78 protein-coding genes and 1 pseudogene (1 of these 79 running past the window's edge) are annotated in these 85,496 nt (G+C 40.6%); 8 read left to right on the top strand and 71 right to left on the bottom strand.

The genetic code is table 11. The features are described from left to right. Positions 1 to 57: 57 nt before the first annotated feature. From WKT11_RS03875 to WKT11_RS03845, 7 genes are all read right to left on the bottom strand, one after another. The gene (locus WKT11_RS03875; protein ID WP_117674489.1) at positions 58 to 282 is read right to left on the bottom strand and encodes a hypothetical protein; all 225 of its coding nucleotides are present in this window, start codon (positions 280 to 282) and stop codon (positions 58 to 60) included. 49 nt (positions 283 to 331) lie between these two features. Next, positions 332 to 2,371 (bottom strand): alkyl/aryl-sulfatase, encoded by a 2,040-nt coding sequence (locus WKT11_RS03870; RefSeq protein ID WP_117674490.1) that lies wholly within the window; start codon positions 2,369 to 2,371, stop codon positions 332 to 334. 269 nt (positions 2,372 to 2,640) lie between these two features. Next, positions 2,641 to 3,438 (bottom strand): hypothetical protein, encoded by a 798-nt coding sequence (locus tag WKT11_RS03865; RefSeq protein WP_340282653.1) that lies wholly within the window; start codon positions 3,436 to 3,438, stop codon positions 2,641 to 2,643. 139 nt (positions 3,439 to 3,577) lie between these two features. Continuing rightward, positions 3,578 to 3,952 carry a RidA family protein gene (locus tag WKT11_RS03860; RefSeq protein ID WP_117674492.1) on the bottom strand — a complete coding sequence of 125 codons (375 nt, stop codon included), beginning with the start codon at positions 3,950 to 3,952 and terminating at the stop codon, positions 3,578 to 3,580. A 325-nt stretch (positions 3,953 to 4,277) separates the two neighbouring features. Beyond that, positions 4,278 to 4,646 carry a YmaF family protein gene (locus WKT11_RS03855; protein ID WP_117674493.1) on the bottom strand — a complete coding sequence of 123 codons (369 nt, stop codon included), beginning with the start codon at positions 4,644 to 4,646 and terminating at the stop codon, positions 4,278 to 4,280. Between the two features lie 123 nt (positions 4,647 to 4,769). After that, positions 4,770 to 5,699, bottom strand: a complete 930-nt coding sequence (locus WKT11_RS03850) for an AEC family transporter (protein ID WP_117674494.1) — start codon at positions 5,697 to 5,699, stop codon at positions 4,770 to 4,772. Positions 5,700 to 6,061: 362 nt separating this feature from the next. Then, positions 6,062 to 7,819 carry an alpha-amylase family glycosyl hydrolase gene (locus WKT11_RS03845; RefSeq protein WP_117674495.1) on the bottom strand — a complete coding sequence of 586 codons (1,758 nt, stop codon included), beginning with the start codon at positions 7,817 to 7,819 and terminating at the stop codon, positions 6,062 to 6,064. Between the two features lie 382 nt (positions 7,820 to 8,201). Between WKT11_RS03845 and WKT11_RS03840 the strand changes: the two genes are divergently transcribed. Beyond that, entirely contained in the window at positions 8,202 to 8,702 is a 501-nt protein-coding gene (locus WKT11_RS03840) for a hypothetical protein (protein WP_117674496.1), read from the top strand. A gap of 94 nt (positions 8,703 to 8,796) precedes the next feature. Here the strand turns inward: WKT11_RS03840 and WKT11_RS03835 are convergent, their stop codons facing one another. From WKT11_RS03835 to WKT11_RS03815, 5 genes are all read right to left on the bottom strand, one after another. Beyond that, positions 8,797 to 10,020, bottom strand: a complete 1,224-nt coding sequence (locus WKT11_RS03835) for an EAL domain-containing protein (protein ID WP_340282646.1) — start codon at positions 10,018 to 10,020, stop codon at positions 8,797 to 8,799. A 102-nt stretch (positions 10,021 to 10,122) separates the two neighbouring features. After that, positions 10,123 to 10,749 carry a GGDEF domain-containing protein gene (locus WKT11_RS03830; protein ID WP_340282645.1) on the bottom strand — a complete coding sequence of 209 codons (627 nt, stop codon included), beginning with the start codon at positions 10,747 to 10,749 and terminating at the stop codon, positions 10,123 to 10,125. Between the two features lie 84 nt (positions 10,750 to 10,833). Continuing rightward, on the bottom strand, positions 10,834 to 11,052 hold the full coding sequence (locus tag WKT11_RS03825) for a FeoA family protein (protein WP_019161405.1): 219 nt from the start codon (positions 11,050 to 11,052) through the stop codon (positions 10,834 to 10,836). A 273-nt stretch (positions 11,053 to 11,325) separates the two neighbouring features. Beyond that, on the bottom strand, positions 11,326 to 11,883 hold the full coding sequence (locus WKT11_RS03820; RefSeq protein WP_117674499.1) for a Uma2 family endonuclease: 558 nt from the start codon (positions 11,881 to 11,883) through the stop codon (positions 11,326 to 11,328). A gap of 31 nt (positions 11,884 to 11,914) precedes the next feature. Then, on the bottom strand, positions 11,915 to 12,430 hold the full coding sequence (locus WKT11_RS03815) for a Uma2 family endonuclease (protein WP_117674500.1): 516 nt from the start codon (positions 12,428 to 12,430) through the stop codon (positions 11,915 to 11,917). A gap of 428 nt (positions 12,431 to 12,858) precedes the next feature. On the opposite strand from WKT11_RS03815, the gene WKT11_RS03810 reads away from it, so the two are divergent. Further along, a complete protein-coding gene (locus tag WKT11_RS03810) occupies positions 12,859 to 14,355 on the top strand; it encodes a helix-turn-helix domain-containing protein (RefSeq protein WP_117674501.1) in 1,497 nt (498 codons plus the stop codon). Between the two features lie 464 nt (positions 14,356 to 14,819). Then, positions 14,820 to 15,947, top strand: a complete 1,128-nt coding sequence (locus WKT11_RS03805; protein ID WP_340282644.1) for a ComEC/Rec2 family competence protein — start codon at positions 14,820 to 14,822, stop codon at positions 15,945 to 15,947. A gap of 362 nt (positions 15,948 to 16,309) precedes the next feature. On the opposite strand, the gene WKT11_RS03800 is transcribed toward WKT11_RS03805, so the two are convergent. Then, on the bottom strand, positions 16,310 to 16,789 hold the full coding sequence (locus tag WKT11_RS03800; RefSeq protein ID WP_117674504.1) for an acyl-CoA thioesterase: 480 nt from the start codon (positions 16,787 to 16,789) through the stop codon (positions 16,310 to 16,312). A 500-nt stretch (positions 16,790 to 17,289) separates the two neighbouring features. On the opposite strand from WKT11_RS03800, the gene WKT11_RS03795 reads away from it, so the two are divergent. Then, positions 17,290 to 18,669: a citrate/2-methylcitrate synthase gene (locus tag WKT11_RS03795; RefSeq protein WP_117843755.1), complete on the top strand. Its 1,380-nt coding sequence runs from the start codon at positions 17,290 to 17,292 to the stop codon at positions 18,667 to 18,669. A gap of 180 nt (positions 18,670 to 18,849) precedes the next feature. Here the strand turns inward: WKT11_RS03795 and eno are convergent, their stop codons facing one another. The 10 genes from eno to WKT11_RS03745 form a co-directional block, all read right to left on the bottom strand. Next, complete coding sequence (gene eno, locus WKT11_RS03790; protein ID WP_117674665.1) at positions 18,850 to 20,154, bottom strand: phosphopyruvate hydratase; 1,305 nt, start codon at positions 20,152 to 20,154, stop codon at positions 18,850 to 18,852. A gap of 559 nt (positions 20,155 to 20,713) precedes the next feature. Further along, positions 20,714 to 21,952 carry a M56 family metallopeptidase gene (locus WKT11_RS03785; protein ID WP_445291925.1) on the bottom strand — a complete coding sequence of 413 codons (1,239 nt, stop codon included), beginning with the start codon at positions 21,950 to 21,952 and terminating at the stop codon, positions 20,714 to 20,716. A 71-nt stretch (positions 21,953 to 22,023) separates the two neighbouring features. Further along, positions 22,024 to 22,413 carry a hypothetical protein gene (locus WKT11_RS03780; RefSeq protein ID WP_119244008.1) on the bottom strand — a complete coding sequence of 130 codons (390 nt, stop codon included), beginning with the start codon at positions 22,411 to 22,413 and terminating at the stop codon, positions 22,024 to 22,026. A gap of 243 nt (positions 22,414 to 22,656) precedes the next feature. After that, positions 22,657 to 22,917, bottom strand: a complete 261-nt coding sequence (locus WKT11_RS03775; protein ID WP_117674508.1) for a heavy-metal-associated domain-containing protein — start codon at positions 22,915 to 22,917, stop codon at positions 22,657 to 22,659. 84 nt (positions 22,918 to 23,001) lie between these two features. Then, positions 23,002 to 24,504: an FMN-binding protein gene (locus WKT11_RS03770; protein WP_118609414.1), complete on the bottom strand. Its 1,503-nt coding sequence runs from the start codon at positions 24,502 to 24,504 to the stop codon at positions 23,002 to 23,004. 279 nt (positions 24,505 to 24,783) lie between these two features. Then, on the bottom strand, positions 24,784 to 26,673 hold the full coding sequence (locus WKT11_RS03765; RefSeq protein ID WP_117674510.1) for a penicillin-binding Tp47 domain C-containing protein: 1,890 nt from the start codon (positions 26,671 to 26,673) through the stop codon (positions 24,784 to 24,786). 125 nt (positions 26,674 to 26,798) lie between these two features. After that, positions 26,799 to 27,833: an FAD:protein FMN transferase gene (locus WKT11_RS03760; protein WP_340282635.1), complete on the bottom strand. Its 1,035-nt coding sequence runs from the start codon at positions 27,831 to 27,833 to the stop codon at positions 26,799 to 26,801. 130 nt (positions 27,834 to 27,963) lie between these two features. Next, positions 27,964 to 28,740, bottom strand: a complete 777-nt coding sequence (locus tag WKT11_RS03755) for a 4Fe-4S binding protein (RefSeq protein WP_118629140.1) — start codon at positions 28,738 to 28,740, stop codon at positions 27,964 to 27,966. After that, positions 28,737 to 29,333, bottom strand: a complete 597-nt coding sequence (locus WKT11_RS03750; protein ID WP_117674512.1) for an FMN-binding protein — start codon at positions 29,331 to 29,333, stop codon at positions 28,737 to 28,739. The genes WKT11_RS03755 and WKT11_RS03750 overlap by 4 nt, the downstream gene beginning before the upstream one ends. Before the next feature lie 213 nt (positions 29,334 to 29,546). Next, a complete protein-coding gene (locus tag WKT11_RS03745) occupies positions 29,547 to 31,523 on the bottom strand; it encodes an Ig-like domain-containing protein (RefSeq protein WP_117674513.1) in 1,977 nt (658 codons plus the stop codon). A gap of 386 nt (positions 31,524 to 31,909) precedes the next feature. On the opposite strand from WKT11_RS03745, the gene WKT11_RS03740 reads away from it, so the two are divergent. Continuing rightward, a complete protein-coding gene (locus tag WKT11_RS03740; protein ID WP_117674514.1) occupies positions 31,910 to 32,392 on the top strand; it encodes a Gx transporter family protein in 483 nt (160 codons plus the stop codon). Between the two features lie 41 nt (positions 32,393 to 32,433). Here WKT11_RS03740 and WKT11_RS03735 read toward each other — a convergent pair whose 3' ends face one another. The 5 genes from WKT11_RS03735 to WKT11_RS03715 all read right to left on the bottom strand — a co-directional run bounded on the left by WKT11_RS03735 (position 32,434) and on the right by WKT11_RS03715 (position 37,359). Next, complete coding sequence (locus WKT11_RS03735) at positions 32,434 to 32,766, bottom strand: hypothetical protein (RefSeq protein WP_117674515.1); 333 nt, start codon at positions 32,764 to 32,766, stop codon at positions 32,434 to 32,436. Next, a complete protein-coding gene (locus tag WKT11_RS03730) occupies positions 32,763 to 34,286 on the bottom strand; it encodes a Y-family DNA polymerase (RefSeq protein ID WP_118135939.1) in 1,524 nt (507 codons plus the stop codon). Before WKT11_RS03730 ends, WKT11_RS03735 begins: the two co-directional genes overlap by 4 nt. 266 nt (positions 34,287 to 34,552) lie before the next feature. Further along, entirely contained in the window at positions 34,553 to 34,915 is a 363-nt protein-coding gene (locus tag WKT11_RS03725) for an ArsR/SmtB family transcription factor (RefSeq protein WP_117674517.1), read from the bottom strand. A gap of 126 nt (positions 34,916 to 35,041) precedes the next feature. Beyond that, positions 35,042 to 36,925: a heavy metal translocating P-type ATPase gene (locus WKT11_RS03720; RefSeq protein ID WP_340282623.1), complete on the bottom strand. Its 1,884-nt coding sequence runs from the start codon at positions 36,923 to 36,925 to the stop codon at positions 35,042 to 35,044. 215 nt (positions 36,926 to 37,140) lie between these two features. Further along, a complete protein-coding gene (locus WKT11_RS03715; protein ID WP_019161536.1) occupies positions 37,141 to 37,359 on the bottom strand; it encodes a cation transporter in 219 nt (72 codons plus the stop codon). A 176-nt stretch (positions 37,360 to 37,535) separates the two neighbouring features. On the opposite strand from WKT11_RS03715, the gene WKT11_RS03710 reads away from it, so the two are divergent. Next, entirely contained in the window at positions 37,536 to 37,904 is a 369-nt protein-coding gene (locus tag WKT11_RS03710; RefSeq protein WP_117674519.1) for a metal-dependent transcriptional regulator, read from the top strand. A gap of 215 nt (positions 37,905 to 38,119) precedes the next feature. On the opposite strand, the gene WKT11_RS03705 is transcribed toward WKT11_RS03710, so the two are convergent. From WKT11_RS03705 to glpK, 15 genes are all read right to left on the bottom strand, one after another. Further along, positions 38,120 to 40,216 (bottom strand): heavy metal translocating P-type ATPase, encoded by a 2,097-nt coding sequence (locus WKT11_RS03705; RefSeq protein ID WP_117674520.1) that lies wholly within the window; start codon positions 40,214 to 40,216, stop codon positions 38,120 to 38,122. Continuing rightward, positions 40,216 to 40,545 (bottom strand): DUF6110 family protein, encoded by a 330-nt coding sequence (locus tag WKT11_RS03700; RefSeq protein ID WP_340282617.1) that lies wholly within the window; start codon positions 40,543 to 40,545, stop codon positions 40,216 to 40,218. Before WKT11_RS03700 ends, WKT11_RS03705 begins: the two co-directional genes overlap by 1 nt. 285 nt (positions 40,546 to 40,830) lie before the next feature. After that, the gene (locus tag WKT11_RS03695) at positions 40,831 to 41,241 is read right to left on the bottom strand and encodes a transcriptional repressor (RefSeq protein WP_242986704.1); all 411 of its coding nucleotides are present in this window, start codon (positions 41,239 to 41,241) and stop codon (positions 40,831 to 40,833) included. A 170-nt stretch (positions 41,242 to 41,411) separates the two neighbouring features. After that, positions 41,412 to 41,543, bottom strand: a complete 132-nt coding sequence (locus tag WKT11_RS03690; protein WP_340282615.1) for a FeoB-associated Cys-rich membrane protein — start codon at positions 41,541 to 41,543, stop codon at positions 41,412 to 41,414. Positions 41,544 to 41,709: 166 nt separating this feature from the next. After that, positions 41,710 to 43,869, bottom strand: coding sequence for a ferrous iron transport protein B (feoB, locus tag WKT11_RS03685; RefSeq protein WP_117843768.1), 2,160 nt, complete (start codon positions 43,867 to 43,869; stop codon positions 41,710 to 41,712). A 167-nt stretch (positions 43,870 to 44,036) separates the two neighbouring features. Beyond that, positions 44,037 to 44,258: a FeoA family protein gene (locus WKT11_RS03680; protein WP_117674525.1), complete on the bottom strand. Its 222-nt coding sequence runs from the start codon at positions 44,256 to 44,258 to the stop codon at positions 44,037 to 44,039. Positions 44,259 to 44,315: 57 nt separating this feature from the next. After that, complete coding sequence (locus tag WKT11_RS03675; protein WP_008703058.1) at positions 44,316 to 44,525, bottom strand: FeoA family protein; 210 nt, start codon at positions 44,523 to 44,525, stop codon at positions 44,316 to 44,318. 276 nt (positions 44,526 to 44,801) lie between these two features. Continuing rightward, positions 44,802 to 45,080 (bottom strand): DUF2325 domain-containing protein, encoded by a 279-nt coding sequence (locus WKT11_RS03670; protein ID WP_117674526.1) that lies wholly within the window; start codon positions 45,078 to 45,080, stop codon positions 44,802 to 44,804. A gap of 598 nt (positions 45,081 to 45,678) precedes the next feature. Continuing rightward, a complete protein-coding gene (hydF, locus tag WKT11_RS03665; protein WP_117843769.1) occupies positions 45,679 to 46,884 on the bottom strand; it encodes a [FeFe] hydrogenase H-cluster maturation GTPase HydF in 1,206 nt (401 codons plus the stop codon). Between the two features lie 97 nt (positions 46,885 to 46,981). Beyond that, positions 46,982 to 48,403: a [FeFe] hydrogenase H-cluster radical SAM maturase HydG gene (hydG, locus tag WKT11_RS03660; protein ID WP_117843770.1), complete on the bottom strand. Its 1,422-nt coding sequence runs from the start codon at positions 48,401 to 48,403 to the stop codon at positions 46,982 to 46,984. Between the two features lie 170 nt (positions 48,404 to 48,573). Then, the gene (gene hydE, locus WKT11_RS03655) at positions 48,574 to 49,602 is read right to left on the bottom strand and encodes a [FeFe] hydrogenase H-cluster radical SAM maturase HydE (protein ID WP_340282668.1); all 1,029 of its coding nucleotides are present in this window, start codon (positions 49,600 to 49,602) and stop codon (positions 48,574 to 48,576) included. A gap of 36 nt (positions 49,603 to 49,638) precedes the next feature. Continuing rightward, a complete protein-coding gene (locus WKT11_RS03650; RefSeq protein ID WP_055058864.1) occupies positions 49,639 to 49,896 on the bottom strand; it encodes a TM1266 family iron-only hydrogenase system putative regulator in 258 nt (85 codons plus the stop codon). 43 nt (positions 49,897 to 49,939) lie between these two features. After that, positions 49,940 to 50,914 (bottom strand): transglutaminase domain-containing protein, encoded by a 975-nt coding sequence (locus WKT11_RS03645; protein ID WP_340282601.1) that lies wholly within the window; start codon positions 50,912 to 50,914, stop codon positions 49,940 to 49,942. A gap of 215 nt (positions 50,915 to 51,129) precedes the next feature. Next, the gene (locus tag WKT11_RS03640; RefSeq protein ID WP_117674531.1) at positions 51,130 to 52,002 is read right to left on the bottom strand and encodes a phosphoribosylaminoimidazolesuccinocarboxamide synthase; all 873 of its coding nucleotides are present in this window, start codon (positions 52,000 to 52,002) and stop codon (positions 51,130 to 51,132) included. Positions 52,003 to 52,193: 191 nt separating this feature from the next. Beyond that, positions 52,194 to 53,690 (bottom strand): glycerol kinase GlpK, encoded by a 1,497-nt coding sequence (glpK, locus tag WKT11_RS03635; RefSeq protein WP_117843771.1) that lies wholly within the window; start codon positions 53,688 to 53,690, stop codon positions 52,194 to 52,196. A 124-nt stretch (positions 53,691 to 53,814) separates the two neighbouring features. On the opposite strand from glpK, the gene WKT11_RS03630 reads away from it, so the two are divergent. After that, positions 53,815 to 54,186 carry a NusG domain II-containing protein gene (locus WKT11_RS03630; protein ID WP_242986685.1) on the top strand — a complete coding sequence of 124 codons (372 nt, stop codon included), beginning with the start codon at positions 53,815 to 53,817 and terminating at the stop codon, positions 54,184 to 54,186. A gap of 88 nt (positions 54,187 to 54,274) precedes the next feature. Here the strand turns inward: WKT11_RS03630 and spoIVA are convergent, their stop codons facing one another. From spoIVA to WKT11_RS03610, 4 genes are all read right to left on the bottom strand, one after another. Next, positions 54,275 to 55,744, bottom strand: coding sequence for a stage IV sporulation protein A (gene spoIVA, locus WKT11_RS03625; protein WP_118410475.1), 1,470 nt, complete (start codon positions 55,742 to 55,744; stop codon positions 54,275 to 54,277). 248 nt (positions 55,745 to 55,992) lie between these two features. After that, on the bottom strand, positions 55,993 to 57,681 hold the full coding sequence (locus WKT11_RS03620; protein WP_117674535.1) for a [FeFe] hydrogenase, group A: 1,689 nt from the start codon (positions 57,679 to 57,681) through the stop codon (positions 55,993 to 55,995). Between the two features lie 15 nt (positions 57,682 to 57,696). Continuing rightward, positions 57,697 to 59,568: an NADH-quinone oxidoreductase subunit NuoF gene (locus WKT11_RS03615; RefSeq protein ID WP_118609422.1), complete on the bottom strand. Its 1,872-nt coding sequence runs from the start codon at positions 59,566 to 59,568 to the stop codon at positions 57,697 to 57,699. Continuing rightward, positions 59,565 to 60,044: a complex I 24 kDa subunit family protein gene (locus WKT11_RS03610; protein ID WP_117843774.1), complete on the bottom strand. Its 480-nt coding sequence runs from the start codon at positions 60,042 to 60,044 to the stop codon at positions 59,565 to 59,567. Before WKT11_RS03610 ends, WKT11_RS03615 begins: the two co-directional genes overlap by 4 nt. Positions 60,045 to 60,342: 298 nt before the next feature. On the opposite strand from WKT11_RS03610, the gene WKT11_RS03605 reads away from it, so the two are divergent. Then, the gene (locus tag WKT11_RS03605; protein WP_340282594.1) at positions 60,343 to 61,848 is read left to right on the top strand and encodes a 4Fe-4S dicluster domain-containing protein; all 1,506 of its coding nucleotides are present in this window, start codon (positions 60,343 to 60,345) and stop codon (positions 61,846 to 61,848) included. A gap of 187 nt (positions 61,849 to 62,035) precedes the next feature. Here WKT11_RS03605 and WKT11_RS03600 read toward each other — a convergent pair whose 3' ends face one another. From WKT11_RS03600 to acsD, 24 genes and pseudogenes are all read right to left on the bottom strand, one after another. Then, positions 62,036 to 62,743: a YoaK family protein gene (locus tag WKT11_RS03600; RefSeq protein ID WP_243098412.1), complete on the bottom strand. Its 708-nt coding sequence runs from the start codon at positions 62,741 to 62,743 to the stop codon at positions 62,036 to 62,038. 439 nt (positions 62,744 to 63,182) lie between these two features. After that, positions 63,183 to 63,749 carry a Fe-S-containing hydro-lyase gene (locus WKT11_RS03595; RefSeq protein ID WP_117674539.1) on the bottom strand — a complete coding sequence of 189 codons (567 nt, stop codon included), beginning with the start codon at positions 63,747 to 63,749 and terminating at the stop codon, positions 63,183 to 63,185. Between the two features lies 1 nt (position 63,750). Beyond that, the gene (locus WKT11_RS03590; protein ID WP_340282591.1) at positions 63,751 to 64,593 is read right to left on the bottom strand and encodes a fumarate hydratase; all 843 of its coding nucleotides are present in this window, start codon (positions 64,591 to 64,593) and stop codon (positions 63,751 to 63,753) included. Positions 64,594 to 64,782: 189 nt separating this feature from the next. Further along, positions 64,783 to 66,393 (bottom strand): FAD-dependent oxidoreductase, encoded by a 1,611-nt coding sequence (locus WKT11_RS03585; protein ID WP_340282589.1) that lies wholly within the window; start codon positions 66,391 to 66,393, stop codon positions 64,783 to 64,785. Positions 66,394 to 66,408: 15 nt separating this feature from the next. Next, positions 66,409 to 67,086, bottom strand: coding sequence for a 2Fe-2S iron-sulfur cluster-binding protein (locus WKT11_RS03580; protein WP_117674542.1), 678 nt, complete (start codon positions 67,084 to 67,086; stop codon positions 66,409 to 66,411). A gap of 100 nt (positions 67,087 to 67,186) precedes the next feature. Beyond that, entirely contained in the window at positions 67,187 to 68,041 is an 855-nt protein-coding gene (locus tag WKT11_RS03575) for an FAD/NAD(P)-binding protein (protein ID WP_340282587.1), read from the bottom strand. After that, positions 68,041 to 69,072, bottom strand: a complete 1,032-nt coding sequence (locus tag WKT11_RS03570) for a 4Fe-4S dicluster domain-containing protein (protein WP_118246898.1) — start codon at positions 69,070 to 69,072, stop codon at positions 68,041 to 68,043. The genes WKT11_RS03575 and WKT11_RS03570 overlap by 1 nt, the downstream gene beginning before the upstream one ends. Before the next feature lie 3 nt (positions 69,073 to 69,075). After that, entirely contained in the window at positions 69,076 to 70,050 is a 975-nt protein-coding gene (locus WKT11_RS03565) for a 4Fe-4S dicluster domain-containing protein (protein WP_118246899.1), read from the bottom strand. Beyond that, positions 70,038 to 70,481: a hydrogenase iron-sulfur subunit gene (locus tag WKT11_RS03560; RefSeq protein ID WP_008703025.1), complete on the bottom strand. Its 444-nt coding sequence runs from the start codon at positions 70,479 to 70,481 to the stop codon at positions 70,038 to 70,040. Before WKT11_RS03560 ends, WKT11_RS03565 begins: the two co-directional genes overlap by 13 nt. Next, positions 70,472 to 72,460, bottom strand: coding sequence for a CoB--CoM heterodisulfide reductase iron-sulfur subunit A family protein (locus tag WKT11_RS03555; protein WP_117674546.1), 1,989 nt, complete (start codon positions 72,458 to 72,460; stop codon positions 70,472 to 70,474). The genes WKT11_RS03560 and WKT11_RS03555 overlap by 10 nt, the downstream gene beginning before the upstream one ends. A gap of 6 nt (positions 72,461 to 72,466) precedes the next feature. Continuing rightward, positions 72,467 to 72,856, bottom strand: a complete 390-nt coding sequence (locus tag WKT11_RS03550; protein ID WP_117674547.1) for a 4Fe-4S dicluster domain-containing protein — start codon at positions 72,854 to 72,856, stop codon at positions 72,467 to 72,469. Continuing rightward, complete coding sequence (locus WKT11_RS03545; protein ID WP_117674548.1) at positions 72,853 to 73,647, bottom strand: CoB--CoM heterodisulfide reductase iron-sulfur subunit B family protein; 795 nt, start codon at positions 73,645 to 73,647, stop codon at positions 72,853 to 72,855. Before WKT11_RS03545 ends, WKT11_RS03550 begins: the two co-directional genes overlap by 4 nt. Before the next feature lie 390 nt (positions 73,648 to 74,037). Continuing rightward, the gene (locus WKT11_RS03540) at positions 74,038 to 74,988 is read right to left on the bottom strand and encodes an L-lactate dehydrogenase (RefSeq protein WP_117674549.1); all 951 of its coding nucleotides are present in this window, start codon (positions 74,986 to 74,988) and stop codon (positions 74,038 to 74,040) included. A gap of 283 nt (positions 74,989 to 75,271) precedes the next feature. After that, the gene (locus tag WKT11_RS03535) at positions 75,272 to 76,027 is read right to left on the bottom strand and encodes a glucosaminidase domain-containing protein (RefSeq protein WP_118246900.1); all 756 of its coding nucleotides are present in this window, start codon (positions 76,025 to 76,027) and stop codon (positions 75,272 to 75,274) included. 104 nt (positions 76,028 to 76,131) lie between these two features. Continuing rightward, on the bottom strand, positions 76,132 to 76,254 hold the full coding sequence (locus WKT11_RS03530; protein ID WP_118246901.1) for a hypothetical protein: 123 nt from the start codon (positions 76,252 to 76,254) through the stop codon (positions 76,132 to 76,134). Between the two features lies 1 nt (position 76,255). Further along, positions 76,256 to 76,417 (bottom strand): annotated as a pseudogene (locus tag WKT11_RS03525) (AAA family ATPase); the annotation flags it as partial. Positions 76,418 to 76,608: 191 nt separating this feature from the next. Then, complete coding sequence (locus WKT11_RS03520) at positions 76,609 to 77,463, bottom strand: bifunctional 5,10-methylenetetrahydrofolate dehydrogenase/5,10-methenyltetrahydrofolate cyclohydrolase (RefSeq protein WP_117674552.1); 855 nt, start codon at positions 77,461 to 77,463, stop codon at positions 76,609 to 76,611. Between the two features lie 83 nt (positions 77,464 to 77,546). Beyond that, positions 77,547 to 78,176, bottom strand: coding sequence for a cyclodeaminase/cyclohydrolase family protein (locus tag WKT11_RS03515; protein WP_117674553.1), 630 nt, complete (start codon positions 78,174 to 78,176; stop codon positions 77,547 to 77,549). Positions 78,177 to 78,303: 127 nt separating this feature from the next. Beyond that, positions 78,304 to 79,989 carry a formate--tetrahydrofolate ligase gene (locus tag WKT11_RS03510; RefSeq protein ID WP_117674554.1) on the bottom strand — a complete coding sequence of 562 codons (1,686 nt, stop codon included), beginning with the start codon at positions 79,987 to 79,989 and terminating at the stop codon, positions 78,304 to 78,306. Between the two features lie 130 nt (positions 79,990 to 80,119). Further along, positions 80,120 to 80,788, bottom strand: coding sequence for a DUF3786 domain-containing protein (locus tag WKT11_RS03505; protein WP_118246902.1), 669 nt, complete (start codon positions 80,786 to 80,788; stop codon positions 80,120 to 80,122). A gap of 120 nt (positions 80,789 to 80,908) precedes the next feature. Continuing rightward, positions 80,909 to 82,849 carry a corrinoid activation/regeneration protein AcsV gene (acsV, locus tag WKT11_RS03500; RefSeq protein ID WP_118246903.1) on the bottom strand — a complete coding sequence of 647 codons (1,941 nt, stop codon included), beginning with the start codon at positions 82,847 to 82,849 and terminating at the stop codon, positions 80,909 to 80,911. Positions 82,850 to 82,972: 123 nt separating this feature from the next. Further along, entirely contained in the window at positions 82,973 to 83,758 is a 786-nt protein-coding gene (gene acsE / locus WKT11_RS03495; RefSeq protein WP_008703879.1) for a carbon monoxide dehydrogenase/acetyl-CoA synthase methytransferase subunit, read from the bottom strand. A gap of 100 nt (positions 83,759 to 83,858) precedes the next feature. Beyond that, the gene (acsC, locus tag WKT11_RS03490) at positions 83,859 to 85,217 is read right to left on the bottom strand and encodes an acetyl-CoA decarbonylase/synthase complex subunit gamma (RefSeq protein WP_340282567.1); all 1,359 of its coding nucleotides are present in this window, start codon (positions 85,215 to 85,217) and stop codon (positions 83,859 to 83,861) included. 22 nt (positions 85,218 to 85,239) lie between these two features. After that, on the bottom strand, positions 85,240 to 85,496 hold the 3' end of the coding sequence (acsD, locus tag WKT11_RS03485) for an acetyl-CoA decarbonylase/synthase complex subunit delta (protein ID WP_117674558.1). Its footprint extends 688 nt past the window's final position; only the last 257 of its 945 coding nucleotides appear in the window; the start codon falls outside the window, past its right edge; it ends in the stop codon at positions 85,240 to 85,242.

Below are 85,496 nucleotides of genomic sequence, written 5' to 3'. Positions count from 1 at the left end.
CAGTCTGACGCCTAAAGCGTCTGGAAGCACGTGACTTCAGTCATGTGAGGATATAATTCACAACCATATGACCGGAAGATCAGGATATATCCTTCTCACCGCAATCACACCTTCCATACCAGCTGCCTTCTCCATTATCACCCATACTGCAGCCGGACGTGTTTCCATCAGTGCCGGTACCAGTTCTTCCTGCTCTGAAAAACACTGTATTTTATATTCTTTCAGATATTGTTCAGAGACTTCACATTCTCCGGGATATCCATATAACATGATTGTTTTCATCCATCATTCTCCCACATATTCACAAAAAGAGGCATTAAATTGACTTTATTTATGGTTCAATGATGTTGAAATACAAGCTCAGAGGTGTCATACTTTCACAGAATGCCTTGTAAAGTTCCTGATCTCCTTCTACAGATTCAATCAGTTTGCTGATTCCATCTTCATTGCAGGCTGCGATTGCAAGAATACCGGCTTTCTTTGTAGTAATTGTAATGTCTGCGTTTTCATCCTGTTCATCCGGGTAATACAGGAGTACACCATGATGTACTTTCAGGAGATAATTCTGATCATTGGTAACCTGAAGATTTATAGTAAAGGATTTATCCGCAAGTTTTGTACTGTCAAGCATGATTCCCATATAATCAAGAGTTGTCTGCATATCCATCTGCTGAGCGGTACTTCCTGATCCTGTTACAGCACTTGGCGGATACATATCTGTACCGTTTCTAAGTTCAGATGCTGCTACCAGATATGCATTTCTCCATGCACCGGATTCTGCCTGATAGCCAAGCTGTTCTAGTGCATCTGCACAGAGATATTTTGCCTGCTCATTTTCCGGATCTGCATACACAAGAGTATTTGTGATCTGTGCGACCCATTGATACTCACCTTTTTCGTAATCTGATTTTGCCATTTCCAGAACTTTGTCGGCATCACCAAGATATTCTACAAGTTTCTTCGCATATTCGGTTGGCTCAAGTTCGTCTAAGTGTACCGGATTCGCATCATACCAGCCCATATATTTCTGATAGATAGCTTTTACATTATGTTTCAGAGTACCATAGTACTGACGGGTATACCATACTTTATTTAATGCTTCCGGAAGTTCGATCATGTTTGCGATTTCTGTTGAAGTATATCCCTGATTGATATAAAGTAAGGTCTGATCATGCATGAATTTATATACAGCAGCTGTATTTGTCATATATTCCTGAATTACATTGTTGCCCCAGTGTGGCCAGTTATGAGACTGAAAAACAACTTCTGCATCTTTTCCGAACAGACTCTGTGCTTCTGTAATATAACGTGCCCAGCTATTGGCGTCACGTACCTCTGCACCACGTAATGTATAGATATTATGCATACTTGCGGTACAGTTTTCTGCCAGCCAGAGAGCTTTTTTATCAGGAAAATAGGTGTTCATTTCTGCCGGTGACTCAGTGTCAGGGGTAAGCTGGAAGATAACTTTTACACCATCAATCGTAGTCTCAAAGACTTCTTCTGTGACATTGAATGTCGGAGAAAGATATCCCACCTCGCCCTGTGAGACGGCAAGGCCGATGCCTACAGAAAGGCGTCCCTGCTCACCTGGCTGAATTACAGAACCGTATTGATATAAAGAGCGGCGCTTCATTGCTGTTCCTACAAATACATTTTCTGACATAACTGCATTTTCGAATCCGTCAGGAACGATGATTGCTGTTTTTCCAGATGCAATCTGCTCATCCAGAGAAAGAGAAGGATCTGCCAGTTCGTCCTGTGTGAGGACTCCCTGAATACCGCCATAATGATCAATATGCGCATGACTGATGATCACTGCTACGATATGGATGTCTCCCATTTCAGACTTAAATAATTCTAATGCAGCTTTTGCTGTATCAGATGACGCAAGACAGTCCATGATGATCCAGCCATTATCTGTACGGACAAATGTCATGTTGGAAAGATCATATCCACGCACCTGATAAATATCATCAGATACCTGAAAAAGTCCATAGTTGGCATTTGACTTAGTGTTTCTCCAGAGACTTGGATTTGCGGAGTCTGGTGAATCAGCATCTCTTACAAAATCATAATTGTCCATGTTCCAGACAACATTTCCATCATCATCTGTAATCTGCAGAGAATCCGGCGCGGTTATAAAACCTTTTTTTGCAAATTCCTCTTCCTGTGTATCATCAAAATCCAGAACCTGATAGACATCTTCGTTTATCTGTTTTGTAATGGTTGTGGCAGGCTTTTTGTCTGGTGTTAAAGTATCAGTATTTTCTGTACTTTCAGTACTTTCTTCCTGGGCATATGCAACTGTCGGGACAGATGCCATTACCAGTAATGCACCCAATAGTGCAAGCGCAATTCTCTTCTTCATATTGGACCTCCTTAGTATTATCTTTTGATTTGATATTACTGTTAATTATGCGTTCTATAATAATTTAACTGTTTTCAGCCTATCATAAGAATGCCCAATATTATAATGCAGGGAATGAATTGCAAGTATCTGGAATGAAATGTATTAACTGATAATTCGTAACTATTCAGCAATCTGCTATCTCACAAGGTGTTTTGACATGAATATGCTAAAATCCTTAAGAATACAAAGTGAAATGGATACCAGGATTTGTAGTGGATTTCTGTTTGTTATTTCTGGACTTCACTTTCCGGGTTCCAGGAATTCTCATCCAGTTTTTTAATCATTTCTTCAAGATCAACGGTATATGCCACTGTTACATCACTATCTTTTTTGATGATAAATTCAGATAAACCATATTCTTGTCCATTATCAGCCCAGTCATATGTATATCCCAGTCGTGTCCATGGATATTTGCCATCAAAATAGCTGGAAATAATGTTTGCGTCAAACCATGCCTTATATTCTTCATTGACATCATCGGAAAATGAATCTGTCATTTCTACCGTTCCGATTTCTGATACATATGCCGGCCGTAATACATCTTCCGGTTTTACCCACATAGCAGTAAAGTGATCTGATTCATTATCAGGGCGCAGACCGATAAGCTCTTTTATTCTTGTCTGCCAGTCAGTGACACCATCTTTATTTTTCTGATACCAGTCTTCAAGTTCTCCACCTGTAAATGTCCATACATTTCCCCATTCCAGTTTTACATCAGCGCCATCCGGGTAGCTATCCGGATATTTGTGAAAAGTATAGAGAAGTATCCTGCCATTTTCATCATAAACGGCATAAGGTTCTCCTTTATCCAGGCTTACCACAGGGAGAATTTCATCCTTATCGATGATCATGGCATCTTCTACTGATTCATCAAAAAGTGTCTGTAGTTCTTCTTTATTTTCGGAAGAATCTGTGCTTTCTGCGGCACATACGTTCTCTGTAATTCCATTTGCCGGAAATGATACCGCCATTGCAGAAACTAATAATCCGGTTACTATCAGTTGTTTTTGAAGTTTGTTTTTCATACAATATAAACCTCCTTTTTATGGCAATTCATAGGCACATTATGTGGAGTAATCTCCTATGATGCTAAAACAAATACAGGGAGAATCATACGAAACGATTCTCCTTGTATTTGATAAAAACATTATTTATTTGTTCAGATTATTCAACAACTGCAATAGCTTCTACTTCGCACAGAACATTCTTTGGAAGCTGTTTAACAGCAACGCAGGAACGCGCTGGTTTGCTTGTGAAGTATTTCTCATAGACTGCGTTAAATGCAGCAAAATCTGCCATTTCAGCAAGGAAGCAGGTTGTTTTAACGACATTGTCAAAGCCAAGTCCGGCTGCTTCAAGAATTGCACCTACATTTTTGCAGGACTGCTCTGCCTGAGTTTCAATTGTATCTCCTGCAACTTCACCTGTTGTTGGGTCTACCGGAATCTGACCGGAAGCAAATACAAAGTTTCCTGTCATTTTTGCCTGAGAATATGGTCCGATTGCTGCTGGTGCATTTTTAGTTTCAAGTGTTTTCATGAATGATTCCTCCCGTACGATTTTGTGTTATTGATTTATCAATAATTATAGTCCTATATTAGCATCAAAAAAATATTTAGTCAATGGCAAAAAAATTAATTTCACTGCATTTCCCAGAAGATTAATCAGGATTTTTTTGATATGAAGCTTATCCCGGTAAACGTACGTATTCTGAACCTGCCAGATATCAATGGCAATAAAAGCAGCGTGTTACTGAATCAGGCAGTAACACGCTTAACAGCTGTACTCTTAGTCAAGCTGCAGAACAGCTATCTGGTGCAACATTGCGAGGTAAAGCGAATGATTTTATCCATATCTCACTGGCTTAATCGTGGCAGTTACATTCGAAATCAGTCGGACTGTCAATCAAAGATGCCACCTGAAACTGATGTCGGTGTCCGTCAAGCATATCAGTAAATGTTTTTGCAAAATGAACATGCTTTCCATTGCCGACATCAATCGCAGGGGATGATGTTCCGCAAAATTCATGGAAGTGTCCATCAGAAAAATCAGTACGGAATTTTACTTCATGTACATGAGAGTTTCCCATTCGAATAGCTTCGCCGGAAACTGTACAAAAACGGTGGTTGTGGCATTCACGGCATCCGTTTACGGTAGCTGTGCTTCCCGTAATTTCGTGAACATGCTGCTGCGGATTATGATAATTAGGATTACTATTTGCTGAATTACACATAAGAACCTCTTAGATGCTTGTTCACTTTATAGAATATGAGAAAAGTAAAATCATGTGCATAATAAGAAAATTTCCGAACAATATAATATGCCCCTGCCAGATATCGACAAGGGCGCATTACATTTAAGAAACTGTAAATGCCAGAACCATATAAACCAGAATGGATACAACGCAATACATGGAGTTGGTTGTAGAAACGTAAGCACTGCTCTCCTCTTTATTGAGGAAAGTCTGCATACTGAATGTAGCAGGTGCAGACATATAACTGATGACTGCAAGATCCAGCAGCTTATTGTTTTCGACAAAACTATGTACGGTGAAAAGAACACCTGCGATCATTACTGCCTGTAAGGCTGTACGTAATAAAATTGTTCTGATACACGGACTTAATAATTCAGGAGTCAGTTCAAAGCTGTATCCTACCACAATCAGGATGATGGCAGTAACGGAAGTCGTCAGGATATTCTCCACACTCAGATATACATTTCCCCAGGAACTCTCCAGCAGACACCGGATAATACCGGTAAGTCCGGCAATGATTCCCAGCACACTTGCAATAAATGCAGGAGTTTTAACGGCACTCAACGCAAGGCTCTTTGCATTTATTTTCTCACCATTTTCTGTCTGTCCCAACATTCCCATGTAGATGCTGAATCCAAACAAAAGTCCTGCGATATCCAGTACTGCGATCTGAGAAAGATTCTCCTGTCCGCATAAGCTTGTATATAAAGGATATGCCATCAGTCCGCCTTCATATACGCTGACCATAAATGGCAGATATTTCTGATAAACACCTGTCATTAACGGTTTCAGGAGAAATCCGATGCCAAAAGAAATCAGGAGCATCAGAAACATGATCAGAACCAGCTTCCCTGTTTCAAGATTATAATCAGCAGTTGCCAGTGCATGAAAAATCGCAACCGGAAGCATGATATTTGTTACCAGAAACTTCATGTCATTAATTCCTGTTTTGGAGAGGAATTTCCATTTTCTACATGAGATGCCAAGCCCGATCATCACCAGTACTGGTAAAATAATTTTAAGAACGTTCATTTTCGTTTATCCTTTCAGGTAGATTTTATACGCTCTTTATTGTAGCACTTGCAAAATTTAAAGTCCACAAATCCTTAAATAAAAATATCGGACAGATAAGAGTGTAATAAAGAACTTATCCTGCCCGATATTTTTATAATTTCTGGTTAGTTATTATCTGATTTTATATTATTTAACTTTAACGCTCTTTACTTTAGAATAACTGTTGTATACTCTCTTACCATTTTCAGTACGATATGCCCGCACTTTGTAATAGTATGTTTTATTAGAAGTAAGCTTTTTATTTACATAGGAAAACTCTGTATCTTTACTTTTCTTTTCATTGCGTAGTTCCTTTGTTTAGTAAGTTGACTGGTTAAATCTTAACGAAAACTCTTAAACCAGTTTACCAGAGAGTCATGCCAGATATTATCATATACGGTTTTCTTCATCTGGTCGGTAACAGGACCGTTCGTTGCCATTTTAGCAAGGATGCAAAGCTGCAGTTCCGCTACTGTCATATCTTCCGGTGCTTTGCTCAAATCGGCTACTGTTTTGGCTGCTGTATCCGAAGTTTCATCTGTTTTGTCAGCATCTTTTGCACATGTTTCATTTGCGCAGGCAGATTCCTCTTTCGCTGCGGCAGTTTCCTGTGCTGCAAGATCCTGTGCTGTTTCTTTAGTTACTGCTTCTTTAATTTCAGCTTTTTTAGTTTCGGATGTCTCAGCGGAAGCAGATGTCTCAGTATCGGATGTTGCCTGAACCTCTGCTGCATTTTCAACTTTTATCTGTGTATCTTCTGTCATTGTATCTGCCGGTACCCAGATTTCACCGCTGTTTGCGGCTACCGTCACATTGATGCGTCCACCCTCAACAGATACTTTCTGTCCGGTAAGAGTTCCGACATATTCTGCACAATTTCCAGCCGGAAGGCTCATTCCTGCTGCATTGTCATCATTGTTTACAGTAACGATCACTCGGACTCCGTCAAGATCACGGGCAAATGCAAACTGGCGGTTTGTCAGATGGAGTTCTGTATAGCTTCCATAACTTAATGCAGGTGTATGCTGTCTCACCTTTCCAAGTGCCGCGATCAGAGCTGTGTTTGGATTTGTTGTTATGGCATCTGCATAGTCCTTCAGATTCAGTGCAGGTCTGAGGCTGTCATCGGAGAATTTCTCTTTCTTTCCCTCGATGCCAAATTCAGATCCATAATAAATACTTGGAACTCCAGGAAGTGTATAAAGTAATACATGAACCGGGGCAAAATGGGCTTTATTTGACAGTTTGGTATAGATACGTTCTACATCATGGTTGTCCACAAAGTTGTAGAGATCCAGATTTCCCATGTTCTGAAGATATTTCACTGTATGAGCAATTTCAAAATAGTTATGGTCATTGTGACCACTATAGAGTGCCTTGTGAAGTGCATAGTTGGTTACGCTATGAAGGGTTTCTCCGTTTACCCAGCGGCTGTAATCACCATGGATAACCTCACCCATAAGCCAGAAGTCTTCTTTTACTTCTGCTGCTGTACGGCGAAGGGCACGCATGAAATCAAAATCAAGGACATCTGCTGCATCCAGACGGATTCCGTCTACATCAAATTCGGATACCCAGAAACGAATTACGTCACAGATATAATTCTGGACTTCCGGATTTCTCTGGTTTAATTTTACCAGGAGGTTGTATCCGCCCCAGTTTTCATATGAAAATCCGTCATTATATTCATTATTTCCACCGAAGTTTATATTGCAGTACCAGTTAAGGTATCTGGAATGTTCACGATTCTGCTGAATGTCTTTGAATGCAAAGAAGTCACGACCTGTATGATTAAATACACCGTCAAAGATAACCTTAATTCCTTTTTCGTGACAGACTGCTACGAAATTTTTGAGATCTTCGTTAGTACCCAGACGGGAATCAAGCTTCTTATAATCAGTGGTTTCATATCCATGACCGACGCTCTCAAATAAAGGTCCGATGTATAATGCAGTACATCCGATTTCTTTGATATGATCGATCCATGGGAGTAATGTGTTCAGACGGGAGACTGGCGCACTGTAATTATTAGTTTTTGGTGCTCCGGTTAAGCCCAGTGGATAAATGTGATAGAATATTGCCTCGTTATACCAGCTCATAAATGCCACCTCTGTTTTGTTTATAGTTTGAAAATATATATATCTTTTATATAATAGCAGATTTCGAGGATAGAATCCAGCTTTTTTCAATATTCAGTTTTTTTCAATATGATTGTATGTTACTGTTCACACACCACTATCCCGCGAGGTGTTTTGGCATAAATATGCCAAAATCCCGAGACATACAAGCCAAAATTCCATTGCCGCAGGCAATCTGGAATGAATTTTGGCTACGTTACTGAGAACGGAGTGAACAGTAACGTTTATTTTTGTAATTATTCGATTGGTTAAAATTTACTCTACAAAAAAATATATTTAAGGTATATAATCAGATTAGAAATCATGTTATGTTATTAAGTTTTTTACAAGGAGATATATTTTTATGAGACATATAGATGAAATTCAGATTGCCGGAACTGCCGTTCTGCTTTGTGGTGCGATGTTTGCAATTTCTGCTGTCGCTCCTACCGGAAATACCGTATCAAAAGCGGTTACAAACTTTATAGAAGCACCGGAAACAGCAGCAGAGGCTCAGGCGCAGGCAGAAGAACAGGCTGAGGAGAATGGATTTCCCATTTATACGCAGGAAAGCAATTATGATGATAATTCAGATGATGGCAGCAGCTATGATGATTCTTCCTATAATGATAATACTTATGATGATCAACAGGATAATTCTGATCAGGAATATGATAATACTGATAATGAGGACGGATCTTCTGATACTGGGAATGATGATCAGACATCTGGTGATGACTCAGGAGATGACTCTTCAGACCAGATTGATTATCCGGTTGACGATACAACGGCTGATAATACTGACGGTAGTCTGGATGGTACAGAGGAAGATAATTATGACAATGCTGAGCAGATAACTTACTGATCTGATATAAATAAAGGCTCCGGTTACTGATGTTTTATGAACTGATTAGTAACCGGAGCCTTATTTATATATCAGTAAATTACAGAGATTAATTTTAGAATGTTTTTTGCAACAATTGTTCAAATGATTCCTGATTCATAGGCTTATAGTAGTAATACCCCTGAAGCTCATCACATCCCTCTTCTACAAGGAAATCTACCATTTCTTTTGTTTCCACACCTTCACAAACAATAAATTTCTTGGTCCGTTTTAACAGATGAAAAATTTCCTGAAGGACGATCTTTCCATTTTCGGACAGATCATCTGAAAGAAAACGCTTGTCTATTTTAACTTCGTCAAACAGGATATCTTTTAAAGTATTCAGTGAGGAATAGCCTGAACCGAAATCATCCATGGATATCCGTATATTTTTGTCGTGAAAGAAACGGATCATGGCATTTACGGCTTCAATGTTATGAATAAAAGTAGTTTCTGTGATCTCGAATATCAGATTATGAGGTTCTATCTCATACTTCTCTATCAGATTCATTACTTTTTTAGTGAAACTTTGGATATCCCGGAAATGAACCGGTGATACATTTAAAGAGACAGGAACGATTCTCTTTCCCTCTTTCTGGCGTTGGTTCATCCAGATAAAAGTTTCTTCGTACACATAGTAATCCAACGCCTGGATTTCTCCTGTTTCCTCCAGAATTGGAAGAAACACATCCGGATACCAGATCGTCCTGGCATCCCGCTGCCATCTTACCAGGGCTTCTGCACCTGCAAGTGTCTGATCTTTACCATGTATTTTAGGCTGAAAATAAACTTTAAATTCTTTCTGGCTTAATGCGCGTTTGAACGAGTGAATCGTATCTGCTTTATGCTGTTCTCTCATGGCAATATCCTGAGTATATTCACATACACCTGATAATTTTGTCTTTGCGATACAGCGCACGATGTTTGCATGGGAAATGATTTCTTCTGCCGGAATATTGATATCTTTCAGATAGTAAATGCCAGTATTCAGATGGAAATAATTGATTGGATACGACTGCAAAATTTCCTTTGTAATCTGAGTATTATGTCGTTCAATGCGTTCTTTTATCTCACTTGTGTCATATCCGGTTGTATCGATCACTGCTACAAAAATATCGGAGTGATATCTGTTTACAAATAAGGATTCCTGAAAAAGTTCCATTCTTTTGAGCACAAAATTCAGGATTTTGGTTCCTGTTTCATATCCCCAGTAGTCATTGATCAGATGGAAGTTGCTGATATCTGTCATGAGAAAGGCATATTGTTTTGTACCATTAGCGTTTGTGAGAATCGTAAACATTTTCTCTTTCAGAGAATCAGATGAAATGCTTTGTGCAAGCCCATTTTGGATAATATATTGTTGTTTACTTGCCAGCTGTTGTTTTTTATATTTTTTATCCTGCTACATTTTCTGATCAGCAGTTTTAAGCAGATCCATAATCAGATAATAGTGATTTTTGCAGCTGAGATCATATCCTACTGCATAGCTTAATGGGTGGTCTGCTGTCTGATTGTATTCATCAATCATTGTCTGGAGACGGATATTCATCTGCTCAAGCTGTGACCAGGTTGTGTTTTTCTGGATAATCATAAATTCATCTCCGCCGAATCTGGCGAGATAGCTGTCTTTTGTAAGAATTCTGGTGAGAAAAGACGCGAATGTCTGGATAAACACATCTCCTTCTTCATGCCCGTATGTATCATTAATCATTTTTAAATTATTCAGGTCAAACATCATAATGCCTGTGTTTAAGGTATCATCTGCTTCCTGAAGCTGCTGCAGCCTTTTTTCCAGAGCTTTTTTATTATGTACTCCGGCAACATCAAAACCGGAGCTTTGAATTATGCTTTTCAGATAGTCTTTCAGCGCAAGGGAGACTCCGCATCCAGCTAGCATCGCTATGATCATAAGCGTAAAAAAAGACTTTCCAAATCCTTTTCTGAAATGGAAAATCATAGTTGCAAGAACACCTGCAAATATTATAAATTCTGTATAACAAAGACGTAATATAATCTTGTTCTTTTCCATATTGTAGTTAAAAACCTGCCTTTATCCTTCTTTTAATATTTTTGTAAATTGCTGATACCAGCATTTTTTTTAGCTTCTTTTGGTTTAAGCGGCGTGCAGGATGATTCGCTTTGCCATACTCTTTTCAATCCCGATTTTGCTTCCCTTAACCATGACAATGTAATAGCCATGAATTTCAGACAGAAGCTCGACTTCACTTCCACATATAAATCCCAGGGATTCCAGATAATGGCGCTGCTTTTCCTGCCCGCAGACTTTGCTTATCCGGTATTTCTTATTAAAATCTGCTAAGTTTAATGGCATAATTATTCCTTCCATTTCTTATCTATATGTTAGTTGATTCTAACACGATATAGAGTATACCATATTTTTATTGTATTTAAAGGATTTTTTGGCTTTTGAGAAATTTTATCTCAAAGTATATGGCAGGTTAAATAAGCAAATATATATTAGCAAGCCAATCCATTTCTGTACAATTCCATTGGAGACATTAAGCCATTACTATAGCATCCACATTACCAAAGCCTCCCAGATTAACTCCAGGAGGCTTTCATACTGTCTCATATTAAGTTGTGATTATTCTACATTCTCAAACATCTCTGCTAATGTCATAGAGATTTTCGGAAAATCTTTCAGTATTACCACTGTATCTGCATTATAATGTTCTTCTTCTGGATCATCCTGCAAGATATAGCTATACTTCAAATCATATTTACCATCCTCAAGATAATAAATCTGTACTGCTCTTTCTTTCGATGAGATGATCCAATACTCTTCTACCCCTGCTGCCTGGTAAATTTCTTTCTTCACAGTCATATCTCTCAATGCTGTTGCAGGACTAAGAGTTTCCACAATAAATCTTGGTGTACCAGTATAAGAACCACCTTTCAAATGTTTACGGTCACATATAATCATCACATCTGGTATCACATAATCATTACTTTCCTGTGCATGATATTTATAATCCAGATTCTCCATAAATGCCAAACACAGTGTTCCCTGTAAACCAGTTGATATGATTCGATAAATATTACCATCTACAATCCCATGCTGATAGTTTGGTGATGGTGACATATCATAGATTACACCATTAATCTTCTCTTCTTTTCTATATTCCTCTTTCAGCAATGGCATGTTATCACCTCCTACAATTCCATACTATATCTTAATAGTCAATCTCATCAAACAGATCTTCAAAGGTTATCTTAATATTGGGAAAATGAACCAATCTTAATTCATCCTTGTTTTCTTCGCTAATAGTTTTCCAGAGATAATATTGGGGAATATCATTCTCATCATAGTCCAGTTCATAAATCTCTATTGTTTTTGTACGCCAATCAACAATCCAATACTCCTCTATCTCCTGTTGAGCATATAATTCCATCTTTTCTGTACGATCATATTTTTCAGTTGACGGAGATAACACTTCCATAACAAAGCGTGGGTCATCTGTAAATGTATTCCCTCTCCTGGATTTAGTGCGACAGTTTATAGAAGCATCAGGAATGACAATCTTATTATTTCCGTCAGCATCTTTAAAACGGTACTGTACATTATCGGAATAAACATAACAAGTGCTGTTTTTTAACTGGTATCTGACCGCAGCCACAAAATTGACAATAACTGATGAATGTTCTGGTGTAGCACCTGCCATATCTGTAATCTTTAAATTCCAATCCATTCTATATGCTCCCTTCGTATGAAATAAAATCATCCTGATGGATAGTACACCAGACCAATATAAGTATAAGCTGTTCATTTTTGTAAATTTCAGTTTCTTATGCTTGTATTATAATATAGATTATGTCTATTCAGCAACCTGTTTTTTGATTCTGACAAAACGAACATAGATATCAGTATCAGCAGACTTTGAATCTACCTCTATATTGTTTCAGAAAACTTTTTTTTACAAAAATGTAACTCATTTCGTCTTTTACATTTGGTCAAAAAATGGTATAGTTAATACATTGGTGACAGTGACTACTTAACCGAATTAAGTAAGCCTCCTGCTTCAATTGCAAAGAGCAATAAACAGTGGATGGAGATGTGTTTTCACATATAATATTGAGCTGTCACCCGAAATGAAATATATTGAGGTGTGTTTAATTTATGTCTGAATTTTCCGATTTGCTTAGTTCCTATATTGATGAAAAGGAAATCAAAGTTTACTCTCTTCTGGAATATTGTAACATTGACCGTTCTACCATGTATAAGATTATAAATGGAAAACGAAATCCGACTTCCATGGAAGTATTCCAGAAAATTGCAGAATTTCTTCATCTTACTCCCGTAGAATATCGTAAATTTAAGGAGGCTTATCTGATCTCCAAACTGGGAAAAGATCTTTATTATAAGCGAAAATACACAGAAAAATATCTCATGAACTTCCCCAGAAATTTCTCCGGAGAACCGGTTCTGTTTCTGGACGATCTGAAGAAGATGAAGGATGAGAATGATTATAAAACAGATACAGATATCCAGACTCCGGTAAATACGTCTGATTGCACAGTAGTCTCTACTCATCTGGAGTTAAACCATCTGCTGCACTATATGATTTCTTCGGAAACACAGAAGCCTTCCGGCAAAATTGCGCTTTTATTGCAGCCGGATTATGGTTTTCTGTTAAATATGCTTTCCAGTTTGAAACCTGCCGGACATCTGAAAATTGAACATACATTTTGTATGAGTAAAACAAACCAGATGACAGAGAATCATGAGATTTATAATCTGATGTATTTAAATAAAATACTTCCGTTATATTTTTCAAGTATGGACTATCATCCGTATTATTTCTATGAGGATATTTTTGCACATTATTACAGCATGAATGGTCTCTCCTGTATGATTTTGTCATCAGAATATGTAATTACCTGTAATTCTGATTATACAAGAGGGATTTTTTACAGAGATCCTGCGGTGGTTTCCATGCTCTGGAGTCTGTATGATTCTTATCAGGATAAATGCCAGCCGCTATTTCTGGCTACGGAATATCTGTCAATGGATAAAAATGATTTCAACAGTCCTGTGTATACAGAGACACCAAACTACGTATTACAGCCGGAAGCCTGTATGGTTCCATTTATTGACAGACAGCTTCTTAGCCAGGCAATCATACCGGAATTTCCCGACAGGGATAATGCTATTAAAAAGATGACGGCATTACTCCAGGTGAATCAGTCAAAAATGGAAAATGGTCTGGCGAATGTCTATTTTACGAAAAGAGGTCTTGCTGACTTTGCTGAAAAAGGCCGGATAAAAGAAATACCGGATAATTTTTACAGGCCGCTTACTGTATCGGAAAGAATCCGCTTATTATGCCGTATTCTTCCATGCTGCAAAAATGGCAATTACCGTCTGCTTAAGAAGCCGTTAAATCAGCTTTCTGATAATCTGCATTTGTGCGTAAACAGTACCTTTGGATATATGTTATTTAACAATATTCATAACCGGACGACCTGTCTGATCATCAATGAGTCCAGTATTCTGACTACTTTTCTGGATTATCTCTCCAGCCTGGATGACAGTGGGCTCTACAGTGGGGAAGAGACAGCGGAATTTGTACAAACACTGATTGATGAATTGAAGAACCAGAAGAAAGAACGATAGGAACAGAAAAATTTAACCGAATTAAGCAATCTGCTTCCGCTACTTGCTCATAACCGAATAACTGCTTCGCAGTTTATCAGGAGGGGCTTGTACCCCTCCTGATACAAGGATGCTGGTTTCGATGTAATTCAGCAGGAAAATCTATGTATTTTCCTGAGTTTTTCCGTACATTTTTCTGTTAGTCTTTTTGAATGAGTGACTTTATAAATAACTGTTCAGTAAATGTTATCCTGTAAGTAATGTACAGACTGTAATTTCTGTGAGATAAGCTGCTGAACTGTTATACTTCCTGGTATTATTGTAGCGAATAGCATAAATTCTGTGCATCGCGAAGCGTGTTACTGAGAACGCAGTGAACAGTAACATAAAAGAATGTCGTTATAGCCTTTTTTATCTGTGGAATATGATTTGCATAAAATAAGTGGTATAATCATATTGCTATAAATACTTAGGAGGACTTTCTTATGAAGAGAAAAAACAAATTGATATCCTTGTTTTTGTCGCTGTTTCTTTTGCTGTTTACTTTAGCACCTCAGGCAGCGCTGACAGTAACTGCGGAAACAAACGGAGAAATGGCAGTTCATTTTCTGGATGTCGGACAGGGAAATGCTATTCTGGTGCAGTCCGGAGGACAAAACCTGTTATACGACGGTGGTGATCAGAACCACGCAGATGAAGTTGTATCATACTTACAACAGCAAAATGTACAGACGATTGATTATATGATTTCTTCTCATTATGATGAGGATCATCTCGGAGGTCTTATTCCATGTTTAAATACTTTCGAAGTAAGTAACGTCTTAGGATCGGATTACGTACATACTTCTAATTTATTTAACACCTTTATGAATACGGCTACTGCAAATGCGATTATTGTACAGTATCCATCTGTCGGTGATACATTTGATTTTGGTACCGGAAGTTTTACTGTCCTGGCTCCAAGTGGTATCAGCCAGAATAGTAATGATAACTCTCTTGTGATCAAACTGGAAAATGGTTCAAACAGCTTTATTTTTACCGGTGATGCGGAAGAAACTAGTGAGCAGGATATGATCAGTACAGGAATGAACCTTGACTGTGATGTACTCTCTATTGGACATCATGGTTCTGCAAGTTCAACCACATGGGATTTCCTCGAGGCAACCTCTCCGTCTTATGCGGTGATAAGCTGCGGTGTGAATAACCAGTATAATCATCCATCAGCAGAGACAATGGGACGGTTATCGGATATGGAAATTCCTGTATTTCGTACAGATAAACAGGGAACTATTATTGCGGTATCTGACGGAACAACGATCAACTGGTCTCAGAATCCTTGTAATGATTATTCTTCCGGAGATTCATCCGCAAATTCATCTGGTGACTTATCATCCGACGGAATATCATACCATGAAGAAACAACAGTTTCTGAGCAGAATTCTGTGCAGGAAGATTCTTCTGCGGCAACAGGCGCAATGGTATGGATACCTGCAACCGGAGAAAAATATCATAGTATCCCGAATTGTGGAAGAATGAATCCTGATACAGCCAGACAGGTTACTCAGTCAGAGGCAGAAGCCATGGGGTATGGTCCATGTAGCAAATGCTACTAAAAAACTTTAATTTATAAATAAAAGAGAACCTGTCACAATCTTTTGATCGTGTAAGGTTCTCTTTTTTTATTGAATCTTTGATTAATGCCCTTCAACTTCCTTTGCGTCCCGTTCTATATAGGTGATAAAATCTTCTAGGGTTCTGGAAATCCGTTTGTTTTTGGAATAAATAAATCAGGTATTTCTGGTTACAGAAGAACCGCCCCGGGCTACATCTATATATCCTACTACCATACTTGCCGGAAATTCTGTTCCATACCAGTTTTTTTACCAATTTAATAATCCATAATCTGTTTTGGCAACCTGGTTGATCTGGGTCAATCAGATATTCGCAATCCGCTGCCGCTACTTGCTTGATTCGGTTAAAATCCCTCATGTCTGCGGACTTTCCAGAGTTTGGCACGTTTCTGTGCTGCTTCATTCTCAATCTGCTGGGTAACTCCTTCAATGATAAGTCCCGGAACTTCTACCGGATGCTGCTGTTCATCTGTTCCGACCATTGTGAAGTAAGCGCGGTTAATCATGGTTCTTGTTCCGTCAAGAGCTTCACAGTAGGTATCGATACGTACCTCCATAGAAGATCGCCCGACATGAGTAAGCCGTCCAATCAGTACAATGGTATCATTTACTTTTGCTCCGGCTTTGAAATACATATTATCTACTGCTACAGTTACAACGTTCATCTCTGCATGGCGCTTGGCAACAATTCCTGCAGTTTCGTCAATCCATGCAAGCAGCTGACCACCGAATAAATATCCGGCTGCGTTAAGACATTTAGGCATTAATAAGTGAGATTGTTCTGTTAGTGAGTCTTCTACTCGTTTCATTTTTCTTTCTGACATTTCTTATATACTCCTTTTTATATGTATTTCTTTATTTGCTTCTTCATTTACTTCTTGTCTGTAAATCCTGTTAAACTATATCTATATATGTATCTGTTTTCGGACTGGAAATATTATATGTTATGTGCATATAGGGCAAATTTCCTGCTTAACAGAAACATAAATATACAAATACGGGTTATAAACATGGTTATTATAGCACATTTGGCTTATTTATGTTACCATTCTATTTTATTTATGTAATACATATTTCTTTTCTGAAAATACTTGTTGGTTCTGTAGAATTTTAAAGCGTTAGCACTTTAATATGATTGTATATAAAAAAATACAATCTTTAGCTTGCCTTTCCCACTACTTTCCTGTACAATCATTAAATAGGTATAAATACAAATGTTCGTCATACTAAAACACTGATCGCAAGGATGCATCCGCTCTTCACTGTATCAGTGTTTTTTAGCAGAAATACCTGCATAATAACTGGGGAAATGAGGAAAGATATTATGGAAAAACATGAAATGATGAGTCTGGAAGACTCCAAACAGCTTCGTGAAAGAATGAGATTCTTTGAACAGGAACTGCTCAAGAATCATCATATTGATCCCAATCTGTATGTAGAATATGATGTAAAAAGAGGTCTGCGTGACTCCGCAGGTAAGGGTGTCCTTACAGGTCTTACAGAAATTTCTGATGTCAACGGCTACAATCTGATCAACGGAAGACAGATCCCGGCTGATGGTCGTTTATACTATCAGGGAATTAACGTACAGGATATCATCAGCGGCCTGAAGGGCAGACGTTTTGGCTTTGAAGAAACTATCTATCTTTTGATTTTTGGGAAGCTTCCGGATAAGGATGAACTTTCCAGATTTCTGGATGTAATGTTTGATATGGAAGATCTGGGTGGTCGTTTTGTCCGTGACGTAGTTATGAAAGGAACGAATGCCAATATCATGAATGCTATGCAGCGTTGTGTCCTTGCACTTTATACATATGATGATAATCCGGAAGATATTTCTCCTGAGAATGTACTTCGCCAGTCACTGGAACTGATCGCGAAACTTCCTGAGATTGCAGTATATTCTTATCATGCATATCGCCATTTCCGTAAGGATGATACTTTATTTATCCGTAATCCACAGAGAGGACTTTCCCTTGCAGAGAATATCCTTCTTATGCTTCGTCCGGATGGAAAATATACAGAACTGGAGGCAAAAGTTCTGGATATTGCGCTGATTCTTCATGCTGAGCATGGCGGTGGTAATAACTCTACTTTTACAACTCATGTAGTAACTTCTTCAGGTACAGATACTTACTCTTCCACTGCTGCATCAATCGGATCGCTGAAAGGTCCTCGTCACGGTGGTGCAAACCTGAAAGTTCAGAATATGTTCTCAGATCTGAAGGCACATGTAGAGCACTGGGATAATGAAGATGAGATTGTTGATTATCTTCAGAAAGTTCTGAATAAAGAGGCATTTGACCATGCAGGACTGATCTATGGTATGGGACATGCGGTCTATACGCTTTCTGATCCTCGTGAAGTGATTCTGAAACGTTTTGCTCAGGCACTGGCTGAGGAGAAAGGAATGACGGAGGAATTTGATCTCTACGACAAAGTTGAAGGAATTGCCGGAAAACTGATTATGGAGCATAGAAAACTGTTCAAAAATGTCTGCGCTAACGTAGACTTCTACAGTGGATTTGTATATAGCATGCTTGGCATTCCGGAAGAGTTGTTTACTCCGATTTTCGCCATCGCACGTATGCCTGGCTGGAGTGCTCACCGTCTGGAAGAGCTGATTAATGCGAATAAGATCATTCGTCCGGCTTATAAGTATGTGGGACATCATACAGATTTTGTTGCTTTTGATGAAAGGTAATTTTATATAAGAAATATTACAGGCTGCGGTTGAATCTGCAGCCTGTTTTTTATCGCTTGCGGGATTTTGTTAAAGAATAAGTATTCTTAGAGAAAAATGAACAAAATGCATTTCCGGGGAAGTGATTCTCTCAGAAATGCATTTTGTTTATTTTGACTTATTATTATGGAAGTAAATTATTTAGTCCTGCTTTACATTAAATGCTTTCATTCCAGGATATACTGCGCTTGCGCCGAGTTCTTCTTCGATACGGAGAAGCTGATTGTATTTTGCAACACGCTCAGATCTGCTTGGCGCGCCGGTCTTGATCTGGCAGGTATTCAGTGCTACTGCGAGGTCTGCAATTGTTGTGTCTGCTGTCTCACCGGAACGATGAGAGGAAATTGCAGTGTAGCCAGCCTTATGAGCCATTTTAATTGCTTCTAATGTTTCTGATACAGAACCAATCTGATTTAATTTAATCAGAATCGCATTGCCTGCACCGAGGCTGATACCTTTTGCAAGTCTCTCTGTATTTGTAACAAACAGGTCATCACCGACAAGCTGTACTTTATCGCCAAGTCTTGCGGTAAGTTTCTGCCATCCTTCCCAGTCTTCCTCATCCAGTCCGTCTTCGATGGAAATGATCGGATATTTCTCGCATAATTTAGCCCAGTGCTCGATAAGTTCTTCTGCTGTGTATTCTGTTCCGGCTTTCGGAAGTTTGTAGTAGCCTTTGCCTTTCTCACTCTTCCATTCGGAGGAAGCTGCATCCATCGCAATCTTGAAATCTTTGCCTGGCTCATAACCTGCTTTCTTAACTGCTTCAAGGATTGTCTCGATTGCTTCTTCATCAGATTTCAGCGCAGGGGCGAAACCACCTTCATCACCTACAGAAGTAGCAAGTCCGCGTTCTTTCAGAATAGAAGCAAGTGCGTGGAATACTTCTGCACACCATCTTAAGCATTCTTTGAAGGATGGTGCACCGACTGGCATGATCATGAATTCCTGTACATCCAGCCCAGAGGATAATGCATGGCATCCACCGTTTACAATGTTCATCATCGGAACCGGGAGACGGTTTCCGGATACACCGCCAAGGAAACGATACAGCGGAATTTCAAGGGACGCTGCGGCTGCTCTGCAGCATGCAATAGATACTGCAAGAATTGCATTTGCTCCCAGTTTGGATTTATCCTTTGTTCCGTCTGCTGCAATCATGGCTGCGTCTACAGCGTAGATATCGCTGGCATCGAGGCCTTCGATTGCTTCATTGATCGTTGTGTTGATGTTTTCTACTGCTTTCTGTACACCTTTTCCAAGGTAGCGAGCTTTATCTCCATCTCTTAATTCCAGAGCTTCAAATTCACCTGTGGAAGCACCGCTTGGAGCTGTTCCTCTTGCAACAGTGCCGTCCATCAGATATACTTCTGCCTCGACTGTCGGATTTCCTCTGGAATCCAGAATTTCTCTTCCTACTACTTTCTCAATTTCTAAGTACATGATAAATCCCCTTTCTGATATTACATTCAATCGGATATTCGCAATCCGCTTCCGCTACTTGCTCATAACCGAATCAAGCAAGTCCCCATCCATTGCTATTCAAAATTGAAGCAAGGGACTTGCTTGATTCGGTTAAACTCCTGGTACATCATTTCTAAAAAGCCGTATCCATGCAATGCGCGAGATACAAGAATATAGCTATTTGGAAAAAGATGTACCAAAGTGCAACAGGCCATTGGCTATATGGGCTGTATGCAGATGAATCATATCTGGTAAACGGCTTCAGCATGACCGCGGTATTAATGAAAATGCAGATGTGATTCAAGATTCCGAAGATTTCAGCAAGACTTCGGATGGAGTTTAAATGATTGATTCACGCGAGAGTTTATTTTATCTAACTCTAATAGTTAGTATATACTAACTATTTATAAAATGCAAGTATTATATTTAGAGTATATTGAGAAAATATTTCAGAAAAATCAAAAAGTCAAGTACTATTTAATATAAAATAATACTTGACCTTTGGCTATTTTTAGATGTTATATAATATTGGAGAGATATATTAATGAGGGCATTTTGCATAAGTTGTCGTTGCATGATATTTGGCATTTGCTAAATATCCACACTTTTCGCATCTTTGACATGTATAAGTTGTTACAGTACATCCACCGGAACTATTTTTACTATGTTTGGATAAGTATCCATTAACCATACTGTGTGTACAAAGCGCATATGGAGAAAATGTATTATTTTCAGAAATTTGAGTCCCATCTTCGTAAAAAAATACAGTGTCATTTTCTGTAAACTTGAGATTTGAAATTAAAAAAGACATACTAAAATCAAGCATATCAGAATTCTCTTCATTTTCTGCCACAAAATCAATAACTGACTTATCCGACGATGGCATCGGCTCATACGCCAACACCGTTCCAGCTCCAGCAACAATTGTCAGTGCAGACACAGCCACCATAATCCCTCTCTGTAACAATCCTTTTTTCTTTTCCTTCATCATGTAGTTGATCCTCCTTTTTAAGATTTTCATATTCTTTCCGCTTTTCTTTTTATTGCTGAAAAGATTATTTTTCCACATAACCGGATTTTTGTCCGGAGTTGAGGCTTCGTTTACCAGCAGTGTGGCATAGTCTTTGCGGCGTTCCTTTAAGCAGCCCTCTACGGCGGCGCTGTCACTGACTATTTCTGCTGTATCTATGTAAAGGAAAAGTAAAAGGTATGCCACCGGATTCATCCAGTGCAGGCACAAAACCAGAAGGCATAATACTTTTACCAGATTGTCGTGATTTTTCAGATGAGAATGTTCATGCTTATATACCATGTCATATTCTGAATGTAACATAGGGAAACTCTCTGGAAATACAATTTTCTGACGGAAAAATCCGATTGTACATGGTCCGCAGATTCCATCAGGAATCAGATAATATACTTGGTTATTGTCTGATTCTTCTACTTTATCAAATATATAATTCTGAATAGAATGAGCTCCTCTCCAGAAGCTGATGATTTGATAAATGGCGAAAATAATGATTGCTACCAGCCATATTTTAGATATGATATCAAACCATTGCGGCATCCATATATATTCACCCTGTCTTTCTGGAGTGAAGGACAAAGAACCTGATAAATATAGCTGAGATTCATCTGTGATCAGCATAGATGTTGGAAATACATCTTTTGGAATCAGATATTTTATCAATTGCACAGGCATCAGATAAAAGAGGATACCCGTTATCAGTAATCTTCTGCCTAAAGTGTAATTGTAATCAGCGCGTTGAATCAGGTACATAAGTAAACAGATCACAACGGGGATTGATCCTGAGATGGACATACAGGTCAGTAGTTTCATTAGATATCACGTCATTTCTTCTTAATGTATTCAAGCAAGTAATTTTTCTCTTCTTCTGTAAGTTCCTGCTCAGAAGTGAGAGCGCTGACGAGGATATTTATGTCAGGTACCGGGTATCCGGATACAGGTGTGGAAACAGATGATCTGGATGTCCTTGCCTTTAAGGTTTCCTCTTTTTCTTCAGCGATTTCATTTAATTTATCATATAAATATCGATTTCTTAGTCCAAGGATGAACATGGACACCGGATACAGTAAAGATACTACTGTGGCACCAATCATATATAAAGTAAAAGTATGGGTATCGTCTACAGGAGGTTTGCTCATGAAGTTGACAAAAAAGCAAACACCAGAACATATGGTAAATAAAATCCAGCAGACAATTTCTATTTTTCTTTTCATTATTTCGTCTCCAGATTGTAATCTTCTATCAATTTCTTAACTGCATTTAGTGTATCATAACTGCACAAAAGTCACAACCGATTTTTATGAAATTATCAGACTTTTTGACGCCATTATTCGAGATTTATCGACAAAAAGCTATAAAAAAGTTACAAAAAACCGGACAAAGAATCTTGATACTATCAAAATTCATGTCCGGTTTTGTATAGGAGTTACTGCCTGATGAACCTGGCAATTACCGATTTATTTATGAAGGAATGAAAACAGTCCTTTTTTCTTTTCGTAAGGCTCTGAGGTAATTCCCTTTACTTCATATCCTGTGGCATTAATCGTCGCTTTTAATCTGGCTTCATCTACAGGTGCATCGGTGATAAGAGTGGTTTCGCCTTTGCTGTGGGAAGATGAAACTTTATCTACCTGGAAAGCTTTTCTTACTGCGTCATTGACATGAGATTCGCACATTCCGCACATCATTCCGTCTACTTTTACAGTTGTTTTAATCATAATAGAATCCTCCATTTTAATGATTCAGAAAAGTTGGTATTCACTAACAGTGATTATATCACATAAATTCCATTTTTACAATCTCTATGCAAGAGCCTGCGCAAGAGCTTTTTGAACAGCTCCAAGGATTCCTTCAGATGAGAATGTTGCACCACTTGCCGTATCAATTCCATCAGCGGACTGATTTCCCATGATCTGAGGATAAAGTGTTCCCCATGCATAGTCGAAATATTCCGGAGAATCACTGTTGCTCTGTTCAATAGAGGAAATCTGGCCGTTCTGGATAGTTACCGTTACTTCTACTCTTCCACTATAGCCATAACTTGAAGCGGAGTATGTTCCGTCTTTATACGGTCCTTGCGGTTCAGGTGTCGGCTCCGGTGTTTCGTCTGGGGTTGGTGTCGGTTCAGGCGTTTCTGTCGGAGCGGGTGTGTTTTCAGGAGTTGGTGTTACCTCTGGCGTCGGTGTTGCTTCCGGTGTCGGAGTAACGTTCGGAGTTTCTGTTGGAACTGGTGTCGGAGTTACTTTTGCGTTCGTTTTGGCAGCCTGTTTCTGGATATCTTTCATCGCATTTAAGATTCCTTTGGATGAATAGGTCGCACCACTGACAGTGTCGATTCCATCAGCGGACTGATTCTGAATGATTGAATTTTCAAGAACCTCCCATGCCTTCTGGAAAAACTGTGGTGTATCGGTATGCTTTACATCGAGAGATTTGATAATTCCTTTTTTTATCTTAGCAGTCAGGGTTACCGTTCCGCTGTAACCCTGTGCAGTTCCCGTATAAGTACCATCTTTGTATGGAGATTCTTTATCCGGATTTGGTGTTGGAACTGGTTTCTTTGTAGGTTTTGGTGACGGCGTTGGTGTTGGTGTGGCTGTTGTCTGGTTTCCTGATGGAATCGCCTGAGACAATGCGTTCTGGACTGCTGTGATAATTCCATTTGAGGAATAGGTAGCTCCACTCACCGCATCTACGTTTGGTGACTGGCTGGAAATAATTCTGCTGACTACACCCTGTGCATTGGCAAAATAGGAAGCTGTTTCGCTGGAGGCATCCAAAATATTGATTGATGCAATTTTATGATTACTGACAGTTACCTGCACAGTGATCGTTCCACCGAATCCGGTTCCGGAGCCTGTATAAGTTCCATCCACATATCCGTCAGCCGGAACTTGTGTAGTTGGTGTGACAGTACTTCCTGCACCACCTCCGCCGGCAGCGCTGCCATTTGCAGCGGCTCCGGTAGAAGCATTTTTCTTTGTGCCGGTTTTTATCTTACTGGCTTTTTTGGCTTTCTTTGATGTTTTTGCTGATGCTTTGCTGCTTTTTGCAGAAGATTCCTGTAAAACTTCGTCGTGGGTATTTCCTGTTGCAATCAGTTCTTTGATATCATCAGTAGACATAATACTATTATTAGAAACTACAGCGGTTTCTACGGGGCTTTTTTCAGTCTGATAACAGGTCACACAGACTGCTGCAAAAACTGCAGCCGCCGGAAGAAGCTTTAACCAGGGCTTTAAATTATCCTGTTTCTGATTTGTTTCAGGATTCGTATTTTTTTTCTGCTCATTATTCTTGTCCATAAATCCTCTCCTCTTCTTTTATAACATTTCTGGAAAATATAGATAGCAAATTTCCTACTAACAGCATTATGTTAAATTTCAAGACTTATCCCCTCTGTATTTTCCAGAAACGTTATATAATTAAACAGACAAAACTATCCACTTTCACTACGCGACTTCACACTGAATATCTGTCATTTTATGTTTTACAAGGAAAAGAAACCCTGTCCTTTTGACCGGAATACAGGATTTCTTTTCTATGTCTGTGAATCAGTTAATTCTCACACTGAATTAATCCGATTATTTTACAGTTACTTTAAATGTCTTGGATACACCATTGCATGTTACTGTAATCTTAGCAGTACCTTTCTTGATACCTTTTACTGTACCATTGGAAGATACGGTAGCAATTTTCTTATTGCTGGATTTGTATGTGATCTTTCCGGATGGAGTTGCTTTTGCTGCAATCTTAGTTGTCTTTCCAACTTTTACAGATGCTGATGTTTTTGTAAGCTTCAGAGTTGGATTCTTAACTGTTACTGTGCAGGTTGCTTTTACGTTGCCGCATTTAGCTGTGATCACAGCTTTTCCGGCTGCTTTTGCTGTAACTTTACCGGTTGTTTTGTTTACTGTTGCAACTTTTGGGTTGCTGGAAGTAAATGTAACTTTTGATGCATCTGCTCCTGTTACAGTTGCTTTCAGTGTAGTTGTTTTTCCTTTGTAAACAGTAGCTGTTTTCTTGTTGAGAGTGACTGTTACCTTCGTATCAGCTTTAACAAGAGCCTCTACGGCTGTGTTCAGATGAGTTGTAGCTTCATCAACCTCTGCCTGAGTTGGTTTTTCTTTTGCAAGAAGATCTTTTGCTTCCTGAAGCTCTAACTGCATTGCCTTCCAGGAATCTGCTGTGTAATCTGTCTCTTTTAATGCTTCTGCTTTTTCTACTGCTGCTTTTAATGCTGTTGTATCCGCTTCTCCTGCTTCCGGTTTTACAATGTTTGCATCTGTTGCATTAACTTCAAATACAGTATCTGCATATCCCATTGCATATACAGTAACTTTCCATTTTCCGGTTCCGTCTGTTCCTTTTGGAAGCTGGCAACGGTAGGAATCTGTCAGACCAAGCTGGATTCCCATAGCTTTATGCATCCAGTTATCTGCTGCGAATTTTGTTCCGTAAGATGCCAGAACTTTGTCACCATTTCCGTAGTAATCCCATCTTACAGCATACATTTTAGCTCCAAGAGCTCCATATCCGTCACCGGTAATATCTACTCTTAAGAATTCACCGTAGCTTCCGCTTGCTTCTTTTACTGTCGCGGTAACATTGGATGCTGTCTGGAGTGCCTGATCTTTAAGTCCGGAACCAGTACCATTTGTTCTTGCTTTGAATGTGAATGTTCCATCAGAACCTTTTACAGCTTCTTTTAAGCCGTTTGTTTCAGCGGTAACATCAGCAACTGCACTATAAGACTGCAAATTGTTTTCTCCAAATCCTCCGGCAACTGTACTTCCATCTTCCACAACCTTGAACTGTGATTTGAAAGCTTCATAGTCTTCTGCTTTTACTGCGACAGGCACATATTTCAGACCTACTACGTTGTAATGGTCGAATTCTACAACACTTCCGTCAGCTTTTGTGATCTGCCCTCTCTCCGGCTGGTTCAGCTTTACTGTGGTTCCGTCAGTGAGTACCGCATCGTTTGCTGAGGTCCAGTAGGAAATCTCATAAGAACCGCCGTTTTTGTCATACATGATTGCCTCACACTGGTAGCTTCCTCTGTGCAGGCCATGGTTTACAGTAGCTCTGGTTACTGTATCGAAACCGCCTTTGTCAAGTTCATCATGGCTGTCTTTTGTTGCATTGGAAGCTGTATTTGCAGCATTGTAAACTCCCTCAGACGCCCAGTACTGTGCCCATGTCAGACCTGCATAGACATATTTATAGCCTGTTTCTGCTGTTGCAGCGAATTCATCTTCTGCTGCTGTCTGGTCGTCAACAAAAGGTGTTTCCTCATCGCCTGCAAAAGCATCAGCAGTGTCATCTGCTGCATCAAACTCATTTGCCTGTGCTTCAGTCTCCACAGCAACATCAGATGTAAAATCCGCAGCCATAACCGGTAATCCTGAAACCATCATTGCTGCACTTAAAATTGCAGGAGCTGCCATTTTGATTAAATTTCCCTTGCGCATACCTTTAAATCCTCCTGAATATGATTTGATAAATAGTTACTGTTCACAGTAACGATAAATATATTTCCAAACTGTCCGGAAAACTGAAAGTTTTGACAGTTCAGAGATCTTTATATAAGATAAGCCTATTCACTGATGGAATAAGTATCTTTCAGTAATTGAAATCTTTCTTTCATGCCTTCCGTCATCCAGACATGATCAGAATCATCTACGAACAGTCCGTCTGCATTGTATTTCTTTAAAAGTTCCTCTGCTTTCTCTTTTCCCAGTACAAAGCAGGCAGTGGAAAGTCCGTCCGCATTCAGACCATCATCACACACAACCGTCACAGATGTAAGACCACTTCTTGCAGGATATCCTGTAGCAGGATCCAGTATATGATGATATCGGACACCATCTTCTATAAAATATTTTTCGTAATCTCCGGAAGTAGATAAAAATTCAGTACCATTCAGAGTAACTACTCCAAGGTAATCACCTTCTGTATCCCGCGGATCAGTGACAGCTACCTGCCAGGCTGAGCCGTCGGGTTTGCTTCCATAGCTCATAACACTGCTACCGCCAAGATTCAGAATCATGCCTGATACATTCTTATCTGCATCAAGAATCTTCTTTGCTGCATCGCAGCCGATTCCCTTACCTGCCGCACCCAGATCCAAGGTTACTCCTTCCGGCATGGTAACTTTATTTCCATCCAGAGTCACCTTGTCATATCCTACATTTTCAAGCAGGGAATTTAATTTATCATCCGAAGGAATGTGCGGATCCTCTCCGTCAATATCCCACAGGCGGATCACTCTTCCCATAGTAGGATCCATGGCTCCGTCAGAATCCTTCGACAAATCCAGTACCGGTTTTAAACAGGTGGCAGTTTCATCAGATACCGTTGTTGTATTTCCGGCATTTTGATTGATCTGATATATCTGAGAACTTTCTTTTGTCCAAGAGATCCAGTTCTCTTCCACATCTTTTAATGCAGAGATTACGTCTGCTGTGATATCCTCACCTGTTGTGTAAAGAGTCTCTGATACTACAGTGTCCATAGCAAAGTCTGTTTTGGTGTAAGTGTTTATTTCAGAGTTTCCCCATGCAGTCCGGGATGTGCATAAAAGAGATGCCGTAATGAAAAGTCCCAGCACAAAAGAGCGTCTGTTTGTCATATATTTCTGATTCCTTATCCTCTTATTGTTGTTGTTAACTAACTCTATAGACTATATCATTGTACGGATAGTATGTCTACCAATATAGTTAGTTCTTACTAATCAAATTTTCTCAATAAGTTAGTAATTGCTAATTTTTATCAATAACAGTGCCTGTGTGAATATTTTTTCTTGGGCAGACTGCAGTGCAGGCGTGACAGCAGATGCATTCCCCTGAATGTGCAGTATCGCCGTCAATATCCAGATGTGCCGGACATCTCTTCTTACAGAGAGTGCACTTCTGCGCACAGTTTGGACGATTACGTTTGAAAAGTGCTCCCGGGATGATCGGCATGATTGCAAATACCGCTCCCATGGGACAAAGAAACTGGCAGAAGAAACGCTCCTGTGTACACATTCCGACCATGATCAGGATCAGCAGAACTGTTCCTGCAATATATGTAGATTTTGGCAGTCTGCCTGTTGTAAGCATGGAGAATACATCCCATGGACTCATTCCCTGTAATTTAGAATAGAATCCTGTTATGCAGGAGAGAAGCAGGAATGTAAGAAGCATATATTTTACTTTCTGTAATCTGTGCACCCATTCCTCCGGATATCCATGTTTTTTCTTTTTTCCAAAGCATTTCGCACGAATAAATGCGGTAAGCTCATACAGAGCATCTCCCAGCGAGCCAAACGCACAGGCATAACCGCAAAAATGACGTCCGAACAGAATGGTAATGATCAACAGCAATGCCGTGATATCCAGAAAGGAGTTCCAGGTTACGCTCTGCTGTCCTCCGATTGCAAGAAAGATAGATTTTACTCCTGCAAATGCAGTAGAAAAAAGAGATGGCGCTGCTATAAAAAATATAAGCTGTATGGCGGCACGGATCAGCCGTACCTTTCGTTGTTTCTTTTTCATGCGTTTTCCGCCTTTGATAATGCGTCATTTACTGCTTCTAAGATACCGGTAGAACTGAAAGTTGCTCCGGAAATGGTGTCAACATCTGTGCTCTGCTCGCTGATGATGCTGTTTATGACATTCTCACCCTGTGACAGATAAGCACTGTCTTCACCCGGTGCACTGACTACACTGACTGCTGTAATGGTATCGTCTTCCAGAGTTACCTGAACAGTGATCGTTCCACCGTATCCTGTTCCTGAACCTTCGAAGGTGCCATTCTTATATACATTGTCAGAGTCATCGGCTTCTTCAGAATCTGCCTGGTCTGTATTTTCCTTATTATCTGTAGAATCCTTTTCGGATTTATTATCAGCTTCTGAAGAGGCATCAGAAGAAGTTTTACTTTCTGCTGCTGTTTTCTGTTCTTCATAAGTTTCCTGTAATGCTGTAAGAATCTGGTCCTGCTGATTCTCCAGACTCTCTACTTTTGCAGTCAGGTCTGCAATATCCTGAGTCTGTTCTTTATCCTTTACTGTTCCATTATAGAAAAATACCGCCATGATGATCAGCAAAAGAGCAATCAGACGCAGATAAAAATTTTGATTATTCACGTTGTTTCCTCTCTTTCATTTTATTTTTGCCGGATATGATATTTGTTTTTGAGCGAAGCAAAACTTAATCACAACTAACTTTGGAAGTATATCATTTTCGTATCCAAAAATCTATATATAATGGCTTTTGCTAATGTTGTTTTTTTCTCATTAAGATGACCCCGGAGTAAAATCCGAGGTCATTTATTGTGTGAATCATTGATCTGTTATCATTTATTTTACTTTTACTGTAAATACTTTTTTAACTCCATTGCAGGTTACTGTAATTTTAGCAGTACCCTTTTTCTTTCCTTTTACAACGCCTTTGGAGCTTACTGTTGCAATCTTGGTGTTGCTGGATTTGTAAGTAATCTTTCCGGATGGGGTTGCTTTTGCGGAAATTTTTGTTGTTTTTCCTGCTTTTACAGTCGCTGAAGTTTTTGTAAGTTTCAGTGATGGATTCTTAACTGTTATCTTGCAGGTTACTTTGTATTCTCCGCAGGATGCTGTGATCACTGCTGTTCCTTTTGCTTTAGCAGTTACAACACCGTTGCTGTTTACTGTAGCCACTTTTGTGTTACTAGATTCCCATGTAATTTTATCGGTAAGGTTTGTTGTAACTTTGAGAGTGGTTTTTGTGCTGCCTTTTGTATATAGAGTCTTGGAAGAAGTATTTAATTCAAATGTATTTTCTACTTCTTTGTAAGTAAAAGTAAGATTATTCTTATATCCCACAGCAGTTATTTCAAATACAGTTGTGTCTGTTACCTGAAGATCTGTGAGGTCTAAAGTTCCATCTTCTTTTACAATGATTTTGCTTCCTTTTCCTGTTGCGGCATATTCTGTATCATCAACTTTTACTTTGCTGATGCTCTTAATGTATGCAGAGAATTCTTCTGCAGTAATGCCTTCTGCTGCAACCAGCTTTGTCTCGTTACTGTCATAGGAAGCCGGCATTTTGTCTGTATTTACTGTAAATTCAGTGACAATAGCTGCGTAGTTTCCGCTGGCATCTGCAATTTCAACCTTGTGTGTTCCCAGCGCAAGAGTTCCAACAGCAAGTTTTCCGTCTGTGCAGGAAACCGCAGTTCCGTCTACGGCATACTGTGCCTTGAAATCAGCAGGCAGTGTCTGGTCAAAGGTAACTGCTGCAGATGTGTCTGTATTCATAATATCTGCTACTGTTGCCTTGATTCCTGTAGTTGTCTGTACCTTTACATCCGGAACATCAAAGGTGATCATTCCCTTATCTGTGTAATAAGTAACGCTGTCAATGGTTTTTCCCATGATTGATTTATAATGTGCAGAAGAAACAGGGCATCCGTGAACTTCTGTTGTATATCCGGTTCCCCAGGCAAGCTTGCTTCCGTGCCAGATATTCTCCAGATGACGCAGGCCATAGTTAGTTCCGTCTGTAGTATTTACAGTTACGCCATAAATCTTATCTGTGGTTGTATCGAACAGTGATGAAAAAGTTTCCTTGTCCAGATCCAGTTCATAATCACCGTATTTTGTTTCTGTTTTTAATGTAGCATCAATTGCAACTGTCTTTGTCTGAGCGCCTTTCATTGCTGAGAATGAATAGCTGCCATCTGCATTTACAGTAAGTTCTTTGTAATAAGACGGTGTTTCGCTTAAAATGTAATAAGAATAAGAGGCATTTTCAATCAGGGAATCTTTTCCTGTATAGGTATTGCTGCTTGTCTGTCCTCTGTTTGTCACAGTAATTGTAACAGAGTCAGAATCTGTTACCTGTTTCTGGTCTTTCAGGAGGGAAAGATCACTGACTTTTACAGGGAATGTAACACCTGTTACATCGGTTCCGTTGGGGTCTACATGATAAGCGGAATTTCCGTTCATCATTCCGGAAGTTCTTGATTTATTAAGGGTTGCAGATGTAAAGGCATCCACTTTTACATCATTGTTTTTCAGTTCTGCCTTATAGAAATCATCATATGGGATGTTCATAAGAACATAGGCTTCGCCCTGCTGTGCTTCTGCAGCAAAAGCATCCTGGACATCTTCGGTGGTAAATTCTTCCTGCGCATCCTCGGCGGCAAACTCTTCGGAAACAGAGAAATCTGTGCTGTCTGCAAGTACCTCACTGTCTGTAAAATCAGATGCCAGAACTGCATATGGCATGCTGGTCATTGCCACTGCTGCACTCATTACAACAGGTGCTATCTTTTTCATAAGATTTTTGTTTGTCATGGTTTTCTCCTCTTCTAAAATTTTTCTTTTTGCGGAATCACTCTTACCAGAGGGTTAATCAACTTATTAACCAAAGGGATTTTACTTTTACCAAAAGGGAGTGACTTCTGCCAAAGATATTCATATAGAATTGCTATAGGTATGCTGTCAGCAGTAATTATGTAAATTAGCTACCACTAACTTATAAAATAGTAACATGTCTGTCTGAAAAAATCCACACTTTTTCACCGGGGATATTCGTCATTTTTTCTCAATAAATGCTTTCAGTAAAAATCAGTATTAGTTATATCTAACTTTTGGTTGCGGGAATATTTTTTCTGTGTTAAAATGTCTGAAGAATTCTGAGAATTCCATTTTGGATTTTTTTGAGAGGAGAAAATAGATTTATGAAGCAAAAAACAGCCTGCCTTGGGCTTTTTTCAGCTGTGGCGATCATTCTGGGATATGTGGAATCACTGATTCCGGTTTTTGCGGGGATTCCGGGGATTAAACTTGGGCTTGCCAATCTGGGAGTACTTTTTATTTTGAAGAAATATTCATTTAGGGAGGCTGCTCTGGTTTCTGTTGTCCGCATTCTGGTGATCGGATTTATGTTCGGAAATCTGTTCAGTATCCTGTACAGTCTGGCAGGCGCTGCGCTTAGTATGACAGTTATGACACTTATGCTGAAAAACACCTCCTTCAGCCTGATCGGAGTCAGCGTTGCAGGAGGTGTTTCTCATAATATCGGTCAGCTGATCATTGCCATGCTGATCGTAAATAATGCAAGTGTATTCGTATATACACCGGCACTGTTAGTGGCAGGTGTGGCTGCCGGTGTAGTGATTGGTGGACTTACAAATGAAATTGTAAAAAGAGTTCATATATAGTTGTATATTTTAACCAAATCAAACAAGTTTCTCCTGATTTGTTATCTGCCAGTCTTAGGTTTTGAACAGGCCCATAAAGCAGGATCAGCGGGGTCTTCGAGAAGAGTTACATCCTTGCCAAGCTTCATCTCATCTTCCATTGCTTCTGCCGTATTCTGAATCGCTTTGCCATGCCCGGTGAGTGCTGCAAAGGGTGCAAACTGGGCTGCCCGGTCATGCAGGGGCATTCTCACATGAGAGGATGATTCAGGATGAGGAAGATTGATAATGTCATCATATTTACGAGAGGAATGATTTGTCATATGGCTGTCAGGGACATATTTATTTTTAAAATCATGGTATTGCTTCTGGGAATCATTTATTGGTTTACTCAAGCTTTGTGACCTCCGATCCTTTGATTTCTGTCGACAGATGTTGCACCCTCTTCAAAATTTGTACCCTTTAATATGGCATTTTTTCCATACTTTTTCTTAATTTCCAGCATTGCATGCTGAAGTTTCTTTTCTTTCTGAAGCTTTGCTTCTTTTTCCTGCTTTTCTTTTTCAATAGCCGCATAATCAGTAAACAAATTTAGCTGCTCGTATGTTTCTTTAGGAACAACATCCTGCTCTTTTTTTACATGATTGGCAGTCAGTGTGATACGGCGGATTAACAACTCCGGATTCATAATGCAGTCATAAAGATTCAATGTACTGTCAATGATTTCGTAAGTTGAGGCGGTAAAACCAGATAGATTCTGAGTTCCGTGAGCATGTTTTGGAATACTTCTTCCGTAGCGGTCAATCGTAATCTCACCTTTGTAGTTCCTGCTGATTGCCGGGTTGGAAAGATTTTCTATATCATATCCTACGGTCAGAACTAACTGATCTGTCACCAGTCCTTTATCTACCAGATCAAGTGCCATCATCTCAGCCATTTCCCGGATGACAATTCTTGCTTTCTCGAATTTATAAGGACATTGAAGTACCTGCCCGGAACAGATACTGTTGTTTTCCGGCTTATAGGATTTGATTTCTGCAATAGTGCAGGGTTCCCAGCCCCAGGCATGGTCAATTAATAATTCTGCATTAATGCCAAAAAGCTTATAGAGTAATTCTTCATTATGATAATCATTTGGCTGCCCAATGGAACATCTGGCCACATCACCCATTGTCTTCATTCCGTTTTCTGCGAGTTTTCTGGCGTATCCACGTCCAACTCTCCAGAAATCAGTAATAGGCTCGTGATCCCATAATAATTGGCGATACTCCATTTCATCCAGCTGTGCAATACGGACTCCGTTCTCATCGGGTTCTACGTGTTTTGCCACAATATCCATGGCTATTTTACAGAGATATAAATTCGTACCGATTCCCGCGGCAGCAGTAAGTCCATGAGTATTCTGGATATCCTGAATGATCTTCTGGGTAAGCTTGCGTGCAGACATCTGATATATTTTCATATAATGTGTGATGTCTATAAAAATCTCATCAATAGAATATACGTGCATATCTTCCGGTGCAAAATATTTCAGATATGTCTGATATATTTTTGTACTGATTTCGATATATCTGGCCATTCTTGGCGGCGCTATATGATATGCTGCTTTCAGAGATGGATTACTTTTTAACTCAGTATCGTCGCATGATTCACCTGTAAATCTGTGCCCGGGTGCTGATCTCAGACGTTCCTGATTTACTTTTCGGACTTTCTGTATAACTTCAAAAAGCCTTGCTCTTCCCGGAATCCCATAAGCTTTCAGGGACGGGGAAACTGCAAGGCATATTGTTTTTTCTGTACGGCTGGCATCTGCAACGACCAGATTCGTGATCATAGGATCCAGCCCCATATCTTTGCATTCTACTGACGCATAAAAGGATTTCAGATCTATCGCGACATAAATATGAGATTCCATTTATTTATCCTCATTATAGATTAAAACATATTCTGAAAATATCTGCTTATTCTTTAACAACTATATTATCACAAGTATAAAAATATTTATATATCTAAAAATATCCAATATCTGTTTTAATCTTCGTTACTGTTCACTCCGTGCCCAGTAACACGCTTCGCGATGCACAGAATTTATGCTATTCGCATAAATTCGCGCGGTATGTCTCGGGATTTTGGCATTCTCATGCCAAAACACCTCGCGGGATAGTGGCGTGTGAACAGTAACTAATCTTCTTCTATATGATCGCGTCCCTGATTAATAATTGTTCGTACATGGTCATCTGCCAGGGAATAAAAAATAGATTTGCCTTCTCTGCGGTTTTTTACCAGTTTGTTCTGCTTCAGAATACGAAGCTGATGAGAAATTGCGGACTGAGTCATATTCAGTACTTTAGCAAGATCGCATACACATACTTCAGCTTCAAATAATACAAACAGAATACGGATTCTGGTGGAATCTCCAAAAACTTTGAATAATTCAGCCAGATCGTAAAGTTCGGTTTCTTCCGGTAATGTTTCGTTTACAATTTTTAACAGGTCTTCATGAACCTCACATCCTTCGCAAATTTCATCTTTACGTTCTTCCATTCTTTCACCTGTTCCTTCCTTTATATTATTACAAATGGTTACCGCCCACATTTCAGACAGTAACCATATAGTTGCTTATAAATTTTTGTAACTGTTCAGTATTTTTATGGTTAGCCAGCTGAATAGTTATAATTTTTTCACAAACAATGATCGGATTGCATTTAATACAGCAATGATCATAACACCTACATCTGCAAAGATCGCCATCCACATATTTGCGATACCTAATGCGCCAAGAATCAGGCAGAGAACCTTGATTCCGATGGCAAAATAGATATTCTCGTATACGATACGGATACATTTTCTTGCAATTTTGATAGCCTTTGAAATCTTAAGCGGATCGTCATCCATCAGAACGATGTCGGCAGCTTCAATTGCTGCATCAGATCCAAGCGCCCCCATGGCAATACCGATATCCGCTCTGGATAATACAGGAGCATCATTGATACCGTCACCTACAAATGCGAGTTTCTCTTTCTCTGTTTTCTTTGAGAGAAGTTCTTCTACTTTAGATACCTTGTCCGCCGGGAGAAGTTCGCTGTATACTTCCTGTATTCCAAGATCAGCGGCAACCTGATCTGCAACACGTTTGGAGTCACCTGTAAGCATAACTGTTTTTGTAATACCGGCTTTCTTAAGTTCTGCGATAGCTTCTTTTGCATGAGGTTTTACGATATCGGAAATCAGGATATGTCCTGCATATTTTCCATCAACAGCCATGTGTACAACCGTTCCCACATGGTGGCATTCCTGATAGGAAATACCAAGTCTCTTCATTAATTTTGCATTTCCGGCAGCAATGGAAACACCGTCAACCTTTGCAATCACACCGTTACCACTGATTTCTTCAATATCTGTAACACGATTTCTATCAATTGGTTTTCCATAAGCTTTCTGAAGACTCTTACTGATCGGATGGGAAGAAGAGCATTCTGCAAGTGCTGCATATTCTATCAGTTTTTCATCTGCCATCTCATTATGATGGATGCCGCTTACTTCAAACACACCCTGTGTCATGGTTCCTGTTTTATCAAATACAACATATTTTGTCTGAGCCAGTGTCTCTAAATAATTGGAACCTTTAACCAGAACACCCTGATTGCTGGCACCACCGATTCCTGCGAAGAAGCTTAACGGGATACTGATAACAAGTGCACATGGACAGCTGATTACAAGGAAAGTAAGTGCTCTGTAGATCCAGTCCCCCCACATTGCAGGTTTTCCCATAATCAGCAATACAATTGGAGGAATAATCGCAAGTGCAAGTGCTCCGTAACATACAGCCGGTGTATAGTACTTGGCAAATTTAGAAATAAAATTCTCGGATTTTGATTTTCTGGAGCTTGAATTCTCTACGAGTTCCAGGATCTTGGATACAGTAGATTCATCAAATTCCTTTGTTGTGCGGATTTTTAAAAGACCAGTCATATTGATACATCCACTGATTACTTCATCTCCCACTTTTGCGTTGCGCGGGAGGCTCTCGCCTGTCAGTGCGCTGGTATTTAATGTAGAAGTGCCTTCTGTGATCACACCATCAATCGGTACTTTCTCACCTGGCTGTACAACGATGATCGTTCCAATCTCAACTTCATCCGGATCAACCTGTTCTAACTTACCATCCTGTTCTACGTTCGCATAATCAGGGCGGATATCCATCAGCTCACTGATATTTCTGCGGCTCTTTCCTACCGCATAGCCCTGGAAAAGCTCTCCAATCTGATAGAAAAGCATAACCGCGGTACCCTCTGTATAGTCACCCAGAAGAATAGCGCCTATGGTAGCTACAGCCATCAGAAAGTTCTCATCAAATACCTGTTTATTTCTGATACCTTTTAATGCTTTCTTCAGAATATCATGACCAATGATCAGATATGGAATCATGAAAAGCCCAAATCTCAGGTAAGTTCCAAATTTCTGATGTTCATCTATCGGAAGTCCTGAAAAAACGACCACTAGAATCAGTGATATGATGATTCTGACAAGCATTTTCTTTTGCTTCTTGTTCATATTCTATGTCCTCCCCGTTTTTATGTTGTATCCATTATTTGTATCTATAGCAGTTCTGTAAAAGTTACGGTATTAATCCCGCGAAGCCGTCTTAAAAATTATGGTATAAATTCCTGGATATATGATAAAAGCGGGACTGTTGCATTAAACATTTCCGGCAAGCCATATGCCGTAAAAGTGATTCTTTATGCAACAGTCCCTGGAATCATTTGAAATTAAAGGAAAATCTCGCAGTCGTCTTCTACTTTCTTACAGTTCTTTAATACGTCCTTCATAACTGCTTTCGGATCCTGTCCGTCTTCGAATTCAACGATCATCTTCAGCATCATGAAGTTAACAGTTGCATCCTTAACACCTGCTGTATTCTTAGCAGCTTCCTCCATTTTGTTTGCGCAGTTTGCACAGTCTACATCAATCTTATAAGTCTTTTTCATAGTATACTTTCCTTTCTGGCTCATATTTTTTATATTAACATATGAGCACTTGTTCATTTGTTTGATTTTATTATAGCATGCTTTCCTGTTCTGTCAATAGTTTTCCACAGATTTCTTTACGGAAATACAAATTTATGTTATAATTCATCACAATAAAGCAAAAGGAGGATCCTGGTATGGCGATACATGAATCTGGAGAAGACTATCTTGAAGCGATCCTTATGATAAAGGAGAGAAACGGAAACGTCCGTTCTATTGATGTGGCACATGAACTTTCTTTTTCCAAACCAAGTGTCAGTGTTGCAATGAAGAATTTAAAAGCAAATAATTATATCACGGTTGATGAGAATGGATATATCAATCTCACTGAAACCGGACAGGAAATTGCAGACAAGATTTATGAAAGACACACATTTCTGACTAACTGGCTCACTTCAATCGGAGTTGATCCGGAAGTTGCTGCTGAGGACGCATGTAAGATGGAACATGCAATCAGCTCAGAGAGTTTTACAGCTATTAAGAAATTTATTGCAGACGTACAGTAATCAATGAATTTATATGAGTAACTGCTCCGTAGTTTATCAGGACTTGCTTGTACCCCTCCTGATACAAGCAAGTCCTACTTACTGCTTATTGCTCTTCGCAACTTCCGCAGGGGACTTACTTGATTCGGTTAAAATGAAAAAGAACCATATTCCCGGTCTATCGTATAGATAGTTTCAATCTCACGATGATGCCGGTTAAATATGGTTCTTTTTATTTAAATTTCCTCTTCTTTCGGAAGAAGATTTCTCATACTTCTTAAACTGATTGTCAGTGTTGAAAGGTTATGAAGCAGTGCTGAGGTAGTCGGCATGATTACACCGGTCACTCCAAGTGCAATCAGACCACCATTGACACCAATGATCGTTCTGTAATTATTATGGATACGTTTCATCAAAGCGGTGCTCAATCTCTTTAATGTAACAATCTCATGAAGGTTATCCGCTGAAATTGTTACATCAGCAATCTCACGCGCGATAGCTGCACCATCACTGATAGCAATGCCTACGCTTGCAGAAGATAATGCCAGGGAATCATTAATTCCATCACCGATCATAATAACTTTATGGCCAAGTTTCTTCTCCTTTTCTACGAAGGAAGCCTTGTCTTCAGGGAGAACTTCAGAATAATATTCGTCTACTCCGACACGTTTTGCAATAGCTGCCGCTGTACGTTCACTGTCACCGGTCATCATAACAACTTTTGTGATTCCGGCTTCCTTTAACTCACGTACTGCATCTGCTGCCTCCTCACGAAGAGGATCTTCCACACAGATAACTGCCGCAAGCCTGCCTTCGATTGCAAGGTATAAATGAGAACATTCTAACGGAAGACGTTCAAATCTATCCTTCATTCCTTCCGGAATCACACACTTCTCATCTTCCATTACAAAATGCCAGCTTCCGATTACGGCTTTCTTGCCTTCAATAGTAGTAGAAATACCATGAGCTACAATATATTCTACTTTGGAGTGCATTTCCTCATGGACAAGATTTCTTTCTTTTGCGGCATTTACTACGGCCCTTGCCATAGAGTGAGGGAAATGTTCTTCCATACATGCTGCAATACGCAGAAGTTCATCTGCACTCAGTTCATCATTGAAAGATACAACATCAGAAACTATCGGTTTTGCCTTGGTAAGCGTACCTGTCTTGTCAAATACGATTGTTGTGGCATCTGCCATTGCTTCCATGTATTTTCCACCTTTTACAGTGATACTGTGAGTACTTGCTTCTCTGATTGCTGACAATACTGAAATAGGCATGGCAAGTTTCAGTGCACAGGAAAAATCTACCATGAGCACTGCCAGAGTTTTGGTCATATTTCTGGTAATCAGATAAGTTGCAGCTGTGCCTGCGAGAGTGTATGGAACAAGTCTGTCTGCCAGATGTTCGGCATTACTCTCTACAGAAGATTTCAGTTTCTCAGAATCCTCGATCATACCGACGATTTTTTCATAACGGCTGGATCCTGCGGCTTCTTTTACCTGGACAGTAATCTCACCCTCTTCGAGAACAGTTCCGGCATAAGCAAAGCTTCCCTCTGCTTTACGGACTGGCTGTGATTCACCGGTAAGAGAAGTCTGGTTGACCATTGCCTCTCCGGCAACAACATTTCCGTCAAATGGAATCACATTTCCCATATGTACACGAACATGATCCCCCGCTTTAATGCTGGAAACAGGTACAAGAACTTCCTGACCTTCCGGATTTACAAGCCATACCTTTTCTGCATGAATAGACATACTTCTCGCAAGATCGTTTACAGATTTCTTATGTGTCCACTCTTCGAGAATCTCACCAATTCCAAGCAGGAACATCGTAGAACTTGCGGTATTGATATCACCACGAAGCATAGACACACCGATTGCAGTCGCATCCAGAACAGGAACTTCCAGTTTGCCTTTCATCAGAGTGCGTACTCCATGATAAATATATTTACAGGATTTAGCTGTAGTGATCACCATACGTACCGGGTATGGCAGAAACATTTTGTTTAATGCACGTAATACTACAGAATTAATCAGTTTTTCTTTGTATGTCTCATTTAATTCACGTCCGGAATTCTCCAGAACAGAATCTGACACCTGGGCTGTCTCATAAGAAAATCTGCTCAACAGATGGATCAGCTCTTCTCTGCTTCCGGAGTAATAAACAGTCACATCCTGTGTTCTTACATAAACGGAAGCTTTGCTGATATTTTTCTGTTCCTCCAGATAGTACTGCAGGATATCTGCCTGTCTGTAAGTCATGTGCTTCTGAGCAAGATGAATACGGATTCTCCCTTTGATTTCATGCTTAATAGCAAATTTCATTATTCTTCGCTGCCTTCTTCTTTTGTTTCTTCTGTCTCTTCTTTAAAATCTGTTGTATCTTCTATTGTTTCTTCAGCTGCATCTGCCACTACTTCCTCAGCTGCTTCTCTTTCTTCGTTGATCTGCTGTGCTTCAGCGTAAATGTCTTCAGCATTTTCCTGAATTGTGGAAGCTGTTTTCATAATGCAGGATTTTGCACGTAAAACGGCTGCTGTGCAGTTTGTATATAATTTCTTGGCATCTTTACTTGTAAGAACTTTAATACCTGCTGTTCCAAAAGCTACTCCTGCTGCGAAGATTCCTGTTTTTTTTGCGTCAAATTTAATCATTATTTTGTCCTCCTTTTCGACATCAGGTTATTTTATTTTATGTATTATACAACCAATGTTTTCATATTTCTACTATTTTTTTCTTGTTGAGAAACATTTTCATCTTATCACATAAAAAGGCAAAATTGATATAACAGACGTTTTATATAAATTGTACCTATACCAAAATGTTTTCGGAATTTCTATGCTCACACTACAAAATATAGTGTAATAAGAAAAAAGCCGAAAACTTCCTGTTCAGTAGTTTCCGGCGGATATTTTTATCTATCTTAATATTACTTGTTTTCAATGTTTAAAGTCACAGGAATTTACAAACATTCTTTCAATTTCCTGATTATCAATGTATCCGCAGGCTTTGAGCCCTGCCAGAACTACATTATTAAAATTGTCTCTTGATAATTTCTGGACGGTATTATCATCCAATTCGATCGTGCAGACACTCTCGTCTTTACAATCCGGATTTCTTACGATCTTATACATATTTCTTCTGCTGATCGCACCGATTTCTTCTAAAAGATTTACCATGCGGTACACCGTAGCTGATCCAATGCCCGGATCCAGGCGGGATGCATTGTAATAAATTTCTTTACAGCAGGAACACTCATTCTCAAGAATGACTTCCAACAACATTCTTCTTTGTTTGGTAATCCTGCATCCTCGCTTTTTTAACTCCTGGATTACAACATCTTTCTGCATCTGGGTTCTCTGGTAATTGGGTTCTTCACAATTTCTTTGTCTTTGTAATGCTGCTGCTCCCAAAATTACATCATCCTTCCGCTTAATTTATTCCTGTTAATCGTCTGTTTGTAACTGTTTAGTATCCTTGTGAGATAGTAGACTTCTAAATAATTACGGCTGCTCTTTGATCAATGGCATCCCCTGCAATGACTGCAATCACCACCACATGATGATTTACCGCTTTTTTTATCCTTTACGATTCCTCTTACCATGAGTCCGACGATCAAAACTAAAATTGCTCCTACAACAAAAGTTCCCATAACCGACACCTCCTGCCGACTTTTTGTGTTACTCCATATAGTATAATCTATTCTACTCAGTACAATATCTACTTCACATGATACATAGATAGGTATACTATTGCAACTGATTATTTTATCAGAGCCCACATCACTGAAGGACGCAGGCTCTGGTTTGCTTACTATTTTATCTGGCCTTTGCCATACCTTTTACATTTACATTAAGGCTGCTGCTTTCCTTATAAGGTCTGAACAGAAGATATAAAAATCCGATGATAATTGCGAATGCAACCACTGTCCAGATACCGAAACCACCGCCTGTGACCAGTGTACCGATCTGGTAGATACACAGGGACACAAGATATGCAAGTCCACACTGATATCCGATTGCGAAGAAAAACCATTTTGTATTGTTCATTTCTCTCTTGATCGCACCCATAGCTGCGAAGCAAGGAGCACAAAGAAGGTTGAATACCAGGAAGCCGTAAGCTGCGATCGGTGTCATGGCTGTTGCCAGGTTACCCCAGATCTCAGCACCGTCTTCTGCAACTTCTGCGAATCCATAAAGCATACCGAATGTAGCTACTACGTTCTCTTTTGCGATCAGACCTGTAACTGCTGCAACTGCCATCTTCCATCCTTCGCCGGCTTTTGTCCAGCCAAGAGGTGCAAAGATCCATGCGATTGCTGTACCGATCTTAGAAAGGATACTCTCGTTAAGTTCTTCAACCATACCGAAGCTTCCGCCTTCCCATCCGAAGCTCATTAAGAACCACAGAATGATTGTTGAAAGAAGGATGATTGTTCCGGCTTTCTTAATGAAGGACCAGCCTCTTTCCCACATACTTCTTAAGATGTTGCTGACTGTTGGCCAGTGGTATGCAGGAAGCTCCATAACGAACGGAGCCGGATCACCGGCAAACATTTTTGTTTTCTTTAAGATGATACCGGAGCAGATAATTGCTACGATACCAACAAAGTAAGAACTTGTTGCAACCCATCCGCTGTTTCCGAAGAACGCACCTGCGATCATGGCAATGATCGGAAGTTTAGCTCCGCAAGGAACGAATGTGGTTGTCATAATTGTCATTTTTCTGTCACGGTCATTCTCGATTGTACGGGAAGCCATAACACCAGGAACACCGCATCCGCTGCCGATAAGCATTGGAATGAAGGATTTACCTGAAAGGCCGAATTTACGGAAAATTCTGTCCATGATAAATGCTACACGAGCCATGTAACCACAGGACTCAAGGAATGCAAGGAATGCAAACAGTACAAGCATCTGAGGTACGAAACCGAGAACTGCTCCGACACCGGCTACGATACCGTCAAGGATCAGTCCCTGTAACCATGCTGCACAGCCAATCGCATTCAGTCCGGATTCAATTGCCGGAGGAATGATCTCGCCAAACAGAACATCGTTTGTCCAGTCAGTTACGAAAGTACCAACTGTAGTTACAGATACATAATACACAATAAACATTACAACTGCAAAGATCGGCAGTGCCAGCCATCTGTTGGTAACGATACGGTCAATCTTATCAGATGTGGAAAGCTTATCTTTTCTTGCCTTAGTCACACACTGACCAATGATAGAAGAAATATAAACATATCTCTCATTTGTGATAATACTTTCTGTATCGTCGTCAAACTCATTTTCCATTTCTTTGATCTCGGCAGATACATTTACGGATGTATTCATCTGCTCAATGATCTTGTCATCTCTCTCGAGAAGCTTGATTGCGAAGAATCTCTTCTGTTCTTCCGGTACTACACCGGTCAGTTTATTCTCAACTGCTCCGATAATCTCTTCTGCTTTATCGCAGAATTCATGGACAGGTGTTACTTTCTTATGGCTCTGGGCAATGGAAACTGCCTTGTTTGCGGCTTCTGTGATCCCTGTTCCCTTCAGAGCGGAAATAGTAACAACTTCACAGCCAAGTTTCTTTTTCAGCTTATCAATATGTATTGTATCACCGTTTTTCTCAACGATATCCATCATGTTGACTGCCATGATGACCGGAATCCCAAGTTCCAGAATCTGTGTTGTAAGATACAGGTTACGCTCAATATTGGTACCATCAACGATATTGATGATCGCATCCGGTTTTTCCTGAAGAATGTAATTTCTTGCAACTACTTCTTCAAGTGTATATGGTGATAAAGAATAAATACCAGGTAAGTCAGTGAGGACAACATCTTTGTGTCCCTTCAGTTTACCTTCTTTTTTCTCGACAGTTACACCTGGCCAGTTACCTACAAACTGATTTGAGCCGGTCAGTGCATTGAATAATGTCGTTTTACCGCAGTTCGGATTACCTGCGAGTGCAATTTTTACTGACATAATCTCTCTCCTCTGATTTCTTGATCTCTATTATTTTGACCGCTTTATCCAATCTTTCTACTGTTGATATCACTCTCAACAATTATTAGTCATCGCTAATACTTAGCTTTTGTTAACTATTAGATTACACTAATTGTTAGAAAGACCTAACATAATGCCAAAAAAAATTATTCCACGACAATCATTTCGGCATCTGCTTTACGTAAGGATAATTCATATCCTCTTACAGTTACTTCTACAGGATCTCCCAGAGGTGCAACCTTTCTTACATAAATTTCCACGCCTTTAGTGATTCCCATATCCATGATTCTTCTCTTGACCGGACCTTCGCCGGTAAGTTTCTGAACCCGGACGGTCTCTCCAACACGTACTTCCTTTAATGTCTTCAAGCTTATTTCCCTTCTTTCCCTAGAATTTTAATGCTTTTTCACAGGAAGAATTATGGATCAGACCATAATCTTGCTTGCCATATCTTTTCCAATGGCAACCCTGGATTCTTTAACATTGACGATCAGGCTTCCGTTAATCTCAGAAACAACTGTGACAACTCCTCCTACTACAAATCCGAGCTCTTCAAGATGTCTCTTAACTTCTTCTTTGCCACCGATCCTTTTGATTGTAAAAGGTTCACCGGCATTTACCATTGATAACGGCATTTCTTCATCCCTTCCTTTGCATTTAATAAATGATAAACATTTTCTTTACCATGTGGTTAGTGTATTCTAATTTTGGTTAGATGTCAATAACTTTGTTGATATTTTTATTGAAAAAGTTTTTCATCTGTAAACATTAATAAATTTTTTCATTTATTCGTTGTTATATTACTGCAATCTGCATAATAATTAAACTTCATTCATGCATTCGATATGTAGTATTGATATCGCAAAGTAGTCAATGTTTCAGGTTTATTAATTAATTTTACAATTCGTCGCTTAGCAGCAACGTGTTTCAAGAATACCATTCAGTGCATTTCCGCTGCTGGTATGGCAACGAACGATATCTGTAGAAGAACCAACTTCATCCAGAGCACACTTTACCATTTTATGAGATACAGTATTTGTAAAAAGTACGAGCAGATCCGGACATCCTATTTTTTTACTGAGGTCTGCCTCCATCTGTGTGAATACTTTGCATTTGCATTTATAAGATTTACATATTTTCTTATACTGTGCCACCATACGGTCATGTCCACCTACGATTACGATACTCATATATTGTCCTCCTGATTTTAGTATATTTTATGAGTGCTATATTATAGTTATGCTTTCTTATAGTGTTAGTAGTTATTTATCTCTAACTATAAGTTAGTATAAACTAACATGACGTTTTTGTCAATACATTGCAATAAAATATATGTATTTAAAATAAAGTATATTGAAATACTATGAAATATGCAGTTAAGAAGATAAAACCATCCGTTTTGCTATATGTTTCTACAACAAATAACTAATTTATTGCTCTTGGTAATTGAAGCAAGGGACTTACCTGGCTTCTAGTCAATCGGATATTCGCAATCCGCTTTCGCTACTTGCTCATAACCAAATAACTGCTTCGCAGTTTATCAGAAGGGGCTTGTACCCCTTCTGATACAAGCAAGTCCCCACCCACTGCTTATTGCTCTTCGCAATTGAAACAGGGGACTTACTTGATTTGGTTAAATTAATTATTCGTGTTTATCTGATCGATAAAATAAACAAAAAGACCACCATACTTCCTTGTATAATGGTCTCTTCAGCAATTACAAATTATATTTTAGGTGCTCATCTTAGAGCGTGTTTGAAAAAGGCTTTCTGCAAAATATTCTGCAAATTATGGAAGTGCAACGTGCTCTAAAATTCCTGTAAGATGAGCAATCGTTATTCCATAATTCGTCATTGGGACATATTGATTTCTGGCTTTATCAATACGGTACATTACATATTTGCGATTAAACATACAGGCACCGCATTGGATGATCAGATCATATTTAGTAAGGTCATCAGGAAAATCTGTTCCGCTTACCAGACTTACATCCAGTTTCTCTCCAAAACGTTTTTTGAGCATTCGCGGAATCTTCACTCTTCCGATATCTTCCTTCAGAGGTGCATGGGTACAGCATTCTGCAATGAGAACATGTGAATTTTCATTAAGAGTATCAATTGCCTTTGCGCCTTCTATATAATATGGTAAATCTCCCTTGTATGCTGCAAAAAGAACTGAAAAAGAAGTCAGCATACTCTCCTTTGGTTTATTTTCATATACATAGGAAAATACCTGCGAGTCTGTAATGATTAATTTCGGAGGTACTGCGAGATTTTCCAAGGCTGACAGATACTGATCTGTTGTCACACTCATTACCAGACATTTTTTGTCCAATAGTTCTCTTAAAGTTTGCACCTGTGGTAATATCAGTCTCCCCTTTGGTGCCTGAATGTCCTGTGGCATCACAAGCAGAACCAGGTCACCGGTATCAACCAGATCACCGGTAATCATCCTGTTTCCATATCCTTCCGGAATACTTCGGGCAAGCAGTTCCTTCAAATTACGGATTCCCTCTCCTGTTTTAGCACTGATCAGACAGACTTCTTCCTTTGTGTTCCTTTGAATCAGGTGAGCAAGTTTTTCTTTTTCTTCCTGCGTGTACAGATCTGTTTTATTGAGAACGGGAACCACAGGCGTATTTTTCTCTTTAAAGTAACGATACCATTTTAATTCCTGCGACATTTCTTCTTCACAGAAGAGAATAATTGCCAGGTCCGTCTTCTGCGCTGCAAGTTCTGTTTTTTCGATACGTAAAGCTCCAAGCTCACCTTTATCATCAAATCCCGCCGTGTCGATCAGGACGCAGGGACCGAGAGGGTAAATTTCCATAGCCTTGTATACAGGATCCGTAGTAGTTCCCGCAACATCTGCTACAATAGATACTTTCTGTCCGGAAAACGCATTGATAAATGAAGATTTTCCGCTGTTCGTTTTTCCAAAGATTCCAATATGCAGACGATTTGCAGAAGGTGTTTCATTTAATGTAACAGCCATATTTTTTCCTTTCACAATATAATAAGTCAAACGAATAAAATCATTCGCGTTTGCGACGTGGCTCTACACTGGATAACTGTTTCGCAGCTGATTTCTGTCAGAATCTGAAATCACGCTGCCCATTTACGATATCTGCCAGATGTTCTTCTGTAAGCCTCTTTACTTTTTCACTTGGAATATTTTCGAGTTCCTTCTGAATCAGTTCCAGACCGACTTTCTTAGTTTCAGGACTTGCATAATCCTGTAAATATTCCATTAAAGTCATCAAGGCATTTGGATGACAGCAGTTTGAAATCTGTTTACTTTTGCACAATGACATAAAACGGTCACCGGTTCTTCCGGCTCTGTAACAGGCAGTACAAAAGCTTGGGATGTCTCCCATATTCATCAGCCAGTTTACGATCTCATCAAGCGTGCGCTGATCGCTGACATCAAACTGAGCAGATGTAATCTCATCTTCCGTTTCAGGCTTATCATATCCACCGACACTGGTTCTTGAAGCTCCACTAATCTGAGAAACACCCAAAGGAAGAACTTTCTCACGAACAGCCTGACTCTCTCTTGTTGAAATAATCATACCTGTATATGGAACAGAGATTCGGATCAGTGCACAGATTTTTGCAAAAATCTCGTCGCTGATACTGTTGTCAAATGCAGACGGATCAATGTCATCCGCATGTTTGATACGTGGCACACTAATCGTATGCGGTCCTACACCATGAACTGCTTCCAGATGTTCCGCATGCATCAGAAGTCCTGCAAATTCATATCTGTAAAGTTCCAGTCCGAACAATACACCTAAACCGACATCATCAATGCCACCTTCCATCGCGCGGTCCATTGCCTCTGTGTGATATGCATAGTTATGTTTTGGCCCTGTTGGATGAAGTTTTTCATAGCTTTCTTTATGATATGTTTCCTGGAAAAGAATGTAAGTACCGATTCCGGCTTCTTTTAATTTACGGTAATTTTCTACTGTTGTAGCCGCGATATTTACATTTACACGACGGATCGCACCATTTTTATGTTTGATACTATAGATCGTTTTGATACATTCCAGAATATATTCAATCGGGTTATTGAGCGGATCTTCACCCGCTTCAATAGCGAGTCGCTTATGTCCCATATCCTGCAATGCGGTAACTTCTTTTACAATTTCTTCCTGTGTTAATTTCTTACGGGCAATATGCTGGTTTTTCTTATGATACGGGCAGTATACACAGCCATTTACACAATAGTTAGACAGATACAGAGGCGCAAACAAAACAATTCTGTTTCCGTAGAATTCTTTCTTGATTTCCGCTGCCAGATCATACATCTCCTGAATTTTCTCAGGAATTGGACAGGCAAGAAGAACAGACGCTTCTCTGTGCGTAAGACCTTTACATTCTTTTGCTTTCGCAAGAATCTGATCGATCAGTTCCACATTCTCCTTGTTTGCGTCAGCGTAGGCAAGGGTTTCCCGGATTTCCTCGTCGGAAATGAATTCTTCTGCTTTTAATGATTTTGGATTATACATAGGCTTTTTTCCTTTCTTTTCGGTCAGGAGCTTTCTTATCAACTGCTTTCCGATTAGTTTTTATTTTTCTATATTCAGTTTTATATTCCGCATACTGCGGATGCTTAAGTTATTCAGAAGTGACTCTTTTTGTAAAGCATTCTGGAACTTCAGAAAAATCAGCTTTACATTCAGACCTTATAATCGCCTCTGTCCGTCACTACTTCATAACCAATGCTCTTCATTCTTGCTGCCATACAGGCCTTACATTCTGCTGCTTCGTCACCGGTGCAGATTTTGTTATCATAAAGTTTGTATTTATCTCTGACATTAACCGGAGAAAGGTTAGGCATTACGACGTTTCCACCAGCCAGAATTCCCTTCTCTCTTCCTTTAGGATCAATTGTTCCAAGTGCAGTTGTCGCTGGCAGAAGAACATGTGGATGAATCAGTCTGATGATTGATAATAATCTCAATGTCAGATCCAGTGTCCCTGCAGGCTGATCTGCAAACGGAGTATCCTTATGAGGAATAAAAGGTCCGATGCCAACCATTTCAGGTTTCAATTCTTTAATAAACAGAAGATCCTGATAAAGGGTGTCTACCGTTTGTCCCGGTGATCCTACCATAAATCCGCAACCGGTCTGATAGCCGATTTTTTTCAGAACTTTCAGGCAGTTTTTTCTGTTGTTTAAAGACATCTGTTGTGGATGGAGTTTTCTGTAATGTTCTTCATCTGCAGTTTCGTGTCTTAACAGATATCTGTCAGCTCCGGCATTAAAATATGCCTGATAACTTTCTTCACTCTTCTCACCAATGGATAAGGTTACTGCACAGTCCGGATATTTTGATTTAATTTCCTGAACGATCTGGCAGATTTTCACATCTGTATAATAAGGATCCTCTCCTCCCTGTAATACAAATGTACGAAATCCCAGGTTCCATCCGGTTTTACAACAGGATAGAATCTGTTCTGTTGTAAGGCGATATCTGTCGGCCTTTGTATTGCCGTTGCGGATTCCACAGTAATAGCAGTTATTTTTACAATAATTAGTAAATTCAATCAGACCGCGGATATATATTTTATTTCCATAGATCTGTATCGCTGTCTGCTGTGCCTTTTTATGAAGTTCCTGTATCAGAAAGGAATCTTGTGTCTGTAAAATCGAGCCTAATTCTTCCCTTGAAATACTTTGCGTATTTTGGATACTCTCTAACATTTTTAAATCTGCTAACACTATGTAATCCCCCTCTTGTTATATGTTTTCTGCCTTTTTTGAGCAAACTGTTTTTGCAGAAATCCCTGCAAGCCGCCCGATTTTTCCTGTCATTGCATTAATCATATCCTGGGGGGCATCCATCGCCACGCTGATAATATTAACACCACGCTGTCTGTATGGGATTCCCATTCTTCCTATGATATATTCACCATATTCGTGAAGAATCTGATTCAGCTCTTTCACAGAATCAGGCTCTTCAACTATAATTCCAATCACCGCAATTCTGCTCGCCATAGAAACACCTCATTTCAGAAATTTTCTCAGATAATTTTCAAAATTAATATGTACAGAAATTTACAACTCTCTGAATCTGATGACTGATCGGATAATAGTCGTATCCATAAACTCCAGTCATCCATCCTGCATACTGAGCCTCCGGATCATAGTAAAGGCCATTTATTTCTACCCAGCAATGGCGTGTAAACCCATCTGCCGCTCCATCTCTGCTTCCGGGTACTCTGCCGCAAACCATATATGGAGTATATCCTACCTCACGTGCGAGGGCTGCAAAAATACAGGAAAATCCATAACAATTGCCATAACCTGTACTAAACATTCGCAGTGCTTCACTACGTGCCCATCCACTCTGGTAAAGATTAGGATCCGGGCCACCATAATAAAAGCCGCCATAAACAACGTATTTCCAACATGCATAAAGTTTCTGACTCTGGCTCATACTTGAGTTTGTAATTGATGCAACTATTTTCATGACACGCATTTTTAATAGCGCATTATAGTCTTTTCTTGCAGCACCGGAACTGGTGAAATAAAGTTGACCGTTTTGTCTGGATTTGTTTTGATACAATCTTCCTTTAGGGTCTGCATAATATAAATTGTTTTTATATATGAAGTATCCAATTGTGGCGCGGCCATGTTTTGTACTTATATGGTAACGATTAGATCCGGATTTTACGATTCTGTTTTCTTTCTTTTCAAATAAGCGTCCTTTTTCATCAAAAACATAGACTACATTATTGATTCGCTGACCACCACGAACGGCATTCCCATTGGCTCCGAAATAATATTTGTAACCATTATATCGTTTCCATGTGTTTTTTACCATTTTTCCCTTATAGTAGTAATATATTTTATTACCTTTTGTAACCAGTTCTCTTATTGGAACAGCTGATGGTGTTGGCGAAGGCTGCTCGGTAACCGGAACATCATTTTCTGTAGCCTGTACCTGAAATACAGGCACAGTTAAAATGCCCATCATTAATAAAACAAAAAAGATTTTTTTCAGTGTCTTCATAAACTTTCTCTCCCTCATCTATAAGTTTGTAAGATAATCAGCAAAATGTGCTTCTTTTTACTGCTTATACATGAATTGTATCAAAAATGTCAATTGATTTCTATATTTTTATTGATTTTTTACAAAAAAATACTGCTATCCGAAGTTATTACATTCAGATAACAGTATTTACAAAATCATATATTTGTTTCCCGCCAGAATATACGGATAAATAATCAGGCTAATTTCTTACCAGTAAGCATTTCGTAACTCTGAAGATATTTTTCAATCGTCTTATCTACGATATCCTGTGGAAGAGTCCAGTTATTGTCCGGATTTGCTTTCAGCCAGTCACGGGCAAACTGTTTGTCAAAGGACGGCTGTCCATGTCCTGGTTCATAGCCTTCTGCCGGCCAGAAACGAGAGCTGTCAGGTGTAAGCATCTCATCACCGATTACCATATTTCCCTCTTCATCCAGTCCAAACTCAAATTTGGTATCTGCGATGATGATTCCTTTACTTAATGCATATTCCGCACATTTCTTGTAAAGTGCAATGGTATTATCACGAAGTTTTGCAGCTAATTCTTCTCCTCTTCCCGGGAAATATTTCTCAAGGTGAGCAATACTCTGCTCATAGGAAATATTTTCATCATGATCACCAATCTCTGCCTTTGTAGACGGAGTATAGATAGGCTCAGGAAGTTTGTCTGATTCTTTCAGGCCTTCCGGTAACTCAATACCACAGACTTTACCGGTTTTCTTGTAGCTTTCCCAGCCGCTTCCGGTAATGTAACCACGTACGATACATTCGATTGGCAGCATCTCAAGCTTACGGCACATCATACTATTTCCATCAAATTTCTCCTGCTGGAAGAATTCAGGCATATCTTTTACATCTACAGAAATCATATGGTTCGGCAGAATATCTTCTGTCATATCAAACCAGAATTTGGACATCTGAGTCAGTACAGTTCCTTTCTTTGTTACCTGGTTATTCAGGATAACATCAAAGCAGCTGATGCGGTCTGTTGCAACCATGATCAGGCTGTCACCGTTGTCATAAATCTCACGTACTTTACCTTCTTTGATTGGTTTCATTTCCTGCATTTTTTCGCACCTCAATATTCTTATGTACTTTTGTTCGGTTCGCACCGGAATTACTGTATTACCGTACCACCATCTCTGTAAGGTTGTCAATACGCTGAATTTTATTTAGGTACACTGATAAAATGTTGGGACTTGATTTAACCAAATCAAGTAAGTCCCCTGCTTCAATTGCGAATATCCGATTGACTTAATTATTCATCACGAGCCCATCCATAAGAATATTTTACCGCCTTATTCCATCCTTTTATCTTCTGCTGTCTGGTTTCATCTGTGATAGATGGATAAAATTTCTGATCAATGGACCAGTTTTTACGCACTTCTTCCTTACTGCTCCAATAACCTACTGCCAGTCCGGCCAGATAAGCTGCCCCCATTGCAGTTGTTTCCACACAGCATGGGCGGTTGACTGGTGCATTGATAATATCGGCCTGTGTCTGCATCAGGAAATTGTTGGCACTGGCTCCGCCATCTACTTTCAAAGAAGCCAGATTGATACCTGAATCTGCTTTCATGGCATTTAATACATCATTTACCTGGTAGGCAATAGATTCCAGAGTTGCACGAATGATGTGATATTTATTTACACCGCGGGTAATTCCTACGATAGTTCCCCTTGCATACTGATCCCAGTGAGGTGCTCCCAGTCCGGTAAATGCCGGTACTACATAACAGCCATGCGTATCTGATACTTTATTTGCCATATATTCTGAATCTTCGGAAGAATCGATTACTTTTAATTCGTCACGCAACCATTGAATTGCAGCACCTGCAACAAAAATAGAACCTTCCAGGGCATAAGTGACTTTTCCATTCAGTCCCCAGGCAATTGTAGTTACAAGGCCATTTTCTGAAAATACTGGTTTGTCTCCTGTATTCATCAAAAGAAAACAACCGGTGCCATAAGTATTTTTTGCTTCACCCGCGCTAAAGCATGTCTGTCCAAATAAAGCTGCCTGCTGGTCACCTGCTGCCCCGGCAATCGGAATTGCCCCTCCAAAAACTGACGGATCTGATTTTCCATAAATACAGCTGGACGGCATTGGTTTCGGAAGCATTGATTTAGGAATACCAAGTTCATCAAGGATCTCCTGATCCCATTGCAAAGTATTAATGTTAAACAGCATCGTTCTTGAGGCATTGGAATAATCGGTAACATGTACTTTTCCCTTTGTCAGTTTCCAGATCAGCCAGGTTTCTACTGTGCCGAATAAAAGCTCTCCCTTCTCTGCCTTCTCCCTGGCTCCATCCACATGGTCAAGAATCCATTTTATTTTGGTTGCTGAAAAATAAGCATCTATTACCAGCCCGGTTTTTTTACGGAATTTCTCAGTTAATCCTTTAGCTTTCAGTGAGTCACAGTATTCTGACGTTCTGCGGCACTGCCATACAATAGCATGATAGACAGGTACTCCGGTATTCTTATCCCATACGATTGCCGTCTCACGTTGATTAGTAATTCCGATGGCTGCAATCTGTGAGGCATCTGCTCCGATCTTAGTCATTGCCTCTACAGCAACACCAAGCATACTGGCCCATATTTCGTCTGCGTCATGTTCTACCCAGCCTGGTTTTGGAAAATACTGTGTGAATTCTCTCTGGGCTACACTGCAGCGTTCTCCTTTTTCATTGAATAAAATGCAGCGGTTACTGGTTGTTCCGGCATCCAGCGCCATAATATATTTTCCCATAAAACCCTCTCCTTTTTTTCTTATCAGTCTATAAATAACCATACCACAAACAGAAGTCAGTTGCTATTATTTTTTGTTCATGTTATGATGCAGTCATAAAAAATTGAGAAAGATGGTAAAAATCTTGAAGAAAAAAGAAATCATTTTTATAAGTGCTATTCTTATTCTGGCACTTGCGTTGTGGGGTGGTATGTCTTTTGTAAATAAAGGCAGGCATGGATCTATTAAAATCACAGTAGATGGGCAGGAATACGGTACTTATTCTTTGTCAAAAGATCAGATTATTAAAATCAATGATACTAACGTATGCGAAATTAAAGATGGAAAGGCATACATGCTCTCGGCTGACTGTCCGGATCATTTATGTATGAAGCAGAAATCAATCGACGAAAAAGGAGGCACTATCGTATGCCTCCCTAATAAGGTTGTTATTGAAGGTAATAAAAGCTCGGATTCAGGAGATACGAATCAACTATCTATTGATGCAGTAACCTAATCTGCTTTTTCTTCAAGTTGTCATAATTCATATCTTCTGACAAGTTATAGGTCTGTTGCTTTTATATAAGTTTTTTAATATGCTATATTTATATAATAATACAAACAAGTCCGCCCTTACTGTCATTGACAATTTTCTGCATGGTATCCTGAAGTTTTACCTGGCTTTCCTCACTGATGGCTGTTATTTTGCTTCGGATACCATCCTGCACCAGCTGTTCAATGGATTTACCGAAAATATTTGTTTCCCAGATACTCTCTCCTCGCTGGCTTCCCTCATCAATATATTTTATCAGATCTTTTGCCTGCTGCTCTGTTCCTACGATCGGAGCAATTTCTGTTTCTATGTTTGCCCTGATCATATGAATGGACGGGCTCTTGGATTTTATTTTCACTCCATATTTATTTCCCTGTCTGATCACTTCCGGCTGCGCGATTTCAATTTCATCCAGATTTGGAACAACTACTCCGTACCCGGTTCCCCGTACGGATTCCAGTGCTGCCTGTACTTTCACATACTCTTCTTTCATATGTACCAGTTCCCGCATAGTATGGATTAATTCATACTCGCTTTCCATTTTAATTCCACTCATCTGACTGAGCATCTGGTAATAATATTCATCCTTGATTCGTATTCTGACTTTTACTGTTCCATCAGATAATCCCACATCTTCCAGAAGTGAATCCTGCACATATGGTCCTGATAATTGTATAAATTCCTTTGTGATATCACGAATATGCTGCATTTGCTTCATTTTCTCCCTGATCTGGGTAAGAAGCTGTTGTTTTAACTCGTGATCCATCGGGAGCATTTCTACCCATCGCGGGATGAAAAACTGAATCTGGCTAACTGGAAATTCATATAAAACTTTTTCCAAAATACGGGTGATATCCTCTTTTCTTAACTGATCGCAGTTTACTGTTAAAGCAGTGACCTGATGTTTTTGCTGAATTTCTTCTGCTGTCTTTAAAGCCTCATCTTTATACGGCATCTGCGAATTGACCAGGACAATAAATGGTTTCTGCTGTTTTTTTAGTTCTTGTATCGTCTTCTCTTCTGCTTCCACAAAATTTTCTCTTGGCAGTTCACCGAAACTTCCATCGGACGTAATTACGATTCCTATCGTGGAATGTTCTTCAATTACTTTCTGAGTTCCGATACGGGCCGCTTCCCGAAATGGAATTGCCTGTTCAAACCAGGGAGTTTTTACCATTCGCTCTTTGCCCTCTTCAGTATGTCCGGAGGCGTCTTTTACCAGAAATCCCACGCTGTCGATCAGGCGTATCTTTACTTTCTGGTCTTCTCCAAGAGTGATGGGAATTGCTTCTTTGGGAATAAATTTTGTTTCTACGGTAGTAATGATCTTTCCTGATCCGCTCAATGGAAGCTGATCCCTGATTTCTGCCTGACGACTCTCTGACATCTGCGGTAATGCCACGACTTCCATAAATCTGCGTATAAAAGTAGATTTTCCTGTACGGACAGGTCCTACGACCCCTATGTATATATCGCCCCCGGTGCGGGCCTGAATATCACGGTACACCTGAAAATTTTCCATAAAAATAGCCCCCTTGCATATTTACACATAACGTTCATGTATTGCTATAAAATATGCAGAAGGACTTCCTGTTATTCCTATAAAAACAGGCCTTGCATTGCCTGCAAAACAATGCAGGACCTGCTCTCTTAAATTGTTACTGATCATTCTGTGCCCGGTAACCTTAAATTTTAGTATATTCAAACATACAGCCTGCTATACTAGCATAATACACTATGGCATCAGATATTAAGTCAAAATTTTTTCTATCAATAAGAATCATTGTGCAGCAGATGATGTTCTTTACCTTTAAGCAATCCGTTGTAGAGTTCGAGAACTAACGGATTCTCATCGGATTTCTTGATAATAGTAGTATTATCTGCATTATACAGCCCCTTAGCTCTTAAGAACTTCGTTCTGTCACCGGCTCTTGTCGGCTGTCCGCCACCCATGATACATCCACGACGACATGCCATAACTTCGATCAGATGATATTCTTTCTCTCCATTCTTAACCTGATCCATAACTTTTCTTGCATTTGCAAGTCCGCTGGCAACGCAGATATTGAGGTTCATACCCTCATATGGAACTGTAAATTCCTTGATGCCATCATCTCCACGAACGCCACATTCTGCGATTTCATGCATGGATTCTTTGCTGTGATCTGGTGTGAGTCGACGAAGTACTGCCTCTGTAACACCACCGGTAACGCCAAAGATAACACCACCGCCGGATCCGAATCCGAATGGCATATCACATGCTTCCGGATCGAGAGCTGCAAAATCAATACCGAAGTTATCGATCATACGGAGTAATTCTGTAGTTGTGATAACAATATCTGTATCCTGTTCGCCATCTGTAAAGCTGTTCGGACGGATTGCCTCTGCTTTCTTTGCTGTACATGGCATAATAGAAATCATAACAGTCTTCTTGCCTGCTGCATGTTCCGGTTCACGGAAATATTCTTTGATAACTGCTGAAAGCATTCCCTGTGGGGAACGGCATGTAGAAAGATTTGGAATGTAATCTTTGTACTGGTCTGTAATAAATTTTACCCATGCAGGACAGCAGGATGTAAGAAGAGGAAGTTTCTCGCCTTTCTTAATCCGGTCGAGGAATTCGGCACTTTCTTCCATGATAGTAAGGTCAGCACTGAAAGAAGTATCATAAACTTCATCAAATCCCATTCTGTGAAGCGCATTAACAATCTTACCCATTACACTCTTACCTTTGGTAAGTCCATAGTGGTCGCCTACCGCTACACGTACCGCCGGAGCAACCTGTGCAACTACACGGATATTTGGATCAGCAAGTGCCTCCCAGGCCTCATCCATATGCGTTTTAATGGAAATTGCACCAGTCGGGCAGAATACACGACACTGTCCACAGTTTACGCACTCTGTTTCTGCAATTTTCTTATTAAATGCAGGCATTACCATAGCTTCTGTTCCACGGAATGCGAAACCTAAAGCACCGATTCCCTGAAGCTCCTCGCAGGCACGCACACAGTCACCACAGAGAATACATTTGTTCGGATCACGTACCAGAGACGGAGAACTTGTATCCAGTTCATGATGTTCTCTGGTATTCTCAAAACGAATATTCTGTACACCCAGACGATGTGCCAGTTCCTGTAAAATACATTCACCGCTCTTAACACAGGTTGTACAGTCGCGGCAGTGGGCTGCCAGAAGCAGTTCAACAATCAGTTTTCTGTATTTTTTGATACGTCCGGAATTCGTATAGATTACCATTCCGTCTCGTGGTTCTTCTGAACAGGATGCAAAAGTTTTGCCTCTGTCGTCTTCTACTGTACATAAACGGCAGGCACCGAAAGTTGATACCTCTGAGTGGTAGCACAGTGTCGGAATATTGATTCCTGCCTTGCGGATGACAGACAGGACATTTTTTTCATCGGTAAATTCTACCTTTCTACCGTCAATTATCATATGGCCCATAGTGTATCCTCCCTTCTATGCTTCCACGTATACAGCATCAAAGTTACAGTTATCTTTACATGCACCGCACTTGATACAGATATCGTTATTAATGTGATGTGGATGTTTGATCTTACCTGAAATAGCTCCCGCCGGGCAGTTCTTCGCGCATTTACCACAGCCGATACAGAATTCAGGATTAATGTGGAACTGACGAAGTGCTGTACATACTTTTGCACGGCATTTCTTATCAAGGATATGTTCCTCATATTCATCACGGAAACGTTTGAGAGTACTGATAACAGGAAGAGGCGCACTCTTGCCAAGGCCACACAGAGCCATATTCTGAACCATATTTGCAAGTTCTTCCAGTTCATCCAGATCAGACATCTCGCCTTTACCGGCAACAATTCTCTCAAGGATCTCAAGCATACGCTTGGTGCCTTCACGACATGGAACACATTTACCGCAGCTCTCACGCTGAGTAAAGTTCATAAAGAATCTGGCAACCTCTACCATACAGGTATTCTCGTCCATAACTACCAGACCACCGGAGCCCATGATTGCATCTAATTTCTTTACAGAATCAAAATCAAGAGGTGCATCCAGCTGATCAAGGATCAGGCACCCGCCGGACGGACCACCGATCTGAACACCCTTAAATGCCGCACCACTCTTTAAGCCGCCGCCGATATCATAGATAATATGGCGAAGCGTAGTTCCCATTGGAACTTCGATCAGGCCTGTATTCTCGATAGAACCAGTCAGTGAGAATGTCTTGGTTCCCGGGCTTCCTTCTGTACCGATCGTACGGAACCAGTCGGCTCCCTCAAGAATGATCTTTGGTACATTAGCATAAGTTTCTACGTTATTAAGAACAGTAGGCTTGCCCCATAAACCTTTCTCTACTGTACGAGGTGGTTTTACACGTGGCATGCCTCTGTTTCCTTCGATGGATGCAGTAAGGGCAGATCCTTCACCACATACGAAAGCTCCGGCACCTCTGTTGATATGTAAATGGAAATTTACACCGGAATCTAAAATGTTATCACCTAACAGACCATATTTTTCGGCCTGTTCAATTGCCATTCTCAGTCTCTTTACAGAAAGCGGATATTCCGCACGAACATAAATATATCCATTCTCTGCGCCTACTGCATAAGCTGCAATCGTCATACCTTCAATCATCTTATATGGATCGCCTTCCATTACGGAACCATCCATAAATGCACCAGGGTCACCTTCATCACCATTACATACTACATAACGGGTCTTTTCTGCCTGACGGGCAACCTGGGACCATTTCTTACCAGCCGGGAACCCGGCACCACCACGGCCACGAAGACCTGATCTGGTAACTTCATCAATAACTTCCTGAGGAGACATGCTTCCTATTACTTTTGCAAGTGCCTGATAGCCACCGACAGCAATATATTCCTCGATAGATTCTGCATCGATCTTACCGCAATTCTCAAGAACGATACGGGTCTGCTGATTCAGGAAAGGAATATCATCCGGATGTGGACAGACAGTATCATGATCTCGATAAAACAGTCTCTCTACCGGTTTGCCTTCCAGTACAGTCCTCTCTACGATTTCCTTACAGTCTTCAGGCTGTACATGAACGTACTGATAATCATAAGGTTCAATTCTCATTAAAGGTCCAAGTTCGCATAAGCCCTGGCATCCTGTTTTTATTACGCCTACATGTGGCACATCTTTCTGCATTTCTACAGTAACACCATCAATGTCTTCACAAAGCCTTGCCATTTCGTCATAAATTTTCTGAGCTCCGGATGCGATACATCCTGTACCAGAACAGACAAGAACTCGACAGGTGTAAGATTTGATCTGCTCATTTACCTCTGCCTGTTTATTTAACAGGTCTTCCCTGCTCTTAATACTCATACGCACTCACCTCTCAATTCATTCAAAAGTTCAACAGCTTTCTCAGGAGTCATCTTCGGGTGTACTTCATCATTAACAGTCAGTGTCGGTGCAAGTCCGCAGGCACCAAGACAGGATACAGTTTCTACCGTAAAAAGCATATCGTCTGTTGTATGTTTCTTGTGGCTCAGTCCCAGTTCTTTCATCAGGGCCTCTTTAACAGGCATAGACTTTCTTACGTGACAGGCTGTTCCATCACATACTTTAATGATATATTTTCCTTTCGGCTCAAAGGAAAAATTCTCATAGAATGTAGCGACACTGTAGGCCTTAGCCTCTTTTACTCCGATTTCGGCAGCTACATAAGTCAGCAGTTCTCCCGGCAGGTAACGGTATTCTGCCTGAATATCCTGCATGATCGGAATCAGCGATGCAGCTGTACGTCCGTAGTGCTCGATAATCTCATCCGCTTTTCTGTAATAAGACTGGTCTAACATTCGGTTCCCTCCTTAAAAATATGTTTTTTGATTTCCACGCAGCTTTAGTTATTTTCAACATATGTGCTGTTGATATTATACAATATATGGTTAATTTACACAACATCATTTTTGCAATTTTCTGAAATTTATTTATTATTATCTTCTATAGATTTATATTGTTTGTTAATGTTTGGAATTGAAAAGCAATTTCTTTAACAGGTGTGTTAAATAAAAAACATGACATTTTTACCATTATTTGATATATTTTTAGTGTAGAAAAAGCGCGGAAATAAATATAATAGGAGATTAACAAAATATGAGAACTCTTGACACACCCGTAAAACAGATCCGGCGTAAGATTTTTGCAGAAGTTGCAAAGCTTGGCTTTCAGTCTACAGATGCATCTCTGATCCACGATATTGAGGCAATTCCCTATAATATCGTACAAGAGCGTGCACAGTATCGTGAAAGTATTTACCGTGAACGTGCCGTAGCCAGCGAGCGTGTGCGACTGGCAATGGGACTTTCTTTACGTCCTGAAAACAAAGCTGTTCATCTGACTGCCGGAGTTGAGGCTTCTAACATCGATGAGAAATATTATGAACCGCCGCTTATGCAGGTGATTCCTTCTGCATGCTCAGCCTGTCCTTCTAATATGTACGAAGTCAGCAATATGTGCAGAGGATGTGTTGCTCATCCATGTATGCAGGTCTGTCCTAAGGGTGCGATTTCCATGGTAAATGGTAAGTCACATATCGATCAGTCGAAGTGCATTAAATGCGGAAAATGCAAGTCTGTCTGTCCATATGATGCCATTGCCCATAAAGAACGTCCATGCGAACGCGCCTGTGGTGTAAAAGCTATTGAAAGCGATGAACAGGGACGTGCACAGATTAACCAGAGCAAATGTGTTTCCTGTGGTATGTGTATGGTAAGCTGTCCTTTCGGAGCTATTTCTGATAAATCTCAGATTTTCCAGCTTGCGCATGCGCTTCGTGAGGGAAATGAAATTATTGCTGAAGTTGCACCTGCTTATATCAGTCAGTTTGGTGATGACGTGACACCTGGAAAGTTCCATGCAGCTTTAGCGGCACTTGGTTTTACCGATGTATATGAAGTGGCACTTGGTGCAGATATCGGTGCAATCAGCGAGGCGCATCATTATGCGAATGAAGTGGCTACCGGACATCTTCCATTTTTACTTACTTCCTGCTGTCCTTCCTGGTCTATGCTTGCCAAGAAGCAGTTCCCTGCAATGATCGACAATATTTCCAGAGAGCTGACTCCGATGGTTGCAACTGCAAGAAGTGTCAAAAAAGAGCATCCGAATGCAAAAGTCGTATTCATCGGACCTTGCGCAGCCAAAAAATTGGAAGCAATGCGCACTTCTGTTCGAAGTGATGTTGATTTTGTTATTACGTTTGAAGAATTGTGGGGACTTTTTGATGCAAAAGAAATCAATCCGGCTGAAATAGAGCCATCTGCAAGTCTTCATAATGCTACTGCAGCCGGACGTGGATACGCAGTTGCCGGAGGTGTTGCCGGTGCAATCGAAGCATGTCTCAAGGAATACTATCCGGATGTACCGGTTCATATTGAACATGCAGAGAGTCTTGCAGAATGTAAAAAGATGTTGACACTCGCAAAGGTTGGCAAGTTAAATGGATGTATGATCGAAGGCATGGCCTGTCCGGGAGGATGCATGGGTGGTGCCGGAACAAATGCACCGTTTACAAAAGCTTCCAAAGCATTAAAGAGCTATCTTGCTTCTTCCACCGAGAAACTTCCTGCAAAGGAACTGGAAGACCTTGAATTGAACTAAATTTCTCAATCTTATTTTGTTATTTAAACTGCATCAATAACTACTTCGCAGATTTGGTTGAACTTTTAGAAAAAAGGCGAAAACGCTGTCTCGGAAGTTCTTTCCATGGGACAGCGTTTTCGCTTGTATACTTTTTGAATTGTCAGGCGGATAAAATCATCCGCTTTTGTTATTTGGTCTGATTTGGTTAAATAGTCTTATGTTCATGTTCCTCGTGAAAACGTTTATATTTTTCGACGAACATTAAGAGAAAACTTATCGTAAGGAACACACAGGATACCCAGATCATTCTTGTTCCGAAATGGATGGAGAGATTTCCACCGATACCGGCTCCCAGTGCAAACATAAAGATGATTCCAAAATAATACATCGCCTGCTCCATCTGTTTCGGCTTCTTTTCACGGAAGTATCCGGATAAAGCCGCTGTACCACTGCGAAGGTTTCCAATGCACATAGTGCTTGCATAGGAATATCCGTTTACTTTTCGGAAGGACTGTACCTGCATCGCACAGGCAAAAGATGCCATTGCGTTTGCCAACATATTATATTCGGTAGGGATAAAGCCAACAATAAATAAAATCAGGATTTCTGCTGCAAGGATTCCCTGTCTCCAGTGAAGCTTCCTGGCATATTTAAATTTTCCCTGTATTTTCTCGGCAACCCATACACCCAAAGCAAAGAAAATGATAGGAAAGAAATAACTCAATCCTGCCATCCACTGCCCTGCCATAAAATGCTGGCTCATAAGTACTACGTTTCCTGTCTGGGCATTACAGAATACCTCATCTCTGGCATTATAGGTATAAGCATCCTGAAATCCTCCTGACAAAGCCAGAAAGGCACTGTTTAAAAAAGCCTCCGACATCTGTATGTCGTGATGATTATGATCTTTCATGATTTACCCCGTTCAAGTTTATTTGCCACTGTTTCACAGCGACCTTTATTCTTTTACCGTTTATTTATGTTATACGTTTGTAGGTTAAATGTAAAAGATATAATTCGTATTGTCGTATATATGAATATTATATATTAAGCTTTACTATACTCTGCGGAAAATTCAGTAACGATTCAGTAACTAAAAAAACATGTCTTATAAGCATTGACTTAAAAACCCAATATAAAACATTCATATTTTATGAGAATTGCGGGAGCTGCCTTGCAGCGGAGCAATTCGTAGATATCAAGTTAGGGGCAAAAGACCTTTTGTCCCTAGCATCTTTTATTGTATAAAGCAACTTCCATACACTGTATATTACAGCATATGGAAGTTATCTGTAACTGTAAAATCATTGAATGTTTACAGCCGTTTTTGTTTCATTATAGTATCCGTCCGATTATTTATCTCCATGCTCTTTAAGGTAATCGGCTTTTCCCATTTCATAAAGGTTATTACCTTCTGAGTCAATGATAACTACAAGAGGCATATCCTCTACATATAATTTACGAAGTGCTTCTGCGCCGAGATCTTCATATGCGATAAGCTCTGCTTTCTTGATACATTTAGCAAGAAGTGCACCTGCGCCGCCGATAGCTCCGAAGTATACGCCATCATATTTCTTCATAGCGTCTACTACTTCCGGAAGGCGGGCACCTTTACCAATCATTCCTCTTGCTCCGACAGACATCATAGTTGGTGCATATGCATCCATACGTCCGCTGGTTGTAGGGCCTGCAGAACCGATAACTGCACCTGGTTTTGCAGGAGTAGGTCCTACATAGTAGATGGTCGCATCTGTAGGATCAAATGGGATTTTTTCGCCTTTGGCAAGAGCCTCACACATTCTCTTATGTCCTGCATCACGTGATGTATAAATTGTTCCGGTTAATAATACCTGATCACCTGCGTGGAGAGTTTTTGCCAGCTCTCTTGTAAGTGGAAGTGTAATTTTCTTTCTTTCCATCTTAGATCACCTCCGTTTTATGACGGGTTACATGACAGTTGATATTTACTGCACATGGCATACCGGCAATATGAGTCGGCATTGTCTCGATATTCAGACCGATTGCTGTTGTCTTTCCGCCAAATCCCTGCGGTCCGATTCCGAGTTTGTTTACTTTTTCAAGCATCTCTTTCTCAAGATCTGCATAGAATGGATCTGGATTCTGGGAATCTAATGGTCTCATAAGAGCTTTCTTTGCAAGAAGTGCACATTTATCAAAAGTTCCGCCAATACCAACGCCAACTACCATTGGAGGACATGGGTTAGGACCTGCTGTCTCTACCACTTCGAGAATAAAGTCTTTGATACCCTGTAAACCTGCAGATGGTTTGAACATACGGATCTGGCTCATGTTTTCGCTTCCGAAACCTTTCGGGCCAACTGTAATCTTTACCTGATCTCCAGGAACGATTTCTGTGTAAATCATAGCCGGTGTATTGTCACCTGTGTTTCCACGGCGTACAGGATCTTTTACTACGGATTTTCTTAAATATCCCTTGTCGTATCCACGGCGTACACCTTCATTAATGGCGTCTTCAAGGTTTCCACCAACGAAATGTACATCCTGTCCGATTTCAAGGAAGACACATGCCATTCCTGTATCCTGGCAGATCGGTACGTTTTCGTTATCGGCAATTTCAAAATTCTCAATAATATTATCAAGTACACCTTTGGCAATCTCTCCATCTTCACATGCACAACAGGTTTTGATCGCGCATTTTACATCTTCCGGAAGATGCTCGTTGGCTTCGATACAGAGCTTTTCAATGACATCTGTAAGTCTGCTTACTTCTATCTCACGCATATGTATGAGCTCCTTTCTGATATGGTTAGCCTTTTTCAACAGATTCCGGGAAACTTCCCCGGAACCTATGTATAATATTATATTTTCTTACTGTAGATATCAACATTATCTTTAAAATTTCATCATTCCAGATTAATACAGAAGTATGAATCTTATGTCTTTAATCTACACTGTTCTTTCTAATACAGATTATCTCTCGTGGCGGGCATATTTCGGAAGCAGTAATGGAGATACTTTATCCGTATGTACGTCTGCCTCTTTCAGTTCTTCTGCATATTTGTAGATATGGTCGAGGTTCATTTCTCCAAGCTCTACGTTTTTGCATTTAGTTGCGGCTTTCTTACCTGCATTTCTTCCAAATACGATTACATCCAGAAGAGAGTTACCCATCAGTCTGTTTCTTCCGTGGATTCCGCCGGCTGCTTCTCCTGCAACTAAAAGGTTCGGGATTTCTTTTGTAAATCCGTCTCCGTCGATCTCAAGACCACCGTTCTGGTAATGAAGTGTCGGATAAATGACGATCGGAACTTTTCTCATATCAATGCCATAGTTCATGTACATACGGAACATTGCCGGAATTCTCTTTTCGATAGTTCCTTCCCCACCAAGAATCTCAATCATCGGAGTATCAAGCCATACGCCTTTAAGTCCTCCGGGAACTTCTACTCCACGTCCCTCTTCACACTCGCGGATAACGCCGGAAGCATTTACGTCACGGGTTTCAAGCGGATGAATGTAAGCTTCTCCGTTTGCATTTACAAGCTGTGCTCCAACGGAACGAACCTTCTCTGTTACCAGAGCACCCATAATCTGTGATGGATAAATTGCTCCTGTTGGATGATACTGGATAGAATCCTGATAAAGAAGGGAAGCACCTGCTCTATATCCAAGTACAAGTCCATCTGCGGTTGCACCGTAGTGGTTGGATGTCGGGAATCCCTGATAATGCATTCTACCTGCACCACCTGTTGCGATTACAACGGTCTTTGCTCTTGCAACAGAATAGTCACCTGTTTCCATATTAAGAAGAACTGCACCGGCAACTTGTCCTTTTTCATCTTTCAAAAGTTCAACAGCGGAAGTAAATTCAACTACCGGAATACCGAGATTAATAACTTCATCTCTGATCGTACGCATAATCTCTGAACCGGAATAATCCTTAGCAGCATGCATTCTTTTTCTGGAAGTTCCGCCGCCATGTGTAGTAACCATGTTTCCTTCCGGATCTTTATCAAATTCCACACCAAGATCATTAAGCCACTGGATCGCATCCGGAGCTTCCATTACCAGTCTCTTTACCAGTTCTGGTTTTGCAGCGAAATGTCCGCCGCCAAAACAGTCCAGATAATGCTGTACAGGAGAATCATTCTCTTTATCAGCTGCCTGGATTCCACCTTCAGCCATCATTGTATTCGCATCACCGATACGAAGTTTAGTAACGATCATAACATCTGCCCCTGCGTTGTGTGCCTCGATCGCACAGGAAGAACCTGCACCACCGCCACCGATGACAAGTACATCTACGTCATAATCAACTTTTGTAAGATCAATTTTTTCGTTCATCAGACGGCTTGTTGAATGAAGCATTTCTGCCAGTTCCAGAGGAGCTTTCTGTCCTTTGTTTGGTCCTACTTTGATTTCTGCAAACGCGTCCGGGTTATAGTCTGGATGGAACTTCTTAAGAAGGGCATCTTTTTCATCAGCCGTCAGACGTCTTGGCTCAGTTGCCATACGCTGTGCTCTTGTAGCCTCTACCTTTTTGATGGATTCCATCATATTTTCTGGATATGGTGCATACATGTTTTTACGCCCTCCTTATTTCTCAATCTCTCTGTTGTTGTAAAGTTCCTGCATTTCTGTGATTGGTTTCTGCATGATCTGTTCGATCAGGTCGTCATATTTACCTTCGTGAATCTCTTCTACACGTTTTTCCAGATGTTCACTCTTAGGTGCAATATATTTACCTGTGAGACGTCTTGCCAGAAGTCCTACCATTGGATGGGAAATACCAGCCGGGCATCTTACAGAACAGCATCCGCAGCTTACACAGTCAAAAGATTCCTCTGCACATTTCTCGAGTTCGCCTCTCTGTGCATATGCAATATACTGCATTACATTTAAGTCCTGAGTACATGCTTTTGTACAGGCATTACATCCGATACAGCTATAGATTTCCGGATATAATTCCATCATTACCTGCTGGTTTGGCTGAAGATCCTCTATATTATAGAGTCTCTTATCTGTAGGGAAGAATGGGATACTTGCCACATACATTCCTTCCTCTACTTTTGTCTGACAGGCAAGACATGTTTTCAGTTCATTCTGACCTTTGATTCTGTAGATGGTTGCACATGCTCCGCAGAATCCGTGTCTGCATCCACAGCCTCTTTTTAATGTATAACCGGCATATTCCATGGCAGTCATAATTGTAAGTTCAGCAGGTACACTGTATTTCTTACCGAAAAAATATACGTTTACCATATTGTTTTCCATTTGAGATTACCAGTCCTTTCTATATATCTATCTGTTATCCGCAGTGCGTCAGGCTCGAATCTACTTCGTTTCTTCTCGCTTGAGGGCATTCGGGAATTCATCAATACTCATTCGGCAATTCATCGATCTCATCGCATCTGAATACCGGGCCGTCTTTGCAGACATATTTGGAACCGATATTGCAGCGGCCGCATTTACCTACACCGCATTTCATACGAAGCTCCAGAGTTGTATAAACCTGTTCTCTGGAGAAGCCCAGTTCTTCCAGTCCGGCAAGAACAAACTTGATCATGATCGGCGGTCCGCAGACAAGTGCTGTTTTGTTTGTATCGAATCCGATCTCTTTTAAATAGGAAGGAACGAATCCAACATGTCCGTCCCAGCCTTCCTGTTCGCGGTCAATTGTAAGATAAACATTTACTCCCTCAGCTTTCATCCAAACTTCCTGGATTTCCTTTAACTGTACCAGGTCATCTGCAGAACGGGAACCATAGAGGATATCTACTGTTCCATAGTCAGCACGATTGTCCAGTACATAGTTGATCACAGAACGAAGTGGTGCAAGTCCGATACCACCTGCGATAAACAGAAGATTTTTGCCTTTTAATTTATCTTCTACAGGAAAATGGTTTCCGTATGGTCCGCGGACTGTGATCTCATCTCCAACCTGAAGGCTGTGAAGATAATCAGTCAGGGAACCACACTTTTTGATACTGAATTCCTGATATTCTTTATTTGTAGGTGAAGAAGTAATGGAAAACATACCTTCGCTCACACCTGGTGCGCAGACCATTGCACACTGACCAGGCATATGTTCAAAAAGCTTTCCACCTTCAGGGGCATTTACACGGAATGTCTTAACATCCGGTGTCTCCTGGCGGATATCTGTGATCACACCAACCTTCGGGATCAGTGTATCTAATGTATAATTTTTATGGCAGGTACATTCACTCATTATTTTTCACCTCCCTGATTTTCAAAAGCTTTGATAACTTTTACGATATTTAAAGAGGACGGACATTTCTCTACACAGCGCCCACATCCTACACAGGAGAACATTCCATTGTTATTTACCGGATAGTAAACAAGCTTATGCATGAATCTCTGACGGAAACGCTGCATCTGACTGTTACGGTTATTACCGTGTGCCATCATGGTAAAGTCAGAGTACATACAGGAATCCCAGCAACGATAACGCTGTACGCCATGGCCTGTGTTGTAGTCTTTGATATCGTAGCACTGGCAGGTCGGACATACAAATGTGCAGGTACCACATGCCAGACATGGTTTGTAAAGTTCTTCCCATACAGGAGAATTAAAACGGTCCATGTAATCTTCCTGTCCCCATCCTTCAAGAGAAAGATTAGAATATGGAAGTTTCTCTACGATCGCACGAATTGCAGTTTTCTCTGCTTCTACTTTCGTCTCGTCTGTATCTGTAAGAAGCTCTGCAACTGCTTTTGTAAGAGCTTCACCCTTCTCTGTCAGAGGTTTCCAGTAAAGTTCTCCTTCAATCATCCATGTTGCAACATCTGCTGCCGGATCAGCACAGTCAATGCCAAACACTTTACAGAAACAGCTCTCTTCCGGTTCATGACATGCAAGTGCAACGATTGTTCCATGCTCTCTTCTTGCTGCATAGAAAGTATCGACCGGATCACTTAAAAATACGTTGTCCAGAACCTTTACTCCCTGTACATCGCAGGCTTTCATACCGAATACAACGAAATCCTTTTCCTGTAATGCCTGTGGCTCGATGGAAATATTTTTTTCTTCTTTTTTACAGGTGTAAAGATTTTCACTCTGTGGAAAGAATGCATCTTTTGGTGATTTTACGGTTTTTAAAGTATCAAGACAAACTTCTGCATCTTCACTCCATGCCTTAAAGTTTACCTGGTCACTGACTTTAACCGGTAAATATAAATCCTGATCTGCGGCAATCTTATGGAATAATGCCTGCAGATTCTCTGCTGCTATTTTATACATACATTATCCCCTTTCTGCCACGATTCCTGGCTCAACATCTTCAAATGTAAAGTTTGTAAGAGGCCCTTTGGAAGTAGTATCCTCTCCGGCCTGATATTCTCCGTAGAACTCATCGATATCTTTGATAAATTTACGGTTAAACAGGTGAAGCGGGATTCCCTGTGGACAAACTCTGCTGCATTCACCGCAGTCTGTACATCTTCCTGCTACATGGAATGCACGGATGATATGGAACATTTTTTCTTCGAAAGAATCGACATTTGCTTTCTGTGCACTGTCAAATTTATTGCTGTCAAATACACATTTACGGCAGCTGCATGCAGGACAGACATTACGGCAGGCATTGCAGCGGATACATTTACTTAATTCATTCTGGAAGAAAGCAAACTTCTCTTCCGGGCTCATTGCCTCAATTTTCTCTACTTCTGCAAAGCGGTCTGCATCTTTTGTCTCTTTGGACTCTCCGATCAGCTCATCGTAGATCTTATGTTCTTTTCCTTTACATACATGACATCTTTCAAGCATAGCATCCTTGTATGCACAGGTTTTCTCACCATAAATTGTCTGAATGGTCAGTGTTTCTGCTTCATCCGTGATCTCTGCGCCGGAAATGCTCTCAATACCTTTGATTCCCTGTTTGCGGATCTTTTCGATATCCAGTTTTCCTTTACATCCAACACCAATGATATAAGCTTTCTCACGGTCTACACGATGCTCTTTGATCAGCTGGTTAAAGCTGTAGGTATCACATGGTTTCAAACAAACCAGTGTCTTACCTTCCAGTTTGGAAGCTTCGATCATATATTTGCTTAAGTTTGCACCGCAGAATCCGTTATATACAAAATCTTTCAAAGATTCTTCTGTTTCAAAGTAAGCCGGTTCCGGATTATAAGGCAGATCTCCGGCTTTCCATCCCAGAACTCTTGCAACTGTACCATCAGCAAGAAGTTCTTTTGCACGATTTATCAGCTCCTGCATCTTAAATCCTCCAATCTTACGTTCTTACCAAGGGAATGGATCTTCTCTACAAACTCATTCATAGTCTGGGAGAATTTCACACCTTCTGCGGCAGAAACCCATTCTACACGTGTTCTTCCGTTTTCCACGCCGATATAATCCAGCATGGAGAAAAGAAGTGTCATACGTCTTCTTGCGTAGTAGTTACCTGTGCTGTAATGACAGTCTCCAGGATGACATCCACACATGATCACACCGTCAGCACCTTTTTCAAAAGCGCGGAGGATGAACATTGGATTGACACGGCAGGAGCAAGGAACACGGATGATCTTTACATCAGCCGGATAAGAAAGACGGCTGCTTCCTGCAAGGTCTGCACCTGCATAACTGCACCAGTTACAACAGAATGCCACAATCTTAGGTCTGAATTCTTCGTTTGTTTCTATCGACATATTGCATCTACCTCCGCGATAATCTGTCTGTTGGAAAAGCCCTGCAGATCCATAGCACCGGACGGGCAGGCTACTGTACATGCACCACAGCCCTGGCAAAGTGCTGTATTTACAACGGCTACTCTTCTTGTTTCACGGATACCGTGGTCATTTACTTCTTTATCCTCATAGGAGATTGCTCCATACGGGCAGACATTTGCACATGTAGAGCATCCGTTACATAACAGTTCGTCGGATTTTGCTGTACATGGGTTGGTTGTCAGTTTATCTTTTGCAAGGAGACCGATGGCCTTAACTGCTGCAGCACCGGCCTGTGCAACTGTCTCCGGAATATCTTTCGGTCCCTGGCATACACCGGAAAGGAAGATACCTGCTGTAGGAGACTCTACAGGACGAAGCTTTGCATGGGCTTCTGTGAGGAAGTTATTGGTATCGATACTTGCTGTAAGCATGGTAGCAATCTTACGTACATCCGGATTTGGTTCAATGGCTGTTGCAAGGACGACCATATCTGCTTTCTTAAGGATCTGCTTATTATCGATCAGGTCAGATCCCTGTACAAGAAGACTTCCGTCCGGCTGAGGAATGACTTTTCCTACCTGGCCTTTGATGTAGTTTACACCGTACTGCTCTACAGCTCTTCTGTAGAACTCATCAAAGTTCTTACCTGGGGTACGCACATCAATATAGAAGACGGTTACATTTGTATCCGGATATTTATCACGAATTAACATTGCATGTTTTGCAGTATACATACAGCAGATTTTGGAACAGTATGGTTTTCCTCTGTCATCAGAGCAACGGCTTCCGACACACTGGATAAATACAAGTTCCTTCGGAGCTTTTCCATCGGAAAGACGCTCTAAGTGTCCCTTTGTAGGACCTGCTGCATTCATGATACGTTCCAGTTCCAGAGATGTAATGACATCTTTGCTCTGGCTGTATGCATATTCATCGTATTTGTCAAGTTTGATCGTATCGAAACCGGTGGCAACTACGATTGCACCATATTTCTGTGTTACGATCTCATCCTGCTGATCGTAATCAATGGCACCTGCCTGACATACTTTGGAACATACACCACATTTTCCGGTTTTAAACTTGATACAGTTCTCACGATCGATGACCGGAACATTCGGGATGGCCTGTGCAAAAGGAGTGTAGATAGCTGTTCTGTTATTTAATCCTCTGTTAAATTCATTCGGGATCTTTTTAGACGGACATTTCTCCTGACAGACACCGCAGCCTGTACACTTGTCCATATTTACACTTCTTGCTTTCTTTCTTATATCAACAGTGAAATCACCTACGAATCCACTGACATGTTCTACTTCACTATATGTATAGATATTGATCTTCTCATGAGCCGCTGCCTCTACCATCTTAGGTGTAAGGATACATGCGGAACAGTCAAGTGTCGGGAATGTTTTGTCAAGCTGTGACATTCTTCCTCCAATACTTGGAGTCTTCTCTACAATATCTACTTCATAGCCTGCATCAGCGATATCCAGGGCTGTCTGGATTCCGGCAATACCGCCGCCGATGATCAGGGCTCTCTTTGTAACACGGCTCTCTCCTGGCTGAAGAGGGGTGTTTAAGTTAACTTTTGCGATTGCTGCTCTGGCAAGGATTACTGCTTTCTTTGTAGCTTCTTCCATATCCTTATGAATCCAGGAACAATGCTCACGAATGTTTGCAATCTCCACCATGTATGGATTCAGGCCGGCTCTCTCTGCAGCCTTTCTGAATGTTGCTTCATGCATACGTGGAGAACATGAACAGACAACCACACCTGTCAGGTTCTTTTCTTTGATAGCTTCCTGAATCTTAGCCTGACCTGCTTCTGAGCACATGTACTGGTAATCTTCTGCATGAACGACACCCGGCTCTTTGGCAGCTAATTCAACTACTTTTTTTACATCTACCGTAGCGGCGATATTACTTCCGCAATGACAGACAAATACACCAATTCTCTGCACGCTGGCTTACCTCCTGTATCTTCTGAATGCACTTACCAGAAGCTGCTGTGGCACTTCCGGATCAAGAAGCTGTGGAATCTCATCTGCTGTCAGGTAATCTCCGCCTTTCTGGCGGACAACCAGCTGTCTTGCAGCGTCAATGATCTTTCCAGGTTTTACATCTCTTGGACAACGCTCTACGCAGGCAAAGCAGGAAAGGCATTTCCAGAGTGATTTTGAATTGGCAAGTGCTTCGATATCTTCGTTTACAACATAGGATACAAACTGATGTGGCTTGATATCCATTTCATTGAAGGAAGGACAGGTAGCAGAACATTTTCCACATTTCATACATTTCAGCGGATTGGTTCCTGAGATTTCTTTGATCTTCTCTGCTGCTGAATGATTGTCTCTCATTTTGCCACCTCCTCTTTTACTCCGAGGGCTTCTGCAAGCAGCTCTGTGAAATAATATACAGGCAGGTCGCTGGAAGCATTTTTATTTAAATTATATTTACACAATGGACAGGCTGTGATCAGCATATCAGCTCCAAAGCCTTTCGCACTGTCTTCGATTTTCTGACACATGTTCTGGGACATTTCTTTTTCCTTAAGAGAAATGTAACCGCCGCAACATTCATTTCTGTATGGATAGATGACCGGTTCTGCGCCAAGTGCACGGATGAAGTCTTCCATAATTGTCGGATTCTCAGGATCATCAAATGCCATGATCTTGCCCGGGCGTAATAAGAGACATCCGTAATAAGCTCCGATTTTCTTTCCTGTAAGCGGATTTACCACTTTCTCTTTCAGCTTGTCAAAGCCAACCTTATCGCGAAGTACTTCCAGATAATGGAGTACAATGGTCTCCCCTTCGTAAGGCTCTTCAAGCTGCATATAATTGTTTGCTCTGGTGCGGATATCTTCCACATTTTTCATATCATCATTGACACGTTTGATCACGTGATGACAGGCAGAACAGATTGTCACCAGATCCTGGCCTTTTTCTTTGGCCTGATTAAGAGCACGTACGGAAGAAAGTTTTGTGGCAATTTCATCTGTTCCCAGAGGATATACACCTCCGCAGCACTGCCAGTCTTCAATCTCTTCCAGTTCAAACCCAAGTGCTCTGGCGCTGGCTCTGGCATATTCGTCCAGATCTTTCGCCTTGTTTCTCAGGGTACAACCCGGATAATAACTGTACTTCATACTTAACATTATCCTTTCTTAGTTGTTCAGGTAAATAGTAAATACTGTCTTATTACTTATCTGATTAAGTTATATAACTCATATAAAAATCAAGATAAGCTTTGTCTTTTTTTTAACAATAAATAGACAAAAATATAAACCAAGACTAATACGATTACTTTTTATATCTTTTTTGAGACATAGAAAAATAAAAGAGTTCGCACACCCTTCCTCCGCATTAAAGGAGTGTATCAGCTCGATTTTCGACATATATCATATCATATTGATAACATTTTAACAAGTAGTTTTTGATAATTTTTTTAAATAAAATAATTTTGCTCTGATTTTTCATTTCGGATACCAGAGTCAAAAAGCATCACGTTCTCATGACTCTGGTATCTTATTTTATAGTTAATCAAGATTAATCTGAGCAATAATTTCTTTCAGTGCATCTGCACTCTTTTTCAGCTGTTCGATTTCAGTTTTTGTCATTCTCATTGGAACTTTGCCCTGTACACCGTTTGGTCCTACTAAGGTTAAGGTACTTAAACATACATCTTCGATGCCATACTCTCCGTGCATCATAGTAGATACTGTGGAAATGGATTCTGAGGAAGCTACCAGAAGGCTGCAAAGTTTGCATACAGAAGAAGATACCGCATAGAAAGTTGCACCTTTCTTGGAGATGATCTCGCCGCCTGATTTCTGTACATACTGAAGCATTGCTTCTTTGTCGATCGGCTCGATATCTTTTCCGAGTTTCTTCTCCAGATCATAGTATTCATCTACACTTACGCCGGAAATATAGGCTCCTGACCACGGAATAAAGGATGTATCGCCATGCTCGCCAAATACATAAGCATGAATGTTGCTCTGTGCAATCTGGAAATGCTCAGATAATCCGCAGCGCAGACGTGCCGAGTCAAGAATTGTACCAGAACCAAGGATCTGATTCTCCGGAAGTCCGGAAATCTTAGTAAATACATAAGTCATGATATCAACCGGATTACTTACGATCAGATAAAGAGCGTTTGGCGCTGCTTTTACGATCTCCGGTGTAATAGACTTGAGAATATTTACATTTGTCTGTGTAAGTTCAAGTCTTGTCTGACCTGGTTTACGGGCAATACCGGAAGTAATGATAACAATATCAGAGTCTTTGGCATCTTCATATTCACCGGCAATGATGGAAATAGGATCTCTGAAACAGGTTCCCTGAATGATATCGAGAACTTCGCCTTCTGCTTTCTGTTTGTTGATATCGATCAGAACGATCTCAGATGCGATATCCTGGCTTGATAAAGTGTACGCGATAGTAGAACCGACACTGCCTGCTCCAATGATAGTAATTTTACTGCTCATAATCTTAATACTCCTTTTCTCCTAACAAAATTGACTACTAAATGATAACATATTGTCAACTATTTAACAAGTGGATTTTTATTATTTTGTATAAAAATCTGCACAATTTTGTGAGATGGAATATTTTTAATCTTCAAAAAAATTTTTAGTAGAGCTGAAAGTTTGATATTTTTTTAACGTAAATTTATCCATATCAAGTATATCTTTTACTTTTTTATACTTTGATCAAAATAAAAAAGCCTGAATCTATAGTAATCTCCTATAAATTCAAAGGCTTTTTTCGTCAGCTTTTTAAGTCTGCCAATATTTTCCGTAATTTACTTCCATAATCCTTCCCCGCTGCCCAGCCGCCACCGTAAGGATTCTCCTGAATTCCGAGCCACTCTACATAGGGAGCAGTCTCTCTTGTCACATAATCAAAGCGTTCATCTACGCATTCCTGATTCAGGTCATCTGTAGAGGCGTATGCTTTTAAGTGCTGAACCTGGGCGCGGATTCCGGTTCTTACATCAGGGAAAGCAATTCCTTTTACTCCATTCCCGGTCGTTCCAAGACCTGCAAAGTTAAACTGAGTGATATCGGCATCCCCGCCGTAAGTCAGCCATCCGGTTTCGAGCATTGACTGTGCAAAGACAACCTCGCCGCGCACGTTTTCCGCATTCGCTTCTTCAATTATGATATCACAAAAAGTCTCAATGTCAGGTGCACCGCCTTCACTTAATTCTTCAGACGGATAAGTACAACCCTGGCTGTTATATAAGGAACACATTTCATCGGCTGATACAGTTGTACCGCCCATGATTGTATAATATCCGTAAGTATTATCGGTTGGATCTTCACCGGAAATTGCCTCCAGCCCTTCCAGACTTTTGGGCTTGGAAAGCTGTCCCTCCTGAGAATGGTCTACTTCATTCCCGGACTCCAGACTATTTTCCTGCACAGCGGCCTCCTCACTGGCGCTTATATTGAAAGGCATCCCCATCAGAAGAATTCCCATCACGCCTGTTACAAGGCAACATTTTTCTAATTTTCTTAACATAATTATCCTCTATATATTTATAATCACAACTCATTTCTCATGGGCCCTGATTGTTCTGTTGATAACTGATTTGATTTTTTGAGTTACAATTAATAGATCTTTGTTTACATCTTTTCCATTATCACCTTGCAGCGTTTCCTGCAAAATGCAATGCCATAAGCCAGAATCTCATTTCTGCCATCATTTCGCAGAAATTCTTCATATCTTCGGTCTTTAATCTGCTCCATAGCTTTTTGGCAGGCTTTTTCCAAATCTTCTCGGCCAAGTAAAAAGGCTTACCTTTCCCCACCCATTAAGTAACTGCTCAATCAGCTTTGTCTTATCGATATAATAAAAACCCAACTGACGGATCTCCGCAAAATCTTCAATTCCCACTGGCAGTTTAAGCATTTTAGAATCACTTCCTTTCCTCTCAGAACTTTAATGCTATTTGCCATTATCATAACACATGGTTACTTTTCCCACAAGTCACTGTCATACAAAAAAGAACCCACCACACGAAATCTAAAAATCTCTGTGATGAGTTCCTCTTCCCTTTTATGATTTAATCATCTGTACTTTCAAAATGATATATAAATCAATTAGTCATTAACTTTACGCATTGCAGCTTCTACTACATGTCCAACCAGTACGGAAGTTGTAACGCTTCCAACACCGCCCGGTACAGGTGTAATAGCATCTACGATCGGCTCTACTGCAGCGTAGTCAACGTCTCCGCAAAGTTTGCCTTCTGCGTTTACATTAATACCTACGTCGATTACTGTCTGTCCTTCTTTTACATACTCAGCTCCGACAACACCGGCGCGGCCTGCGGCCACGATGATGATATCTGCCTCACGTGCTACAGACGGCATATCTACAGTTCTTGTGTGGCAGATTGTAACAGTTGCGTTCTTCTTAACAAGCATCATTGCTGCCGGTTTACCAACAACAAGGCTTCTTCCGATTACTACTGCTTTCTTGCCTGTGCAGTCGATTCCATAGTGATCAAGGATTTCCATACATGCCTGTGGTGTACATGGCGGGAAACCGATCTGTTTGCCGGTGAATACACCTGACATGGAAAGGTCTGTCATACAATCAACGTCTTTTTCAGGAGCAAGTGCGTTCTCGATTACTGCCTGATCCAGATGTTTTGGAAGTGGACGGAATAATAATACGCCGTGAATCTTGTCATCTTTGTTTACTTTATCGATTGTTGCAAGAAGTTCTTCCTGGGAAACATCTTCCGGAAGTAAGATCTTCTCACATGCAACGCCTAAAGTTTCGCAGCGTTTTGTAGCGCCTCTTTCATAAGAGATATCGCTTGGGTTCTCGCCTACACGGATGATACAGAGAGTAGGATTTACTCCTTTTCCCTGAAGCTCTGCTACGTTAGCTTTGATTTTCTCATTTAATGCTGCTGTTACTTCTTTACCTAATAACTGCTTAGCCATTGATTGTTTCCTCCCAAATTGCACTCATATTGTCTTTATATTATGATGTCAGGGTCAAAAGATCCTTTGCCCCTGATATCATATTATTTCAATCTGCCAAGTACGCTGTTGAATGTATCATCTGCGATCTTTGTATATTTCTCAAGCATCGCATCTGCTTTTTTGTTTAATTCTTCTGCGTATTCTCTGTCAGCCATGGATTTTGTATTGATGTATACGTTCAGGCTTGCACCCTGTAATGCTGCTTTACAGAAAGCTGCGCCGACACCGGCATCGCTGATTGCAAGTTTGGATCCTTTTGCGCCGAACTCTACGATCAGTTCGATTGCTTCACAGCATTTCTCCATGATTTCCATAGGAACGGAGCATGCATCTTTTAATACGATTTCCATAACTCTTGCTTTTTCAGCTTTTTCTTCTTCTGTTTCTTTCGGCATTCCGTATGCTTTGGATAATGGCTCGAATACTTCTGCATCACGTTCAATCAGACGAAGGAAGTCTTTCTGTAACTGATCGCATTTTGCTTTTAATTCATACATTTCATCTTCTACATCAGCATATTTCTTCTTGCCCACTGTAAGACTTCCTACCATGTTTCCAAGAGCAGTTCCTACTGCACCAACTAATGCAGATGCACCGCCGCCGCCCGGAACCGGAGCTTTGGAAGCTAAAACTTCAACGAATTCTGTACATGTACTTGTTGAAAATCCCATCTTTTTCTCTCCTGCTTTCTTTTATTTATTAAGCAGATATCAGATCTGCGTGTTTCAGAGAGTGCTCTCAAAGTATATCTATACATATAGGAACACTCTCCTTTTGTATTTGATAAAATTCAGTAAATTAGAACAGACCTGTAATCTTCCCTGTTTCGTCTACGTCGATTCTCTCAGCAGCCGGAACTTTCGGCAGACCTGGCATTGTCATGATCTCGCCTGTAAGGGCTACGATAAATCCAGCACCGGCGGAGATCTTTAAGTTACGTACAGTAACTTCGAAGTCTGTCGGAGCACCCAGTTTAGTCTGGTCATCTGTTAAGCTGTACTGAGTCTTAGCTACGCAGATCGGGCAGTTGCCGAAGCCAAGAGCCTCTAACTGTTTTGCCTGTTTCTGAGCGTTTGCTGTCAGGACAACTCTCTTGCCGCCGTAAACTTTCTGAACGATCTGGTTAAGTTTGTCTTCGATAGAACCTTCCAGTTCATATGCATAGGAGAAATCGTTTGGTTCTTCTACAAGACGGATAACTTCTTCTGCAAGTTTGATTCCGCCTTCGCCGCCTTTTGCCCATACTTCAGAAAGAGCAACGTTAACACCCAGTTCTTTACATTTAGCTTCTACAAAGTCAAGCTCTGCTTTTGTATCTGTAGGGAATGCGTTGATAGCAACAACACATGGAAGTTTGTATACGTTTTTGATGTTGGAAACGTGTTTTAACAGGTTCGGGATACCTTTTTCAAGAGCTTCCAGGTTTTCATTGTTGAGGTCAGCTTTTGCAACACCGCCGTTGTATTTCAGGGCACGTACAGTAGCTACGATTACAACTGCGCTTGGTTTTAAGCCTGCCATACGACATTTGATATCGAGGAATTTCTCAGCACCAAGGTCAGCTCCGAAACCAGCTTCTGTGATTGCATAATCAGCAAGTTTCATAGCCATCTTTGTAGCTGTTACGGAGTTACATCCGTGAGCGATGTTAGCGAATGGTCCGCCATGTACGATTGCAGGAACGTGTTCCAGAGTCTGTACAAGGTTTGGTTTCAGGGCATCTTTTAACAGAGCTGTCATAGCACCTTCTGCGTGAAGGTCACCGGCTGTTACCGGCTTCTGCTCGGAAACTTTACCATATGTATAACCAATGATAATCTTGGATAATCTTTCTTTCAGGTCTTTGATGTCACTTGCAAGACAGAGAACTGCCATAATCTCAGATGCAACTGTGATGTCGTATCCGTCTTCACGAGGCATACCGTTTGTTCTTCCGCCAAGGCCGTCGATTACATTACGAAGCTGACGGTCGTTCATATCAACACATCTTCTCCATGTGATCTTACGTGGGTCAATGTTTAATGCGTTACCCTGGAAAATATGGTTATCGATCATAGCTGCAAGTAAGTTGTTAGCTGCGCCGATCGCATGGAAGTCACCTGTGAAGTGAAGGTTGATATCTTCCATAGGAACAACCTGTGCATATCCGCCACCGGCTGCACCACCTTTAACACCGAATACCGGTCCTAAGGATGGCTCACGAAGAGCTACCATAACGCTCTTGCCAAGTCTCTGCATACCATCTGCAAGGCCTACAGTGGTAGTTGTTTTACCCTCTCCGGCAGGAGTTGGATTGATAGCTGTAACAAGGATTAATTTTCCGTCTTTCTTGTCACTTTCTTTCAGAAGATTGTAGTCAATTTTTGCTTTGTACTTTCCGTACTGCTCCAGATATTTGTCATCAATACCTGCTTTTTCTGCAATCTGGGTAATTGGAAGCATTTCGCATTCCTGTGCAATTTCAATGTCTGATTTGAATCCCATTTCAAATTACCTCCTTTTTACTCCGCATTTAAGTCGGTTTTTCGTAACTGTTCAGCAGTATGCTATCCAGCAAGGTGCTGAATAGTTACGGTTTTTATCTAAAACAGGTGCCGCCTGTCTTATTCAAGATTTATGCCTGAACGCATTTCAGAAATGCCTTCAGTGAACCGATGATCACATCTCCCATAACAGCCATATCCTCTGCCTGAAAAGAAACAGGGAAGTTGTCAGAAAAGAGAATCTGTGAAGACGGTGGAAATTCATCATCGCCTTCCCAGAGGATCATCTGCACTTTGTATTCCGGGAAAATCTCCACTTCATAAGCAATATCACCATGCTTTACAGAAACTGCCTTGATATGCTCCATAATTGCTTTGAAATCTCCCAGACGATTTCCATAGGAAAATGCCAGACGTTTGATGCATCTGCCGTCAAACTGCCTTAAATATACCTCGCCCCATGGCATCTCACGATATGTTTTAAATTTTCCGGAACTTTCAGATTTCACTCCATTTAAGAGAAAACGAATGGTCAGGATTCTGGCATAAATCATATCTTCCAGCGGATAAAAGCCTCTATCATCCGGCGTATGTGTTACTGTAAAATCCGGCCATGTAATCTGATACTGTGTTCCAAGAAAAGTTAATGTCAGTGTTTTTGTTTCTTCATCGTAAGGAATGGACAGCCTTGAAGCTATTTCTTTGGGATCTGCCGCTGCAAACTCCTGTGTATAATGCTCCCATGGCATTCTTTCCTTGCTGTCTTTTTCATAATTTAAATCATTTAAGCTAAAAGCCATTCTAAGTCTCCACAGACAGGACAGACAAAATATACTTGCCTGCCCTGTTACTTTTTATTCATTCAGGCGCGGCAATCGTTACGGTTCACTCCCGGTAACCTGCCGTATGTCGTATAAATATCAGCGGTTCTGAACCTCTTCCATTACTGTCGGGAACATACTGGTATCTGTATGAGGAATGAAACATGCTCCTACAAATTCGTCCATATAGATCGGAACTGTGGAAAGTTCCATATATGTCATGTTTGAAGCCAGTTCGTATGTCTTCTTCTCCGCCGGCGTTGACAGAAGCATAAGATATGCACCTGTCAGGGAAGAGTTACCGATATAGTGGAATTTTTCGATTGGAATATCCGGGAACATACCGATGTTGACTGCATTCTGCATATTGATACCACTTCCGATACCACCTGCAACATAGACTTCATCAATCATGCTCACATCAAAGTCCAGAGAAGTCAGCATGGTACGGATAGCTGAGAAGATCGCGCCTTTTGCACGGATAAAGTTATCAATATCAACTTCTGTGATCTCGACATCTTTTACTGATCCTGCCTCTTCTTCAAAAGCAAGGATATAGCTTCCCATTCCATATTTATCATGTTTGATTCTCTTACCTTCGCGGATAAATTTACCTTTCGGGTTAATGATTCCGCAGATATAAAGTTCACTGATTACGTCGATGATACCGGAACCACACAAACCTACAGGTTTGGTTCCCTGATCACCTACGATCTTGTAGGTCGGCTCCATCGTCTCTTTATCAATGGTACATGCTTCAATCGCGCCATCTGTTGCACGCATACCACAGCTGATATCACCACCCTCAAAGGCAGGGCCTGCAGAACATGCGCAGCTCATCATAAAGTCTGAGTTACCAAATACAAGCTCTCCGTTTGTACCAAGGTCGATAAACAGTGAGAACTCTGGTCTGTTCCAGATCTGGCTGACCATTGTACCGGCTGTGATATCACCGCCTACATAGCTTCCGATATTTGGTGCCATAATAATATGGGCATCTTTATTAATCTCAATTCCCACATCGGAAGCAAAAAGGGAATTGGTCTTAAAGAATGCAGGGATATACGGTTCTGTACGTAATGGATCAGAATTGATTCCTGCAAACAGATGATTCATAGTTGTGTTGGATGCTACACACATCCTGTATATACGGTTTGCCGGGAAATTTGCACTTCTGCACATCTCATGGATCATAGGATTGATTGTTTCCTTGATGACAGCATCCTGCAGTTTCTTCTGTCCGCCAGGCTTCTGTGATTCCACGATTCGGTTAATTACATCCGCACCGAAACGAATCTGTCCGTTTCCGGCAGAACTCTTTGCAAGAATATCACCATTCTCCATATTAATCAGTACAGCTGAAACGGTTGTTGTACCGATATCTACTGCAAGACCACCGATCACTACATCTTCATCTTTACCGAAAATATCATATACAAACATATCATCAGATGTAGCACGAATCACACACTTCACTGCAAAATTATTCTCTCGCAGTACATCCGGAAGTTTCTTTAAAACTGCATAAGGAATCCGGACTCTGCTGATATTTAAATATTTGCGCAGGGCACGTGTCAGTCTCTCATTATCCGGCATTGTATCGTCTAAAGATGGCGGAGTCATGACAACATCCACTACCTCAAGACTGTTTTTCAGTTCTATGCCAGCAAGTTCCACATCTCGTTTGGCATTTTCAAAAATGGCTATTTCCTCTTTAGAGCTTAAATCAGCTACTTTCATTCTGCTCTTATAGGCAGATGCAATATCAGGTACCAGCACATTTACATCTGCACTGATCTTGCTGCAGCATGCAAGGCGCCATCCTTCCTGATATTCCTCATCAGAAATGTGTAATGTCTTTTTGCTCTCCAGTTCTCCGCTTTTTAACTGGACACGGCATTTTCCGCAGGCTCCGTTTCCGGAACATGGTGCATCGATCGCCACATTGGCTCCACGTGCAACCTCGAGTAAATTATCCCCCGCATTGGCATAAGCTTCTACCACACTGCCATCTTCGAATGAAAATGTTACCTTAAACATTCGGCAACCACCTTTCTCATAGTCGTTAATAGCCTGTAATAAAACGAGGGCTGAAGACCGAAGCCTTCAGCCCCCATAATTATGTATTCAATTTATTCAAATACGCTTTATCAGAAATACTGATTAGATTTCCAGATAGGAATCTGCATACAGTGTATTGCCTTTGAATACATCACAGGATTTAATAGTTTCCATCAGACGAAGGTCGTTAGGGTTAACGATCGCAGATGTAAGACCATTCATCATAGCCATTGCTACAAGAGCAGAGTCCATGATCGGACGGATATGTTTCGGCATACCGTTACTGTTATTGGAAAGACCACCTGTGGAGTTCAGTCCCATATCAGAGAACATTTTGATTGCTTCAAGAACTTCCATCTGTTTGTCCTGCATTCCTTTTACAACCAGGAATAACGGGTCAAACCAGAGATCTTCAGCTTCCATACCAAGAGACATACCTCTTTCAAGCATGTTCTGGCAGTGCATCATACGTTCATCATTGTCTGCTGCTACCATACCGGAAGAGCAAAGTGCGATACAGATGGCATCGTTTGCTGCTGCAAGATCGATGTTTGTGATTCTGTCACCAGCATCAGCGGAGTTAACGATCGGTTTTCCTTTTGCTCTGTTGTATACAGAAATACCAGCTTCAATAGCTTTCTTATTTGTTGTATCCAGTGCAAGCGGAACATTGTCGAATTCTGACTGAAGGAGCTGTACAGCCCATTTCATCAGGTCTTCTCCGTCGTTCTCAGCAGGTCCGATATTTACATCAAGGTAAGTTGCGCCAGCATCAAGCTGCTGTTTTGCTCTTTTGATGATCGGCTCTGGATCTCTTTCTGTAAATGCTTTGTTTACTGCAGGTGCAGTAGTGGAAAGTCTTTCTCCGATTGTTACAAATTTTGCCATAACCGTGTTCTCCTTTTTATTTATTTACACAGGATAAAACCTGTATGCTTCTCATTAAACGCCAGACCGGACAGATGCCCGGCCCGGCATGTTAATCCCATCAGATCTGACCGTCTGCCTGCATATCCTTTAAGAATTTAACAAGCTGTACAGCTTCTCTTGGTCCAACGATGATTTCCCATCCAGGAAGTTTTGCTTCAAGGTCACCCTTAAGAACTGCTACCTTACCTGGGATAATAAGCTTTCTGGATTTTACCTTAGGCTCAACATTTTCTTTGATGTAAGCGGAAATGCTGTTGCCGGAGAATTTACCAGCTGCCCAGGATGTCAGTACGGAAAGTCCGCCTGCATCATTGATAACCAGGTTAAGCGGAACACCGGAACGCTCCAGCTCGCCGGATACTACGAAATATGTAAGAGCAAAGTCTACAGTAGTAACTACTACCGCATTCTCATCAGCACCATTTAATGGATAGATACCTGGCTCAACTTTCATTGGTTTCTGCGGGTCAGTGAAAACGTTCTGACGCAGACCATATAATGGAAGAGCTTCTGCATATGTCATCTGCTCCATAACGATGATGGAACCATATTTCATTGTAAACATAGATGCTAAAGCTGCCTGTAAGTGAAGGTCACCTTTTGCGATCTTAACAAGGTTTACGATAGATGGATAACCAAATGTTCTGTCCTGATCTTTCAGAGCTGCACGACGAACCTGTACAGTGTTTGCAAAGGTTTCTTTGATGTCAGCGCCTGTTGTATCAAGAACAAGGTTCTTGTTTCCAAGTTTTTCAAGAGCTGCTGTTGTATCATATAATTCATTTAAGTCTTTACCGGATACACCGAGAACAACACCTGCTTCTGTAGCAACTGCGTTCATTGCTTCATAGTTGGAAGCATCTGCACCGTTTAAGACCGGTTTGCTGTCTTTGCATACTGCAAGAGCTTCTTTAGCAATTTCAGGATCTTTGCATTCAAGAACTAAAGTTCTTCCAAGACCTGCTGCTTTTTCTACAAGTGCTGTATATTTAGCTGCATCTGCACCTTCGCCACAGTTTACATATACAAGTTCAGCATACATTCTTTCACCGATACGGTCATAATCTACCTTCGGAATCTCTGCAAGTTTTGCCTCTACTGTAGCATCATCCATGCATGTGCACAGAGCTACTGCATATCTTGGCTTGCTTACAAATGTTTTTTCGTGTCTGAATAATACTGTTTCTCCACCCAGACTATGTTCTTCTGCACCAGTACCAATTTTGATTGTCTTCATTGGCGGAGCAGTTGCCTCGGAAAGAGATGCTAAAGCTTCATCAGACATATGCGGACATTGTTCGATTTTCATAGCGCCCTGAGCAACCTTCATAGAGAAAGCCATACATGTTGGGCATCCGCATTCCTTACAGTTTTTCTTTGGTGTTAATTTAAAGATCTGAATACCATTCAGTGCCATTTTATTTGTTCCTCCTATTCAATTACGCAAGTGCTTTGATCATTCTGGAAATAGCTGCAACAGCTTCCGGATGTCTTAAGATGACTGCATCAGATCCGGCTGCAAGGTCAGCAGCAGCTGTCATAACTTCCATATCGATTCCACGCTCTTCTTCCGGTCCCCATTCAGGCATATCAGCTTCAGAAGCTGTAGCTTCTTTTACGCCCCATGTCTCAGCGGATACCGGTGTAATGATAGGCATCTGCAGCATGTTATCATTCTGAGATAAAGCTGCACCTT

Origin of the sequence: Blautia sp. HCN-1074 (genome assembly GCF_037890165.1) — a bacterium.
Lineage (GTDB): Bacteria > Bacillota > Clostridia > Lachnospirales > Lachnospiraceae > Blautia_A.
Note: the sequence above shows the minus strand (reverse complement) of the source record. Positions and strands in the feature narration are given on the sequence as shown.

Coding starts and splice junctions, on each gene's coding strand:
- WKT11_RS03860 (WP_117674492.1), bottom strand. CDS start 3,952: ATGAAAACACTTGAAACTAAAAATGCACCAGCAGCAATCGGACCATAT.
- WKT11_RS03605 (WP_340282594.1), top strand. CDS start 60,343: ATGAGAACTCTTGACACACCCGTAAAACAGATCCGGCGTAAGATTTTT.
- spoIVA (WP_118410475.1), bottom strand. CDS start 55,744: ATGGAAAATTTTCAGGTGTACCGTGATATTCAGGCCCGCACCGGGGGC.
- feoB (WP_117843768.1), bottom strand. CDS start 43,869: ATGTCAGTAAAAATTGCACTCGCAGGTAATCCGAACTGCGGTAAAACG.
- acsC (WP_340282567.1), bottom strand. CDS start 85,217: ATGGCACTGAATGGTATTCAGATCTTTAAATTAACACCAAAGAAAAAC.
- WKT11_RS03515 (WP_117674553.1), bottom strand. CDS start 78,176: ATGGGATTTTCAACAAGTACATGTACAGAATTCGTTGAAGTTTTAGCT.
- WKT11_RS03820 (WP_117674499.1), bottom strand. CDS start 11,883: ATGCCATTGCTGAAAGAGGAATATAGAAAAGAAGAGAAGATTAATGGT.
- WKT11_RS03610 (WP_117843774.1), bottom strand. CDS start 60,044: ATGTTAGACCAGTCTTATTACAGAAAAGCGGATGAGATTATCGAGCAC.
- WKT11_RS03745 (WP_117674513.1), bottom strand. CDS start 31,523: ATGACAAACAAAAATCTTATGAAAAAGATAGCACCTGTTGTAATGAGT.
- WKT11_RS03550 (WP_117674547.1), bottom strand. CDS start 72,856: ATGAGAGACAATCATTCAGCAGCAGAGAAGATCAAAGAAATCTCAGGA.
- WKT11_RS03560 (WP_008703025.1), bottom strand. CDS start 70,481: ATGTCGATAGAAACAAACGAAGAATTCAGACCTAAGATTGTGGCATTC.
- WKT11_RS03865 (WP_340282653.1), bottom strand. CDS start 3,438: ATGAAAAACAAACTTCAAAAACAACTGATAGTAACCGGATTATTAGTT.
- WKT11_RS03535 (WP_118246900.1), bottom strand. CDS start 76,027: ATGTTAAGAAAATTAGAAAAATGTTGCCTTGTAACAGGCGTGATGGGA.
- WKT11_RS03845 (WP_117674495.1), bottom strand. CDS start 7,819: ATGAGCTGGTATAACGAGGCAATATTCTATCACATTTATCCACTGGGC.
- WKT11_RS03645 (WP_340282601.1), bottom strand. CDS start 50,914: ATGAAGACACTGAAAAAAATCTTTTTTGTTTTATTAATGATGGGCATT.
- WKT11_RS03700 (WP_340282617.1), bottom strand. CDS start 40,545: ATGATTAAATTTGACGCAAAAAAAACAGGAATCTTCGCAGCAGGAGTA.
- acsV (WP_118246903.1), bottom strand. CDS start 82,849: ATGTTTAAGGTAACATTTTCATTCGAAGATGGCAGTGTGGTAGAAGCT.
- WKT11_RS03530 (WP_118246901.1), bottom strand. CDS start 76,254: ATGGAGCAGATTAAAGACCGAAGATATGAAGAATTTCTGCGAAATGAT.
- WKT11_RS03815 (WP_117674500.1), bottom strand. CDS start 12,430: ATGGATTGGAATTTAAAGATTACAGATATGGCAGGTGCTACACCAGAA.
- acsE (WP_008703879.1), bottom strand. CDS start 83,758: ATGGCAAAATTTGTAACAATCGGAGAAAGACTTTCCACTACTGCACCT.
- WKT11_RS03585 (WP_340282589.1), bottom strand. CDS start 66,393: ATGTATGCACCATATCCAGAAAATATGATGGAATCCATCAAAAAGGTA.
- WKT11_RS03675 (WP_008703058.1), bottom strand. CDS start 44,525: ATGCCGTTATCAATGGTAAATGCCGGTGAACCTTTTACAATCAAAAGG.
- WKT11_RS03575 (WP_340282587.1), bottom strand. CDS start 68,041: ATGAGTGAATGTACCTGCCATAAAAATTATACATTAGATACACTGATC.
- WKT11_RS03810 (WP_117674501.1), top strand. CDS start 12,859: ATGTCTGAATTTTCCGATTTGCTTAGTTCCTATATTGATGAAAAGGAA.
- WKT11_RS03870 (WP_117674490.1), bottom strand. CDS start 2,371: ATGAAGAAGAGAATTGCGCTTGCACTATTGGGTGCATTACTGGTAATG.
- WKT11_RS03875 (WP_117674489.1), bottom strand. CDS start 282: ATGAAAACAATCATGTTATATGGATATCCCGGAGAATGTGAAGTCTCT.
- WKT11_RS03825 (WP_019161405.1), bottom strand. CDS start 11,052: ATGCCATTAAACTTAGCAGATTTTAATAAGAAATACCGGATAAGCAAA.
- WKT11_RS03510 (WP_117674554.1), bottom strand. CDS start 79,989: ATGGGATTCAAATCAGACATTGAAATTGCACAGGAATGCGAAATGCTT.
- WKT11_RS03545 (WP_117674548.1), bottom strand. CDS start 73,647: ATGAAGTACAGTTATTATCCGGGTTGTACCCTGAGAAACAAGGCGAAA.
- WKT11_RS03835 (WP_340282646.1), bottom strand. CDS start 10,020: ATGTTTACGATTCTCACAAACGCTAATGGTACAAAACAATATGCCTTT.
- WKT11_RS03795 (WP_117843755.1), top strand. CDS start 17,290: ATGGAAAAACATGAAATGATGAGTCTGGAAGACTCCAAACAGCTTCGT.
- WKT11_RS03755 (WP_118629140.1), bottom strand. CDS start 28,740: ATGAAAAAGAAACAACGAAAGGTACGGCTGATCCGTGCCGCCATACAG.
- WKT11_RS03670 (WP_117674526.1), bottom strand. CDS start 45,080: ATGAGTATCGTAATCGTAGGTGGACATGACCGTATGGTGGCACAGTAT.
- WKT11_RS03520 (WP_117674552.1), bottom strand. CDS start 77,463: ATGGCTAAGCAGTTATTAGGTAAAGAAGTAACAGCAGCATTAAATGAG.
- WKT11_RS03570 (WP_118246898.1), bottom strand. CDS start 69,072: ATGTATAAAATAGCAGCAGAGAATCTGCAGGCATTATTCCATAAGATT.
- hydE (WP_340282668.1), bottom strand. CDS start 49,602: ATGTTAGAGAGTATCCAAAATACGCAAAGTATTTCAAGGGAAGAATTA.
- hydG (WP_117843770.1), bottom strand. CDS start 48,403: ATGTATAATCCAAAATCATTAAAAGCAGAAGAATTCATTTCCGACGAG.
- WKT11_RS03580 (WP_117674542.1), bottom strand. CDS start 67,086: ATGGAAAACAATATGGTAAACGTATATTTTTTCGGTAAGAAATACAGT.
- WKT11_RS03770 (WP_118609414.1), bottom strand. CDS start 24,504: ATGGACAAGAATAATGAGCAGAAAAAAAATACGAATCCTGAAACAAAT.
- WKT11_RS03695 (WP_242986704.1), bottom strand. CDS start 41,241: ATGCAGAAAGATGTTGTAATCCAGGAGTTAAAAAAGCGAGGATGCAGG.
- WKT11_RS03840 (WP_117674496.1), top strand. CDS start 8,202: ATGAGACATATAGATGAAATTCAGATTGCCGGAACTGCCGTTCTGCTT.
- WKT11_RS03600 (WP_243098412.1), bottom strand. CDS start 62,743: ATGAAAGATCATAATCATCACGACATACAGATGTCGGAGGCTTTTTTA.
- WKT11_RS03800 (WP_117674504.1), bottom strand. CDS start 16,789: ATGTCAGAAAGAAAAATGAAACGAGTAGAAGACTCACTAACAGAACAA.
- hydF (WP_117843769.1), bottom strand. CDS start 46,884: ATGGCTGTTACATTAAATGAAACACCTTCTGCAAATCGTCTGCATATT.
- WKT11_RS03785 (WP_445291925.1), bottom strand. CDS start 21,952: ATGTACCTGATTCAACGCGCTGATTACAATTACACTTTAGGCAGAAGA.
- WKT11_RS03855 (WP_117674493.1), bottom strand. CDS start 4,646: ATGTGTAATTCAGCAAATAGTAATCCTAATTATCATAATCCGCAGCAG.
- WKT11_RS03780 (WP_119244008.1), bottom strand. CDS start 22,413: ATGAAAAGAAAAATAGAAATTGTCTGCTGGATTTTATTTACCATATGT.
- glpK (WP_117843771.1), bottom strand. CDS start 53,690: ATGGGAAAATATATTATGGCGCTGGATGCCGGAACAACCAGTAACCGC.
- WKT11_RS03760 (WP_340282635.1), bottom strand. CDS start 27,833: ATGACAAACAGACGCTCTTTTGTGCTGGGACTTTTCATTACGGCATCT.
- WKT11_RS03730 (WP_118135939.1), bottom strand. CDS start 34,286: ATGGAATCTCATATTTATGTCGCGATAGATCTGAAATCCTTTTATGCG.
- WKT11_RS03650 (WP_055058864.1), bottom strand. CDS start 49,896: ATGGCGAGCAGAATTGCGGTGATTGGAATTATAGTTGAAGAGCCTGAT.
- WKT11_RS03705 (WP_117674520.1), bottom strand. CDS start 40,216: ATGAAATTTGCTATTAAGCATGAAATCAAAGGGAGAATCCGTATTCAT.
- WKT11_RS03740 (WP_117674514.1), top strand. CDS start 31,910: ATGAAGCAAAAAACAGCCTGCCTTGGGCTTTTTTCAGCTGTGGCGATC.
- WKT11_RS03805 (WP_340282644.1), top strand. CDS start 14,820: ATGAAGAGAAAAAACAAATTGATATCCTTGTTTTTGTCGCTGTTTCTT.
- WKT11_RS03595 (WP_117674539.1), bottom strand. CDS start 63,749: ATGGAAAGAAAGAAAATTACACTTCCACTTACAAGAGAGCTGGCAAAA.
- WKT11_RS03715 (WP_019161536.1), bottom strand. CDS start 37,359: ATGAAAAAGACTTATAAGATTGATGTAGACTGTGCAAACTGCGCAAAC.
- WKT11_RS03725 (WP_117674517.1), bottom strand. CDS start 34,915: ATGGAAGAACGTAAAGATGAAATTTGCGAAGGATGTGAGGTTCATGAA.
- WKT11_RS03565 (WP_118246899.1), bottom strand. CDS start 70,050: ATGCAGGAGCTGATAAATCGTGCAAAAGAACTTCTTGCTGATGGTACA.
- WKT11_RS03590 (WP_340282591.1), bottom strand. CDS start 64,593: ATGCGTGAGATAGAAGTAAGCAGACTTACAGATGTCATTGAAAAGCTC.
- WKT11_RS03620 (WP_117674535.1), bottom strand. CDS start 57,681: ATGGGCCATATGATAATTGACGGTAGAAAGGTAGAATTTACCGATGAA.
- WKT11_RS03765 (WP_117674510.1), bottom strand. CDS start 26,673: ATGCGCAAGGGAAATTTAATCAAAATGGCAGCTCCTGCAATTTTAAGT.
- WKT11_RS03615 (WP_118609422.1), bottom strand. CDS start 59,568: ATGAGTATTAAGAGCAGGGAAGACCTGTTAAATAAACAGGCAGAGGTA.
- WKT11_RS03540 (WP_117674549.1), bottom strand. CDS start 74,988: ATGAGCAGTAAAATTACTATCATTGGAGCAGGCAGTGTCGGTTCTACT.
- WKT11_RS03830 (WP_340282645.1), bottom strand. CDS start 10,749: ATGGAAAAGAACAAGATTATATTACGTCTTTGTTATACAGAATTTATA.
- WKT11_RS03720 (WP_340282623.1), bottom strand. CDS start 36,925: ATGAACAAGAAGCAAAAGAAAATGCTTGTCAGAATCATCATATCACTG.
- WKT11_RS03640 (WP_117674531.1), bottom strand. CDS start 52,002: ATGCAGGAAATGAAACCAATCAAAGAAGGTAAAGTACGTGAGATTTAT.
- WKT11_RS03505 (WP_118246902.1), bottom strand. CDS start 80,788: ATGGCTTTTAGCTTAAATGATTTAAATTATGAAAAAGACAGCAAGGAA.
- WKT11_RS03710 (WP_117674519.1), top strand. CDS start 37,536: ATGGCGATACATGAATCTGGAGAAGACTATCTTGAAGCGATCCTTATG.
- WKT11_RS03690 (WP_340282615.1), bottom strand. CDS start 41,543: ATGGGAACTTTTGTTGTAGGAGCAATTTTAGTTTTGATCGTCGGACTC.
- WKT11_RS03850 (WP_117674494.1), bottom strand. CDS start 5,699: ATGAACGTTCTTAAAATTATTTTACCAGTACTGGTGATGATCGGGCTT.
- WKT11_RS03775 (WP_117674508.1), bottom strand. CDS start 22,917: ATGATTAAAACAACTGTAAAAGTAGACGGAATGATGTGCGGAATGTGC.